Source organism: Pseudomonas koreensis (assembly GCF_012986595.1).
In the GTDB taxonomy this organism is placed as follows: domain Bacteria; phylum Pseudomonadota; class Gammaproteobacteria; order Pseudomonadales; family Pseudomonadaceae; genus Aquipseudomonas; species Aquipseudomonas koreensis.
The window spans coordinates 787,289-899,386 of record NZ_JAAQYM010000001.1 but is presented as its reverse complement, the minus strand read 5'-3'; the positions used below and the strand labels follow the sequence as shown (position 1 = coordinate 899,386).

The 112,098-nt window shown below is 60.7% G+C and carries 106 protein-coding genes and 1 pseudogene (1 of these 107 running past the window's edge); 46 read left to right on the top strand and 61 right to left on the bottom strand.

Annotation, left to right across the window (positions count from 1 at the left end; translation table 11 throughout):
* The 10 genes from HBN98_RS04310 to HBN98_RS04265 all read right to left on the bottom strand — a co-directional run.
* Positions 1-198, bottom strand: partial view of an HPr family phosphocarrier protein gene (locus HBN98_RS04310; RefSeq protein ID WP_047291306.1) — the 5' portion only. Its footprint begins 78 nt before the window's first position; the window shows 198 of its 276 coding nt (coding positions 1-198); it begins with the start codon at positions 196-198; its stop codon lies off the left edge, out of view.
* A 15-nt stretch (positions 199-213) separates the two neighbouring features.
* On the bottom strand, positions 214-1,071 hold the full coding sequence (gene rapZ, locus HBN98_RS04305; protein WP_064585983.1) for an RNase adapter RapZ: 858 nt from the start codon (positions 1,069-1,071) through the stop codon (positions 214-216).
* Between the two features lie 2 nt (positions 1,072-1,073).
* The gene (gene ptsN, locus HBN98_RS04300; protein ID WP_025109459.1) at positions 1,074-1,538 is read right to left on the bottom strand and encodes a PTS IIA-like nitrogen regulatory protein PtsN; all 465 of its coding nucleotides are present in this window, start codon (positions 1,536-1,538) and stop codon (positions 1,074-1,076) included.
* An 11-nt stretch (positions 1,539-1,549) separates the two neighbouring features.
* Positions 1,550-1,858, bottom strand: a complete 309-nt coding sequence (gene hpf / locus HBN98_RS04295; RefSeq protein WP_064585984.1) for a ribosome hibernation-promoting factor, HPF/YfiA family — start codon at positions 1,856-1,858, stop codon at positions 1,550-1,552.
* A 73-nt stretch (positions 1,859-1,931) separates the two neighbouring features.
* On the bottom strand, positions 1,932-3,425 hold the full coding sequence (locus HBN98_RS04290; protein WP_064585985.1) for an RNA polymerase factor sigma-54: 1,494 nt from the start codon (positions 3,423-3,425) through the stop codon (positions 1,932-1,934).
* A 188-nt stretch (positions 3,426-3,613) separates the two neighbouring features.
* Positions 3,614-4,339 (bottom strand): LPS export ABC transporter ATP-binding protein, encoded by a 726-nt coding sequence (gene lptB, locus HBN98_RS04285; protein WP_003221693.1) that lies wholly within the window; start codon positions 4,337-4,339, stop codon positions 3,614-3,616.
* Positions 4,339-4,884 carry a lipopolysaccharide transport periplasmic protein LptA gene (gene lptA, locus HBN98_RS04280; RefSeq protein WP_083367005.1) on the bottom strand — a complete coding sequence of 182 codons (546 nt, stop codon included), beginning with the start codon at positions 4,882-4,884 and terminating at the stop codon, positions 4,339-4,341. The genes lptB and lptA overlap by 1 nt, the downstream gene beginning before the upstream one ends.
* Complete coding sequence (lptC, locus tag HBN98_RS04275; protein ID WP_064585987.1) at positions 4,871-5,443, bottom strand: LPS export ABC transporter periplasmic protein LptC; 573 nt, start codon at positions 5,441-5,443, stop codon at positions 4,871-4,873. Before lptC ends, lptA begins: the two co-directional genes overlap by 14 nt.
* A gap of 8 nt (positions 5,444-5,451) precedes the next feature.
* Positions 5,452-5,976 carry a KdsC family phosphatase gene (locus HBN98_RS04270; protein ID WP_007967216.1) on the bottom strand — a complete coding sequence of 175 codons (525 nt, stop codon included), beginning with the start codon at positions 5,974-5,976 and terminating at the stop codon, positions 5,452-5,454.
* Positions 5,976-6,950 (bottom strand): KpsF/GutQ family sugar-phosphate isomerase, encoded by a 975-nt coding sequence (locus HBN98_RS04265; RefSeq protein ID WP_064585989.1) that lies wholly within the window; start codon positions 6,948-6,950, stop codon positions 5,976-5,978. Before HBN98_RS04265 ends, HBN98_RS04270 begins: the two co-directional genes overlap by 1 nt.
* Before the next feature lie 276 nt (positions 6,951-7,226).
* Here HBN98_RS04265 and HBN98_RS04260 point away from each other — a divergent pair, with 276 nt between their 5' ends.
* The 10 genes from HBN98_RS04260 to hisC all read left to right on the top strand — a co-directional run bounded on the left by HBN98_RS04260 (position 7,227) and on the right by hisC (position 15,192).
* On the top strand, positions 7,227-8,036 hold the full coding sequence (locus HBN98_RS04260) for an ATP-binding cassette domain-containing protein (RefSeq protein WP_003221703.1): 810 nt from the start codon (positions 7,227-7,229) through the stop codon (positions 8,034-8,036).
* The gene (gene mlaE, locus HBN98_RS04255; RefSeq protein WP_027610851.1) at positions 8,036-8,833 is read left to right on the top strand and encodes a lipid asymmetry maintenance ABC transporter permease subunit MlaE; all 798 of its coding nucleotides are present in this window, start codon (positions 8,036-8,038) and stop codon (positions 8,831-8,833) included. The genes HBN98_RS04260 and mlaE overlap by 1 nt, the downstream gene beginning before the upstream one ends.
* On the top strand, positions 8,833-9,300 hold the full coding sequence (gene mlaD / locus HBN98_RS04250; RefSeq protein WP_007967220.1) for an outer membrane lipid asymmetry maintenance protein MlaD: 468 nt from the start codon (positions 8,833-8,835) through the stop codon (positions 9,298-9,300). The genes mlaE and mlaD overlap by 1 nt, the downstream gene beginning before the upstream one ends.
* Before the next feature lie 11 nt (positions 9,301-9,311).
* Positions 9,312-9,965 carry an MlaC/ttg2D family ABC transporter substrate-binding protein gene (locus HBN98_RS04245; RefSeq protein ID WP_064585990.1) on the top strand — a complete coding sequence of 218 codons (654 nt, stop codon included), beginning with the start codon at positions 9,312-9,314 and terminating at the stop codon, positions 9,963-9,965.
* On the top strand, positions 9,962-10,267 hold the full coding sequence (locus HBN98_RS04240) for an STAS domain-containing protein (protein WP_027610853.1): 306 nt from the start codon (positions 9,962-9,964) through the stop codon (positions 10,265-10,267). Before HBN98_RS04245 ends, HBN98_RS04240 begins: the two co-directional genes overlap by 4 nt.
* 116 nt (positions 10,268-10,383) lie before the next feature.
* Positions 10,384-10,623 (top strand): BolA family protein, encoded by a 240-nt coding sequence (locus HBN98_RS04235; RefSeq protein WP_007912386.1) that lies wholly within the window; start codon positions 10,384-10,386, stop codon positions 10,621-10,623.
* Positions 10,624-10,645: 22 nt separating this feature from the next.
* Entirely contained in the window at positions 10,646-11,911 is a 1,266-nt protein-coding gene (gene murA / locus HBN98_RS04230; RefSeq protein ID WP_064585991.1) for a UDP-N-acetylglucosamine 1-carboxyvinyltransferase, read from the top strand.
* A 127-nt stretch (positions 11,912-12,038) separates the two neighbouring features.
* Positions 12,039-12,674: an ATP phosphoribosyltransferase gene (hisG, locus tag HBN98_RS04225; RefSeq protein ID WP_007912384.1), complete on the top strand. Its 636-nt coding sequence runs from the start codon at positions 12,039-12,041 to the stop codon at positions 12,672-12,674.
* Between the two features lie 125 nt (positions 12,675-12,799).
* Positions 12,800-14,137: a histidinol dehydrogenase gene (gene hisD / locus HBN98_RS04220; protein WP_083367004.1), complete on the top strand. Its 1,338-nt coding sequence runs from the start codon at positions 12,800-12,802 to the stop codon at positions 14,135-14,137.
* Positions 14,138-14,139: 2 nt separating this feature from the next.
* Positions 14,140-15,192, top strand: a complete 1,053-nt coding sequence (gene hisC, locus HBN98_RS04215; RefSeq protein ID WP_083367003.1) for a histidinol-phosphate transaminase — start codon at positions 14,140-14,142, stop codon at positions 15,190-15,192.
* Between the two features lie 48 nt (positions 15,193-15,240).
* Here hisC and HBN98_RS04210 read toward each other — a convergent pair whose 3' ends face one another.
* The 3 genes from HBN98_RS04210 to algW all read right to left on the bottom strand — a co-directional run bounded on the left by HBN98_RS04210 (position 15,241) and on the right by algW (position 19,324).
* Positions 15,241-15,960: a DUF4198 domain-containing protein gene (locus HBN98_RS04210; protein ID WP_083367002.1), complete on the bottom strand. Its 720-nt coding sequence runs from the start codon at positions 15,958-15,960 to the stop codon at positions 15,241-15,243.
* Between the two features lie 12 nt (positions 15,961-15,972).
* Positions 15,973-18,078 (bottom strand): TonB-dependent siderophore receptor, encoded by a 2,106-nt coding sequence (locus tag HBN98_RS04205; protein WP_083367001.1) that lies wholly within the window; start codon positions 18,076-18,078, stop codon positions 15,973-15,975.
* Positions 18,079-18,166: 88 nt separating this feature from the next.
* Positions 18,167-19,324, bottom strand: a complete 1,158-nt coding sequence (gene algW, locus HBN98_RS04200; RefSeq protein WP_064585996.1) for a Do family serine endopeptidase AlgW — start codon at positions 19,322-19,324, stop codon at positions 18,167-18,169.
* A gap of 103 nt (positions 19,325-19,427) precedes the next feature.
* Between algW and HBN98_RS04195 the strand changes: the two genes are divergently transcribed.
* The 3 genes from HBN98_RS04195 (at position 19,428) to cysN (ending at position 23,264) form a co-directional block, all read left to right on the top strand.
* Positions 19,428-20,186: a Nif3-like dinuclear metal center hexameric protein gene (locus tag HBN98_RS04195; RefSeq protein WP_083367000.1), complete on the top strand. Its 759-nt coding sequence runs from the start codon at positions 19,428-19,430 to the stop codon at positions 20,184-20,186.
* A gap of 252 nt (positions 20,187-20,438) precedes the next feature.
* Positions 20,439-21,356, top strand: a complete 918-nt coding sequence (gene cysD / locus HBN98_RS04190; RefSeq protein WP_007912374.1) for a sulfate adenylyltransferase subunit CysD — start codon at positions 20,439-20,441, stop codon at positions 21,354-21,356.
* A gap of 9 nt (positions 21,357-21,365) precedes the next feature.
* On the top strand, positions 21,366-23,264 hold the full coding sequence (cysN, locus tag HBN98_RS04185; RefSeq protein ID WP_083366999.1) for a sulfate adenylyltransferase subunit CysN: 1,899 nt from the start codon (positions 21,366-21,368) through the stop codon (positions 23,262-23,264).
* 195 nt (positions 23,265-23,459) lie between these two features.
* On the opposite strand, the gene HBN98_RS04180 is transcribed toward cysN, so the two are convergent.
* Genes HBN98_RS04180 through HBN98_RS04170 form a run of 3 tightly spaced genes read right to left on the bottom strand, consistent with a single transcriptional unit; the run spans position 23,460 to position 26,852 of the window.
* Complete coding sequence (locus HBN98_RS04180) at positions 23,460-24,365, bottom strand: acyltransferase (protein WP_083366998.1); 906 nt, start codon at positions 24,363-24,365, stop codon at positions 23,460-23,462.
* Positions 24,366-26,465 (bottom strand): phosphate acetyltransferase, encoded by a 2,100-nt coding sequence (gene pta, locus HBN98_RS04175; protein ID WP_083366997.1) that lies wholly within the window; start codon positions 26,463-26,465, stop codon positions 24,366-24,368.
* Between the two features lie 60 nt (positions 26,466-26,525).
* Positions 26,526-26,852, bottom strand: a complete 327-nt coding sequence (locus tag HBN98_RS04170) for a DUF3565 domain-containing protein (protein WP_045122156.1) — start codon at positions 26,850-26,852, stop codon at positions 26,526-26,528.
* Here HBN98_RS04170 and HBN98_RS04165 point away from each other — a divergent pair.
* From HBN98_RS04165 to HBN98_RS04155, 3 genes are all read left to right on the top strand, one after another.
* A complete protein-coding gene (locus HBN98_RS04165; protein ID WP_064586001.1) occupies positions 26,821-27,306 on the top strand; it encodes an FKBP-type peptidyl-prolyl cis-trans isomerase in 486 nt (161 codons plus the stop codon). The two genes, HBN98_RS04170 and HBN98_RS04165, sit on opposite strands and share 32 nt — an antisense overlap.
* Before the next feature lie 123 nt (positions 27,307-27,429).
* Complete coding sequence (locus tag HBN98_RS04160) at positions 27,430-27,912, top strand: glutathione peroxidase (protein ID WP_064586002.1); 483 nt, start codon at positions 27,430-27,432, stop codon at positions 27,910-27,912.
* Positions 27,913-28,068: 156 nt separating this feature from the next.
* Positions 28,069-29,172, top strand: a complete 1,104-nt coding sequence (locus HBN98_RS04155) for an NADH:flavin oxidoreductase (RefSeq protein WP_083366996.1) — start codon at positions 28,069-28,071, stop codon at positions 29,170-29,172.
* A 110-nt stretch (positions 29,173-29,282) separates the two neighbouring features.
* Here the strand turns inward: HBN98_RS04155 and HBN98_RS04150 are convergent, their stop codons facing one another.
* From HBN98_RS04150 to cysZ, 3 genes are all read right to left on the bottom strand, one after another.
* Entirely contained in the window at positions 29,283-30,482 is a 1,200-nt protein-coding gene (locus HBN98_RS04150; protein ID WP_083366995.1) for a glycosyltransferase family 4 protein, read from the bottom strand.
* 47 nt (positions 30,483-30,529) lie between these two features.
* On the bottom strand, positions 30,530-32,092 hold the full coding sequence (locus HBN98_RS04145; protein WP_083366994.1) for a family 20 glycosylhydrolase: 1,563 nt from the start codon (positions 32,090-32,092) through the stop codon (positions 30,530-30,532).
* A 191-nt stretch (positions 32,093-32,283) separates the two neighbouring features.
* Complete coding sequence (gene cysZ / locus HBN98_RS04140; RefSeq protein WP_083366993.1) at positions 32,284-33,042, bottom strand: sulfate transporter CysZ; 759 nt, start codon at positions 33,040-33,042, stop codon at positions 32,284-32,286.
* 311 nt (positions 33,043-33,353) lie between these two features.
* Between cysZ and trxB the strand changes: the two genes are divergently transcribed.
* The gene (gene trxB, locus HBN98_RS04135; RefSeq protein ID WP_003221727.1) at positions 33,354-34,316 is read left to right on the top strand and encodes a thioredoxin-disulfide reductase; all 963 of its coding nucleotides are present in this window, start codon (positions 33,354-33,356) and stop codon (positions 34,314-34,316) included.
* Positions 34,317-34,441: 125 nt separating this feature from the next.
* Here the strand turns inward: trxB and HBN98_RS04130 are convergent, their stop codons facing one another.
* The 6 genes from HBN98_RS04130 to HBN98_RS04105 all read right to left on the bottom strand — a co-directional run bounded on the left by HBN98_RS04130 (position 34,442) and on the right by HBN98_RS04105 (position 37,501).
* Entirely contained in the window at positions 34,442-34,780 is a 339-nt protein-coding gene (locus HBN98_RS04130) for a HopJ type III effector protein (RefSeq protein WP_083366992.1), read from the bottom strand.
* Positions 34,773-35,069 (bottom strand): DUF1244 domain-containing protein, encoded by a 297-nt coding sequence (locus HBN98_RS04125; RefSeq protein ID WP_007968038.1) that lies wholly within the window; start codon positions 35,067-35,069, stop codon positions 34,773-34,775. Before HBN98_RS04125 ends, HBN98_RS04130 begins: the two co-directional genes overlap by 8 nt.
* Positions 35,070-35,137: 68 nt before the next feature.
* The gene (folX, locus tag HBN98_RS04120) at positions 35,138-35,509 is read right to left on the bottom strand and encodes a dihydroneopterin triphosphate 2'-epimerase (RefSeq protein ID WP_064586009.1); all 372 of its coding nucleotides are present in this window, start codon (positions 35,507-35,509) and stop codon (positions 35,138-35,140) included.
* The gene (gene folE, locus HBN98_RS04115) at positions 35,510-36,070 is read right to left on the bottom strand and encodes a GTP cyclohydrolase I FolE (RefSeq protein ID WP_083366991.1); all 561 of its coding nucleotides are present in this window, start codon (positions 36,068-36,070) and stop codon (positions 35,510-35,512) included.
* Positions 36,071-36,091: 21 nt separating this feature from the next.
* Complete coding sequence (folM, locus tag HBN98_RS04110) at positions 36,092-36,802, bottom strand: dihydromonapterin reductase (RefSeq protein WP_083366990.1); 711 nt, start codon at positions 36,800-36,802, stop codon at positions 36,092-36,094.
* 129 nt (positions 36,803-36,931) lie between these two features.
* On the bottom strand, positions 36,932-37,501 hold the full coding sequence (locus tag HBN98_RS04105) for a putative antibiotic biosynthesis monooxygenase (RefSeq protein ID WP_064586012.1): 570 nt from the start codon (positions 37,499-37,501) through the stop codon (positions 36,932-36,934).
* Between the two features lie 210 nt (positions 37,502-37,711).
* Between HBN98_RS04105 and HBN98_RS04100 the strand changes: the two genes are divergently transcribed.
* Entirely contained in the window at positions 37,712-38,671 is a 960-nt protein-coding gene (locus tag HBN98_RS04100; RefSeq protein WP_083366989.1) for a MerR family transcriptional regulator, read from the top strand.
* A 3-nt stretch (positions 38,672-38,674) separates the two neighbouring features.
* On the opposite strand, the gene HBN98_RS04095 is transcribed toward HBN98_RS04100, so the two are convergent.
* A complete protein-coding gene (locus HBN98_RS04095; RefSeq protein ID WP_064586014.1) occupies positions 38,675-39,280 on the bottom strand; it encodes a hypothetical protein in 606 nt (201 codons plus the stop codon).
* A 55-nt stretch (positions 39,281-39,335) separates the two neighbouring features.
* A complete protein-coding gene (locus HBN98_RS04090) occupies positions 39,336-39,812 on the bottom strand; it encodes a PAS domain-containing protein (protein ID WP_083366988.1) in 477 nt (158 codons plus the stop codon).
* A 150-nt stretch (positions 39,813-39,962) separates the two neighbouring features.
* Between HBN98_RS04090 and HBN98_RS04085 the strand changes: the two genes are divergently transcribed.
* Positions 39,963-40,418: a flavodoxin gene (locus HBN98_RS04085; protein ID WP_064586016.1), complete on the top strand. Its 456-nt coding sequence runs from the start codon at positions 39,963-39,965 to the stop codon at positions 40,416-40,418.
* Here HBN98_RS04085 and HBN98_RS04080 read toward each other — a convergent pair.
* Complete coding sequence (locus HBN98_RS04080; RefSeq protein WP_083366987.1) at positions 40,408-41,295, bottom strand: LysR family transcriptional regulator; 888 nt, start codon at positions 41,293-41,295, stop codon at positions 40,408-40,410. The genes HBN98_RS04085 and HBN98_RS04080 overlap by 11 nt on opposite strands.
* A gap of 96 nt (positions 41,296-41,391) precedes the next feature.
* Here HBN98_RS04080 and HBN98_RS04075 point away from each other — a divergent pair, with 96 nt between their 5' ends.
* The 5 genes from HBN98_RS04075 (at position 41,392) to HBN98_RS04055 (ending at position 45,361) form a co-directional block, all read left to right on the top strand.
* Positions 41,392-41,778, top strand: a complete 387-nt coding sequence (locus HBN98_RS04075; RefSeq protein ID WP_083366986.1) for a CidA/LrgA family protein — start codon at positions 41,392-41,394, stop codon at positions 41,776-41,778.
* The gene (locus tag HBN98_RS04070; RefSeq protein WP_064586019.1) at positions 41,768-42,454 is read left to right on the top strand and encodes an LrgB family protein; all 687 of its coding nucleotides are present in this window, start codon (positions 41,768-41,770) and stop codon (positions 42,452-42,454) included. Before HBN98_RS04075 ends, HBN98_RS04070 begins: the two co-directional genes overlap by 11 nt.
* Before the next feature lie 129 nt (positions 42,455-42,583).
* Positions 42,584-43,366: a class II aldolase/adducin family protein gene (locus tag HBN98_RS04065; protein WP_064586020.1), complete on the top strand. Its 783-nt coding sequence runs from the start codon at positions 42,584-42,586 to the stop codon at positions 43,364-43,366.
* Positions 43,366-44,268 (top strand): alpha/beta fold hydrolase, encoded by a 903-nt coding sequence (locus tag HBN98_RS04060; RefSeq protein ID WP_083366985.1) that lies wholly within the window; start codon positions 43,366-43,368, stop codon positions 44,266-44,268. Before HBN98_RS04065 ends, HBN98_RS04060 begins: the two co-directional genes overlap by 1 nt.
* Before the next feature lie 181 nt (positions 44,269-44,449).
* The gene (locus tag HBN98_RS04055; RefSeq protein ID WP_083366984.1) at positions 44,450-45,361 is read left to right on the top strand and encodes an SDR family oxidoreductase; all 912 of its coding nucleotides are present in this window, start codon (positions 44,450-44,452) and stop codon (positions 45,359-45,361) included.
* Positions 45,362-45,412: 51 nt separating this feature from the next.
* Here HBN98_RS04055 and HBN98_RS04050 read toward each other — a convergent pair whose 3' ends face one another.
* On the bottom strand, positions 45,413-45,670 hold the full coding sequence (locus HBN98_RS04050) for a hypothetical protein (protein ID WP_064586022.1): 258 nt from the start codon (positions 45,668-45,670) through the stop codon (positions 45,413-45,415).
* Complete coding sequence (locus HBN98_RS04045) at positions 45,667-47,724, bottom strand: S-type pyocin domain-containing protein (protein WP_162276291.1); 2,058 nt, start codon at positions 47,722-47,724, stop codon at positions 45,667-45,669. The genes HBN98_RS04050 and HBN98_RS04045 overlap by 4 nt, the downstream gene beginning before the upstream one ends.
* A gap of 960 nt (positions 47,725-48,684) precedes the next feature.
* Here HBN98_RS04045 and HBN98_RS04040 point away from each other — a divergent pair.
* Positions 48,685-51,087, top strand: coding sequence for a dermonecrotic toxin domain-containing protein (locus HBN98_RS04040; protein WP_083366982.1), 2,403 nt, complete (start codon positions 48,685-48,687; stop codon positions 51,085-51,087).
* Positions 51,088-51,111: 24 nt separating this feature from the next.
* Here the strand turns inward: HBN98_RS04040 and HBN98_RS04035 are convergent, their stop codons facing one another.
* Complete coding sequence (locus tag HBN98_RS04035; RefSeq protein ID WP_083366981.1) at positions 51,112-51,906, bottom strand: IclR family transcriptional regulator; 795 nt, start codon at positions 51,904-51,906, stop codon at positions 51,112-51,114.
* 165 nt (positions 51,907-52,071) lie between these two features.
* On the opposite strand from HBN98_RS04035, the gene hmgA reads away from it, so the two are divergent.
* From hmgA to HBN98_RS04015, 4 genes are all read left to right on the top strand, one after another.
* Positions 52,072-53,376, top strand: a complete 1,305-nt coding sequence (gene hmgA / locus HBN98_RS04030; RefSeq protein WP_083366980.1) for a homogentisate 1,2-dioxygenase — start codon at positions 52,072-52,074, stop codon at positions 53,374-53,376.
* Positions 53,377-53,379: 3 nt separating this feature from the next.
* Positions 53,380-54,684: a fumarylacetoacetase gene (gene fahA / locus HBN98_RS04025; protein WP_083366979.1), complete on the top strand. Its 1,305-nt coding sequence runs from the start codon at positions 53,380-53,382 to the stop codon at positions 54,682-54,684.
* A 12-nt stretch (positions 54,685-54,696) separates the two neighbouring features.
* The gene (gene maiA, locus HBN98_RS04020) at positions 54,697-55,332 is read left to right on the top strand and encodes a maleylacetoacetate isomerase (RefSeq protein ID WP_083366978.1); all 636 of its coding nucleotides are present in this window, start codon (positions 54,697-54,699) and stop codon (positions 55,330-55,332) included.
* Between the two features lie 90 nt (positions 55,333-55,422).
* Positions 55,423-56,793, top strand: a complete 1,371-nt coding sequence (locus HBN98_RS04015; protein ID WP_083366977.1) for an MFS transporter — start codon at positions 55,423-55,425, stop codon at positions 56,791-56,793.
* Between the two features lie 55 nt (positions 56,794-56,848).
* Here HBN98_RS04015 and HBN98_RS04010 read toward each other — a convergent pair whose 3' ends face one another.
* On the bottom strand, positions 56,849-57,652 hold the full coding sequence (locus HBN98_RS04010; protein ID WP_083366976.1) for a SirB1 family protein: 804 nt from the start codon (positions 57,650-57,652) through the stop codon (positions 56,849-56,851).
* Between the two features lie 184 nt (positions 57,653-57,836).
* Between HBN98_RS04010 and HBN98_RS04005 the strand changes: the two genes are divergently transcribed.
* Entirely contained in the window at positions 57,837-58,856 is a 1,020-nt protein-coding gene (locus HBN98_RS04005; protein WP_064586030.1) for a Glu/Leu/Phe/Val dehydrogenase family protein, read from the top strand.
* A gap of 180 nt (positions 58,857-59,036) precedes the next feature.
* Here the strand turns inward: HBN98_RS04005 and HBN98_RS04000 are convergent.
* Positions 59,037-59,291, bottom strand: a pseudogene (locus HBN98_RS04000) (YebG family protein); the annotation flags it as partial.
* 339 nt (positions 59,292-59,630) lie between these two features.
* Here HBN98_RS04000 and HBN98_RS03995 point away from each other — a divergent pair.
* On the top strand, positions 59,631-60,131 hold the full coding sequence (locus tag HBN98_RS03995) for a phosphate-starvation-inducible protein PsiE (protein WP_003221775.1): 501 nt from the start codon (positions 59,631-59,633) through the stop codon (positions 60,129-60,131).
* Here HBN98_RS03995 and HBN98_RS03990 read toward each other — a convergent pair.
* The 3 genes from HBN98_RS03990 to HBN98_RS03980 form a co-directional block, all read right to left on the bottom strand.
* On the bottom strand, positions 60,128-60,445 hold the full coding sequence (locus HBN98_RS03990; RefSeq protein WP_064586032.1) for a DUF3509 domain-containing protein: 318 nt from the start codon (positions 60,443-60,445) through the stop codon (positions 60,128-60,130). The two genes, HBN98_RS03995 and HBN98_RS03990, sit on opposite strands and share 4 nt — an antisense overlap.
* Positions 60,446-60,744: 299 nt before the next feature.
* Positions 60,745-62,046, bottom strand: coding sequence for an HAAAP family serine/threonine permease (locus HBN98_RS03985; protein WP_083366975.1), 1,302 nt, complete (start codon positions 62,044-62,046; stop codon positions 60,745-60,747).
* An 86-nt stretch (positions 62,047-62,132) separates the two neighbouring features.
* Positions 62,133-63,509 (bottom strand): L-serine ammonia-lyase, encoded by a 1,377-nt coding sequence (locus tag HBN98_RS03980; protein ID WP_083366974.1) that lies wholly within the window; start codon positions 63,507-63,509, stop codon positions 62,133-62,135.
* Positions 63,510-63,644: 135 nt separating this feature from the next.
* Between HBN98_RS03980 and HBN98_RS03975 the strand changes: the two genes are divergently transcribed.
* Positions 63,645-64,592, top strand: a complete 948-nt coding sequence (locus HBN98_RS03975) for a LysR substrate-binding domain-containing protein (protein WP_083366973.1) — start codon at positions 63,645-63,647, stop codon at positions 64,590-64,592.
* 200 nt (positions 64,593-64,792) lie between these two features.
* Positions 64,793-65,197 carry an HPF/RaiA family ribosome-associated protein gene (locus HBN98_RS03970; protein ID WP_064586036.1) on the top strand — a complete coding sequence of 135 codons (405 nt, stop codon included), beginning with the start codon at positions 64,793-64,795 and terminating at the stop codon, positions 65,195-65,197.
* A 213-nt stretch (positions 65,198-65,410) separates the two neighbouring features.
* On the opposite strand, the gene fecA is transcribed toward HBN98_RS03970, so the two are convergent.
* The 3 genes from fecA to HBN98_RS03955 all read right to left on the bottom strand — a co-directional run bounded on the left by fecA (position 65,411) and on the right by HBN98_RS03955 (position 69,373).
* Positions 65,411-67,741, bottom strand: coding sequence for a TonB-dependent Fe(3+) dicitrate receptor FecA (gene fecA / locus HBN98_RS03965; RefSeq protein WP_083366972.1), 2,331 nt, complete (start codon positions 67,739-67,741; stop codon positions 65,411-65,413).
* Between the two features lie 214 nt (positions 67,742-67,955).
* Positions 67,956-68,888 carry a DUF4880 domain-containing protein gene (locus HBN98_RS03960; protein WP_083366971.1) on the bottom strand — a complete coding sequence of 311 codons (933 nt, stop codon included), beginning with the start codon at positions 68,886-68,888 and terminating at the stop codon, positions 67,956-67,958.
* Positions 68,885-69,373, bottom strand: a complete 489-nt coding sequence (locus HBN98_RS03955) for a sigma-70 family RNA polymerase sigma factor (protein WP_064586039.1) — start codon at positions 69,371-69,373, stop codon at positions 68,885-68,887. Before HBN98_RS03955 ends, HBN98_RS03960 begins: the two co-directional genes overlap by 4 nt.
* A 178-nt stretch (positions 69,374-69,551) precedes the next feature.
* Here HBN98_RS03955 and HBN98_RS03950 point away from each other — a divergent pair, with 178 nt between their 5' ends.
* The 6 genes from HBN98_RS03950 (at position 69,552) to HBN98_RS03925 (ending at position 75,959) form a co-directional block, all read left to right on the top strand.
* On the top strand, positions 69,552-69,857 hold the full coding sequence (locus HBN98_RS03950) for a DUF3649 domain-containing protein (protein WP_083366970.1): 306 nt from the start codon (positions 69,552-69,554) through the stop codon (positions 69,855-69,857).
* A complete protein-coding gene (locus HBN98_RS03945; protein ID WP_083366969.1) occupies positions 69,854-71,443 on the top strand; it encodes a PepSY-associated TM helix domain-containing protein in 1,590 nt (529 codons plus the stop codon). The genes HBN98_RS03950 and HBN98_RS03945 overlap by 4 nt, the downstream gene beginning before the upstream one ends.
* Positions 71,443-71,769 carry a DUF3325 domain-containing protein gene (locus HBN98_RS03940; protein WP_083366968.1) on the top strand — a complete coding sequence of 109 codons (327 nt, stop codon included), beginning with the start codon at positions 71,443-71,445 and terminating at the stop codon, positions 71,767-71,769. The genes HBN98_RS03945 and HBN98_RS03940 overlap by 1 nt, the downstream gene beginning before the upstream one ends.
* Position 71,770: 1 nt before the next feature.
* Positions 71,771-72,337, top strand: a complete 567-nt coding sequence (locus tag HBN98_RS03935) for an RNA polymerase sigma factor (protein ID WP_064586043.1) — start codon at positions 71,771-71,773, stop codon at positions 72,335-72,337.
* Positions 72,334-73,323 (top strand): FecR family protein, encoded by a 990-nt coding sequence (locus HBN98_RS03930; RefSeq protein ID WP_083366967.1) that lies wholly within the window; start codon positions 72,334-72,336, stop codon positions 73,321-73,323. The genes HBN98_RS03935 and HBN98_RS03930 overlap by 4 nt, the downstream gene beginning before the upstream one ends.
* Positions 73,324-73,529: 206 nt before the next feature.
* Positions 73,530-75,959, top strand: a complete 2,430-nt coding sequence (locus HBN98_RS03925; RefSeq protein ID WP_083366966.1) for a TonB-dependent siderophore receptor — start codon at positions 73,530-73,532, stop codon at positions 75,957-75,959.
* Between the two features lie 84 nt (positions 75,960-76,043).
* On the opposite strand, the gene HBN98_RS03920 is transcribed toward HBN98_RS03925, so the two are convergent.
* Positions 76,044-76,919, bottom strand: a complete 876-nt coding sequence (locus tag HBN98_RS03920; RefSeq protein WP_083366965.1) for an AraC family transcriptional regulator — start codon at positions 76,917-76,919, stop codon at positions 76,044-76,046.
* A gap of 264 nt (positions 76,920-77,183) precedes the next feature.
* Between HBN98_RS03920 and HBN98_RS03915 the strand changes: the two genes are divergently transcribed.
* Entirely contained in the window at positions 77,184-78,086 is a 903-nt protein-coding gene (locus tag HBN98_RS03915) for a DMT family transporter (RefSeq protein WP_083366964.1), read from the top strand.
* 19 nt (positions 78,087-78,105) lie between these two features.
* On the opposite strand, the gene HBN98_RS03910 is transcribed toward HBN98_RS03915, so the two are convergent.
* The 4 genes from HBN98_RS03910 to HBN98_RS03895 form a co-directional block, all read right to left on the bottom strand.
* Positions 78,106-78,615, bottom strand: coding sequence for a DUF2165 family protein (locus HBN98_RS03910; protein ID WP_083366963.1), 510 nt, complete (start codon positions 78,613-78,615; stop codon positions 78,106-78,108).
* A gap of 148 nt (positions 78,616-78,763) precedes the next feature.
* Positions 78,764-79,738 (bottom strand): 2-hydroxyacid dehydrogenase, encoded by a 975-nt coding sequence (locus HBN98_RS03905; protein ID WP_064586049.1) that lies wholly within the window; start codon positions 79,736-79,738, stop codon positions 78,764-78,766.
* A 1,121-nt stretch (positions 79,739-80,859) separates the two neighbouring features.
* Positions 80,860-81,234, bottom strand: a complete 375-nt coding sequence (locus HBN98_RS03900) for a DUF6124 family protein (RefSeq protein WP_064586050.1) — start codon at positions 81,232-81,234, stop codon at positions 80,860-80,862.
* Between the two features lie 381 nt (positions 81,235-81,615).
* Complete coding sequence (locus HBN98_RS03895; protein WP_064586051.1) at positions 81,616-82,584, bottom strand: LysR family transcriptional regulator; 969 nt, start codon at positions 82,582-82,584, stop codon at positions 81,616-81,618.
* Positions 82,585-82,868: 284 nt separating this feature from the next.
* Here HBN98_RS03895 and HBN98_RS03890 point away from each other — a divergent pair, with 284 nt between their 5' ends.
* The 4 genes from HBN98_RS03890 to HBN98_RS03875 all read left to right on the top strand — a co-directional run bounded on the left by HBN98_RS03890 (position 82,869) and on the right by HBN98_RS03875 (position 87,809).
* Positions 82,869-84,368 (top strand): efflux transporter outer membrane subunit, encoded by a 1,500-nt coding sequence (locus HBN98_RS03890; protein WP_083366962.1) that lies wholly within the window; start codon positions 82,869-82,871, stop codon positions 84,366-84,368.
* Between the two features lie 171 nt (positions 84,369-84,539).
* The gene (locus tag HBN98_RS03885) at positions 84,540-86,732 is read left to right on the top strand and encodes an FUSC family protein (protein WP_083366961.1); all 2,193 of its coding nucleotides are present in this window, start codon (positions 84,540-84,542) and stop codon (positions 86,730-86,732) included.
* Positions 86,722-86,922: a DUF1656 domain-containing protein gene (locus HBN98_RS03880; RefSeq protein WP_003221811.1), complete on the top strand. Its 201-nt coding sequence runs from the start codon at positions 86,722-86,724 to the stop codon at positions 86,920-86,922. Before HBN98_RS03885 ends, HBN98_RS03880 begins: the two co-directional genes overlap by 11 nt.
* 23 nt (positions 86,923-86,945) lie before the next feature.
* Positions 86,946-87,809, top strand: a complete 864-nt coding sequence (locus HBN98_RS03875; protein ID WP_083366960.1) for an efflux RND transporter periplasmic adaptor subunit — start codon at positions 86,946-86,948, stop codon at positions 87,807-87,809.
* A 146-nt stretch (positions 87,810-87,955) separates the two neighbouring features.
* Here HBN98_RS03875 and HBN98_RS03870 read toward each other — a convergent pair whose 3' ends face one another.
* Entirely contained in the window at positions 87,956-88,354 is a 399-nt protein-coding gene (locus tag HBN98_RS03870; protein ID WP_083366959.1) for a DUF4440 domain-containing protein, read from the bottom strand.
* Positions 88,351-89,721 carry an MFS transporter gene (locus HBN98_RS03865; protein WP_083366958.1) on the bottom strand — a complete coding sequence of 457 codons (1,371 nt, stop codon included), beginning with the start codon at positions 89,719-89,721 and terminating at the stop codon, positions 88,351-88,353. The genes HBN98_RS03870 and HBN98_RS03865 overlap by 4 nt, the downstream gene beginning before the upstream one ends.
* A 109-nt stretch (positions 89,722-89,830) precedes the next feature.
* Here HBN98_RS03865 and HBN98_RS03860 point away from each other — a divergent pair, with 109 nt between their 5' ends.
* Positions 89,831-90,712 carry a LysR family transcriptional regulator gene (locus HBN98_RS03860; protein ID WP_083366957.1) on the top strand — a complete coding sequence of 294 codons (882 nt, stop codon included), beginning with the start codon at positions 89,831-89,833 and terminating at the stop codon, positions 90,710-90,712.
* Between the two features lie 111 nt (positions 90,713-90,823).
* Here the strand turns inward: HBN98_RS03860 and HBN98_RS03855 are convergent, their stop codons facing one another.
* From HBN98_RS03855 to yaaA, 15 genes are all read right to left on the bottom strand, one after another.
* Positions 90,824-91,648: an SDR family oxidoreductase gene (locus HBN98_RS03855; protein WP_083366956.1), complete on the bottom strand. Its 825-nt coding sequence runs from the start codon at positions 91,646-91,648 to the stop codon at positions 90,824-90,826.
* Between the two features lie 34 nt (positions 91,649-91,682).
* Positions 91,683-92,147, bottom strand: a complete 465-nt coding sequence (locus HBN98_RS03850; protein WP_064586059.1) for a hypothetical protein — start codon at positions 92,145-92,147, stop codon at positions 91,683-91,685.
* A 234-nt stretch (positions 92,148-92,381) separates the two neighbouring features.
* Positions 92,382-93,833, bottom strand: a complete 1,452-nt coding sequence (locus HBN98_RS03845; RefSeq protein ID WP_064586060.1) for a mannose-1-phosphate guanylyltransferase/mannose-6-phosphate isomerase — start codon at positions 93,831-93,833, stop codon at positions 92,382-92,384.
* A 206-nt stretch (positions 93,834-94,039) separates the two neighbouring features.
* Positions 94,040-94,696, bottom strand: coding sequence for an alginate O-acetyltransferase AlgF (locus HBN98_RS03840; protein WP_007914291.1), 657 nt, complete (start codon positions 94,694-94,696; stop codon positions 94,040-94,042).
* 14 nt (positions 94,697-94,710) lie between these two features.
* Positions 94,711-95,886, bottom strand: coding sequence for an alginate O-acetyltransferase (locus HBN98_RS03835; protein ID WP_083366955.1), 1,176 nt, complete (start codon positions 95,884-95,886; stop codon positions 94,711-94,713).
* Positions 95,887-95,896: 10 nt separating this feature from the next.
* Positions 95,897-97,462 (bottom strand): MBOAT family O-acyltransferase, encoded by a 1,566-nt coding sequence (locus HBN98_RS03830; protein ID WP_007969546.1) that lies wholly within the window; start codon positions 97,460-97,462, stop codon positions 95,897-95,899.
* Positions 97,463-97,653: 191 nt separating this feature from the next.
* Positions 97,654-98,778 (bottom strand): mannuronate-specific alginate lyase, encoded by a 1,125-nt coding sequence (locus HBN98_RS03825; protein ID WP_064586063.1) that lies wholly within the window; start codon positions 98,776-98,778, stop codon positions 97,654-97,656.
* Between the two features lie 8 nt (positions 98,779-98,786).
* Positions 98,787-100,247: an alginate O-acetyltransferase gene (locus tag HBN98_RS03820; RefSeq protein WP_083366954.1), complete on the bottom strand. Its 1,461-nt coding sequence runs from the start codon at positions 100,245-100,247 to the stop codon at positions 98,787-98,789.
* Positions 100,248-100,257: 10 nt separating this feature from the next.
* Positions 100,258-101,844 carry a mannuronan 5-epimerase AlgG gene (algG, locus tag HBN98_RS03815; RefSeq protein ID WP_064589955.1) on the bottom strand — a complete coding sequence of 529 codons (1,587 nt, stop codon included), beginning with the start codon at positions 101,842-101,844 and terminating at the stop codon, positions 100,258-100,260.
* A 26-nt stretch (positions 101,845-101,870) separates the two neighbouring features.
* Positions 101,871-103,358 (bottom strand): alginate export family protein, encoded by a 1,488-nt coding sequence (locus HBN98_RS03810; protein WP_083366953.1) that lies wholly within the window; start codon positions 103,356-103,358, stop codon positions 101,871-101,873.
* Positions 103,355-104,860 (bottom strand): alginate biosynthesis TPR repeat lipoprotein AlgK, encoded by a 1,506-nt coding sequence (algK, locus tag HBN98_RS03805; RefSeq protein ID WP_169844029.1) that lies wholly within the window; start codon positions 104,858-104,860, stop codon positions 103,355-103,357. Before algK ends, HBN98_RS03810 begins: the two co-directional genes overlap by 4 nt.
* A gap of 9 nt (positions 104,861-104,869) precedes the next feature.
* Positions 104,870-106,039 carry an alginate biosynthesis protein Alg44 gene (locus tag HBN98_RS03800; RefSeq protein ID WP_064586067.1) on the bottom strand — a complete coding sequence of 390 codons (1,170 nt, stop codon included), beginning with the start codon at positions 106,037-106,039 and terminating at the stop codon, positions 104,870-104,872.
* Positions 106,040-106,074: 35 nt separating this feature from the next.
* Positions 106,075-107,556 (bottom strand): mannuronan synthase, encoded by a 1,482-nt coding sequence (gene alg8, locus HBN98_RS03795; RefSeq protein ID WP_162276290.1) that lies wholly within the window; start codon positions 107,554-107,556, stop codon positions 106,075-106,077.
* A gap of 85 nt (positions 107,557-107,641) precedes the next feature.
* The gene (locus HBN98_RS03790; RefSeq protein ID WP_083366950.1) at positions 107,642-108,958 is read right to left on the bottom strand and encodes a nucleotide sugar dehydrogenase; all 1,317 of its coding nucleotides are present in this window, start codon (positions 108,956-108,958) and stop codon (positions 107,642-107,644) included.
* Between the two features lie 810 nt (positions 108,959-109,768).
* Complete coding sequence (gene yaaA / locus HBN98_RS03785; RefSeq protein ID WP_064586070.1) at positions 109,769-110,548, bottom strand: peroxide stress protein YaaA; 780 nt, start codon at positions 110,546-110,548, stop codon at positions 109,769-109,771.
* Between the two features lie 332 nt (positions 110,549-110,880).
* Here yaaA and HBN98_RS03780 point away from each other — a divergent pair, with 332 nt between their 5' ends.
* Positions 110,881-111,957 carry a polysaccharide deacetylase family protein gene (locus HBN98_RS03780; RefSeq protein ID WP_151101496.1) on the top strand — a complete coding sequence of 359 codons (1,077 nt, stop codon included), beginning with the start codon at positions 110,881-110,883 and terminating at the stop codon, positions 111,955-111,957.
* Positions 111,958-112,098 lie beyond the last annotated feature (141 nt).

The following is a 112,098-nucleotide window of genomic DNA, read 5'->3' as shown; positions in this document are numbered from 1 at the left end:
GCTCAGATAGATTTTGGTGCCCTTGCCGGCGGCGAGCATCATCATCGCCATGATGCTTTTGCCGTCAACGGTGGTCTCCGGCGTGCGCCCCACTCTGATCGTGCAATCCGGGAACTGGCCCGCTACCCCGACGAACTTGGCCGACGCTCGGGCATGCAAACCCAGTTTATTGATGATTTCGATTTCCAGAGCAGGCATCGCGGTGTGAATCCTTTAAGTGAGGTCGCGGTGGCGAACCTGGACGTTCTTCAGGGTTTTCTGCAGGGCCTGACCCAGGCGTTCGGTCAGGTAAACGGAGCGGTGATGCCCGCCGGTGCAGCCAATGGCAATGGTGACATAGGCGCGGTTGCTCGCGGCGAAGCGCGGCAGCCATTTATTCAGATAGCCGTAGATGTCCTGAAACATCTCTTCGACTTCCGGCTGCGCCGCGAGGTATTCGGCGACCGGTGCATCGAGACCCGATTGCGCGCGAAGTTCCGGCTTCCAGTACGGATTGGGCAGGCAGCGTACGTCGAACACCAGGTCCGCATCCACCGGCATGCCGCGCTTGAAGCCGAACGACTCGACCAGAAAGGCCGTGCCCGGCTCTGGCTGGTTCAGCAGGCGCAGCTTGATGGTGTCGCGCAACTGGTACAGGTTCAGATTGGTGGTGTTGACCTTGAGGTCGGCCAGGTCGGCGATCGGGCCGAGCAGGGCGGTCTCGTCATGAATGGCTTCGGCCAGCGAGCGATTGGCGGTGCTCAACGGGTGGCGCCGACGGGTTTCCGAGAAACGCTTGAGCAGGGTTTCCTCGTCGGCATCCAGATAGAGCACGTCGCACTGGATGTGCCGGCTGCGGACTTCTTCCAGGAGCTCGGGGAAGCGCGACAGGTGGCTTGGCAGGTTGCGGGCATCAATCGAAACAGCCACCAGCGGCTGGGCCAGTTCGGTGTGAACCAGAGCGCGTTCGGCGAGTTCGGGCAACAGGCCGGCCGGCAGGTTATCGATGCAGTAGTAGCCGTTGTCCTCAAGGACATCCAGTGCGGTGCTTTTACCCGAGCCGGAGCGGCCGCTGACAATGATCAAGCGCATGATTAGTGACCGTTCTGCTCGCTCAGGACGACCTGATACAAGGCTTCGTTACTCGGTGCGCTGCGCAGTTTTTCGCGCACTTCCTTGCGATCGAGCATGCTGGCGATCTGGCGCAGTAATTCCAGGTGGGCATCGGTGGCCGCTTCCGGGACCAGCAGGACAAACAGCAGGTCAACCGGTGCGCCGTCGATGGCATCGAAATCGATGGGGGCATCAAGGTGCATCAATGCGCTGATAGGCGCTTCGCAGCCTTTGAGGCGGCAGTGGGGAATGGCGATGCCGTTGCCGAAACCGGTGGAACCGAGTTTCTCACGGGCGATCAGCGCCTCGAAGACATCCTGCATCTCCAGATCCGGCACTTCGCGGGCGATCAGGTTGGCAATCTGTTCGAGGGCTTTCTTTTTACTGCCGCCCGGCACGTTCACGAGGGAACGGCCGGGGGTCAGGATACTTTCAAGTCGGATCATGGGGTGGGGGGTTATCGACCGGTCGCGCCCTGGAGCAGGCTCTGGGTCTTTTCCTTATGCTTTTTGAGTTGTTTATCCAGCTTGTCGGTCAAGGCGTCGATCGCCGCGTACATATCGGTATGTTCCGCGTTGGCGACCACTTCGCTGCCGGGTATATGCAAGGTGGCTTCGATTTTCTGCTTCAGTTTTTCGACGCACATCGTGACCTGCACGTTGGTGATCTTGTCGAAATGGCGCTCCAATCGCTGGAGTTTCTCGTTGATGTAAGCGCGCAGAGGTTCGGTCACTTCCAGTTGGTGTCCACTGATGTTGACTTGCATACAGCTTCTCCTTCGTTGCCAGTGCATAAAGCGGCAGGCCGGATAGCCTGCCACTGGAACGCTGTAACGTGGCTTACATCAACCGCTTGCGTTCGCTCGAAGGCGCGATCCCGAGGGATTCGCGGTACTTGGCGACGGTGCGGCGAGCCACCTGAATGCCTTGTGCCTCCAGTAAACCAGCGATCTTGCTGTCACTCAACGGCTTTTTCTGATTTTCCGCCGCAACCAGTTTTTTGATGATCGCGCGGATCGCCGTGGACGAGCATTCGCCGCCTTCGGAGGTGCTGACGTGGCTGGAGAAAAAGTATTTCAGTTCATAAATACCGCGCGGGGTATGCATGAATTTCTGGGTGGTGACCCGGGAAATCGTCGATTCGTGCATGCCGACCGCCTCGGCGATGTCGTGCAGGACCAACGGTTTCATGGCTTCGTCACCGTATTCCAGGAAGCCGCGCTGATGCTCGACGATCTGGGTGGCGACTTTCATCAGGGTTTCGTTGCGGCTTTGCAGGCTCTTGATGAACCAGCGCGCTTCCTGAAGCTGATTGCGCATGAAAGTGTTGTCGGCGCTGGTGTCGGCACGGCGGACGAAGCCTGCATATTGCGCATTGACCCGCAGGCGCGGTACCGACTCCTGGTTCAGCTCGACCAGCCAGCGTTCGTTGTCCTTGCGCACAATGACGTCGGGCACCACGTACTCGGCTTCGGTCGATTCGATCTGCGAACCCGGGCGCGGGTTGAGGCTCTGCACCAGTTCGATGACCTGACGCAGCTCATCTTCCTTGAGCTTCATGCGTCGCATCAGCTGGCTGTAGTCGCGGCTGCCCAGCAGATCGATGTAGTCGCTGACCAGACGTTTGGCTTCGTTCAGCCAAGGGGTCTTGGCGGGCAGCTGACGCAGTTGCAGCAGCAGGCATTCGCTGAGATTGCGCGCACCGATTCCGGCTGGTTCGAATTGCTGGATGCGATGCAGGACGGCTTCGATCTCGTCCAGCTCGATGTCGAGCTCCGGATCAAAGGCGTCGAGAATTTCTTCGAGGGTTTCGTCGAGGTAGCCCTGATTGTTGATGCAGTCGATCAGGGTCACGGCAATCAGGCGATCCGTGTCGGACATTGGCGCCAGGTTCAGCTGCCACAGCAGATGGCTGTGCAGGCTTTCCCCGGCGGAGGTGCGGGTGGTGAAGTCCCACTCGTCGTCATCGCTGGTGGGCAGGCTGCTGGCGCTGGTCTGGTAGACGTCTTCCCAGGCGGTATCGACGGGCAACTCGTTAGGGATGCGCTCGTTCCATTCGCCATCCTCCAGGTTGTCCACCGTCGGGGCGGTTTCCTGATAGGACGGTTCCTGAATCTCGGTATTGGGCTTTTGTTCGGCGTTGTCGGCCAAAGGATCGGAGTTGTCGAAGTCGTCGCCGTCTTCCTGGCGTTCGAGCATCGGATTTGATTCCAGGGCCTCCTGGATTTCCTGTTGCAGGTCCAGGGTGGACAATTGGAGCAGGCGGATGGCCTGTTGCAGCTGCGGTGTCATCGTCAGCTGCTGGCCCATTCTCAAGACTAGCGATGGTTTCATGGCAGGGGCTTAACACCTTATTCGCCGGCGCGCATGCGCCATCCACTACAGGGCGCCGAAGCGCCAAACTTAAGCAAATTATATGCCTGAAACTGTCGTGTTTGCCTAGAGCGCTGTAACAATAAAAGCGTATAAAAATCAGCTTCAACGTTACAGCACCCCAACGGCTGGCCGGGTGTGCTCGCGCTTTAGAGGCGGAACTCGTGGCCCAGGTACACTTCCTTCACCAGATCGTTGGCGAGGATGGTTGCAGCGTCACCTTCGGCGATCAATTGACCGTCGTTGACGATGTAAGCGGTTTCGCAGATATCCAGGGTCTCGCGGACGTTGTGGTCGGTGATCAGTACGCCGATGCCCTTGGCTTTGAGGTGATGGATGATCTGCTTGATGTCGCCGACCGAGATCGGGTCGACACCGGCGAACGGTTCGTCGAGCAGGATGAATTTCGGTGCGGTGGCCAGGGCCCGAGCGATTTCCACCCGGCGGCGTTCACCACCGGACAGGCTCATGCCGAGGTTGTCGCGGATGTGGCTGATGTGGAATTCCTGCAGCAGGCTTTCCAGTTCCTTGCGACGCCCGGCCTTGTCGAGTTCGGCGCGGGTCTCGAGGATCGCCATGATGTTGTCGGCTACCGACAGTTTGCGGAAGATCGACGCTTCTTGCGGCAGATAGCCGATACCGGCCTTGGCGCGGCCGTGCATTGGCTGGTGGCTGACGTCCAGATCGTCGATCAGCACACGACCCTGATCGGCCTGCACCAGGCCAACGATCATGTAGAAACAGGTGGTCTTGCCGGCGCCGTTCGGGCCGAGCAAGCCAACGATCTGGCCGCTGTCGATCGACAGGCTGACGTCGCGCACGACCTGGCGGCTTTTATAGGCCTTGGCCAGGTGCTGAGCTTTCAGAGTTGCCATTACTGGGTTTTCTCGTCGGTTTTCTTCTTCGGCTGGATCACCATGTCGATGCGCGGACGCGCTTCAGTGACCTTGCTGCCGGTAGCGCGACCGGCGCTGGCCAGTTTCTTCACGGTGTCGTAGACGATTTTCTCGCCCTGGGTGGTGTTGTTGTCCTTGTCGACAACCTTGGCCTTGTCGATCAGCACGACGCGGTTTTGCGCGGCATGGTACTGGATCGTCACGCCCCAGCCCTGAACTGGCTTGGCGTCGCCAGCGGTTTGCAATTGCTCGAAGTAGGCAAGGTTGCCGACCGAGGTCACGACATCGATGTCTCCGCTCGGGGTGCGGGTGATGGTCACCGTGTTGCCTTTAACGATCATCGAGCCCTGGGTGATGATCACATCACCTTTATAGGTGGCGATGCCGTTCTTGTCGTCCAGTTGTGCGTCGTCGGCCTGAATGCGGATAGGTTGCTGCTGATCGTTCGGCAGAGCCCAGGCGCTCACGCTTCCCAGTGCTGCGCCCAGACTGAGCAAAATAGGGAGGGTTTTAACGAGCCTCATACTGTCCTCTTACGTTCGATTGCAGGTGTATCCTGCTTTCCTTCAAATACGCCTTCATTCCCACGCCAGTCGATACACCGCCAGCGCCGTCGATTCTAACGGGTTGCTCGGTCTGCGCATATTGCTGCTGAGGGAACACCGTCATTCGTGTACTGGTGATCAGGGTGTCGCGGTTCTTTTCATCGGTGCGCTTGATGCGTACCGAGTCGATCAGTTCTACCTGCGTTCCGTCAGGATTCACCTCGCCACGCTCGCTGGTCACGTGCCATGGGAATTCGGTGCCGCGGAACATGTTCAGGTCGGGTTTGGTGACCAGGGTCACGTCCGTCGCTTTCAGGTGCTCGGCCTTGTCGGAGGTCATCTCGTACTGCAGCTTGCCGTCCGGAAGGTATTGCAGGGTATGTGTGTTGGTGGCGTACCAGTCGATGGCCGTGTCTTCGACCTTGACCACAGGTTTGTCGAGGAAACGCTCAGGGCTGATGTTCCAGTAGCCGACCGCCGCAAACATGGCAGCGATACAGCCGAACAGCAGGAAGTTGCGAAATTTTTTGCTAAACATGATTTGGCTCACAGGTACGCGGCGTTGGCCGCATCGAGGCGGCCCTGGGCGCGCAGGATCAATTCGCAGAATTCGCGGGCAGCGCCTTCGCCACCGCGAGCCCGAGTGACGCCATGGGCGTGTTCGCGCACGAAGTCGGCAGCATTGGCAACGGCCATGCCCAGGCCTACACGGCGGATCACCGGCAGGTCAGGCAAGTCGTCACCGAGGTAGGCGACCTGTTCATAGCTTAGGCCCAGTTGCGCCAGCAGGCCGTCCAGAACCACCAATTTGTCCTCGCGACCCTGAAACAGGTGCGGGATACCGAGGTTCTTCGCCCGGCGCTCGACCACAGGTGTCTTGCGACCGCTGATGATCGCAGTTTCGACGCCAGCGTTCATCAGCATTTTGATGCCCTGGCCATCGAGGGTATTGAAAGTCTTGAATTCGCTGCCGTCCTCAAGGAAGTACAGGCGACCGTCGGTGAGGACGCCGTCGACGTCGAATACCGCCAGTTTGATCGCTTTGCCGCGCTGCAGCAGATCGGTTGTCATTACATCACTCCTGCACGCAGCAGATCGGAGAGGTTGAAGGCGCCGATCGGGCGATCTTCTTCATCCACGACAACCAGTGCGTTGATTCGGTGGTCTTCCATGATTTTCAGCGCTTCGGCGGCGAGCATTTCGGGCCGTGCGGTCTTGCCGTGCGCGGTCATGACCTGGTCGATGGTGGCGCTACGGATGTCGATGCTGCGGTCCAGCGTGCGGCGCAGATCGCCATCGGTGAAGATCCCGGCCAGTTTGCCGTCGGCTTCAACAATCGCGGTCATGCCCAGGCCCTTGCGGGTCATTTCCATGAGCGCGTCTTTGAGCAGGGTGCCGCGTTGCACCTGTGGCAGCTCCTGGCCGGCGTGCATGACGTTTTCGACTTTCAGCAGCAGACGTCGGCCCAGCGCGCCGCCCGGGTGGGAAAAAGCGAAATCTTCAGCGGTAAAACCACGGGCTTCCAGCAGCGCCACGGCCAGCGCGTCGCCCATGACCAATGCAGCGGTGGTCGAGGACGTTGGCGCCAGGTTCAACGGGCAGGCTTCATGCTCGACATGCACGTTGAGATTGACCTCGGCGGCCTTGGCCAGCGGCGACTGCGGATTGCCGGTCACGCTGATCAACTGGATGCCCAGGCGTTTGATCAAAGGCAGCAGGGTGACGATTTCGTTGGTCGAGCCGGAGTTGGACAGGGCGAGGATCACGTCGTCGCGGGTGATCATGCCCATGTCGCCGTGGCTGGCTTCGGCTGGATGCACGAAAAACGCCGGGGTGCCGGTGCTGGCCAGGGTTGCAGCAATCTTGTTGCCGACGTGCCCGGATTTGCCCATGCCGACCACGACCACACGGCCTTTGCTGGCCAGAATCATCTCGCAAGCGCGTACGAAATCGGCGTCGATATGGGGCAACAAGCCTTGTACGGCTTCCACTTCGAGGCGGATGGTGCGTTGTGCCGATTGAATCAGGTCGCTGGATTGGCTCATGTCAGAAATCGTATAGCCCGATGAAAAGGCGGCGATTATAGCGGTTATGTTGAAAAGCCTCACGCAAGTTCGTCGTGCTTTGTCATTCCTCGTCACTAAAAACGCCTGAAAAGAGCCGTCAGGCCTGTCATAACGCTGAACACGGACGGCCTTGGGCCTTGGGGGCTTGGCGATTGCAGTGATATAGTTCGCCGCCAGTTCGGCCCGCCCGGGAGGTATGTGCTTTCCAAGGAAAGCCAGGCGTCCGAGTGAGAGGCTGCATCGCAAGGAGTTTAGATGAGTGCCGATAACGCCTACGCGGTCGAGCTGAAGGGAGTCTCCTTCAAGCGCGGTGCGCGCAGCATTTTCAATAACGTCGATATTCGCATCCCGCGCGGCAAGGTCACCGGCATCATGGGGCCTTCCGGGTGTGGCAAGACCACGCTGCTGCGTTTGATGGGTGCGCAATTGCGTCCTTCCAGCGGGGAAGTGTGGGTCAACGGTCAGAACCTGCCGACGCTGTCGCGCAGTGATCTGTTCGATGCGCGAAAGCACATGGGCGTGCTGTTTCAGAGCGGCGCACTGTTCACCGATCTCGATGTGTTCGAGAACGTCGCTTTCCCCCTGCGTGTTCATACCCAATTGCCGGATGAGATGATCCGCGACATCGTCCTGCTCAAATTGCAGGCGGTGGGTCTGCGTGGCGCGATCGAGTTGATGCCCGACGAGCTTTCGGGAGGCATGAAACGTCGTGTTGCCCTGGCTCGTGCGATTGCCCTCGATCCGCAGATTCTCATGTATGACGAGCCGTTCGTCGGTCAGGATCCGATCGCCATGGGCGTGCTGGTCCGTCTGATCCGTCTGCTCAACGATGCGCTGGGCATCACCAGCATCGTGGTGTCCCACGATCTGGCCGAGACCGCGAGCATCGCTGACTACATCTATGTAGTAGGTGATGGTCAGGTGTTGGGGCAGGGTACGCCGGACGAGTTGATGAATTCGGATGAACCCCGTATTCGCCAGTTCATGACCGGTAACCCCGACGGCCCGGTGCCGTACCATTTTCCAGCGACGGATTACCGCGCAGATCTTCTGGGGAAGCGCTGATGCGCAGAATTTCATTGATAGAACGTGTGCGCCGCTTCGGCGAAGCCGCGATCGACGCTGTCGCGGTGTTTGGCCGCGCGACCCTGTTCCTGTTTCACGCCTTGCTCGGTCGTGGTGGCATCAGCGGCGGTTTCGGTCTGCTGGTCAAGCAACTGCATTCGGTTGGCGTGATGTCGCTGGTGATCATCGTCGTGTCCGGGATCTTCATCGGCATGGTGCTGGCGCTGCAGGGCTTCAGTATTCTGTCGAGCTACGGTTCGGAGCAGGCGGTGGGGCAGATGGTGGCCCTGACGTTGCTGCGTGAGCTGGGGCCGGTGGTCACGGCGCTGCTGTTTGCCGGGCGTGCCGGTTCGGCACTGACCGCCGAAATCGGCAACATGAAGTCCACCGAACAGCTTTCCAGCCTGGAAATGATCGGCGTCGATCCGCTCAAATACATTATTGCCCCGCGTCTGTGGGCCGGTTTCATTTCCCTGCCGGTGCTGGCGATGATTTTCAGCGTGGTGGGCATCTGGGGCGGTTCGTGGGTGGCTGTCGACTGGCTTGGGGTGTATGAAGGCTCCTACTGGGCGAACATGCAAAACAGCGTGAACTTCACCAGCGATGTGCTCAACGGCGTCATCAAAAGTGTCGTTTTCGCCTTCGTCGTGACCTGGATCGCCGTATTCCAAGGCTATGACTGTGAGCCCACTTCCGAGGGCATCAGTCGCGCCACCACCAAGACCGTGGTATTCGCCTCGCTGGCGGTACTGGGCCTGGACTTTATTCTGACCGCTTTGATGTTTGGAGATTTCTGATGCAAAACCGCACCCTGGAAATCGGTGTCGGCCTGTTCCTGCTGGCAGGGATCCTGGCCTTGTTACTGCTTGCTCTGCGGGTCAGTGGCCTGTCTCCGACTTCGACCACCGACACCTATAAGCTTTACGCCTACTTCGACAATATCGCCGGTTTGACGGTCAGAGCCAAAGTGACCATGGCCGGTGTGACCATCGGCAAGGTCACGGCCATCGATCTGGATCGCGACAGCTTCACCGGTCGGGTAACCCTGCAGGTGGATAAAAAGGTCGACAACCTGCCGACCGACTCCACAGCGTCTATCCTGACCGCTGGCCTGTTGGGCGAGAAGTACATCGGTATCAGTGTGGGCGGGGAAGATACTCGCCTGAAGGATGGTGGAACCATCCATGACACGCAGTCGTCTCTGGTACTGGAAGACCTGATCGGTAAATTCCTGCTCAATACCGTTAGCAAAGACGCCAAATGAGGAGCTTTTGAATGATCTCTACCTTGCGACGTGGCCTGTTGGTGTTGCTCGCGGCACTGCCGCTGCTGGCCAACGCTGCACCCGGACAGTCGGCGCACGATCTGGTTCAGGACACCACGAACCGGATGCTGGCCGATCTTTCGGCCAATAAAGCGAAGTACAAGCAGGATCCGGCCGACTTCTATGCCGCCCTGAACAGCATTGTCGGTCCGGTGGTGGATGCCGAAGGCATTTCCAAAAGCATCATGACGGTCAAGTATTCGCGCAAGGCTACGCCTGCCCAGATGCAGACCTTCCAGGAAAACTTCAAGAAAGGCCTGTTCCAGTTCTACGGCAACGCCTTGCTCGAATACAACAACCAGGGCATCACGGTTGACCCTGCCAAGGACGAGTCGGGCGATCGCACCAGCGTCGGCATGACCGTCAAGGGCAGCAACGGCGCGATCTACCCTGTGCAGTACACGCTGGAGAAGATCAACGGCGAGTGGAAACTGCGCAACGTGATCATCAACGGCATCAACATCGGCAAGCTGTTCCGTGATCAGTTCGCCGATGCGATGCAACGCAATGGCAACGACCTGGACAAGACCATCAATGGTTGGGCCGGTGAAGTGGCCAAGGCCAAGGAAGAAACCGACAAAGCTGCCGCGAAGCCAGCGCAATGAATGAGGCGGCAGTTCGTATGAGTGATGTCGACGAGCTACTGCTCAGCGGTGTGCTGGACTACCGCACAGGTCCCGACCTGCGCAAGGAAGGCCAGGCGCTGATCAAGTCCAGCAAGGCGGCATCGCTGGTGATCGATTGCTCGGCAGTCAAGAAGTCCAGCAGCGTCGGCTTGTCCTTGCTGCTGTGCTTCATGCGCGATGCCCAGGCGGCCGGCAAGGCCGTCAGCATCCGCGCGATGCCGGAAGACATGCGCGAGATCGCTCAGGTCAGTGAACTGACCGAGTTGCTGGCGCACCCCTGAACCCGCATCGATAAAGAAGCCCCCCGTCAGAGTCCTGCCAATGCGGGGTTCGCAGGCGCGGGGCTTTTTTGTATGATGTCCGACCCGTGCGCACAGGGCGCCGATTGAGGTTGAGCATGCAGGCCGTAGAAGTGAAGAGCTTCCTTGAAGGAAAGCTGCCCGGAACGTTGGTAGAAGTTGAGGGCGAAGGCTGCAATTTCCAGCTGAACGTGATTAGCGATGAACTGGCGGCGTTGAGCCCGGTGAAGCGTCAGCAGCAGATCTATGCCCATTTGAACCCATGGATCACCGATGGCAGCATCCATGCGGTCACTATGAAATTTTTCAGCAGCGCGGCCTGGGCCGAGCGCACCTGAGCCTAAGGGCGTCGAGATTCTTATGGATAAATTGATTATTACCGGCGGCGTTCGTCTTGATGGCGAAATCCGCATCTCCGGGGCAAAGAACTCCGCCCTGCCGATTCTGGCTGCCACCCTGCTGTGCGATGGCCCGGTGACCGTTGGCAACCTGCCACACCTGCACGACATCACCACCATGATCGAGCTGTTCGGTCGCATGGGCATCGAGCCGGTGATCGACGAGAAGCTCAGCGTCGAAATCGATCCGCGCACCATCAAGACCCTGATCGCCCCGTACGAACTGGTGAAAACCATGCGTGCGTCGATCCTGGTACTGGGCCCGATGGTTGCCCGCTTCGGTGAAGCTGAAGTCGCACTGCCTGGCGGTTGCGCCATCGGTTCGCGTCCGGTGGACCTGCACATCCGTGGCCTCGAAGCCATGGGCGCGGTGATCGACGTCGAAGGCGGCTACATCAAGGCCAAGGCGCCTGAAGGTGGCCTGCGCGGCGCAAGTTTCTTCTTCGATACCGTCAGTGTGACCGGTACCGAAAACATCATGATGGCGGCTGCCCTGGCCAAGGGTCGCAGCGTGCTGCAGAACGCCGCGCGCGAGCCGGAAGTCGTCGACCTGGCGAACTTCCTCAACGCCATGGGCGCCAAGGTTTCCGGCGCCGGTACCGACACCATCACCATCGATGGCGTAGAGCGCCTGGGTTCGTGCTTCTATAAAGTCATGCCTGACCGTATCGAAACCGGCACCTACCTGGTGGCCGCAGCGGTTACCGGTGGCCGTGTGAAGGTCAAGGACACCGATCCGACCATCCTCGAAGCCGTTCTGGAAAAGCTCCGCGAAGCCGGTGCTGAAGTCACCAGCGGTGAAGACTGGATCGAGCTGAACATGCACGGCAAGCGTCCAAAAGCGGTCAACGTGCGCACTGCGCCGTACCCGGCGTTCCCGACCGACATGCAGGCCCAGTTCATCTCGCTCAACGCCATTGCCGAAGGCACCGGTGCGGTGATCGAGACCATCTTCGAAAACCGTTTCATGCACGTGTACGAGCTGCACCGCATGGGCGCCAAGATCCAGGTCGAAGGCAACACCGCCATCGTTACCGGTACTGATGTGCTGAAGGGCGCGCCTGTGATGGCGACCGACCTGCGTGCGTCGGCCAGCCTGGTGATCTCGGCCCTGGTCGCCGAAGGCGATACCCTGATCGACCGCATCTACCACATAGATCGTGGTTATGAGTGCATCGAAGAAAAACTGCAGATGCTGGGCGCCAAGATCCGTCGCGTTCCGGGCTGATTGCTGCATGCGGACACAGGGAAGTGTCCACTGAATTTGTTTCGAGTCGAGCCGGTATCCGGCTCGATGTGTGTCCGGCGCCGATTGCGACCGGACATGAGTACCTTGATAAGGACTGACGTTTCCCATGTTGACCATCGCACTGTCCAAGGGCCGCATCCTTGACGACACCCTGCCGCTTCTCGCTGAAGCGGGCATCGTGCCGACCGAGAATCCGGACAAGAGCCGCAAGCTGATCATCCCTACCACTCAGGATGACGTACGTCTGTTGATCGTGCGTGCCACCGACGTGCCGACCTATGTCGAGCATGGCGCGGCCGACCTCGGTGTCGCTGGTAAAGACGTGTTGATGGAATACACCGGCCAGGGCCTGTACGAGCCGCTGGATCTGCAAATTGCCCAGTGCAAGCTGATGACCGCCGGCAAGATCGGTGCGCCGGAGCCCAAGGGCCGTCTGCGCGTGGCGACCAAGTTCGTCAACGTCGCCAAGCGTTACTACGCCGAGCAGGGCCGTCAGGTCGACATCATCAAGCTCTACGGCTCGATGGAACTGGCGCCGCTGATCGGTCTGGCGGACAAGATCATCGACGTGGTCGACACCGGCAACACCCTGCGCGCCAACGGCCTGGAACCTCAGGAACTGATCGCCACGATCAGCTCGCGCCTGGTGGTCAACAAGGCTTCGATGAAGATGCAGCACGCCCGTATTCAGGCGTTGATCGATACCCTGCGCAACGCAGTGGAATCGCGACACCGCGGCTGATTCACCTGCGCGACGCTGAGTCGCGCCCGTCTATCCGCCTCATAGCCAGAATCTCAGGTGCCCAAGCGGAAACGACTGCTAAGTTAGGGCGCCTGAGTTTTTGCCATTCCTATGAGGCTCTCGCTATGACCGCACCGACTGCAATTCGCCGACTCAACGCTGCTGACCCGGATTTCGCGCATCATCTGGATCATCTGCTGAGCTGGGAAAGTGTGTCTGACGACTCGGTCAATCAGCGCGTGCTGGACATCATCAAGGCAGTGCGCGAGCGCGGTGACGCGGCGCTGGTCGAGTTCACCCAGAAGTTCGACGGTCTGCAAGTCGCTTCGATGGCTGACCTGATTCTGCCGCGCGAGCGTCTGGAACTGGCCCTGACCCGCATCACCGTGGCGCAGCGCGAAGCGCTGGAAAAAGCCGCCGCGCGGGTGCGTAGCTACCACGAAAAACAGAAGCAGGATTCCTGGAGCTACACCGAAGCTGACGGCACCGTGCTCGGCCAGAAAGTCACGCCACTGGATCGCGCCGGCCTGTACGTGCCGGGCGGCAAGGCCTCGTACCCGTCGTCGGTATTGATGAACGCGATTCCGGCCAAGGTCGCGGGCGTGACCGAAGTGGTCATGGTCGTGCCGACCCCGCGTGGCGAAATCAATGAGCTGGTGCTGGCGGCGGCGTGCATCGCCGGCGTTGACCGGGTGTTCACCATCGGTGGCGCCCAGGCGGTTGCCGCGCTGGCTTATGGCACCGAAAGCGTGCCGCAAGTGGACAAGGTGGTCGGCCCGGGCAACATCTATGTCGCCACCGCCAAGCGCCACGTGTTCGGCCAGGTTGGCATCGACATGATCGCCGGCCCGTCGGAGATTCTCGTGGTGTGCGACGGCCAGACCGATCCGGACTGGATCGCCATGGACCTGTTCTCCCAGGCCGAACACGACGAAGACGCCCAGGCGATTCTGGTCAGCCACGACGCCGAGTTCCTCGACAAGGTGGCGGCCAGCATCGACAAGTTGCTGCCGACCATGGACCGCGCGACCATCATCGAAACCTCGATCAACGGTCGCGGCGCGCTGATTCACGTGCGTGACATGGCACAAGCCATCGAAGTCGCCAACCGCATCGCCCCGGAACACCTGGAGCTGTCGGTGGCCGACCCGCAAGCCTGGCTGCCGCAGATTCGTCACGCTGGCGCGATCTTCATGGGCCGGCACACCTCCGAGGCGCTGGGCGATTACTGCGCCGGCCCGAATCACGTGCTGCCGACCTCCGGCACCGCGCGTTTCTCCTCGCCGCTGGGTGTGTACGACTTCCAGAAACGTTCGTCGATCATCTTCTGCTCCGAAGCCGGTGCGTCCGAGCTGGGCAAGACTGCTTCGGTGCTGGCCCGTGGCGAATCCCTGAGCGCGCACGCACGCAGCGCCGAATACCGCATCAAAGACGCAGACTTTCTTGAAGGGAAGGGGGAGTGAACATGAGTAAATTCTGGAGCCCGTTCGTCAAGGATCTGGTGCCTTATGTGCCCGGCGAACAGCCGAAGCTGACCAAACTGGTCAAGCTCAATACCAACGAAAACCCGTACGGCCCGTCGCCCAAAGCCTTGGCGGCGATGCAGACCGAGCTCAACGACAACCTGCGTCTGTACCCGGACCCGAACAGCGATCTGTTGAAGTCTGCCGTCGCGAAATACTACGGTGTACAAAGCAATCAAGTGTTCCTCGGCAACGGTTCGGACGAAGTGCTGGCGCACATCTTCCACGGCCTGCTGCAGCACGAGCAGCCGCTGCTGTTCCCGGACATCAGCTACAGCTTCTACCCGGTGTACTGCGGTCTGTATGGCATCCAGTTTGATGCCGTGCCGCTGGACGCGCAGTTCCAGATCAACCCGGCGGACTACGCCAAGCCGAATGGCGGGATCATTTTCCCCAATCCGAACGCACCGACCGGTTGCCTGTTGGCGCTGGAGGCGGTTGAACAAATCCTCAAGGCCAGCCCGGATTCGGTGGTGGTCGTGGATGAGGCGTATATCGACTTCGGCGGTGAAACCGCGATCAGCCTGGTGGATCGTTATCCCAACCTGCTGGTGACGCAGACCCTGTCCAAGTCCCGTTCGCTGGCGGGGCTGCGGGTCGGTCTGGCGGTGGGGCATCCGGATCTGATCGAGGCGCTGGAGCGGATCAAGAACAGCTTCAACTCCTATCCGCTGGATCGTCTGGCAAATGTCGGCGCGACGGCAGCATTCGAAGATCGCGAGTACTTCGACAAGACCTGCCGTCTGGTGATCGAGAGCCGTGAGTGGGTGGTCGCGCAGTTGCAGGCCAAGGGCTTTGAAGTGCTGCCGTCGGCGGCGAACTTCATCTTCGCCCGGCACCCGCAACATGACGCGGCGGGCCTGGCGGCGAAGCTGCGCGAGCAGGGTGTGATCGTGCGTCACTTCAAGCAGGAGCGGATTGCCCAGTTCCTGCGGATCTCGATCGGTACGCCGGAGCAGAATCAGGCACTGATCGACGGCCTCGGCGAGCTCTAAAAGCAAGGCCCTCACCCTCTCTCTCCGGGAGAGGGTGAGGGTCTGCTTCTATTCGTGATGCGGCTCGCCAAGGAAGGTCAGTGAGGTAAACAATCCACGACTATCCACATCGGCGCTGCCCTTCACCGGCATCTCAACCTGCGCCGCAATCACATTCAACCCCTCATTTCTCACCAACACCTGTGCGCGGCCATCCTTGTCGGTCTCGGTACTCAGTGTGTTCGGCGCGCTGCGATAGTCGCCAATCAACTTCACCCCAGCCGCCGGTTTGCCATCAAGCAATACCTGCACTGGCAGTGACTTGCCCGGCCCAACGGTCAACGGATCGACCTCAGGTAAAATCAGCAGCTTGATCTGATCAAGCTTGGGCAACTTCGCCCCCGGCTGATAAATCGCCAAGCTGTACTTGAACGTCTCCGTCGCTTCAACCGCGCCCGGGACTTTACTGCGGCCTTCGTTGATCCACCTCTTTTCAGCCGTCTGCGACCACATGCCATTGTTCAGCGCTACCGCCATCACTGCGGGGGACTTCAATGGTTTCAGTCGTGCGTGATCGGCCAGGCGCTCGACGCTGACCGGAATCATCTTGCCACCCGCGTCATATGCCCAGGCGCCGCTGATTTTCTGCGCCTTGAACGCGTTGTCCTCAGCGCCATGACCGTAGACCACTTCGATGTGGCCGCGACGCTGTTCTGTCCACAGGCCATGGGCCGAGACTTCGCCTGCGAACAGCGCGGCGATGAGCACAAGTGATTTGCCGTATTGCATGGTGACGTCCTTTTACAGGTTGAGTGTCAGGCTGACGGTGAAATTGCGCGGCTCGCCGGGGTTGACCCAGTAGTTGCTGTAAGCGCGCTCGTAGTACTTTTCGTCGAAGAGGTTGTTCAGATTGAGTCCGACGGTGACGTTGTCGCTGGCCTTGTAATGCGCCAGCAAATCGACGGTGTGATAGGCCGGCAATTCGAAGTCACTGCCGGATTCTCCCGAGCGATCGCCGACATAAGTGAATGCCGCGCCGACGTCCGAGCCGCGCAGATGACCATCCTGAAACTCATAAACTCCGAGCAGACTGCCGCTGCGTTTGGCCACGCCGAGGATGCGGCTGCCGGTGGGAATCACGGCATCGCCCCGGGTGACTTCGGCGTCGATGTAAGCGAACGCGCCGATCACCCGCACGGCGTCGGTCACTTGCCCGCTGACCTGCAGATCGAAACCGCGGCTGCGGGCCTTGCCCATCGCGCGGCTGGTGTCGGTGGCCGGGTCGAGGGCGAGGACGTTTTCCTTATCGATGTGGAAGAAGGCGAGGGTGCTGCTCAGGCGCTCGTCGAACAGCTCACTCTTGATCCCGACTTCGTAACCGACACCTTCCTCCGGATCGAAGGATTTACCGGCGGCGTCGAGGCCGTTGTTCGGTTTGAACGAGGTTGAGGCGTTGGCGAACAGGCCGGTATCTGGTGTGAGTTGATAGAGCAGGCCGACCCGTTGGGTGAGCGCGTCGTGACGTTGATTGCTGGTGGCGTTGCGGCTGTGATCGTCGATGTGCTGGTCGAAATGCTCGAAACGCGCACCGATCATCCCGCGCAGTTTGTCGGTGAAGACGATCTGGTCCTGCAGGTTCAGTGCATGACTTTCGACCTGTTCGAAGAAGTCAGTTCCCGAGCGCGCGCCGTTGGGTTTCGGCTGGCCATAGATCGGCTTGTAGATGTCGATGGCATAAGGGACGCCGGCAATGGTGGTGACACGCTCATTCTTGCGGAAGTTTTCGTACTCGCTGCCGATCAGCAGTTCGTGTTGCCACGGGCCGAGATCGAACATGCCGCGCAGTTCCAGTTGAGTAATGCTGTCGTGCCAGTTGGTGTCACGTTCGCGATAGCGGCGGTTGACGGTGTGGCCATCGGCATTCACTGGGCGTGATTCGGAGGCGTCGCCCCAGAGTTTGCCTTCCTTGTAGTGACTGGCCAGGCGCAGCTTCCAGCTGTCGTTGAGGTGATGTTCCAGCGTGGCCTGAAGCAGGTTGTTGTGGTTGTCGATGTTGCCGTCGTTGGGTTCGCCGAGGAAAGTCGAGCGCGAAACACCGCCCCATTTATTGTTGGGCGCGACGATACCGCGATCGAAGGTGGAGCTGTGGCGGACGATTTCGCTTTCTACCGACAGCGAGGTGTCCGGGTTCAATTGCCAGCTGATCGAAGGTGCGACAAACACGCGCTGGCTGTCGACGTAATCGCGAAAGCTGTGGTTGTCCTCGACCGCGAGGTTGATCCGCGACAGCACATTGCCCTGCTCATCCAGCGGCGTGTTGACGTCCAGCGCGGTGCGATAGCGATCCCAGCTGCCGGCGCTGGTTTGCAACGTGGTGAAGGCTTCGGGTTGCGGTTTCTTCGTGACAATGTTCACCGTACCGCCAGGATCGCCACGACCGTAGAGGCTGGCGGCCGGGCCTTTGAGTACTTCGATGCGTTCGATATTTGCCGCGTCCGGCGTGCTCGGATAGCCGCGATTGGCACTGAAGCCGTCCTTGTAGAACTCCGAAGTGGTGAAACCACGCACGCTGTATTCGTAAAGGGTCAGACCGCCGAAGTTGTTTTGCTTGGACACGCCGCCGGCAAAATCCAACGCGCGCTCGACGCTGCTGCTGCCCAGATCTCTAAGCACGCTGGCCGGTACTACGCTGATCGCTTGCGGGATATCGCGGATCGCGGTGTCGGTTTTCGTCGCGCTGGACGAACGTGTGGCGCGGTAGCCCTTGACCGGGCCAGTGGGCGACTCGTAGTCGGAGATGACGCTGATGGCGTCGAGTTCGAGGGGTTTGGGTTCTTCGGCGAACGCTGGATCGACCAGCAAGCCCAGGCTCAGGCCGAGCAGGGAAGCCTTTGTTCGAGACGACATGTTATGTTGTTCCAATTGCCATAATTGAAACAATATAACATGCCTGTTGAGAATGTCTTTTATCCGCGCAATTTACGCGGAAAAAGTCTTACTCCTCTTTTTCCTGCACCGGCGCCGGCGGCGGACGCAGGCCGATTTCAGCGGTCAGCTTCAGCTCCTTGCCATTGCGCATCACTTGAATCGTGACCTTGTCGGTCGGTTTGATCCGCGCCACCTGGTTCATCGACTTGCGACCATCACCGGCCGGTTCGCCATCAATGCTCAGAATCACGTCGCCCAGTTGCAGGCCGGCCTTCTGCGCCGGGCCATCGCGGAAGATCCCCGCAACGACAATCCCCGGACGCCCGGACAAGCCAAATGATTCGGCCAGTTCCTGGGTCAGCGGCTGCACTTCAATACCGAGCCAGCCACGAATTACCTGACCGTGCTCGATGATCGACTTCATCACTTCCATTGCCAGCTTCACCGGAATCGCGAAACCGATGCCCTGCGAGCCGCCGGACTTGGAGAAGATCGCCGTGTTGATCCCGGTGAGGTTGCCGTTGGCGTCGACCAGCGCGCCGCCGGAGTTGCCCGGGTTGATCGCGGCGTCGGTCTGGATGAAGTCTTCGTAATTGTTCAGGCCCAACTGGTTGCGCCCGGTGGCGCTGATGATGCCCATGGTCACGGTCTGGCCGACACCGAACGGGTTGCCGATGGCCAGTGCGACGTCGCCGATGCGGATGCTGTCGGAACGGCCGACGGTGATCGCCGGGAGGTTCTTCAGGTCGATCTTCAGCACCGCGAGGTCGGTTTCCGGGTCGCTGCCGATCACTCGCGCCAGGGTTTCGCGACCGTCCTTGAGGGCGACCACGATCTGATCGGCGCCGGTGGTCACGTGGTTGTTGGTCAGGATGTAGCCTTCCGGGCTCATGATCACGCCGGAACCGAGGCTCGATTCCATGCGTTTCTGTTTCGGCGAGTTGTCACCGAAAAAACGTCGGAATTGCGGATCTTCAAACAGCGGGTGCGCCGGTTTGGCGATGACTTTGGTGGTGTAGAGGTTGACCACCGACGGCGCGGCGATGGTGACCGCGTCCGCGTAGGACACCGGCCCCTGCTGCACGCTGGTGGTCTGCGGCGCCTGTTGCAGGTTGACGTCGAGGCTCGGTAGCCCGACCCACTGCGGGTAACGCTGAATAATCAACAGAGCGATAAGCACACCGGCCAACAGCGGCCAGCCGAAAAAACGCAGCGCCTTGAGCATTAAGCACGTCCTGGAAAAGTTGCAGGCGGGGTCAGACCGCCCATAATGTCGCGCATTATACGAGGCCGCGCGCGCCTCTGAACGGGATATTTAGGAGTCTTTCATGGCCGTCGCCCTCAGCACCCTCGTCGAAGAAGCCGACCGTTACCTGGGCAGTGCAAAAATCGCCGATTATTGCCCCAACGGCCTGCAGGTCGAAGGCCGTCCGCAGGTGATGCGCATCGTCAGCGGCGTCACCGCCAGTCAGGCCTTGCTTGATGCGGCTGTCGAAGCGCAGGCGGATCTGATCCTGGTGCATCACGGCTATTTCTGGAAGGGCGAGAACCCGTGCATCACCGGCATGAAGCAGCGTCGCCTCAAGACCTTGCTCAAGCACGACATCAGTCTGCTCGCTTACCACTTGCCGCTGGACCTGCATCCGGAGGTCGGCAACAACGTGCAACTGGCGCGGCAACTGGACATCACCGTCGAAGGGCCGCTGGATCCGGACAACCTGAAGATTGTCGGCCTGGTCGGCTCGTTGAGCGAGCCCATGACCCCGCGTGATTTCGCCCGCAAGGTGCAAGACGTCATGGGCCGCGAGCCGCTGCTGGTCGAAGGCAGCGCGATGATCCGCCGCGTGGGCTGGTGCACCGGGGGCGGGCAGGGCTATATCGATCAGGGCGTGGCGGCGGGTGTCGATCTGTTCCTCAGCGGTGAAGCCTCCGAGCAGACCTTCCACAGCGCCCGGGAAAACGACATCAGCTTCATCGCCGCCGGCCACCACGCCACCGAGCGCTACGGGGTGCAGGCACTGGGCGATTATCTGGCGAAGCGCTTCGCCCTCGAGCACATCTTTATCGATTGCCCGAATCCGATCTGACGACTCCCGGCGAGCTTGATCTGAAATGCTGTCCTGTAGGAGCGAAGGCTGCGATCTTTTGATCCGGAAAACAAAGGCAAAAGATCGCAGCCTTCGGCAGCTCCTACAGGGTGGGATGGGGCAAACCAGTGGGCATATTCATATGCCCTTTCGTTCTAGCTTGCGCCCTGATTAGAAGAAGGACGCTGTGCTAGGATTCCCCGCTCGAACACGGCCCGCTGGCCGTTCATAAGAAAGCTTTCGTGAGTAGCCATGGTCGACAAACTGACGCATCTGAAACAGCTGGAGGCGGAAAGCATCCACATCATCCGCGAGGTGGCCGCCGAGTTCGACAACCCGGTGATGCTGTACTCCATCGGTAAAGACTCCGCCGTGATGCTGCACCTGGCACGCAAGGCGTTCTTCCCGGGCAAACTGCCGTTTCCGGTGATGCACGTCGACACCCGCTGGAAATTCCAGGAGATGTACAAGTTCCGCGACAAGATGGTCGAGGAACTGGGCCTGGACCTGATCACCCACATCAACCCCGATGGCGTGGCGCAGAACATCAACCCGTTCACCCACGGCAGCGCCAAGCACACCGACATCATGAAGACCGAGGGCCTGAAGCAGGCACTCGACAAGCATGGTTTCGACGCAGCATTCGGCGGCGCCCGTCGCGATGAAGAAAAGTCCCGCGCCAAGGAGCGCGTATATTCGTTCCGCGACAGCAAACACCGCTGGGACCCGAAAAACCAGCGTCCGGAGCTGTGGAACGTCTATAACGGCAAGGTCAACAAGGGCGAATCCATTCGTGTGTTCCCGTTGTCGAACTGGACCGAGTTGGACATCTGGCAGTACATCTACCTCGAAGGCATCCCGATCGTGCCGCTGTACTTCGCCGCCGAGCGTGAAGTGATCGAGAAGAACGGCACGCTGATCATGATCGACGACGAGCGCATCCTCGAACACCTGTCCGACGAGGACAAGGCACGCATCGTCAAAAAGAAAGTGCGTTTCCGTACCCTTGGCTGCTACCCGTTGACGGGCGCGGTGGAGTCCGAGGCCGAAAGCCTCACGGACATCATTCAGGAAATGCTCCTGACGCGAACTTCCGAGCGCCAGGGCCGAGTCATCGACCACGATGGCGCAGGCTCGATGGAAGACAAAAAACGTCAAGGCTATTTCTAAGGGGTTGTCATGTCGCACGCATCTGATTTGATCAGCGAGGACATCCTCGCCTACCTGGGCCAGCACGAACGTAAAGAGCTGCTGCGCTTTTTGACCTGCGGTAACGTCGATGACGGCAAGAGCACCTTGATCGGGCGCCTGCTGCACGACTCCAAGATGATCTACGAAGATCACCTGGAAGCCATCACCCGCGATTCGAAGAAAGTCGGCACCACCGGCGAAGACATCGATCTGGCGTTGCTGGTCGACGGCCTGCAGGCCGAGCGTGAGCAGGGCATCACCATCGATGTCGCCTACCGCTACTTCTCCACCGCCAAACGCAAATTCATCATCGCCGACACCCCCGGCCATGAGCAGTACACCCGCAACATGGCCACCGGTGCTTCCACCTGTGACCTGGCGATCATTCTGGTCGATGCCCGTTACGGCGTGCAGACCCAGACCCGTCGCCACAGCTTCATCGCCTCGCTGCTGGGCATCAAGCACATCGTCGTCGCCATCAACAAGATGGACTTGAAGGACTTCGATCAGGGTGTGTTCGAGTCGATCAAGGCCGACTACCTGAAGTTCGCTGAAGGCTTGAAGATGAAGCCGACCAGCATGCACTTCGTGCCGATGTCCGCCCTCAAGGGCGACAACGTGGTGAACAAGTCCGAGCGCTCGCCGTGGTACACCGGCCAGTCGCTGATGGAAATTCTCGAGACCGTGGAAGTGGCGGGCGACCGCAACTTCACCGATCTGCGTTTCCCGGTGCAGTACGTCAACCGTCCGAACCTGAACTTCCGCGGTTTCGCCGGCACCCTCGCCAGCGGCATCGTCAAGAAGGGCGACGAAGTCGTGGTGCTGCCGTCGGGCAAGAGCAGCCGCGTGAAATCCATCGTCACCTTCGAAGGTGAGCTGGAGCACGCAGGTCCCGGGCAAGCGGTGACGCTGACCATGGAAGACGAGATCGATATCTCCCGTGGCGACCTGCTGGTGCATGCCGAAAACGTGCCGCCGGTCACCGACAGCTTCGAAGCGATGCTGGTGTGGATGGCTGAAGAGCCGATGCTCCCGGGCAAGAAATACGACATCAAACGCGCCACCAGTTACGTGCCGGGCTCGATCGCCAGCATCGTCAACAAGGTCGACGTGAACACCCTCGAAGAAGGCCCGGCGAGCGCGTTGCAGCTCAACGAAATCGGCAAGGTGAAGATCGCGCTCGACGCGCCGATCGCCCTCGACGGTTACGACAGCAACCGCACCACTGGCGCGTTCATCATCATCGACCGCTTGACCAACGGCACTGTCGGCGCCGGCATGATCGTCGCTCAGCCGCTGGCTCACGGCACGGCCTCGCACCACGGCAAACTGGCTCATGTCGCCACTGAAGAACGTGCCCAGCGCTTCGGCCAGCAACCGGCCACCGTGCTGTTCAGCGGTCTGTCGGGCGCGGGCAAGAGCACGCTGGCCTACGCGGTTGAACGCAAGCTGTTCGACATGGGCCGTGCGGTGTTTGTGCTCGATGGTCAGAACCTGCGTCATGACTTGAACAAAGGCCTGCCACAGGATCGCGCCGGTCGCACCGAGAACTGGCGTCGTGCCGCGCACGTGGCGCGTCAGTTCAACGAAGCGGGCCTGCTGACCCTGGCAGCGTTCGTTGCGCCAAGCGCTGAAGGTCGCGAGCAGGCCAAGGACCTGATCGGCAAGGATCGTCTGCTGACCGTTTACGTGCAGGCCTCGCCGGCTGTGTGCGCCGAGCGTGATCCGCAAGGTCTGTATGCCGCCGGTGGCGACAACATCCCGGGCGAATCCTTCCCGTACGACGTGCCGCTGAACGCCGATCTGGTGATCGACACCCAGTCGCTGTCGCTGGAAGAAAGCGTCAAGCAAGTGCTGGATCTGCTGCGCAAGCGTGGCGCGATCTAAGCAATAAAGCAGCGACAAGCTTCTAGTTTCAAGCTGCAAGAAAAAGCCCGCCGATGAGTGATCATCGGCGGGCTTTTTTATTCGGGCCAACTCGGTCAATTGTAGGAGTGAGCCTGCTCGCGATAGCGGTGTGTCATTCAAGATTGTTGGTGGCTGATCCACCGCTATCGCGAGCAGGCTCACTCCTACAGGGGATTAGAGCTTGTCTGTGTATTCGCGGTGCATCTGTTCCAGCAACGCGTCCTTGTCTTGCCACAGCTGATTGATCCAGCCCTGGAACTGCAGGCGATACTCGCCGTCCTGATCGTAGTTCTTGCCGATGAACGCCGGCGGAATCTGCAGCTCTTCAAAGTGCACCACCACGTCCCGCACATTGCCGCACAACAGGTCCCAGAAGCCCGGACGCCCACCCGGATAGTGGATGGTCACGTTGACGATCGACTCCAGCTGTTCACCCATCGCATCCAGCACAAAGGCGATGCCGCCGGCCTTGGGCTTGAGCAGGTATTTGAATGGAGATTGCTGCTGCGCATGCTTGCCTTCGGTGAAACGCGTGCCTTCGACGAAGTTGAAAATCCCCACCGGGTTGTTGCGGAATTTCGCGCAGGTCTTGCGCGTGGTTTCCAGGTCTTTGCCTTTCTTCTCCGGATGCTTTTCCAGGTAGGCCTTGGAATAACGCTTCATGAACGGGAAGCCCAGCGCCCACCACGCCAGTCCGATCACCGGGACCCAGATCAGCTCCTGCTTGAGGAAGAATTTCAGCGGTTGAATACGCCGGTTGAGCACGTATTGCAGCACCAGAATATCGACCCAGCTCTGGTGGTTGCTGGTGATCAGGTACGAGTGTTGGTAGTCCAGGCCTTGCAGGCCGCTGATGTGCCAGCGCGTGCGGCGCACCAGGTTCATCCAGGCCTTGTTGTTACTGATCCACGCTTCGTGGGTGTGGCTCATCAGCCACAGCGAGGCGCGGCGGGCGAGGTCGAACGGCAGCATTTTGATCAGCGCCACGCAGAACAGGAACGAGCACAGCAGAATCGTGTTGAGTGCCAACAACAGCGAGGCGATCACGCCGCGCAACGGTGCAGGGAGAAAATCCAGCATTTACACATCCATAGGTCGGTTGGCGGCTTGAATCGCAGTGAGGGCGATGGTGTAGACGATGTCGTCGACCTGCGCGCCGCGCGGCAGATCATTCACCGGTTTGCGCAGGCCTTGCAGCATCGGCCCGAGGCTGACGCAGTCGGCGCTGCGCTGCACGGCTTTGTGGGTGGTGTTGCCGGTGTTCAGGTCGGGGAACACGAACACCGTGGCGCGACCGGCGACCTGGCTGTTCGGCGCCAGTTGCCGGGCGACTTCCGCGTTGGCGGCGGCATCGTATTGCAGCGGACCGTCGATCAGCAGCGAATGCTGTTGCTCGTGGGCCAGCAGGGTGGCCTCGCGCACCTTCTCGACTTCCTCGCCGCTGGCGGATTCACCGCTGGAGTAGCTGATCATCGCCACCCGTGGGGTGATGCCGAAAGCCGCGGCCGAGTCAGCGCTTTGCAGGGCGATCTCGGCCAGTTCCGCAGCACTCGGGTGCGGGTTCATTACGCAGTCGCCGTAGACCAGCACTTCTTCGGGAAACAGCATGAAAAACACCGACGACACAAGCGTGCAGCCCGGTGCCGTTTTGATCAGCTGCAGGGCCGGGCGGATCGTATTGGCAGTGGTGTTGATCACCCCGGAGACCAGTCCGTCGACTTCATCGAGGGCGAGCATCATGGTGCCGATCACCACGGTGTCTTCCAGTTGCTGTTCGGCCATCGGCGCGTTGAGGCTTTTGCTCTTGCGCAGGGCGACCATCGGCTCGATATAGCGTTCGCGGATCAGGTCCGGATCGAGAATCTCCAGCCCCGGCGGCAACTCGATGCCCTGAGCGCGGGCCACGGCCTCGACGTCCTCGGGTTTGGCCAGCAACACGCAACGGGCGATTCCGCGCTCCTGGCAGATCGCCGCCGCTTGCACGGTGAGCGGTTCGCTGCCTTCGGGCAGGACGATGCGTTTGTTCGCCGACTGCGCGCGTTGAATCAGTTGATAACGGAACACGGCAGGCGACAGACGCATTTCCCGTGGTGTGCCGCAGCGCTGGTGCAGCCATTTGGCGTCGAGATGGCTGGCGACGAAATCGGTGATGATCTCCGCGCGTTCGCGGTCATCGATGGGGATTTCCTTGTTCAGGCCATTGAGCAGGTTGGCGGTGTCGTAGGAGCCGGTGCTCACCGACAACACCGGCAAACCGGCCTGCAACGCGCCACGGCACAAGTCCATGATGCGCGGATCGGGCAGGGTGTCGCTGGTCAACAGCAGGCCGGCCAGCGGTACGCCATTGAGTGCCGCGAGGCTGACCGCGAGGATAATGTCGTCACGGTCGCCCGGGGTCACCACCAGCACACCGGGCTTGAGCAGCTCCACGGTGTTGCGCATGGTGCGCGCACAAATGATGATTTTGGTCATGCGCCGGGTTTCGTAGTCGCCGGCGTTGAGCACCTGCGCGCCCATCAGGTCAGCGACGTCGCGGGTGCGTGGCGCGTTGAGTTCCGGCTGGAATGGAATGCAGCCGAGCAGGCGGAAATCCCCGCTGCGCAACAACGGCGAATGTTCCTTCAGCCGCGTGGCGAAGGCGTCCATGCTCTCATCGGTCTTGACCTTGTTGAGGATCACGCCCAGGACCTTCGGGTCTTTCGGGCCGCCAAACAACTGCGCCTGCAGTTCCACGCGACCGGAGAGTTCGGCGAGCACTTCGTTTTCCGGGGCCGAGACCAGAATCACTTCGGCATCCAGGCTCTTCGCCAGGTGCAGATTGACCCGCGCGGCGTAGCTGGCGCTGCGGGTCGGCACCATGCCTTCGACCACCAGCACGTCTTTGCCAATGGCGGCTTGCTGATAAAGGGCGATGATTTCTTCGAGCAGTTCGTCGAGCTGACCGTCGCCAAGCATCCGCTCGACGTGGGCCAGGCCCAAGGGTTGTGGTGGTTTCAGGCCATGGGTGCGCGCCACCAGTTCGGTGGAGCGCTCAGGACCGGTGTCGCCCGGATGCGGTTGGGCGATCGGCTTGAAGAAGCCGACTTTCAGTCCGGCCCGCTCCAGGGTACGCACCAGCCCGAGGCTGATGGAGGTCAGACCCACGCCAAAATCGGTGGGCGCGATAAAAAAAGTTTGCATGCGAATTCTCTAAGGGTGCATGGCAATGGTGGCGATCTATACGTGACTGCCTACCGAAATTCAGTCGCCAAGGTTATCGCTAACCGAGCCTTGTGCGCACCAACCGCAGGCAAAGGGTTGGCCTATTTTTTCAATACGTTGCGCCGGGTCAAGGACCCAGGCGCGCGATTGCCATGGCGGCTGATGACGCAAGTGTTGAGTATGGCCACAGGAAAGCTCGGCCACCCAGTGACCGTCCTCGTCCTGATGGAAACCGGTGATCGTCGAATCCCGTTTGTCCGGGTTGTGTTCGCTTTCGCGCGATTGCTTCGCTAAACTTGGCCTTTCTATATTCTTCTGCAAAAGGTCTCGCCCCATGCTGATCGCCGCCAATAAGGCTGTCTCCATCGACTATACCCTGACCAACGACGCTGGTGAGGTCATCGACAGCTCCGCCGGCGGCGCTCCGCTGGTCTACCTGCAAGGCGCAGGCAACATCATCCCGGGCCTGGAAAAAGCTCTGGAAGGCAAGGCTGTTGGTGACGAGCTGGAAGTTTCCGTTGAGCCGGAAGACGCTTACGGCGAATACGCTGCCGAACTGGTCAGCACCCTGAGCCGCAGCATGTTCGAAGGCGTTGACGAGCTGGAAGTCGGCATGCAGTTCCACGCTTCGGCGCCGGACGGCCAGATGCAGATCGTGACCATCCGTGACCTGGACGGCGACGACGTCACCGTTGACGGTAACCACCCACTGGCCGGTCAGCGCCTGAACTTCAAAGTGAAGGTCGTTGATATCCGTGACGCCAGCCAGGAAGAAGTCGCTCATGGCCACGTCCATGGCGAAGGTGGCCATCACCACTGATTTTCTGCGCTAAGCTTCGAGTACTGGAGAGGCGCCCGCGGGCGCCTTTTTAGTCCGCGGCTGTCCTTGGTGCTCTCGCCAAGTGGCTGTTTCGAGTAGAACACGGGAATCCTGGAGTACGTCATGAGTGCTTTTCACGACCTTAAGTTGACAGCCCTGGATGGTCAGGAGCTACCGCTGGCGCCTTTCAAGGGCCAAGTCGTGCTGGTGGTCAACGTCGCCTCCAAATGCGGCTTGACCCCACAGTACGCAGCGCTGGAAAACCTCTATCAGCAATTCAAGGACAAAGGTTTCAGTGTGCTGGGCCTGCCGTGCAACCAGTTTGCCGGGCAGGAGCCAGGCAGCGAACAGGAAATCCAGGAATTCTGCAGCCTCAACTATGGCGTGACATTTCCGTTGTCGAGCAAGCTCGAAGTCAACGGTCATGATCGTCATCAGCTCTACCGCTTGTTGGCGGGCGAGGGCGCGGAGTTTCCCGGGGATATCACCTGGAACTTCGAGAAGTTTCTGCTCGGCAAGGACGGCCGGGTGCTGGCGCGGTTCTCGCCGCGCACCGCGCCGGATGATCCGACCATCGTTCATGCGATTGAAAAAGCGCTGAGCTGAAACAAAAAAATCGCAGCCCTCGAGCTGCGATTTTTTTCGCCTGCCTTTTGAGCCTTAATCATTCTTATCAATAGTGCTATCGCGTGAGAACGGAGCTGCATATTATCGCCGTCATATAGATTGATGCCTGTCGATAACTTTTCGTGGAGCCTCCCGATGCCCGTTCAAGCCTTGTTCAAACCCTTCCACCTCGGTGCCCTCGAACTGCCGACCCGTGTGGTCATGGCGCCGATGACCCGCTCGTTTTCCCCGGGTGGCGTACCGAACTCCAAAGTCATCGAGTACTACCGTCGTCGTGCCGCCGCCGGCGTCGGCCTGATCATCACCGAAGGCACCACCGTTGGCCACGTAGCCTCCAATGGCTACCCGAATGTGCCTCAGTTCTTCGGTGATGCCCCGTTGGCTGGCTGGAAAAAAGTCGTCGACGCGGTGCATGCCGAGGGCGGCAAAATCGTTCCGCAACTGTGGCACGTGGGCAGCGTACGCCGCATCGGCACCGAGCCGGACGCCAGCGTGCCGGGTTACGGCCCGTCGGAAAAACTCAAGGACGGTCAGGTCGTGGTGCACGGCATGACCCGGCAGGACATCCAGGACGTGATTGCTGCGTTCGCCCAGGCCGCCAAGGATGCGCAAAGCATTGGCATGGACGGTGTGGAAATCCACGGTGCCCACGGCTACCTGATCGACCAGTTCTTCTGGGAAGGCAGCAACCAGCGCACCGACGAATACGGCGGCAGCCTGGCCAACCGTTCGCGTTTCGCCATCGAATTGATCCAGGCGGTGCGTGCCGCGGTCGGCGAAGGGTTCCCGATCATCTTCCGTTTCTCCCAGTGGAAGCAGCAGGACTACACCGCACGTCTGGTGCAAACTCCGGAAGCGCTGGGTGAATTCCTCAAGCCGCTGTCTGACGCGGGTGTGGACATTTTCCACTGCTCGACGCGGCGTTTCTGGGAGCCTGAGTTCGACGGTTCCGAGCTGAACCTGGCCGGCTGGACCCGCAAGCTGACCGGCAAGCCGACCATCACCGTGGGCAGCGTCGGCCTCGACGGCGAATTCCTGCAATTCATGGTCAACACCGACAAGGTCGCGCAACCGGCGAGCCTGGAGAAACTGCTGGAGCGTCTGAACAACGACGAGTTCGATCTGGTGGCGGTGGGCCGTGCGCTGCTGGTGGACCCGGACTGGGCGCTGAAAGTGCGTGAAGGGCGTGAACAGGACATTCTGCCGTTCAGCCGCGAGGCGTTGATGACGCTGGTTTAAGCGCTGTCAGTACCGACGCCATCGCGAGCAGGCTCACTCCTACACTGGAATGCGTTCCAAATTGTAGGAGTGAGCCTGCTCGCGATGGCTGTTTCAAAATCTGCAGAAACCTAAGGCAATGTCTGCGCATCCGGCAACACCTGCTCCCCGACACACGCCCCCCGCAAATGCTTTTCAAACTGCTCGATGATCGCCGCCCAGCCCTGGCGACTGGCATGCTGGCGCGCATTCAGACGCACGCAACGCAACGTCTCGTCCTCTTCCAGCAACCACGCCGCCGCATCGCAGAATGCCTGTTCATCACCGGGCATGGCCAACACGCCGTTGTAGCCATGGCGGATGTGCTGCGCCGCTGCAGCCTGATCGTACGCCACCACGCCCAGACCGGAGGCCAAGGCTTCGAGCACTACATTGCCGAAGGTTTCGGTCATGCTCGGAAACAGAAAAAGGTCCCCGGAGGCATAGTGCGCCGCCAGCGCTTCGCCGCGTTGTGAACCGCAGAAGATGGCCTGCGGCAGCTCCTTTTCCAGCGCAAGCCGTTGCGGTCCGTCACCGACCACGATCAGCTTCAGGTTGCGCTGTGGATACGTGCTGCATAGTTTGTCGAAGCAGCGCCTGAGCAGTCCCAGATTCTTCTCCGGGGCCAGGCGTCCTACGTGAATTACCGCAATGTCCTGCTCGCTCAGTCCCCATTGCTCACGCAATCCGTTGAGTCGCTTGGCCGGGTGAAACAACTGGCTGTCCACGCCTCGAGAGAGCAGGGCGAGGCGGTCGAAGTGCCGGCGCTCCAGTTCCAGACGTTGACTGACACTCGGCACCAGGGTCATCGCCGAACGGTTGTGGAACCAGCGCAGATAGTGGGTCAGCAAGCGCGTGAGCAAGCCCAGCCCGTATTGGTTGGTGTACTGCTGGAAATTGGTGTGAAAGCCGCTGACCACCGAGATCCCCAACCGTCGTGCTGCGCGCAGGGCCGACAAGCCGAGCGGGCCTTCGGTGGCGATGTACAGCACGTCCGGCCGCTGGCGTTTCCAGCGCCGCAGCAGCTTGTGCATCGACGACTGTCCCCATTGCAGCCCCGGATACCCGGGCAGCGGCCATCCCCGACACAGCAACAGCGCATCATCCTCGGCGCGCTGCGGATCGCCGGCCTGGCGCGGCCGCACCAGTTCCACCTGATGCCCACGCGCGCGCAAGCCATCGCACAGGCGGCCAAGCGTGTTGGCCACCCCATTGATTTCCGGTGGGAAGGTTTCGCTGATCAAGGTGATATGCAGAGCTGTCGTCATGACCTCAGTGTCGGCTGAGGCCATGTCGTGCCTGTGACGCTTGCGTGATGGATTTGTGAAAGGGTGTGCTGTCACCACGGCACTGGTGGCGGATGGGCTGCTGCGCGCGCGACCACCGAGAGTGATTGGTGGCGGGCCGGGGCATTCGGTGAGTCCCAGGTGCGCTGCCCCAGCGGAAGCAACCACGCTTTTAGCTGTGGCCAGATTTCCTCCGGTGAACTGAATGATGGCACCTCTATCCATAGTTGGATGCCCGCGCCCACCATGGCCGGACTTTGCGCAGGAATATCCGTGTAGTCCCCACCGGCCTTGTCCATGAACCGGTTGGCGCGCCATACGTCATAGAGGCCGTGAGGCGAGTGCCTGGTGTGCAAGAGGTTGTCCCAGGTCGGGTTAACAACGAAGTAGAAATCTCCGTGAGCGTTGAGCACGCGGTAACCGGCATCAACCAGTTGCTGCACGTTCAGTTCACCCCGCAGGCTGCCCCAGATACTCCAGCATTCGATTTGCACGCGTTTATCGAGCGCGATGATTTGGTTTGTCTGTACTGCGCCATCGTTCCAGACCCGCGCTGTTCTGCCCTTCACCCTCAGGAATTCGGCCAGTTCGTTGACCAGGCATCGGACCGCATCCTCCGAGTTGGCCGCAGGATTAGCGGAAGCTTTACGGGCGTATTCAGCCAACTGAGGGGTATTTTGCGGGGTTATCGGGTTAAGAAAGTATTCATCTGCGCCCAAATGGATGTATTGGCTTTGCGCGAACATTTGCATGAGATCGGAGAACAGCACCTTCAGAAAGTCCCGTGCTTCTTCAAGGCTGAAGTCGATTGCTTTCGAAACGACCTGTTGGTTGCTGAGCTTCAGTTGAAACTGCGGGCGGTTGCGCAATATCCAGTCCATGTGTCCCGGCATATCGAGTTCTGGAATCACTTCGATGTGGTAAGCCGCAGCGGTGTCGAGCACGCGCTCGAGATCTGCTGCACTCCAGGCATCATCGCTGGAAATGTCTGGAAAGGAAGGGAATATCACCCTGACGCCCTCATTGTCGGTGAGGTGTAGATGCAGGGTGTTGAGCTGGTTCCAGGCCATTTCCTGAATCAGATTGATGACCCACTCGGGACTGAACCCACGGCGTCCCAGATCAATCATTACCGAGCGCTCTGCGAAAGCCGGGGCATCAATGACTACGACCGGGTCAAGCTCAGTGGACAGTCGGACGGCCTTATGCAGGGTTGTCAATGCGCGCGCCATGGCCCCCAGGTTGGCCGCGGTGACGTGAATGGCTCGCGTGATGTCGATTCGGTAGGTCTCACTCTCGCCATTGGAGGGGACCGTAACACCAGCGGTGTCTGGCGTGGACAGTCTCAGCGCCACGTCGCCTTCACCGATGTGAGACATCTGATTTGATTGCAGTACGACGGCCGGTGGCTGTTTGAGTTCGGCGGCACTCGCGAAGCCGAATGCCAGGCGTGTTGCCAAAGGACGCAGGCGTTCGTCGTCAATGACGATGCGGGTACTGGTACTGATGACAAATCCAGTGCATGGCTGGGCGTGAAGTACGGAGGGGCTCATGCCAAGCCAGGGGAATCTTTGATTCTCAAGGTGCGCATGACGATCTTCTGCAACAGTTTTCATTGTGACGCTCTCCAAAGTCAGAGGGCGTCACTCATGCGTGCAGTTCATGGGAGGTTGGCTTGAGCAGGCCCAGACCGGATTGGATAACGAAAGCAGAGGAGGCACAACTGTCAGAAATGACAGTTGTAAATGGATGCCGACTGATGAATCAACGATCTTGTTGCAGGCAGCCCCAGTGTGTCACGCCAAATTTAACGGCTGACGTGTGTCTCCAGCGCTTCCGCACCCCGCTCCCGTACCCAGAACAAGGTCGCGCCCGCGACGGCGGCCGGCATCATCAGAATGTTCACCACCGGAATCAGCAGCACCAGATAGACGATGCCGCCGAAACTCATGCTCTGCCAGCGCTTCTGCCGCAGCCAGGCGAGCATTTCGTTCCAGCCCAGTTTGTGGTTGTCCGCCGGGTAGTCGATGTACTGGATCGCCATCATCCATACGCCGAACAGCAGCCACAGCGGCGCGGCGACGATGTTCACCACCGGGATGAACGAGAGGATGAACAGGCCGATCGCTCGCGGCAGGAAGTAGCCGAGCTTGCGCATTTCCCGGGCGAGGGTGCGCGGGATCATCGCGATCAGTTCGCCCCAGCTGAACGCCGGGAAATCATCCGTGCCGCGTACCACCACTTCGACCTTTTCCGCGAGAAATCCGTTGAACGGCGCGGCGATCACGTTGGCGAGCATGGTGAAGGTGAAGAACACCATCAGCGCCACCAGCACCACGAACAGTGGCCAGAGGATGTAGCTGAGGAAACTCAGCCAGTCCGGCAGTGACGGCATCAGGCTGTCGACCCACAGGCTGAACTGATGGCCGGCCAGATAGATCAATCCGACGAACAGCACCAGGTTGATGGCCAGCGGCAACAATACGAACAGGCGCAGGCCCGGGCTGAGGACCAGTTTGAGGCCTTCGCGCAGGTATTGCGGGCCGGACAGAACAGGGGCGGGCATAAGGTGCTCCGAGCAAGGGAAAACGCGCCGACCTTACCGACTTTGCACTACGCGGGAAAGCGCGGCAGAGCGATCGACATTCACTGTAACAAAGACGTTCATCTCGTCAGTGTCTGCGCATAGAGACCACCTATGAGCTGGATTGTTAAACCGTATTTCCTTAATCTTGCCCCCCTCGATACGCTGCACCCAACTTTTTACAGGACTGTCGAGTTCATGCCTTCCCCAAGGTTATCTACAGTCCTTTTTTATTCCCGCCGGCAGTCCGGCGTTCCGCGCCAGTCTTTCGGCGCGGTCAACAGGAGCAGGTCATGTCTGAAGTCCGTCATTCGCGAGTGATTATTCTCGGTTCCGGCCCTGCCGGTTACAGCGCTGCGGTCTACGCCGCCCGTGCCAACCTCAAGCCGCTGCTGATCACCGGCATGCAGGCCGGCGGTCAACTGACCACCACCACCGAAGTCGACAACTGGCCGGGCGACGTGCACGGTCTGACCGGTCCGGCACTGATGGAGCGGATGCGCGAGCACGCCGAGCGTTTTGAAACCGAGATCGTTTTCGATCACATCAACGCTGTGGACTTCGCCGCCAAGCCGTACACCCTGACCGGCGACAGCGCGACCTACACCTGCGACGCGCTGATCATTGCAACCGGTGCCAGCGCTCGCTACCTGGGCCTGCCGTCGGAAGAAGCGTTCATGGGCAAAGGCGTTTCCGCCTGCGCGACCTGCGACGGTTTCTTCTACCGCAACAAGCCAGTGGCTGTGGTTGGTGGCGGTAACACCGCGGTTGAAGAAGCGCTGTACCTGGCCAACATCGCCAGCACCGTGACCCTGATCCACCGTCGCGAAACCTTCCGCGCCGAGAAGATCCTGATCGACAAGCTCAACGCCCGTGTGGCCGAAGGCAAGATCATCCTCAAGTTGAACGCCAACCTCGACGAAGTGTTGGGCGACAACATGGGCGTGACCGGTGCGCGCCTGAAGAACAACGACGGCAGCTTCGACGAAATCAAAGTCGACGGCGTGTTCATCGCCATCGGCCACACCCCGAACACTTCGCTGTTCGAAGGCCAGTTGACCCTGAAAGACGGTTATCTGGTGGTGCAGGGCGGCCGTGACGGCAACGCGACGGCAACCAGCGTCGAAGGCATTTTCGCCGCCGGTGACGTGGCTGACCACGTTTACCGTCAGGCCATCACCTCGGCCGGCGCCGGCTGCATGGCGGCACTGGACACCGAGCGTTACCTGGACGGTCTGCAGAACGCTTCGTTCTAAATCGCAGACACAAAAAAACCGGCCTCGGCCGGTTTTTTTATGAGAATCAAAAGATTGCAGCCTCCGGCAGCTCCTACGGAGATCGGTGTAGGAGCTGCCGGAGGCTGCGATCTTTTGATCTTGAATCAGCGGCGGGTCAGCGGCTGTGCTTCGAACTTTACACCGTCCAGACCATGCTTGATCAGCGCACGAATATTGCCGTGGTCGCTGCCCTCAGGCGTCGCCACCACCGAACGGTAATGCTCGCCGAACGCCAGCAGCGCCTCTTCATCGCTCAAGCCTTCCAGCAGTGCCAGACCCAATGTCTTGCACGAACCTTCGTTTTGCCCGGCAGCGTTTTCCACGCCACCGTTGTTGAACGCCTGAGGCTGGTAGTCGTAACCGGCGGCGATGAAGGCCAGGGTGTCGGCGAAAAGATGTTCGCCGCTCTTGAGGCTGACGCGCAGGGTGTTCAAATCACTCATTGGGTTTTCCTTTGGCGAACGCCGCCTGTTGTTCGGCGCTGGCTTCTTGCTGGTATTGGGCTTTCCACTCGGCGTAAGGCATGCCGTACACCACTTCACGGGCGTCGTCGAGGCTGACCTCGATCTGACGGTCATCGGCGGCGGCCTTGTACCACTTGGACAGGCAGTTGCGGCAGAACCCGGCAAGGTTCATCAGGTCGATGTTCTGCACGTCCTTGCGGCTGTCCAGATGGGCGACCAGCCGGCGGAAGGCGGCGGCTTCGAGTTCGAGGCGTTGTTGCTCGGTCATGATGGGCTCTGTGCAGTCTATTCGTGGCGCGGATGATAAAAGTCTGGCGAGCAATGCGCCAGACACGCTCAGCGGCTGGCGGCGAGGGTGATTGACACCGATTCGGCAAACCGCAGCGCATGCGGCTTGTCGACTTCGACTTCGGCATACAGCACGGCGCTATTGCTCATCACCAGATCCAGCAACTCCTGGGTCAGGCGTTCGAGCAGCGCAAAACGGTTACCCTCGACGTGGGCGATGATCGCCTTGGTGATGGTGCGGTAGTTCAGCGCGTGATCGATGTCATTGTCGCGCACCGCTTCCTGCGCGGCATACAGGATGGTCAGGTTGATCAGCACATCCTGTTTGTTGAGGATCTCGTCCTCGTTGATTCCGATAAAGGTGCGCAAGCGCAGATCCTTGACCCGGATGCGCGCCATTCCCGGTTGAAGTTGTGACATTTACTTGCTCCGTCCAATCAATTGCAGGAACTCCTGACGGGTGTTGCTCGAGTCGCGAAAGGCGCCGAGCATGACCGAGGTGTTCATGGTCGAATTCTGTTTTTCGACACCGCGCATCATCATGCACATGTGTCGGGCCTCAATGACCACCGCGACGCCGGCGGCATCGGTGACTTGCTGCACCGCATCGGCAATCTGCCGGGTGAGGTTTTCCTGAATCTGCAGGCGCCGGGCGAACATGTCCACCAGCCGCGCAATCTTCGACAGCCCCAGCACCTTGCCCGTCGGAATATAAGCCACATGGGCCTTGCCGATGAAGGGCAGCAGGTGATGTTCGCACAACGAGTACAGCTCGATGTTGGCGACGATGATCATCTCGTCGCTGTCGGAGGCGAACAGTGCGCCGTTGACGATCTCATCCACACGCTGTTCGTAGCCGTGACACAGGTATTGCATGGCTTTGGCCGCGCGCACCGGGGTGTCGAGCAGGCCTTCGCGGTCAGGGTCTTCACCCAGGCCGATGAGGATCTCGCGGTAATTCTCGGGCAGGGTACGGCTCATGGGCGATCCTCGCGCAGCAGCTTATTTGACGTGCCGTCCGCCGTTGACGGTCAGGGTCGTGCCGGTGACATAGGGGTTGTCGAGCAGATAGCGCAGGCTCTGGTAGATCACTTCGCTGCCGGGCTCGATGCCCAGCGCAGATTTGGCCAAAGCCTTGGCGCGGTACGCCGCGTCGTCGTCGGGATTGAACAATAGCAGGGCTGGCGCGATGCCGTTGACCTTGATCACCGGCGCGTAACGCGCAGCGAACGACAGGGTCAGGCTGTCGAGCCCGGCCTTGCTGGCGCAATAGCCGATGTGCTTGCTGCTGCCCTTGCGGGTGACGTCGTCGCTGATGTGAATGATGTCCGCCGGGGTCGAGCGCTTGAGCAGCTCGGCGCAGTGCAGGTTGATCAGGTACGGCGCGAGCATGTGCACGTTGATCATGCGCACGAACGCGTCGGCGTCGTTGTCCGGGGTTTCCGCCAGCCATTCGGAGGCGTTGTGGACGATGGCGCGCAGGCGGTCGGTGTGGCTTTTCAATGCTTCGATAAAGGCGAGAATCGTGCTTTCGCTGGAAAAGTCCGCATACACCCCGACCGCGCCCAGATCACGCAGGGCTTGTACGCCCGGACGTTCGCTGCGGTAGCTGAAGATGACGCGATGGCCGTCTTCGAGCAGGCGTCGCGCGCAGTGCAGACCGACCCGCTGGCCGGCGCCGGTGATGAGGATCGGGGCGGAGGAAGTGCTCATGAAGGGCTCGCGTCGCGGTTAGAGTAAAAACTATAACAGCGGCGCTGCCGAAAAGATCGCAGCCTTCGGCAGCTCCTACAGGGACGCATCGATCCTGTCGGAGCTGTGGCGCAATGAGGCTGCGGTCTTTCAGCGATTTTGTGCAGAAGGTGTCACAGGCAAAGGACGCGTCGGCGTGCTGTTCAACCAGTTGGCCAGCAACCGCGTCGACAGCGGGATAAAGAAGTAGACCATCAGCGGTGTCAGGCACGCCGTGCTGATCAACACCCGTGGCAGCAGGCTCATTTCGGCGAGCAAAGGCCCGAGGACAAAATTGAACAGCAATGACACCGGGAAGAACGCCAGCCAGATCGCTACGGCCTGTTTCCAGCGCGGTGGTCGTTGTCCTGCGGCACCGAACCAGCCTTCGATGCCACTGACCCGATGTTCCTTGGGATGTTCGAACAGGTCGCTGCCACGCGCCAGCCAGGCCGTGCGCGAGGCCGAGTATTCCCAGGCATGCAGGGTCTGCTCGTCGCCGAAGCGGAAAATGATCTGGAATTCGTTATCACCGGGCGGCGGAGCGAGCACGCCAGAGCCGAGATAACCGGGAAAGTCGGTGGCCAGCTGTTCGCCTTCGCGCAACCAGGCAATCATGTCCTGAAAGCGACCTGCAGCAACACGACGTGCGACCATCAATGTGACGGGGGAAGTAGACATTATGTATCTCCGTATTCCGAGAGCGGCACTCCGGGTAGGAGATTCGCCAGACGCAGAGCCGTGGGTAGAGGCCTGCGTTTTTCAACAAGCAAGGATTATTCCTGAATTTGATTACCGTTTCAGCGACTTTCGTCGTAGTTCATGCTTGAGCCGATAGAGGGCATCGGATGTAGAATGGGATCCAATTAATTCCAGCGGACTCACTACACCATGCCTGTCATCACGGACATCAAACCTGCTTCGCAGGCATCTGTCGCACTGGAGCGTGAAGAACTGTTTCCCATTCGTGAGGTGTCTCGGCTCACCGGCGTCAATCCGGTCACGCTGCGCGCATGGGAGCGCCGCTACGGATTGATCGAACCGGTACGCACCGAAAGTGGGCATCGCCTGTACTCGATGACCGATATTGAGCGCGTGCGCAGCATTATCGAATGGATCGACCGCGGCGTGGCGGTCAGCAAGATCAGCAAGATCCTCGCTCGAACCGAGCCGTTGAAATCGCTGGCGCACATCATTTCCGATGACTTGGTGGCGGCTGATTATCAGCAGTGGCAGGACCAGGTGCAGCGCGCGGTCAGCGCTTTCGACGATGTGGAACTGGACCGCGTCTACTCGCAGATCTTTGCTTCGTACCCGTTGCCGGTGGTGTTCCAGGACATTCTGTTGCCGCTGTGGCGGCGTCAGCTGCAGCATCGCGACGCCTTCGGGCAAACCAGCGAATGGCTGTTTCTCGATGGCTTCCTGCGCACCCGGGTGCTGGGGCGGATCATGGTGTTGCGCAAGCCGCAGCCGCGCAAAATCATCGTCAGCGCCTTGGCCGGCCAGTGCCGTGAGCTGGAGTTGCTGGTGGCTGCGCTATTTCTCAGTGGCAGTGACATCGGTGTGCGCGTGCTGACCACGGGCCAGCCATTCGATGAACTCACCCTGGTCTGCGAAAAGATCAAACCCCAGGCACTGGTGCTGTTTTCCAATCATGCACCGACGCCGGAACTGCCGCGTCGTCTGAATCGACTGGCGCTGAGCCTCGATTGTCAGGTGTTGCTGGCCGGGGATGCAGCGGATCTGGCGCAAGACACGCTGGCCGGTTCGTCAATCGGTTGCCTGGGCAACGAAGGGGCGACGCTGCAGCAGCGCCTGACGCAATTTCTCGCGGGCAAACTCGGTACCTGATACTCAGGTGTGCAGGGCAGGGTGGGTCAGGCGGTGTTGTTGCAGGATGAACTGGCGCAGGCGTTCGGTTTCATCGGGATCGGTCTGGCTCAGTTCGTAGGCGTAGAAACCGTGTTCGGTTTCACGCTCGAAATTGCCGCGCAGGGAAATGCGCTCATAACCTGAAGGGCTGAACCACAAGGCGAAATGCTTGGGTGGCTTGGTCTTGTTGCGCATTTCCAGCAGCACGCCTTTGTGCGACACCTCGTGCACCCACATCGTGCCAGGCTGACCCTTGGCATTTTCCAGCGCCACCGGCTCTTCCAGCGTCAGTCGCCAGGGACGAATCATCGGCCCGTCTTCGTAAATGCTCGGCACGCCCAGTCGCAGGTGCAACGCGTGGAATTCGTCTTCCACCAGATGCAACGGAAAGGTCATTTGTTGATTTTCGAAGTTGGCCTGGATCGTCACTTGTTCGTGAGCGGCCAGGCGCGTGAGCAAATCACGGATCTGCGAACCACCATTGACCAACAGGCTCGACGTCGCATCCCGCACATTGAGTTGCGGGTTGTGCTGCATGGTCTGGATGAAATCCAGCTCGTCCTGGGTCAGGAGGGCGTCGCGTTGCATGATCTGGCTCGAAAAATATAGTTACAAAGTCATTGGTGATTGTAGTTACTGACACTTAGTTCGCATTTTTGTTTTCGCCGTTCGTCGCTTTGAGGGCTGCGAGTTCGGCTTGCAGGGCGGCGACCTCGCTTTCCAGTTGCACCACGCGCTGCTGTGCCTTGACCTGAGCGGTCACGTCCTTCTGCACACCGATGAAGTACGTCAGGCCGTCATCGGCGTTTGTCACCGTCGACAGCGACAGTTCATTCCAGAACGGCGTGCCGTCCTTGCGGTAGTTGCGCATGATTTCCCTGCACGAAGCATTGTTGCGCAGGGCCTCGCGAATTCGCGCCAGACTCGGCTGGTCACGGTCTCCCGCCTGCAGGAAACGGCAGTCCTGATAGAGCACTTCTTCACTGGAGTAGCCGGTCATGCGCTCGAAGGCCGCGTTGACATAAATCAGAATATTGTCCTGTTCGCCTTCTCTCTCGGCTATCACGATGCCATCGTTCGAGGCGTTGATCATCATCTTCAGGAGGCTGGCGTTGATCACGTATGAAACCTTTCAGCACTGTCGGTGGTGGCATTCTAGAAGATCATTGGACGCTGTCTATAGGCCTGCACTGTGCATTGAGAGCCAATCGCAACTTCTCCGTTCGGACTGGTACTATCGCCGCTCTTTTTTCGTTGCAGGATCCGTTTGATGAAAGTCGCCATTCTCTCCGGTTCGGTGTACGGCACCGCCGAAGAAGTCGCTCGCCATGCTCAGAACCTGTTGAACACCGCCGGTTTTGAAACCTTCTACAGTCCGCGCGCCAGCCTGGCGGAGCTGCTGTCTTTTGGCCCTGAAGCGCTGCTTGCGGTGACCTCGACCACCGGCATGGGCGAGTTGCCGGATAACCTCACGCCGCTGTATTCGACGATCCGCGATCAATTGCCAGCGGCTTGGCGCGGCTTGCCGGGCGCGGTGATCGGTCTGGGCGATGCCAGTTATGGCGATACGTTCTGCGGTGGCGGCGAGCTGATGCGTGAGTTGTTCGCCGAGCTCGGCGTGCGTGAAGTGCAGGAAATGCTGCGTCTGGACGCCAGCGAAAGCGTGACACCGGAAACCGACGCCGAGCCTTGGCTGGCGCAATTGATCGCCACCCTCAAGGGCTGACCGCGCGCTCGCGCAGCAATGCCAGCCAGGCCTGGGCGGCTTTCGACAGATAGGCGCCCTGCCGCCAGATGAACGCGATGTCCCAGCGCAGATAATCCGGCGCGCGCAAGGTCAGGCGCACCACGCCCGGACGCTCCAGCGCCCGGGCGACCACGCTGGGCAGCAGCACCACGCCTTGCCCGGCGGCCACCAGTGCCACGAGAAAATCCGCCTGGCCGCTGCGCCCGCCTTCCTTGGGGGTGAAGCCCAGTTGCTGGCAGGCTTGCAACAACCGATCGTTGAGCACGAAGCTGCGCTGATAGAGCAGGAACGGTGTCTCGGCCAATTCTTCCAGACCAATCTCGCCGCGTGCCGCCAACGGATGATCCACCGGCAGCAACGCATCGAGTTTCTCATCGCAGAACGGTTGGAAGTCGAACTGCGGGTCTTTCGGCAGCAGGCTGCCGCCCAACTCCAGTTCGCCACTGAGCACCGCTTGCTCGACGTTGCGACTGCCGCCCTCGAGCAACTGAATGCTGATGTTCGGATAGCGCCGCCGGTACTCGGCGAACAATCCGGCGAACAACGCATCACTCCCCAGCAGCGGCAGACCGAGGCGTAATTCGCCGCGCGCCAGTTGGCTCAGATCATCCAGCTCCATGAGCAATTCATTGCGCAGGCGCAACATGCCTTCGGCCCGCTGCAGCACCACGCTGCCGGCGGCAGTCAGGCGCAGTTGCGAACCCAGCCGCTCAAGCAGCGGCGTGCCAAGGCTTTGCTCGAGTTGCGCGACCTGTTTGCTCACCGCCGACTGGCTGATGTGCAGGGTTTTCGCCGCTTGGGTAAAGCCGCCTTGATGCATCACTTCGACAAAACTGCGCAGTTGTTTGAATTCCATGGCCTGATTCCGTTTTGGAATAGCTTTGAGTCTAACAATTCGCTTCGGGGATGGCAGTCGGCTTCGTAAAATAAGCGCCTGTCAGGAGCCAAAACCATGAAACCCACCCTCTTCAAGCATCTTGCCCGTCTGTTGGCCGAATTGGCCGTACTGCTCGGCCTCTACCTGCTCGGCTGCCAACTCGGCGCATGGCTGGCCTGGCCGATTCCCGGTGGAGTGATCGGCATGGCTTTGTTGCTGCTGGCATTCGCCTTCGGCTGGGTCAAACCGGCGGCACTGCAATTGGGCGCGGGACTGTTGATGGCCGAGATGCTGCTGTTCTTCATTCCGGCGTTGATGAGCCTGCTCGATTACGGCGCGCTGTTGCGTCATGACGGCTGGCGGATCCTGCTGGTGATCGGCGCCAGCACCCTGATGGTGATGCTGGTGACCGCGTTCACCGTGGAACTGGCCGTGCGGATGAGGCGTTCCCATGAAGCTTGAACTGATGCCGATGTTCTGGCTGGCCTTCACCCTGGTGGCATACCTGTTCAGTCGCTGGATCTATCGACGCACCGGACGTTACTTGTTGTCGCCGCTGATTCTGGTGCCGGCGCTGCTGCTGGCGCTCGCGGTGCCGCTGCACACGGCATATGCCGAATATGCCAGCAACACCCACTGGCTGATGCTGGTGCTCGGCCCGGTCACGGTCGCCTTCGCCGTGCCGATCTGGCAGCAGCGGCGTCTGCTGATGCAGCATTGGTCGGCGTTGCTGCTTGGGATGCTGGCCGGCAGCAGCGCTTCGATCGCAACCTCGTTCGGATTGGCAAAGGCCTTGGCGCTGGACAGCTCGGTGACGATGTCGCTGGTGCCGCGTTCGATCACCACGCCGTTCGCCATGCCGCTGGCGCAGGACCTCGGCGGCGTGCCGGAACTGACCGCGGTGTTCGTGATGTTCACCGGGGTCTTTGGCGCGATGCTCGGCGGGGTATTGCTCAAGTGGTTGCCGCTGCGCAGTGCCCTGGCACGCGGTGCGTTGTTCGGTGTCGGCGCGCACGGTGCCGGTGTCAGTCGGGCTCATGAAGTGGGCGGTGAAGAGGGTTCGGTGGCGGGGCTGGTGATGGTCCTGACCGGGTTGCTCAATCTGTTCGCCGCACCTTTATTGGCGTCGCTGCTTTGACATGGATCCAAGCTGTCTGCATTGCTGACCCGCTCAGTCATCAAGCTGGCTGGCAATGCAACTACGTGAGCCCCAGGAGCTGACTAGACTGCTGACACGTGCCAGACAACAAGAACAGAGGTGCATACAGTGAGCGTAGCCCCCGTCCAATCGTCCCTTAATGTCAAAGACCAGGTCAGTGCCGCGGAGTGGCAGACCCGGGTCGATCTCGCCGCCTGTTATCGCCTGGTCGCGCTGCATGGCTGGGACGACCTGATCTTCACCCACATTTCCGCCAAGGTGCCGGGCACCGAAGATTTCCTGATCAATCCGTTCGGCTTGATGTTCCATGAGATCACTGCGTCGAGCCTGGTCAAAGTCGATCAGGCCGGCAACAAGCTCATGGACAGCCCTTACGACATCAATCCCGCCGGTTACACCATCCACAGCGCCGTGCACGAAGTGCGGCACGATGTGGTTTGTGTACTGCACACCCACACCGCGTCCGGCGTGGCGGTGTCGGCGCAAAAGCAGGGGATTTTGCCGATCAGTCAGCAGTCGTTATTTGTGCTGTCGAGCCTGGCTTATCACGGCTATGAAGGCGTGGCGCTGAATCACGAAGAAAAGGCGCGCTTGCAGGCTGATCTGGGCGAGAACAATTTCCTGATGCTGCACAACCACGGGTTGCTGACCTGCGGCGGCACCATCGCCGACACCTTTCTGATGATGTTCACCTTCCAGCGCGCCTGCGACATTCAGGTCATGGCGCAGACCGGCGGTGCCGAACTGATTGCCATCGAACCGCAGATTCTGGCGGGCGCCAAAGCGATGATCGCCGGCGTCACCAAGAGTGCTCAAGGCATGGGTGGCGCGTTGGCCTGGCCGGCGTTGCTGCGCAAACTCGATAAACAAGACCCCGGATATAAACTCTAATGCCTCTTGCCGAGATTCCACTGTGTGTCTGGCGCAAGCACAGCCGGACGTTTGTCTTTCGCGGCCACTCGATCCGCTACTGGACGGCAGGGCAGGGCGAGCCGCTGCTGCTGATCCACGGCTTTCCGACCGCCAGTTGGGACTGGCATTACCTGTGGCAACCCCTGGCCCAGCGTTATCGGGTGATCGCCTGTGACATGCTCGGTTTCGGTGATTCGGCCAAACCGTTGAATCACAGCTACAGCCTGCTGGAACAGGCCGACTTGCAGCAAGCGCTGCTGGCAGATCTTCAGGTCGAGCAGCCGATCCATGTACTGGCCCACGATTACGGCGACAGCGTTGCCCAGGAACTGCTCGCCCGGCATTACGAACAGCGCATTGAAGTCGCCAGTTGCGTGTTCCTCAACGGCGGGCTGTTCCCGGAAACCCATCGTCCGGTGCTGATGCAGAAACTGCTGCTCAGCCCCTTGGGCTGGATGATTGGCCGAGCGTTCAACCGCGACGGTCTGGTGAAAAGTTTTCGGCACATTTTCGGCCCGCAGACCGGCCCGTCCGAAAGCGAGCTGGATGATTTCTGGAGCCTGATCGAGACCCATCGCGGTCCGCGCATCATGCACAAACTGATCGGCTACATCCCCGAACGCCGGGTGCAGCGCGACCGCTGGGTGGCGGCCATGCAGCGCGATGAAGTGCCGCTGCGGGTGATCGACGGCGAAGTCGATCCGATCTCCGGCGCGCACATGGTCGAGCGTTACCGGCAGTTGATTGCTGACGCGGACACCGTGCTGTTGCCGGGCATCGGCCACTATCCGCAGATCGAAGCACCGGTGCAGGTGCTCAAGCATTACCTGGCATTTCGGGATCGCCTGGCGCTGCCGCCGCGCAAAGTGGCGTGCTCCTGAGGTTTGAGCTTTATCGAATCATTTGTGGCGAGGGCGCACGTTCCCTCGCCACGCTAAAAAGTGGCATTCATCATCCCCCAGCCTTATCGCCCACCATTCAGCCCCAACCGTGTTCGTTGTGACCGAAAGCCCCGTGCCTGACACTCGGGTCACTGTCCCTCGGCCTGCTGGAGTTGTCCCGATGAATGAGTCCGTACGTTTCGAAGATAAAGTCGTGATCGTCACCGGAGCTGGTGGTGGCTTGGGCCGGGCGCACGCGTTGCTGTTCGCCCGGCACGGCGCCAGAGTGCTGGTCAACGACCTCGGCGGTTCGACCCAGGGCGAGGGCGCCAATGCCTCCGCCGCTGATCGCGTGGTGGCAGAAATTCGCGAGGCCGGCGGGATCGCCGAGGCCAACCACGACTCGGTCACCAACGGCGACAAACTGGTGCAGAACGCACTGGATGCGTTCGGCCGGGTCGACGTGGTGGTGAACAACGCCGGGATTCTGCGCGACAAGACCTTCCACAAGATGGATGACGCCGACTGGGATCTGGTCTATCGCGTCCACGTCGAAGGCGCCTACAAAGTCACCCGCGCCGCGTGGCCGCACCTGCGCGAGCAAAACTACGGCCGGGTGATCTTCACCGCCTCGACCTCGGGCATCTACGGCAACTTCGGCCAGTCCAACTACGGCATGGCCAAACTCGGCCTCTACGGTTTGACCCGTACCCTCGCCATTGAGGGGCGCAAGAACAACATTCTGGTCAACGCCATCGCCCCGACGGGCGGCACGCGCATGACCGAAGGGCTGATCCCGCCGCAGGTGTTCGAACAGCTCAAGCCAGAACTGGTCAGCCCGTTGGTGGTGTACCTGGCCAGCGCACAGTGCGAGGAAACCTCTGGTTTGTTCGAGGTCGGTGGCGGCTGGATGGGCAAGGTGCGTTGGGAACGCAGCCTCGGCGCCGGCTTCGATCCGCGCAGCGGCTTCTCTCCGGAAGATGTCGCCGCACACTGGCAGCAAATCTGCGACTTCGAGGGCGCGGCGCATCCGAAGGACAATATTGAGGCGTTGAAGGAGATGATGGGGAATTTGCAGAAGTATTCGTTATAAGACCTGATGGCCACCCGACGTCCAGATAACAGTCGGGTGGCTTTTTGATGTTTACTCGTAGCGTTTTTCTATCATGAATGGCGGTGCAGTCCAATTTGGACCTTTAACGGTTTTCCCGTTTTCGTCGCTGGACAATATCCCGTCTTTGAATAATGAAGTGTAAGTGTCTATCAGAACACCCTCCGATATTACTTCGTGGCGATATCGCCCATACATACTGTCAATGCGCATTGCCGGCCATATCAGAGCGAAGAGGGATAAAGCATCGGCAACGGGTTCATTTTTGATGATCTTTTCGACAGTATTCATTGGCCGAAGCTCCTCATGTCTTGTTCGTACTCTCTCTGGTCTTGCGCATTCATTGCATTAATGGCTTCCTCGGTATAGAGAAGTGTCAGTTCATTACCGAGTTTGTAGTCTTCAAGTGTTGCCGTGTGAGCGTTGTTCCAAATAGGGGTATCTTCGGGAGGTGATATGTTGTCGCTGTAGCCGAATGCCCGATAACGCTCCAGCTCTCGTATTTCATGAGTGTAGTAGCGCAAATCGGTATGGGTAACTTCCGTGTACCCTCCCAGTATTTTTTCCAGACGTTGAATCATGATGTCGTTTGCGTCCGATTGGTTTAAACGGACGGTATGCATCTTTACCGCATCTATGCCCGCGCGGTTGATGACGGCCTTACGCCAGTCCAGATCAAGTACCGGTCCACCCGCCTGCTCCGGATTGAACAGGCGGCCACTGTATTTGCCTCGGACGGTGGCCCCCTCATATGGACTGCTGAACACCACATACAGTGGTGCAATCCCCGAATCATCCGGGAAGACGATGATGAAACGTTCCCAGCCGTCCACCACGATGGGGTGCAGGTCCAGGCGCCCCTCGATCGGTATGATCGATGCTCCGGTTAGAGGTGCGGTTCGGGTTTCGGTGGTCGGCAGGACAGTGGAACTGTCACCCGGTGTGACTATCGGGGTCCAGGTCAGGAAGTCACCCGGCGATCCCGGCATGGCGATTTGGTAAAGGCCGGTTTGCTCGTTGTAGTCGGCATTCACCACGGGAACGTCAGTGCGAAGATCGAAGCCATCTGTGGTGATGGCGAAGGCTTCTATGCCGCTGCTGATGGATCTGAAGCCCAGGCCCAGCGGGAGATCCACGGAGCCCTGACGGTCGGCGATTTCACTCAGGGAGGAGCGGTGTTCAGTTGTCAGTTCCGCCAGCGGCACGCTCATCACCCAGCGTTCGCCATTGCCCAGTCGTGACGGCATCAGCAGTGCGGCGAAACCGACGAGCGCCGACCCTAGCGCCGCAGTGCCGGCTGCCGTGACGACTTGCACCGCTGAGCGCAGCGCGCTGTGTATCGCCAGGACTTTGTCAGGTGAGAGCGCAATGACTGTCGAGGCCGCAGCGAAGGTCGGGACCGATGCTGCTGTGCCTGACGCAGGGAAAACACTATGGATCTCGGGCGTTGCCGTTCTCTCGTATTCCTGTCGTTCGGCTTGCGCTCGGAGAAGTTCGGCCTGACGCTCGGCTTCGGCCAGGGTTGCAAGCCGTGTCTGTTCTTCCGCCACTTGCCGGGCGGCTATTTCGGCAGCGATTCGTGCTTGTTCGGCGGCTTGTCGCTGCGCTTGCGCCAGTGCTGCCAGTCGCGCGTTTTCGCGCGCCTGCAGCTGGGCGAGCGCTTCTGCCTGCGCTTTGGCTTGTGCCTGAATTTGCGCGTGTTCGGCGGCGATACGTTCGGCCGCCAAACGCGACTGTTCAGCAGCTTGCAGCACCGCCAGGATATTTTGCAGATCGGCCGTGCGCTGTTGGAGCGACTGCAGAAACCGGGCAGCCAACCGGGCATCGTTGGCGGCATGCAGCGATCTTTGCAGTGCTTGCATGGCGATGCCATTGGGACCCGGCCATTTTTCCATGGTCGTGGCCTTGGTCATGAACGCGTTGACATGCCGATTGAATGGATCGCCGCCATAAAACTCATGGGCTGCCAGCGTCTTGCTGTGAAACTCGTTCGCCTTGCGTTGGCTCAGTGTGTGCAGCACGCCAAGTTCCCGGACAACGGACTGCAGGGGTGGAAGTGGATGAGTGGCGCCTTCGGATCGGACGGTTGCGAGGTCGGCTTCGATGGCCTGCGGTAGTTGGCCGAGTCTGTTTTGAAAGTCCTGATCCAGCGCTTGAGTCGTTGTGCGGATTGTTTGCAGATTCTGGTTGTAGGCACTTACGCCGTGACCAAATGGACCCGCGCGATTGTCATTCGAAGTACGCGGGCCTGGCCGCATATGGTCAGGAGCAACGCCTTTTATTTCGAGCGGCGTGTCGATCTGCAGAAAACCTGGCCTGTTGGGTGGCCTCGGTGGGTTTTGCATATTCATATCCTTTTGAATGTGCGTGATGGCGTTATCGGCTTATGGAAAAAGTCATTGCTGTCGGCAATACGATCCTTCACCAGGCAATGCATGAGTCGTTTCAGGCTACAACAAAGCCTGAGTTCACAAGTCTGAGAACCCCGTAGGTCAATGCTTCTTGTGTTGAATGAACTTTCGAACGGTTTTTGATGCGCAGGGTTGCGTACTGCTATGCAACGAGAAATTTCCGATGGTTTTATCGGAGTTTTCCTGTGGGAAGGGACGTCTGCTTTTCATCAGGCAAAAAAAGGCCGCTGCAAACGCAGCGGCCAAGGTAAGACGTTGGATCAAGGAGCTACAAATCAACGTCAGTGAACACCGGGGCGATCAATCGACAATTCGACTCATCTGAAATTGGTCAGCCATGACGCGAATTGCTCAGTGGCCAAGGCGTCGTGCTGTGCGGCGTGTGCCGCGAAAGCCCGTGCAGAATAAGCGCTTGAGCGCAAAGGAAAAATAGCGATTCCGGACATGCACTGTTACGGGGCATGCAACAGTCCGACGTCTCGATTACGTCAGCCTGCTCTGCGCGGGCGAATATTTATGCTGCCGGTACCCTGTGCAGCAGGGCTGCGATTGACTGCGCCTCACCGGTCAAGCGTGAACAGCAGTCGGGGGCTCACGATCTTCTAATCAATATATTGCCGACTTCCTACTGATAACTTTGCATGATGTGAAACTGTCGGGCCGATGCGGATGTGAAGTTATAGTTACGAGTAAGCCAGGCAGGGCATTGGCAAGAAAAGTTAGTTAAATGGCTGTTAAGGTGGGCGATTTTTTGTTTCAGTGTAATTGCAGCGTCATATGCCGTTAAGTTTGTGGTTTTTTAGTATTGGTTATGATGTTTGATGCTTGTTTGTTCCGAATTAGATTGGTTGTCCAATTCTTGAATTGGCTAATCAACTTTAATAGGGGTAATTAATGAACGTCATGAATGTAAACATTCCTGCTCAATGCACTTCGCCGACATGGCTGAACGATATCGGTGCCGGCGAAAAACTTCAGTATTGCGAGCTGGAGCGGGAGTGGCTCGACAGTCAAGCGGAGTTGGACCGGCAACTGCAAGGCGCCAGCAGTTCGCGTGCTTACGCGCACTCACTGATGAGCCGTGCGCTGCAATTCGAGTTCGGCTATGCGCTGGATCCCGATTTGATCACCACTCACGAGCGCTATGTTTTCCAGGCGGCGGACCGCACGTACATTCAGGAGGACCGGCGTTCACTGGTAGACCTTTTACTGCATGGCCTGCATGAGCCGGGCAGGCGTGGGACCCTGACTTTTTCCGGGGACGGGCTGCCAACCGGTCTGAACCAGCAATGGCTGGAAGAGCACTTTACCTTCAGTTTTCGAGTGGCGTTCGCGACGGACTTGCGTAAAGCCTATGAACGCAAGGGCGTATTGGCGGCCATGAATGACCTCATACGTCGTCAACTGTTACTGAGCGGTTTTGCCGCCAAGTGTCAGGGGCATCTGGACGACCACAACTGGCAGCGGATTCAACGTGCCGTTGCCGGCGACCCGGCGCTGATCATTGCGCCGTTACTGCTGCAGGCTGACGCTCGCCCGCTCAAGGATCTGGTTGCAGTCGGCAATAGTGGTGAAAGCCAAGAGAGCTGGTTGCTGTATGCCCCGGGTTCGCCCGACGGTCGGGACTGGTACGAGAAGCCCTCCTTCAGGGTTCTGAGTCTTGAGATCGGGGCATGGACAGCCACGGCACGTGGGCGTGACTATCTGGCCTGGCAAAGCCATGCGCTGGATCGCGAGCGTATCACCGCTTACCTCAAGCAAGCGTCTCAGCGTGCCAACGCCTGGGTCGGCGTGGCATTGGCGCCGACACCCTATCAGGGTGACGAAGTCCTCCTTCCCTTGGTCAACAACGAGCGGGCGTGGCGCGTGTCGGAGGAAGAAAGTCAGACGCCTTACGGCTACCGCACCGCTGATGAAGAGCTGCGTCAGCAGTTCACCAGGATCAATGACGAGCTCAAGGCGCTGCAGACCGTGCACGTGCGGCAAGGCGGATTCGCGTCCTATGAAAAATTCTGCCGCGACCTGATCAAGTCGCGCGTCGAAGAAGTCTTGCAGCAACGAGGCCATAAGGTGGTCATCAACCCTGAGCTGATCGAAGTGCAGATCGACGAACGACAGAGGATGACCCTGCATGAGTTGATCGTTGGTGAAGTTGCCTTTTACGCCGATCAAACGGGCCAACCGCTGTACCCGCGCTTCGTGCTGCTCGAAGGGCACCCGCCGGTGACCGGCCTGGACATTCGTGATATCGCCAGTTGGTCCAGAACATTGCGGCCAGGAGAACAGTACATTGATCAGTTACGTTCGGTTGACCTCAACGCCTCCCATCCCGAAGGCCTGTTCAAGCGAGGTCTGGCTTTGGCCATTCTGCAACGGCGGATGCGGGTGGCAATCATGCAGGCGAAGTTCAATAGCCAACTTCCCGAGGCGGACTTTGCTGCACTGTTGGGTGTAGTCGACCTTTACGCGGAAAATGATCGAAACCGAATCAACAAGAATGCCGATGCATTCGGCAACGTGACGCACAGTGTTCTGCACCAGTTGTTTCTATTGTTACGGCCGGTGGAGGGTGTCTATGTGTTCCGGCTGAAACTGGAAGGGCGCGTCGCTGAATACCTGTTCACGCCTGATGCTCCGGATGGACGCGAGTTGCGCCCGTTCAGCGAGTTCGTCAGTGCGGTCAAGACGCGAGGTCTGGGCGACTATCTTTATGATCGGCTCCATGTAAAACATCAGCCGCAGGTGGGCACCTATCTGCGTGATCTTGAAGAGTTGTCGCGCGTCACGACCCCACCAACGCTGAACGGCAGGATTCACGTCACCGATTTCAATGACTGTTACAAAAGCCTTTTGAACAAGGTTATTTCCGATGTGGATGAAAAGACCCGAAGCTTGCGGGAAATCGTCAATGGCCTGTTCTTCGACGCGGCCGTGGCGGCAGCGGGCGCCATCAGTATCGTATTCGCGCCTGTCGGAATTGCGCTGAGCGCCGTGTTGTTCACCAAAGCGATGGTGCAAGGTTTTGAAGCGCATGGACTCGGTGACCGGGCTAAGGCTTTGAGTCATCTCAAGGATGCGCTGATCGAGCTGGCATCGCTGGGCAAGGCCGGGTTTGCCAAGTCATCGGTCACTAAGACACAGAAAACCCTGATCGATCTGCTGGGTGATACGTACACCATCGAAAAGCTGGTCGCCGAGGCGTCTGGTCAGCCTCGACTGCATAAGCGGGTGCTGGAAGTGATTCAGGAGATCCTTGACGATCCGCAAGGCACCTCCAGTAAAACCACCCTGGTCTGATTGCGACCCATGGTCGGCGGCCCTTCAGGGAAGGCGGTCGTCGGCCTGATAACCCATGCGCCAACTCACGGCCTGTGCGGCTGCCAGCAATCGCTGCGCCGCCGGGCCGTTCTCGTCGGCGTGGAACAGCGAGGTCGGTCCGACTATGGTCAGCACGGCGGCGATCTGCCCGACCGCGTTGAACACCGGCGCCGACAACGCGTCCACGCCCGGCATCAACAACCCGTGCACATGATGCAGGCCGCGCTCGCGGATCTGTTCGCACAAACCTGTGTAGGCGTTTTGCTCGGCCAGTGGATGTCCGGCGACGGCGATTTCCTGCTCACGCAATTCATCGGTTTCGCGATGCGGCAAGTAGGCGCTGAACACCAGGCCTGTCGAGGAGCTGAGCAGCGGCAATACCGACCCCAACTGAGTCACCACGGTCACTGCGCGCACCGCCGGCTCGATGTGCACCACCGTCGCGCCCTGATTGCCCCACACCGCCAGGAAGCAGGTTTCGTTCAACTCGTCGCGCAACTCGGACAGGGGCAGGGCGGCGACTTTCAGCACGTCCATACTGTTGAGGGCGGCCAGGCCCACGCGCAACGCTTCGCGACCGAGGCCGTAGTGGTTGGTGGCGGCATTCTGTTCGGCAAAGCCGCTGGCAATCAGTGCCTGAAGATAACGGTGCACCTTGCTCGCCGGCATCTGCACATGCTCTGCCAGACGCGACAGCGAGGTGGAGGGCGACAACTCGGCCAACGCCTTGAGGATGTCGGTGCCGACTTCGGCGGAGCGGACTTTCTGTTTGCCGTTGCTGTCGCTGGTTTTTTCCATGGTGCGGCCGGGATCCGAAAACGAATGGGCGTCTTTATAGCTTGACGCTGGATAGCGAGCAAATTACGTTATGCGTAATCGAATTACGATAATAACAACCCCGGCGTGCCGAAACCTCTGAGCCAGAGCGATGGGCCACTGCCGACTCCCTGTTCAGGAGGCTCCATGAACCTCGAATCAAACGCGTCGGAGCTGGCGTACCAGTCCGGTTTCGGCAACGAATTCAGCAGTGAAGCGTTGCCCGGCGCCCTGCCCATCGGCCAGAACTCCCCGCAAAAAGCCCCGTACGGTCTCTACACCGAATTGCTCTCCGGCACAGCGTTCACCATGACCCGCAGTGAAGCGCGGCGCACCTGGCTGTACCGGATTCAGCCGTCGGCCAATCACCCGGCCTTCGTCAAACTGGAGCGGCAACTGGCCGGCGGCCCATTGGGTGAAGTGACCCCCAATCGCCTGCGCTGGAACCCGCTGCAGATCCCCGCCGAGCCGACCGACTTCATCGACGGCCTGGTCGGCATGGTCGCCAACTCGGCGGCGGAAAAACCAGCCGGCATCAGCATCTACAACTATTGCGCCAACCGCTCGATGGAGCGGGTGTTCTACAACGCCGACGGCGAACTGCTGCTGGTGCCGCAACTGGGGCGGCTGCGCATTGCCACTGAACTCGGTGTGCTCGACGTCGCGCCGCTGGAAATCGCCGTGCTACCGCGTGGTCTGAAATTCCGCGTTGAACTGCTCGATCCGCAGGCGCGCGGTTACGTTGCCGAGAACCACGGTGCGCCACTGCGCCTGCCGGATCTGGGGCCGATCGGCAGCAACGGCCTGGCCAATCCGCGGGACTTCCTCACCCCGGTCGCCGCTTACGAAAACCTGCGGCAGCCGACCACGCTGGTGCAGAAATTCCTCGGCCAGTTGTGGGGCACCGAGCTCGATCATTCGCCGCTGAACGTGGTCGCCTGGCACGGCAACAACGTGCCGTACAAATACGATCTGCGCCGCTTCAACACCATCGGCACGGTGAGTTTCGATCATCCCGATCCGTCGATCTTCACCGTGCTGACTTCGCCGACCAGCGTGCATGGTATGGCCAACCTCGACTTCGTGATCTTCCCGCCACGCTGGATGGTCGCCGAGAACACCTTCCGTCCGCCGTGGTTCCACCGCAACCTGATGAACGAGTTCATGGGCCTGATCCAGGGCGAATACGACGCCAAGGCTGAAGGTTTCGTGCCCGGCGGCGCGTCGCTGCACAGCTGCATGAGCGCCCACGGCCCGGACGGCGAGACCTGCACCAAAGCGATCAATGCCGAGCTCAAGCCGGCGAAGATCGACAACACCATGGCCTTCATGTTCGAGACCAGTCAGGTGCTGCGCCCAAGCCGCTTCGCCCTCGACTGCCCGCAACTGCAATCCACTTACGACGCCTGCTGGGCCACGCTGCCCGCCACGTTCGACCCGACCCGGAGATAACCCATGACTCAGACTTCCATTACCCGCAGCTGGGTTGCTTCGGCCAACGGCCACGCGGATTTCCCGTTGCAGAACCTGCCGCTGGGCGTGTTCAGCCTCAACGGCTCGGCGCCGCATGCCGGCGTGGCGATCGGTGAACACATCTTCGATCTGCAGGTGGCGCTCGAAGCCGGCCTGTTCGATGGCGAGGCGCGTCGTGCAGTCGAAGCCATGCAAGGCGGCCTGTTGAACGCCTTCTTCGACCTCGGTCGCGAGGCTCGCGTAGCCTTGCGCACCCGCTTGCTGGAATTGTTCAGCGAGGGCAGCACCCATCGCGGCGCCATCGAAGCCCAAGGCGCAACACTGCTGCCACTGGCGGCCGATTGCCAACTGCACCTGCCGGCGCGCATCAGCGATTACACCGACTTCTATGTGGGCATCGAGCACGCACAGAATGTCGGCAAACTGTTCCGTCCGGACAATCCACTGCTGCCGAACTACAAGCACGTGCCGATCGGCTACCACGGTCGCGCCTCCACCGTGCGCGCCTCCGGCACCGGCGTGCGCCGCCCGAAAGGCCAGACCCTGCCGGCCGGCGCGAGCGAGCCGACCTTCGGCCCTTGTGCACGTCTGGACTACGAACTGGAACTGGGTATCTGGATCGGTCAGGGCAACGAAATGGGCGAGCCGATTGCCATCGGTGACGCCGCTGAACACATCGCCGGTTTCTGCCTGCTCAACGACTGGTCGGCCCGTGACATCCAGGCCTGGGAATACCAGCCGCTGGGGCCGTTCCTGTCCAAGAGTTTCATTACCAGTGTTTCGCCGTGGGTGGTGACCGCCGAGGCGCTGGAGCCTTTCCGCACCGCGCAACCTGCGCGTCCGGAAGGTGATCCGCAGCCGCTGCCGTACCTGTTCGACAAACGCGATCAGGACGGTGGCGCTTTCGATATCGAGCTGGAAGTGCTGCTGCTCACTGAAGCCATGCGCGAGCAGAATCTGCCGGCCCATCGCCTGACCCTGAGCAACACCCGCTACATGTACTGGACGGTCGCGCAAATGGTCGCGCATCACAGCGTCAACGGTTGCCAGTTGCAGGCCGGTGACCTGTTCGGCTCGGGCACCTTGTCCGGCCCGCAAAGCGGTCAGTTCGGCAGCCTGCTGGAAATCACCGAGGGCGGTAAAAAACCGATCGAACTGGCCTCCGGCGAAGTGCGCAAATTCCTTGAGGACGGCGACGAAATCATCCTGCGCGCGCGCTGCGCCCGTGACGGTTTTGCCTCCATCGGCTTCGGCGAGTGCCGTGGCAAAGTGCTGGCGGCGCGCTGACAGGAGCGGCTCATGGATCTTTACACCTACTACCGCTCCACATCGTCGTACCGCGTGCGCATTGCCCTGGCGCTGAAGGGCCTCGACTATCAGGCGCTGCCGGTCAACCTGATCGCGGCGGCCGGTGGCGAACATCGGCAAGCGGCGTATCTGGCAATCAACCCACAGGGCCGGGTGCCGGCCTTGCGTACCGATGACGGCGAGTTGCTGATTCAGTCGCCAGCGATCATCGAGTACCTGGAGGAACGTTATCCACAGCAGCCGCTGCTACCCGAAGACCTCACTGCCCGCGCCCATGTGCGGGGGGTGGCGGCGGTGATCGGCTGCGACGTGCATCCGCTGCACAACGTCAGCGTGCTCAATCGCCTGCGTCAGTTGGGCCACGAAGAGCCGCAGGTGGTGGAGTGGATCGCGCACTGGATCGGTCAAGGGCTGGCGACCGTCGAGCAGTTGATCGGTGACAGCGGTTTCTGTTTCGGTGAGTGGCCGTGCGTGGCGGACGTCTACCTGATCCCGCAGTTGTACGCGGCCGAGCGCTTCAATGTGTCGCTGGAGGCTTATCCACGAATTCGTCGGGTGGCGGCGTTGGCCGCTGATCATCCAGCGTTCATCAAGGCGCATCCGGCCAATCAACCAGACACACCGTAATCCCCCTTGTGGGAGCGAGCCTGCTCGCTCCCACAAGGTTCGGCGTTGATCCACGCAAAAAAATCATAAAAACAAAACAGGTACCTTGCGATGCATAACCAGATTGCCAGCTTCCGCGCGGCACTCGACGCCCGTCCTGTGTCCCGCTATCAATGGTTGCTCTTGATCCTGCTCGCCTTGTTGCTGGTCACCGACGGTTATGACGCCCAGGTGCTGGGTTACGTGGTGCCGGCGCTGGCGCAGGATTGGGGGCTGGAGAAAGCCGCGTTCGGGCCTGTTTTCAGTGCCAACCTGTTGGGCCTCACCCTCGGTTCCCTCGCGGTCACGCCACTGGCCGATCGCTTCGGCGTGCGGCGGATTTTGCTGGCGTGCGTGCTGATCTACGCCAGCCTGACGGTGCTGATGGTCTTCGCCGATTCCCTCAACACCCTGATGGTCGCGCGCTTCATCTGCGGCATCGGCATGGGCGGGGCGATGCCCAGCGCCATGGCCTTGATGTCGGAATACTCACCGCCGCGTCTGCGCACGTTGATGGTGACCCTGGCCGCCTGTGGTTTTTCCTTTGGTGGTGCGGCGGGCGGTTTTGTCGCGGCGGGCTTCATCGACCGCTTTGGCTGGCAAGCGGTGTTCCTCGCCGGTGGCGTCACGCCGCTGCTGCTGTTTCCGTTTTTGTGGTGGATGCTGCCCGAATCGCTGCCACGGTTACTGCGTGACGCACCGCCCTATGCGCGCCTGCGCAAAGTCACCGCGCGGATGTTGCCGGACTGGCAACCGCCGGCCGCCTCGCTCGAACAGAACGAGCGCGAACAGGGCAGCACACTGACGGTGGTCGAGTTGTTCCGCAATGGTTATGCACGTCCGACACTGCTGATCTGGGCGACGTTTTTTGTCAGCCTGATTCTGTTGTATTTCATGATCAGCTGGCTGCCGACCCTGCTGCTGGAAAGCGGCCTGAAACTCAATGAAGCCAACCTGGTGACCTCGATGTTTCTGTTCGCCGGGACCTTGGGCGCCGTGTGCATGGCGTGGATCGCCGACCGCTTGAAACGCAAGGTACGCCTGCTCTGCGCGGTGTTGGCCGGGGCGGCGGTGTGTACGATTCTGTTGGGGCTGAATCACGACAATCCGCGTTATCTGGTGGCCTGCGTGTTTGCGGCCGGCTTCTGCATCATTGGTGGGCAACTGACGCTGAACGCCTTCGCCAGTAACTTCTACCCGGCCCATGTGCGCGCCACGGGCACTGGCTGGGCGCTGGGGGTAGGGCGATTCGGTTCGATCCTCGGGCCGCTGTTAGGCAGCATGTTGCTGGCGATGCACATTCCGGTGGCGCAGATTTTCTTTTTCTGCGCGATCCCGGCGGTCATCGCGGCGTTGCTGATCATTCAGGTGCGCGCACCCTCCGAGTCCATCCCGTCGAATGCGGGAGCCAGCCTGCTGGCGAAGAACGATAACGCGGTCTGACAGGAAGATCGGCGTCGCCTGCATCGCGAGCAGGTTCACTCCGGCAAAAAGGCGTTTAGTGGACCACGGAATTTGGCGGTAAGTGACCAAGCCGTTCAGTCAGGCGCAGGCGCTGGATCGGATCGTCGCTGAGCAGCAAGGCGTGTTCCAGATCAAAGCGCTCGGCGTTGGGGCAGTCGAGGCGTTGGTAGAGGCTGGCGCGGGCCAGATAATCGGCGGCGCTGGCGCTGCCCAGTTCCAGCACCCGTTCGGCATCGATCAACGCGGCGATGTAGTCCTCGTGGCTCAGGTGCAACTGCCGCAGATTACGAGACAAGCGTTGCAGCATCTGCATCGGTGTGGCCGCTGCCAGGTGTTCGGCGTTGAGTTTCAGGTGCGCGCCGTACTGGCGCTGCAACAACTCGCGGCAATCGTTGGGATACAGCCGCCGGCCGCCGCAGGGATCAAGCAAGTGATCAGCACCGGGCACCCGCAGCAGGAAATGCCCGGGGAAGTTCACGCCCACCAGCGGAATTTCCAGCCCGCGCGCCAGTTGCAGGGCAATCAAGGACAGTGTCAGCGGCTGCCCTCGACGAGTTTGCAGCACCTTGTGCAGCAGCGCGACCTGCGTGCGTAGCGGCAGAAAATCATCCTGAGCAAACCCCAGATCATTCATGCGCCGCAACAACGGCTGCGCCAGTTCGCTGACCGGCAGCATCGGCAGACCGTAGCTGACGCGCTGTTGCAGTTCCTTGAAATCCTGTTGCAGGGCTTCGACATCCAGGCCTTTTTCGTGCTCGGCGGCCATCCACAGCGCGGCTTCGAACAGCGCGGGCGGTGATCGGTGCAGACACTCGAAAAAACGTTGGCGCGGGCTCATCTGAATCTCCGGGGAATGCCTCGTTTTAGCCCCGTCCGTGCCATTCGTCCAGTGCTGAGCCGTGACGGCCTCAGGTTATGCCGCAAAGTCGCCGTCAACGCGGGCGCTTATTCCGGCGCGCTTCAGCAATTTTTGGGCGCAAGCCTATACTGGCGTCTACCAGAAGTGATTCGGGAGCCTGCCGATGTTCGCTCTCATGCAAAGCACTCGCCTGGAATCGCTGCACCTCAGCGTTGACCCGATCACCGGGTTGAAGGCGGTCATTGCCATTCATAACAGTCGCCTCGGCCCAGCCCTGGGCGGTTGCCGTTATCTCGCCTATCCCAACGACGAATCCGCAGTCGAGGACGCCATTCGCCTGGCGCAAGGCATGAGCTACAAGGCTGCACTGGCCGGTCTCGACCAGGGCGGCGGCGTTGCGGTGATTGTGCGCCCGGCGCATGTGGAAAATCGCGCGGCGTTGTTCGAAGCCTTTGGTCGCTGCATCAATCAGCTCGACGGTCGCTACATCACCGCCATCGACAGCGGCACCTCGGTGGCGGACATGGATTGCATCGCCCAGCAGACTCAACATGTCACCAGCACAACATCAGCGGGCGACCCGGCACCGCATGCGGCGATGGGCGTGTTCACCGGGATTCGTGCCACGGCGATGGCGCGGTTGGGCAGTGACAACCTCGAAGGCCTGCGCGTGGCGATTCAGGGCTTGGGCAACGTCGGTTACGCACTGGCCGAGCAACTGCATGCGGCAGGCGCTGAATTGCTGGTCAGCGACATCGATCACGGCAAGGTGCAACTGGCGATGGAGCAGCTCAATGCGCATCCGATCGCCAACGATGCGTTGCTCAGCACGCCTTGCGACATCCTCGCACCGTGCGGCCTGGGCGGGGTGCTCAACAGTCACACGGTGACGCAACTGCGCTGCTCGGCGGTGGCGGGCTCGGCGAACAATCAGTTGACGCATCTGGACGTGGCCGACCAACTCGAGCGACGCGGGATCCTCTACGCGCCGGACTATGTGATCAATGCCGGTGGCCTGATCTACGTCTCGCTCAAGCATCGCGGCGAAGCGTTGGGGACGATTACCGCGCATCTGTCGAAGATTTCCTCGCGACTGACCGAAGTGTTCGCCCATGCACAGGCCGAGAAGCGCTCGCCGGCGCGGGTGGCCGATGAGTTGGCGGAGAAGGTTTTGTATCGCTGAAATGCAAAAGATCGCAGCCTTCGGCAGCTCCTACAGGGAATACACATTCCAAATGTAGGAGCTGCCGCAGGCTGCGATCTTTTGATCAGGCGACGATTACTTGGCAGCTTTCGCCGCTTTTGCCGGTTTGGCCGGCGCTTCATCGGATTCTGCCGACTCAGCCACTTCAGCCACAGGTTCGGCCGGTGCGTTGATCAGCTCGGACAGCGCATCAGGCTGGCTCTTGAAGGCTTTGGCGAACACATCGCGGTTCTTTGCCATGTAGATCCCGACTTCTTCAACCTGTTGCTCGTTCAGCGACGGCACGGCTTTTTGCAACACTTCGGACAGCATCTCGGCCAGTTCGAGCATTTTGTCATGACGGTCAGCTTCGGCTTTATCCATGAACAAGCGCTCCAGATCTCGGCTGCTGCGGTATACCACTTCGACGGCCATTCACCACCTCACATGCCTTCACATTTAGTTGTCTTAGCGACTACTGTATTTATATACAGCGAAAGGATAAGCGAATCCCTGCGCTTTGGGTAGTGGCTTTTCAATGTAGACCGGATTCGGGGTTTGTCAGGGGATGATGGTCTGGCGGCCATTCGCGAGCCGGCGCGCTCCTACAGGTTTGGATGCCAGGCTGGCATGTGCGACCAAACGCCACGGCGCGGGTTTTGCGCCAGCTCGCCATGATGGCGTGGCCTCTTTTCTGCATGAAACTCAAAACGTGCAGAAAACCGTCACGTCCAACACGCATCATCCGCCCGAGTCGGGCTAAGGAACATCATCGTGAAAATCAACTGGGCCGAGAAACTGCGGCAAAACGTGCATCAACTGGCCGAGTCCCTGGGCAACCTGTTCGTCGAGACCTTCCACTACCTGGCGCTGTTCGCCATTGGTGCGGTCACCGCGTGGGCTGCGGTGATGGAATTTCTCGGCATGCTCGAAGAGGGCCATATCAAAATCGATGACATCCTGCTGCTGTTCATCTATCTCGAATTGGGGGCAATGGTCGGGATCTACTTCAAGACCAACCACATGCCGGTGCGCTTCCTGATCTACGTGGCGATCACCGCGCTGACCCGTCTGCTGATCTCCAACGTCTCGCACCACAACCCGCCGGACATGGGCATCATCTACCTGTGCGGCGGGATTCTGCTGCTGGCGTTCTCGATCCTGGTGGTGCGTTACGCCTCGTCGCAATTTCCCTCGGTGAAGATCGAGAAACCGCAACGCAAGCTCGGCGCCGGTTCCGGCGAACACCCCGAGATCGAGAAGGGCGAGCTCTAAAGACCTGCCGACGGTCGAGACTGGCCGTCGATTGGCTGCGGTGGCGGCGGCAGCCCGGCGCCGCTGGTCATCGCTTCGAGGATCGCCATGGCGCTGTGGCCCTGTTCGATGGCGATGCCGAATTGAATGCTTTGCACCAGTCGCTTCAAGCGCTCTGGATCGTTGCGTTGTTCGCTGCTGATCATGCGTTTGGCCACGATGCGGCCCCTGTCCGACAGGGTCAGCATGATGCTGCCGTCCAGCCCCTGAATGCTCAGGTTGATCTGATAGTCCGGCGCGAAGGCATCGGTAATGATCTGAAAAGGGTTGTCCATGATGCGTCACCGCCTGATTGAACGTGCAGTTGTTGACCGGCCGTGATCGGGTTGGTTCGCCATACCGGACCATCGGCCATTCCGTGGCCATTTCGCCAAGTGCTTCTGTGTAGGCGCTGTCGCAGGCTGCGATTTTTTGATCTTCAATGTTTTGATGTCGGTCACGAAGATCAAAAGATTGCAGCCCTCGGGAGCTCCTACAGGTGTGTAGCAAGGGCTGTGCCGGGAAAATTGTCGAACAATGAATACGGCATAAAAAAGGCGAGCACACAGCTCGCCTTGTTTGTTTATGGCCCGTTTCAGGGCAGAACCGAATAGATGATCGCCGACAGTGCAATCAAGCCGATCAGCACCACGAACACGTTAGACACCTGTCCCGAATACTGGCGCAAGGCTGGCACGCGGCGGATGGCGTACATCGGCATCAGGAACAACAGGCAAGCGATGACCGGCCCGCCAAGGGTTTCGATCATTCCGAGGATGCTCGGGTTGAAGGTGGCGACGGCCCAGCAGCTGAGGATCATGAACAGTGCGGTCGCACGGTTCAGCCAGCTTGCCGACATCACCTTGCCTCGACCGCGCAGGCTTTTGACGATCATGCCCTGAAAGCCTTCGCTGGCGCCGATGTAGTGGCCGAGGAAGGATTTGGTGATCGCCACCAGCGCGATCAGCGGGGCGGCGTAAGCGATGACCGGGGTCTGGAAGTGGTTGGCCAGGTACGACAGGATCGAAATGTTCTGCGCCTTCGCCGCGGCCAGATCCGCCGGTGACAGCGCCAGCACGCAACTGAAGCAGAAGAACATCACCGTCACCACCATCATGCCGTGGGCCATGGCGAGGATGCCGCTGCTCTTGCGCTCGGCCTGGGCGCCGTAGCGCTGCTTCTGGTCAACGGCGAACGCCGAGATGATCGGCGAATGGTTGAACGAGAACACCATCACCGGAATCGCCAGCCACAGGGTCTTGAGGAACGTCGACAGCGGCATCGCCTCTTGAGCGCTGGCAAAGAACGCGCCGTTCCAGTTGGGGATCAGGCTCAGACCGAGCAACAGCAGGGCGGCGACGAACGGGTAGACCAGCACGCTCATGGCTTTGACGATCACGTTCTGCCCGCAGCGCACGATCGCCATCAGGCCGAGGATCAGCGCCAGTGACAGGACCGCCCGGGGTGGTGGGGCGATGTGTAACTGGTGTTCGAGAAAACTGCTCAGGGTGTTGGTCAGCGCGACGCTGTACACCAGCAGGATCGGGAAGATCGCGAAGAAATACAGGAGGGTGATCAGCTTGCCGGCACCGATGCCGAAGTGCTCTTCGACGACTTCGGTGATGTCGCCCGAACGCCCGGATAACACAAAGCGGGTCAGGCCCCGGTGGGCGAAGAAGGTCATCGGGAACGCCAGCAGCGCCAGAATCAGCAACGGCCAGAAACCGCCGACACCGGCGTTGATCGGCAGGAATAAGGTGCCGGCACCGATCGCCGTGCCGTACAGGCCGAGCATCCAGGTGGTGTCGGCTTTGCTCCAGCCCTTGTCGGCCGTTTCGGTGTTGCGAGGGATATCTACAGCGGGATTTTCGGCAGCAGGTGTACGTACATCGGTCATCGTTTTTGCCTCGTTATTATTTTTGCTCGGGCTCACGGTTGGCCGGCCGCAAGTTGCGACCGGCCGGGGCGGTCAGGGAATGCGCGTCAGCACTCCACCCAGCTCACGGCCAGGCCGCCCCGTGAAGTCTCTTTGTATTTGTCGTGCATGTCGGCGCCGGTATCGCGCATGGTGCGGATCACCCGGTCGAGGGAAATGAAATGTTTGCCGTCGCCGCGCAGGGCCATTTGTGTGGCGTTGATCGCTTTCACCGCGGCGATGGCGTTGCGCTCGATGCACGGCACCTGCACCAGGCCGCCGACCGGGTCACAGGTCAGCCCGAGGTTGTGTTCCAGGCCGATTTCGGCGGCGTTTTCCAGTTGCTCGGGGGTGGCGCCGAGCACTTCGGCCAGGCCCGCAGCGGCCATGGCGCAGGCCGAACCGACCTCGCCCTGGCAGCCGACTTCGGCGCCGGAGATCGAGGCATTTTTCTTACACAGAATGCCGACGGCGGCGGCGCCCATGAAGAACGCGACGACATCATCGTCGGACGCGTCCGGATTGAATTTCATGTAGTAGTGCAGCACCGCCGGAATGATCCCGGCCGCACCGTTGGTCGGCGCGGTCACCATGCGCCCGCCGGCCGCGTTCTCTTCGTTGACGGCGAGGGCGAACAGGTTGACCCACTCCATCGCCGACAGCGTCGAACTGATCACGTTCGGCTTGCCGATTTCCAGCAGGCTGCGGTGCAGTTTCGCCGCACGGCGTGGCACGTTCAGCCCGCCGGGCAGGATGCCTTCGTGGCGCAGGCCCTGTTCGACGCACTCGCGCATCACCGACCAGATGTGCAGCAGGCCTTGGCGAATTTCATCGTCGCTGCGCCAGGCCCGTTCGTTGGCCATCATCAGCTCCGAGACCCGCAAGTCGTGCTGCTTGCACAGACTGAGGAGTTCGGCGGCGCTGGAAAAGTCATAGGGCAGCACGACGTCACCGGCAGGGGCGACACCGGATTCGGCTTCCGCCGCTTCGATGATGAAACCGCCGCCGATCGAGTAGTACGTTTGCGTGAACAACTCGGCGCTTTCGCCAAAGGCTGTCAGCGACATGGCGTTGGGGTGGTAGGGCAGGCTCTCGTCCAGCAGCAGGAGATCGTGCTGCCAGTTGAAGGCAATGTCTCGCTGCCCGGCCAGCGACAGCAGACCGCTTTCGCGCAGGTGCTGGATGCGCGGGTCGATGGTCGCCGGATCAACGCTGTCCGGCCATTCGCCCATCAGCCCCATGAGCGTGGCGCGGTCGGTGGCGTGGCCAATACCGGTGGCCGACAGCGAACCGTACAAACGGATTTCTACCCGACGTACATCGTTGAGCAACCGTTGGTCGATCAACGCCTCGGCGAAGGTAGCTGCGGCACGCATCGGGCCGACGGTGTGGGAACTGGACGGACCGATGCCGACTTTGAATAGATCGAAAACACTGATAGCCATGCTAAACCCTTACAAGCAATGGAGTAGGAATCGCTGCCATTTTTTGTAGGACAAGCGCAATGTCGGCGATACTGCCTACCTCGGTCCTACGTGACCAACGAAACTTCCTAAGAAAGCCTTTAGCAGGACTAAACGATGAGTCGTCAATTGCACGCCCAGACCTACGTCTGGCTGCAGGTGTTTTCCTGTGCCGCGCGGCACCTGTCGTTCACCCGTTGCGCAGAAGAACTGCACATCACCCCGGGGGCCGTCAGTCAGCAGATTCGCCAACTGGAAGAGCGCCTCGGCTTTCGCCTGTTCCACCGCCGGGCGCGGGGGGTGGAACTGAGTGCGGAAGGGCAGCGGCTGGCGATTACGGTCAATGAGGCCTACGGCAGCATCGATGCTGAATTGCGCCGACTGGATGCCGGAATGATCAGCGGGATTCTGCGGGTGCGCTCGATTCCGTCGTTCCTCAGCAAATGGCTGACCCCGCGTCTGCCCCGCCTGCAACAGCGCTATCCGGACATCCAGTTGCGCCTGGTGGCCGAGGACAGCAGTGTGCCGTTGCACGAGGGCGACTTTGATCTGGCGATTGACCTGAACGACGGCAGCTACCCGGGACTGTTATCCACAGCCTTGCTCGATGAGCAGATTTTCCCGGTGTGCGCGCCGAGCCTGCTGCGTGGGCGCCCGCCGCTGCATGGGCCGGCGGATCTGGGGCATTTCCCGCTGCTGCACGACATCACCGCCTGGCGCGGCAGTTACGAATATGCGGAATGGGAGTTCTATCTCAACGCGATCGGCTTCGAAGGCGCCGATGTCCGGCGCGGCCACACCTTCAATCGCAATCACCTGACCATCGAAGCGGCCATCGCCGGCATGGGTGTGGCGATTGCCCGGCGGACGTTGCTCAACGATGAGCTGGAGCGGGGGACTTTGATTGTGCCGTTCGGGCTGTCGGTGCCCAATCACAAACGTTACGTTTTGTTGTATGCGCCGGGGGCGTTGAGCCATCCGGGCGTGCGTGCCGTACATGACTGGCTGGTGGAGGAAGCGGCGATTTTCCGCAGCTTGCACCCGTTGAACGACGGGCAATTGTGAGCAGATTTTGCAGGGTTGCGTGGCGACCCAACTCCCGACCTTACCAGTGACTTGCTCGGTTGTCCGGCTTTTTTTGCGAATGAATATTTATCTTTTTTCAGGGGTTGAAATGTTCGTCAGTCGGGCCGATTGTTGTAACCAAGAGGTCAAGAAATTCAATTCAAGGCCTCTCGCGAGCTAGCTGAAATAAGGGATGAACTATGCAAATCCAAGTCAACAGCGATAACCATATTCAAAGTAGTCAACGACTGGAGGAGTGGGTACGTACAACCATTGAGAGCACGCTCGAACGTTATGAAGAAGACCTGACCCGTGTCGAAGTCCACCTGAGCGACGAGAACGGTGACAAACCAGGTCCCCATGACTTGCGCTGCCAACTGGAAGCGCGGCCAAAAGGCCATCAACCGATTTCCGTCACCCATAAAGCCGATTCGCTGGAACAGGCGATCGACGGTGCAGCCGAAAAACTGGAACACGCGCTGGAGCACCTGTTTGGCAAACTGCGGGGCAAACCCCGCGCCGCCATCGTGCCATTCAGCAAGGCGAATGACGCACTGCTGGAGGAAGAATTTCTCGAGAATGAACAGGCAGCGATCAACAGTTGATGCGCTGATTTTTCAAGCCACCCCATGAGAACGGGCCTGCGCAAGCAGGCCCGTTTTTGTTTGTGTTGCTGAACAGTGTGGCGAGGGAGCTTGCTCCCGCTGGGCGGCGAAGCGGCCCCAACACCTGCAAAGGCGTCCAACAGCCAGACCGCATTAGCAGGATTTACGTCTGCTTCGCAGCCGAGCGGGAGCAGCTCCCTCGCCACAGTTTTTTTAGAAAGCTACAGACGTCTGCACATAAACCGTGCGCGGCTCACCCACGTACTTGCCCTTGTTGTTGTCATCGAACGAGCGGGTGAAGTACTGGGTGTTGAAGATGTTCTTCACCCCCACCGCCACATTCAAATCCGACAGTTGCGGGCCAAAGTCGTAACCCGCACGGCTGCTGAACAGCATGTAGCCCGGGATCTTGCCAGTGCTGCCGTCGGCGCTTTCTGTCGAGGTGTTGGCGTTGTCGGCAAACTGGTCGCTCTGGAAGCTGCTATCCAGATTCAGCTTCCACGGCCCTTCGGTATAACCGACGCCAATCGTGCCTTTGTGTTTCGACGAGAACGGCACGCGGTTGCCCTTGTTCGGCCCGTCTTCGCGGATGGTCGCGTCGACGTAGGCGTAAGTCGCGTACACATCGAAACCGGCCAGCGCCGGGCTCAAGGCATCCAGTGCGTAATTGACGCTGGTCTCGATGCCTTGATGGCGGGTCTCGCCACGGGCGATCACCGAATCGTTGGTCTGGTTGCTTTCGTACTGGTTGTCGAAGTTGATCAGGAATGCGCCGATTTCCGCTCGCAGGGCGCCGTTGTCGTAACGGGTGCCGAGTTCCCAGGTGCGGGCCTTCTCCGGTTTGACTTCGCCGCTGCTCACGCGATTGGGCATCTGGCTGTACTGCACGCTGCCGAATGAGCCTTCGGTGTTGGCGTACAGATTCCAGCTGTCGCTCAGGTGATACAGCACGTTCAGCGCTGGCAGCGCGGTGTTGTAGTCGCCCTTGTATTTGGCGTTGGTCAGGTTGTTGGTCTGCTGCGACTCGATCATCTCGTAGCGCACGCCCGGGGTGATGGTCCATTTGCCGATGTCGATGCGGTCGTCGACGAACAATGCATTGGCTTCGGTGCCACCCCGAGTGTCGCGGTCGTTGCGGCTGTCGGTGGTCGGGTATTGGTTGCTGCTGATCGGCGTGCGGTAGCGCAACTCATGGCCGGCCTCGTTGATGTAGCGGTAGCCGACGCCGACTTCATGGCTGGTCGGGCCGAGATCGAAGCCTTGGGCGAACCGGGTTTCGAAACCGCGTACCCAGTACTCGCGCGGCGACAGCGAGAGGAAGCTGCCCTGATCCAGATAACCGCTGCGCAGGGTCTTGGTGAAGAAGGTGTTGGCGGTGAATTCGCGACGGTCTTCCTGATAGCGATAGCCGAAGTTGAACATCGTCCGACGGCCCCAGAACTGGTCTTTCGGGCGTGTTGACTGATACGGATCAGCGTCGTAATCGGCGACGTTGAGGCCGCCGGGCATATCGGCCTTGCCCTCGTAATACTGGGCCATGGCGTTGAAGCTGTTGGCCTCGTCGAGCTGGTATTTGCCCTTGAGGATCAGGTCGTCAATCTCGGTATCGCTGTGTTCACGCCAGTCGCCGCCCCGGGTGCCGGAGTACAGCAGCGCGCCGCCCAGGCCATTGTCATTGGTGCCGCCCGCGAGCAGGTTGGCGCTGGTCTTGAAGCCGTCATGGCTCGACGACGGGCTGGTTTCCGTCTGGAAGCCGCCCTTGACCGTCGGTTCGTCGGGGATGGCGCGGGTCACGAAGTTGACCACGCCACCGACGTTCTGCGGGCCATAACGCACGGCGCCGCCGCCACGCACCACGTCCACCGCATCCATGTTGCCCATGCTGATCGGCGCAAACGACAACTGCGGCTGACCATAAGGGGCGAAGGGCACGGGAATGCCGTCCATCAGCACCGTCGAGCGCGCCGCCAGCCGTGGGTTGAGGCCACGGATGCCGAAGTTCAGCGCCATGTCGTGACTGCCGGTGCCATTGTTTTCCGGGGCGTTGACCCCGGGAATGCGGTTGAGCACGTCGCGCGCCTGAGTCGCGCCCTGACGTTCGAAGTCTTCGCGGCGGATCACGTCGCGGGCGCCCGGATGCTCGAAGACGTTGACCTGCGCCGCGTCGCCGAGCCAGTCGCCAACGACTGTCGAGGTGTCCAGCTCCAGCGCGGTGTCGCTCACCGGTTGCAGGCTGAAGGCATTGTCGCCCTCGGCGCGGGCTTGCAGACCGGTGCCTTCGAGCAGGGCATCGAGACCTTGCGCAGCGGTGTAGCTGCCTTCCAGGCCACGGCTTTGCACGCCGTGGGTGATCTGCGAGCCGAAGGAAATGAGCACGCCGGCTTCACGACCAAACTGGTTGAGGGCGTTTTCCAGCGACGCCGGGGCGATGTGATAGGCCTTGGTTTCGGCGGCCAGGGCGGGCAGGGCGCTGAAGCTCAGGCTGGCGCCGAGAACGAGATGACGCAGGCTGCGGGCCAGTGGCGTGAGGCGGGTCGGGTGCATGAACGATGATCCTGAGAAGGTTGAATCAAGGGGGCTTTCCTTCTCTGTCACGCCAGATCTGAAAAACGGCTCACGGTTTACGAATATTTTTTTGAACGACTGTTTTCTGTGGCGAGGGAGCTTGCTCCCGTTGGGGCGCGAAGCGGCCCCTTTATTGAAGAAGGGGCCTGCTGCGCAGGCCAGCGGGAGCAAGCTCCCTCGCCACAGTTTTGTTTCAAACCCGGGCTTCGACGCTCACCCAATAGCGGGTAAAACGCCGCACGTTCACTGGCAGACTGATTTGCAGCAGATCGAGAATCCGTTCGCTGTCGTCCAGTGGATAAGTCCCGGAGATCAGCAGGTCGGCCACTCTGGCATCGCAATGCAACTGCCCGCGACGGTAGCGACCGAGCTCATCCAGAAAGTCCCCCAGGCGCATGTGCGCGGCAACCAGCATGCCCTCGGCCCATGCGCCGCTGTTGGCGTCCAGTGCCTTGGCTGCGCTGATCGAGGTGGCGCTGAAACTCAGCTGACGGGCGACGGGCAATAACATCGGTGCGCGCCCGTGGGCGTTCAATTCGACCTGGCCTTCAAACACGGCCACTTGGGTGCGATCGGCAAATTGCCGCACGTTGAGGCGCGCCGCCCGGGTTTTCAGAATGCCCTGTGCCGTGCGCACTTCGAACGCTTGCGTGGTGCTCAAGAGGATCTCGCCTTCCAGCAGACGGATCAGCCGGCGCGTGTTGTCCACGTCCGCCGCACTCGCGGTGTTGATCTGCAACTGGCTGTCCGCGCCGAGCGCCACCTTGCGTCGCTCACCCACCGGGCTGCGGTAATCGGCGAGCAGCGACGGCAGCGGATTGTGCTCGCGCACGCTCCAGGTGACGGCTGAACCGGCACCGACAATCAGCAGCAGTTTCAACGCCTGACGACGGCTGGCGGACTTCGCTCCGTTCAAGGTCGCGTGTGCCAGCGGCGAAGACACACCGCGCAAGCGCTGGTTGACTCGCTGGATGTGGTCCCATGCCCGACGGTGTTCACTGTGCGCGTCCAGCCACTGCTGCCAGGCCTGTTGCTGGCGCGGGGAGAGCGTGCCCTGCTGCATTTCCATCAGCCAATGCACCGCCTGCTCGGCTACGTGCGCGGAGAAATCCGGGACGCGGTTCATAGCGCGAAGTAACAGCGCATGGCTGCCTTGTTCAAATGACGTTTGACCGTGGCCACCGAGATGTTCAATTCAGCGGCGATCTGCGGGTAAGTCAGGCCATCGACCTGCGCCAGCAAAAAGGCGCGCTTGACCAGACGCGGCAAGCCGTCGAGCAACTGATCCAGCTCAATCAGGGTTTGCAGGATGATCGCTTTGTCTTCTTCCGACGGTGCAGTCATCTCCGGCATCTGCGCCAGGGTTTCGAGGTAGGCGCGTTCCAGATCCTGGCGGCGGTAATGATTGAACAGCACGCGTTTGGCGAGGGTGGTGAGGAAGGCGCGCGGTTCGATGATCAGCGCCGGTTCGCGCGCGGTCAGTACGCGGATGAATGTGTCTTGAGCCAGATCGGCCGCGCTCTCCGGGCAGCCGAGTCTGCGCCGCAACCAGCCGGTGAGCCAACGGTGGTGGTCGTGATAGAGCGATTCGACGGGATGGGCGGACGGCAACGGTATTACTCCGGGCGCATGCGGCATGCGTTAGAGAACAAGAACTGTTCGCATTGTAGAGGCGAGGAAGGTCGTCCGGCAATCAGATGCTTTTGCGTATGAGAATATTTATCATTAATATTGCTCGCCTGTTGGTTCGGCTTGTCGGCCGGACGTTTTTTCGTTTCAGGGTCGAAACATGAAAGGCAAAATCGCCTCACTTCCCATGTCCTATCGTCTGGCGGTCACCTCGCGGGTGCTGGCAGCGGTGTTTGGCGGCTATCTGGTCGCGGCACTGGCCAGTGTCACCCTGACGATGTGGCTGCCGTTGAGCCGCGCCGAAGCGGTGGTGACGGGCATGATCATTTCCTTTCTGGTGTATCTGGTCGCGGTGCTCTGGTGTTTCGCCTGCCGCACCGCGTGGTCGGCGTGGGTCGGGTTGCTGGTGCCGAGCGTGATTCTGGCGACGGCTTCCGGTGCCGCGCGTGGCTTGGGGTACGCATGAAAGAGGGCTTCCGCCAGGCCATGGCCTGGCTGCACACCTGGGCCGGATTGCTGTTCGGCTGGCTGCTGTTTGCGATTTTCCTGACCGGCACGCTGGCCTATTTCAAGGATGAGATCAGCCACTGGATGCAGCCGGAAATCCCCGCGCACGCTATCGATTCAGCGGCCAGCCTGAGCCTGGCGCAAGGCTATCTGCAGCAGCATGCCGCTGATGCCTCGCGTTGGGTTATCGACCTGCCGAATGCCCGTGATCCCGCGTTGTCCGTGCGTTGGCAAGACGCGCCGGCCGAGCGCGGTCAGCGCGGGCGCTTCACGCAAAAGACCCTCGACGCGCAGACCGGCGCCGAAATACAACCCCGGGACAGCCGGGGTGGCGAGTTCTTCTACCGCTTCCACTTCCAGTTGCAGATGCCTTATCCCTGGGGCCGCTGGCTGGCGACGATAGCCGCGATGGTGATGTTCGTCGCGCTGATCAGCGGGATCATCACCCACAAGAAAATCTTCAAGGACTTCTTCACCTTTCGCCCGCGCAAAGGCCAGCGTTCATGGCTCGACGGGCATAACGCGGTGGGTGTGCTGGTGCTGCCGTTTCACCTGATGATCACCTACAGCAGTCTGGTGATTTTCATGGCGATGGTCATGCCGGCGAGCATCCTGGCGTCCTACGGCACTGATCGCGATGCGTTTTACCAAGCGCTGTTTCCCGAAACGCCGATCCCGGAGCGCGCCGGCCAGGCGAGCCTGCTGCCAGCGCTGGCACCGTTATTGGCAAAGGCCAGCGAGCAATGGGCGGGTGGGCACACGGCTCGGGTCAGCGTCATCAACCCGGGCGACGCCAATGCCACGGTGCAGCTGTCCCGCGCCAGCTCCGACAGGATCGCCTATGAGTACGGCCACGACGTGACCTTCAACGGCGTCACCGGGCAGCTTCTTGGCGCCACGCCCGACAAACCGTTGCCGATGACGGTTGCCAGTGGTTTCTACGGATTGCACCTCGGCCATTTTGCCGGGCCGATCCTGCGTTGGCTGTACTTCATCTGTGGCCTGGCCGGCACCGCGATGATCGGCACCGGGCTGGTGATCTGGCTCGGCAAGCGTCAGCTCAAACACGCCAAAAGCGGCGTGATGCCGTTCGAGTTGCGGCTGGTGGAGGTGCTGAACATCGCCAGCATGGCCGGGTTGGTGCTGGCCGTGGCGGTGTTCTTCTGGAGCAATCGGCTGTTGCCGCTGAGCTTGAGCGGGCGGGCAGAGTGGGAAGTAAACGGCTTTTTCATCGCCTGGGGTTTGAGCGTGCTGCACGCGCTGCTGCGCCCGGGGCGCAAGGCCTGGATCGAGCAACTGACACTGGCGGCAGCGTTGTTCATCGCGCTGCCGCTGCTCAACGCCTTGACCACCGCGCATCACCTCGGTGTCACGCTGGTTCAGGGGGACTGGACACTGGCCGGATTCGATCTGACCTGCTTCGCGGCGGGCCTGTTCCTGGCGTGGGCCGCGTGGAAAATGCAGCGCGCCGGCCATAGCGTGCGGGTGAAAAAAGCCGCTCGCACCGCGCCCCGGCCAGTCACCCTTGAGCAGGGGACGCACTGATGCTGCTGGCGCTGCTGCTGTGCTATGCCGGGTTCACCGCGCTGTGTCTGTCGATGCCGCGACACCACGATGAACTGCTGGGCAACAAACCTTCGGCGCGGCGCGCCCGTCATTTGAAGCTTGCCGGATGGCTGTTGCTCGGCGCTTCACTGTGGGCTGCAGTGGCTGCCAACGGCTGGAGCTTCGGCCTGGTCGACTGGTTCGCGGTGTTGATGGGCAGCGCCTTGGTGCTGGTGTTGCTGATGCCGTATCGACCGAAACTGGCCTTGCTGCTGGCGGCGCTCAGCCTGCTGGCCACGCCGGTCGCCGCCTGGGCGCAGTGCTGAGATGCTGACCGGTCATCCCCCGGAATCCCGCGACGACGAGCCGCACGGCGCGCGTGCGCATTTTCTTCAGGTGTTCCTCTCCCAGCGTTCGCAGATGGAAGCGCTGGTGAACCGGCGCGTCGGCTGCCGGGCCACGGCGGCGGACCTGGTGCAGGACCTGTTCCTGCGCTTCTGGCGTCGGCCGCTGGTGCAGGTCGAAGAGCTCAGCACCTACCTTCTGCGCTGCGCCGGCAACATCGCGATCGATCATTTGCGTAGCGAAGGCACGCGGGTGCGAGTCAACGAGGGCTGGCAACCGGACGCGCCGGACAGCCACGGCAGCGAGCCGCAAGCCGCGCTCGAAGCGGGCAATGATCTGCGCCATGTCGAAGCGGCGTTGCGCGCCTTGCCCGAACGCACCCGGCAGATCTTTTTGCTCAATCGCATCCACGGTCGCAAGTACGCGGACATCGCCAAGGCCATGGGCCTGTCCCAAAGTGCTGTGGAAAAACATATGATGCGCGCCCTCGAGGCCTGCAAGGCCAGCCTGCGCGAACCCGCGCCACGCCTGCCAGGGAAAGCACCGTGAAACCCACCGACCGCGTCGCCCCGACGCCCGCTCAGGAACAGGCCGCGCTCGCCTGGCTGAGCCTGTTGCACGACCGCCCGAGCACCGGCGATCAACTGACGTTCAGCCACTGGCTGCGCGCCGACCCGGCTCACGCCGAGGCCTATGCCCAGGCGCAAGTGCTCTGGGAGTTGAGCGAAAGCCCGGCGCGGAGATTGGCCGATGAAGACGCGTTGGCGTTGCAGGGCTACCTCAATGCGATGGATCGTCCACGTCGCTCACCGCTGCTGCGCTGTTCGGGAGCGCTGGCGATGGCCGCGTGCCTGTTGCTGATGCTCAGCCTCGGCACGGGCTGGCAGCCGCAGCGCTGGATCGATGATCTGGGCGCCGATTACGTCTCGGCGCCGGGGGAAATCCGCACGGTGACCCTGGCCGATCAATCGCAAGTCACGCTGGACGCCGACAGCGCCATCGCCGTGGATTTCAGCCGGGGCGAGCGACATATACAACTGCGTCGCGGCGCCGGTTTTTTCACTGTGACGCACACCGGCGAGCCCTTTGTGGTCGAGGCCGAGAAAGGCCAGGCGCGGGTGCTCGGCACGCAGTTCGAAGTGCGTTTGCAACCGCAGGGCGCACAGGTCACGGTACTGTCCGGACGTGTTGGCGTGACGGCGGATCGCGATGCGCCACAGCAGATTCTGACCGCCGGCCAGCAAGTGGCATACGGGCAGGGCCGCGCTGAAAAACTGCACGCCGTGGACAGCGAAGCGCAACTGGCTTGGCGTCAGGGCTGGCTGACGTACTACAAGTCGTCGCTGGCCGAGGTGGTGGAGGATTTGCGGCGCTACTACCCGGGGCGGATTGTGTTGCTCAACGCTGAACTGGGCGCGCGCAGGGTCAGCGGCAGTTTTCCGAGCAAGGACCCGCAGGCGGTGTTGAGTTCGTTGCAAGGGGTGCTGGGGTTTGAGCAGCATCAGGTGCTGGGGCATCTGATCATTCTGCGCTGAGGCTGCCGGCGCCATCGCGAGCAGGCTCACTCCTGCATTTGGAATGCGTTCCCCCTTTAGGGGTGAGCCTGCTCGCGATAGCGTTCTTTTTCAGACTCCAAAAAATATTTTCCAAATGTGGTGAGGTAAACCCTGGGCCCATCCGTGTAGTGACTGAAACTGCGAGTCATTCGCATCCGTTGCGGTTCTACACAGGTCATTGAGTAATGAAGTCCAGGGCAAAATCGGGTTCGGTCAAACAGTGGTTGGGTGTTTCGGCATTGAGTTTTTCCGCATTGGCGCTGTTGCCGATGAGCGTGGCGCTCGCCGCTGAGGCCCTCAGCAGCCCGGCGCAACAGCAGTTCAGTTTTTCCCTGAATGCCAAACCGCTGCCGCAAGCCTTGAGCGACTTCAGCCGCGTCACCGGGCAAAGCGTGGTCTACACCGATGAAGCGCCGTATGGCCTCAATGCGCCGGCCGTCAACGGCCAGATGAGCGCCGAACAAGCATTGCAACGCCTGCTCAGCGGCTCCGGCATGACCTTCCGCCGCACCGACAGCCACACCCTGGCGCTGGAACCGCAACCCACCGAAGGTGCGCTCAATCTTGGCGCCACCACCATCACCTCGACCCGTGATGAGTCGATGACGTATCAACCGCCGCAAACCAGTTCGGTGATGCGCTCTTCGGCTTCGCTGCAGGAAATCCCGCAGACGGTCAACGTGATCCCGGCCCAGGTCATCCGCGATCAGACCCCGCGCAATCTCGACGACGCGCTGGCCAACGTCAGCGGCATCACCCAGGGCAACACCTTGGGCAGCACCCAGGATTCGGTGATGACTCGCGGTTTTGGCGACAACCGCAACGGCTCGATCATGCGTGACGGCATGCCGATCGTGCAGGGTCGCGGGATGAACGCCACGGTCGATCGCGTCGAAGTGCTCAAGGGGCCGGCCTCGCTGCTTTACGGCATCCAGGACCCGGGCGGCGTGGTCAACCTGGTCAGCAAGAAACCGGAATTGACCCAGTACAACGCCCTGACCCTGCGCGGCTCGAGCTACGGCGACGGCAAGAACGGCAGCGGCGGTACCTTCGACAGCACCGGTGCGCTGGGTGAGTCCGGGCTGGCCTATCGGCTGGTGCTCGATCACGAAGACGAAGATTACTGGCGCAACTACGGCACGCATCGCGAGACGCTGATCGCGCCGTCGCTGGCCTGGTTCGGCGAACGCACCAAGCTATCGTTCGGCTACGAGCATCGCGAGTTCCTCACGCCGTTCGACCGTGGCACGGTGATCGACCCGCGCACCAACCACCCGTTGGACATCTCGCGCAACGAGCGTCTGGACGAGCCGTTCAACGACATGGAAGGTCGTTCCGACCTTTACCATTTCGAGGCCGACCATGAACTCAACGACGACTGGAAAGCCCACTTCGGCTACAGCTGGAACCGCGAAACCTACGACGCCAGCCAGGTCCGTGTGACCGCCATCGACACCAAGAAAGGCACGCTGACCCGCAGCATGGACGGCACGCAAGGCGCGATCAGCACCGACCGCTTCACCACCGCCAGCCTCGAAGGCAAGGTCAACGTGCTGGGCATGCAGCATGACCTGGTGTTCGGCGTAGACGACGAGTACCGCAAGATCTATCGCGCCGACCTGATCCGCCAGAAAAGCCTGAGCACCTTCAGCTACGTCAATCCGGTGTATGGCCGCGAAGTCGAAGGCACTACGGTCAGCCCGGCGGACAGTGCGCAGACCGATCTGCTGCGCAGTGATTCGGTGTTCCTGCAGGACTCCATTCACCTCAACGACCAGTGGATTCTGGTCGCCGGCGGGCGTTTCCAGGAATACGACCAGTACGCCGGCAAAGGCGTGCCGTTCAAGGCCAACACCGACAGCAACGGGCAGAAGTTCGTGCCGCGTGCCGGTCTGGTGTATCGCTACACCGACGAGCTGTCGTTCTACGGCAGCTACACCGAATCGTTCAAACCCAACTCGACCATCGCCCCGCTCAGCGGCAGCAGCACCGTGCTCGACGGCAGCATTGCGCCGGAAGAAGCCAAGTCGTGGGAACTGGGCGCGCGCCTGGATATGCCGGGGCGCCTCACCGGTAACATCGCGCTGTTCGACATCAAGAAACGCAACGTGCTGGTGGCCAACTCCGAAGGCCCGACCACGATCTACAGTGCCGCCGGCGAAGTGCGTTCCCGGGGTCTGGAACTGGACCTGACCGGTCAACTGAGCGACCGCTGGAGCATGATCGGCGCCTATGCCTACATCGACGCCGAGGTCACCGAAGATCCGACTTACAAGGGCAATCGCCTGCAAAACGTGGCGAAGAACAGCGGCTCGCTGTCCGCGGTGTATGACTTCGGCAGCGTGATCGGTGGCGATCAATTGCGGGTCGGCGCCGGGGCGCGCTATGTCGGCGAGCGAGCGGGCAACGCGGTGAATGATTTCGACCTGCCGAGCTACACCGTGGCCGATGCGTTCGCTACTTATGACACCAAGCTCGAAGGGCAGAAGGTCAAGTTCCAGCTCAATGTGAAGAACCTGTTCGACCGCACCTACTACACCTCGGCGGCAAGCCGGTTCTTTGTGTCGATGGGCGATTCGCGGCAGATCTCGTTGTCGAGCACGCTGGAGTTCTGATTCGAAAACAGCAAAAGATCGCAGCCTTCGGCAGCTCCTACAGTTGGAATGCGTTTCCCCTGCAGGAACTGCCGAAGGCTGCGATCAGCGCAAAAACGCCTGCCGATATTCCCCAGGCGTCCCACCCAACACCTGCTTGAACCGATTGGTGAAATGACTGGCACTGGCAAAGCCGCACGCCAGCGCAATCTCCCCCAACGGCAACGCCGTGCTACGCAACAACTCCCGCGCCCGGCTCAAGCGGCGTGCCAGCACATACTGATGCGGCGGCAAACCGAAACTGGTGCGGAACATCCGCGCAAAGTGGTATTCCGACAGCGCACACAACCCGGCCAGTTGCCCGAGGCTGATGGGCTCGGCCAACTGACTGTCGATGAACTCCACCAGTTGCCGACGCTGATGCGGCGCCAGCCCGCCCTTGAGGCGCAACCCCTGGCGGGCGCCGACCTGGCTGAGCAAGGTGTGGCTGATCAATTCATGGGCGAGGCTACTGGTCAGCAGACGCTCGGCGGGTTCGTCCCAGTTCAGGGTCAACAGTTGCCGAAAGCGCCGCGCCTGTTGCGGGTCTTCGAGAAAAGTCTGCTCGCGCAACTGCATTTCCCGAGGTTCGCGATCAAGCAGGGTGACGCAACCCAGGGCGAATTGTTCGGCGCTGAAATACAGGTGTGCCAGGCGAATGTCGCCGTTGATCACCCAGCCTGACTCATGCTCGGCGGGCAGGATGCAGAGTTTGTCCGGGCCACCCTTGTGCCCCGGCTGACCGCGCCGAAACGTGCCGGTACCGCCGGCGATATAGCAGGACAACGTGTGGTGACTTGGTGCTTCGTATTCCTGGGCGTCGTGGTGGTTGGTCCACAGCGCCGCAGACAAGCCGTCTCCGAGCTCGGCGCTGTGCACAAGGCGTGCGTTCGGCGAGCGGTTGAGGGCTTGAAAGACTTGCAGGGTATCGATAGCGGCCATATGCGGTTCTCTCCAACGCCTTGCATCCTACTCCGTAGGCGTCGCGCTGCCAGCCAGTACGCCGACAAAAGCGCAAGATTGTGCAAGCGCTCCAACCCTTGCTACCGCACCCTGATTCTCAATTAAACGCGAAACCTGTGGCGAGGGAGCTTGCTCGCGCTGAGTGCGCGGCACTCACCAATGGGGCTGCTGCGAAGCCCAGCGCGAGCAAGCTCGCTCGCGACAGAAAAGCGCTCAGCGTTGCCGCATCAAGGAGTGTTTGCCATGAACCTGTCGTTGTATTTGTTGACCGTGCTGATCTGGGGCACCACCTGGATAGCCCTGAAATGGCAACTGGGGGTGGTGGCGATTCCAGTGTCGATCGTCTATCGCTTCGGCCTCGCCGCGCTGGTGTTGTTCGTGCTGTTGCTGCTCAGCCGCAGGCTGCAGCCGATGAACCGCCGTGGCCATCTGATCTGCGTGGCGCAGGGTTTGTGCCTGTTCTGCGTCAACTTCATGTGTTTCCTGACGGCCAGCCAGTGGATCCCCAGCGGCCTGGTGGCGGTGGTGTTTTCCACCGCGACTTTGTGGAACGCGCTCAATGCGCGGGTGTTCTTCGGCCAGCGCATTGCCCGCAATGTGCTGATGGGCGGGGCGCTGGGCTTGTTCGGGCTGGGGATGTTGTTCTGGCCGGAACTGGCCGGCCATCACGCCAGCCCGCAGACCTTGCTCGGTCTGGCGCTGGCATTGTGCGGAACCCTGTGTTTCTCGGCGGGCAACATGCTCTCGAGCCTGCAACAGAAGGCCGGTCTGAGACCCTTGACCACCAATGCCTGGGGCATGGCCTACGGCGCGGCGATGCTGTCGGTGTGGTGCCTGGTCAAAGGCATTCCGTTCAACATGGACTGGTCGCCGCGCTACGTCGGCGCGCTGCTGTACCTGGTCATTCCGGGCTCGGTGATCGGCTTCACCGCGTACCTGACGCTGGTCGGGCGCATGGGGCCGGAGCGTGCGGCGTATTGCACCGTGCTGTTCCCGGTGGTGGCGCTGAACGTATCAGCGTTTGCCGAGGGTTATCAGTGGACGGCGCCGGCGCTGGTCGGGCTGGTATTGGTGATGCTGGGTAATGTGCTGGTGTTTCGTAAGCCGAAAACGCTGGTGGCACCGGTACAGGGAAAGTTGGCATGAAATAAACGGACGCTGGATATCAGCGCTCGACTTTCAAAGTAATGTAAATCATCACCGGGAATACGAAGTCAACGATATGCCGTGCCCAGTCCTTGGCATTCCATGATTGCGAAGTGTCCATGTCAAACCATTCCACACCCACAGTTTGCAGGCACACGTAATAAATGAAAATGGCCGCCAGTATGCCCATGATCGAGAACTTTTTTGCCTCGTGGAATACTTCGGCAGGCGCATTGATATGGCGCAGCAATTGATAGGTGCCCATCACGCACAGCAAGGTATACGTGACCTCCAGTGTGATGATGAACCAATAGATCCGGTGATGGATCAGCGATGATTCAATCGCTCGATACTTTATGGATTCACTGGCGGTAGTGGTGTCCATGCTCAGGATATGCGCCACGTAAGTGTAATTAGAGTCGTAGTCGGTAAAGTTGTGGATTATCACCAGTACGCCAAAGAAACTGATGTAAGCCATCAAGATAACTTTGCTGTAACGAATGAGTTTGTCGGTTGTCAGGGTGTTCACGGGTTCAGCTCTCCATAGCGTTAGTCGATCATTCGATCGCCAGGCAGAGCTTATAATGCTGTTGTTTAATTGGGGTTGTTGTTCAATTTCAAGTTGTGTGGGGCGGCCACTGACGGGCAAGTGCGGTTATGCACTTGCCCGTTCTTTTTTATCCGCGCCAGACTTGCGGGTTGACCAGATCTTGCGGGCGTTCACCAAGCAGCGCGCTGCGCAGGTTGGCGAGGGCGCGGTTGGCCATGGCTTCGCGGGTTTCATGGGTGGCGGAGCCGATGTGCGGCAATGTCACGGCGTTTTTCAACTGGAACAGCGGCGACTCGGCCAGCGGTTCTTTTTCGTAGACGTCGAGGCCGGCGCCACGGATGCGGTTGTTTTGCAGGGCTTCGATCAGCGCCGGTTCATCGACCACCGGACCGCGAGAAATGTTGACCAGAATGGCGCTCGGTTTCATCAGCGCCAGTTCGCGGTGGCTGATCAGGTGGCGGGTCTTGTCGCTGAGCGGCACGACCAGGCAGACGAAGTCGGCTTCGGCCAGCAGTTGGTCGAGGCTGCGAAATTGCGCGCCGAGTTGTTGTTCCAGTTCGGTCTTGCGGCTGTTGCCGCTGTAGAGGATCGGCATGTTGAAGCCGAAGTGGCCACGGCGGGCGACGGCGGCGCCGATGTTGCCCATGCCGACGATGCCCAGGGTTTTGCCGTGGACGTCACAGCCGAACAACGGTGCGCCGACGCTGGCTTGCCACTGGCCGGCCTTGGTCCAGGCGTCGAGTTCGGCGACCCGGCGGGCGCTGCTCATGATCAGGGCGAAGGCGAGGTCGGCGGTGCTTTCGGTGAGCACGTCGGGGGTGTTGGTGAGCATGATGCCGCGTTGGTTGAAGTAGTCGAGGTCGTAGTTGTCGTAGCCGACGGAGACGCTGGAGACGACTTCGAGTTTGGCCGCGTTTTCGAGTTGGGCTTTGCCGAGTTTGCGGCCGACGCCGATGAGGCCGTGGGCGTGGGGGAGGGCTTCGTTGAATTGGGCGTTGATGTCGCCGTTTTTGGGGTTGGGGACGATGACGTCGAATTCCTGTTGCAGGCGTTCGATCATTGGGGGGGTGATGCGGCTGAAGGCCAGGACTGTTTTTTTCATTGGGCTGGGGCTCGGCTGTCTGGATTACCAAGCACGCTATCATTTCTGGCTTGGGGTTGTCTTGGCGGCCTTTGGGCCGACCAGGTTCTTGGGGTTTTGGGTGTATATCCGTTTCTGCGGGTGTTGCCGCTGGCGGTTTCGCTCTTACAGCGAGTCCCTTTGGCAGACGCCCCAAAGGAACCAAAGGTCTGGGCCCCGGCGTTCGGCCCTCGCTTAGGCTCGGGTTCCTTCGCTCCGGGATTCATCCGGGGGGCATCGCCTACGGTTTGCTTCGCTGCACCTCCTCTCGATGTGTTTGGCTGCGCCAAACGGTCGCTGCGCTCCCACCCCCGGATAAACCCCTCCACTCAGCCTGCCGAAGGGGCCGGTACGGCAAGATCAAGAGCTGCAGCCGAGCTAACGCTCATCCTGTTGAGTGGTGAGAAGCGGATGCGGTCTGCTGTTGATTTCTGTGGGAGCTGGCTTGCCAGCGATGGCGGCCTGACAGCCGACCATCTCCAGCTGAATACACCCAATCCAACTGTAGGAGTGAGCCTGCTCGCGATGGCGGCCTGACAGCCAACCAATCTCCGACTGAATGCACCCAATCCAATTGTGGGAGCTGGCTTGCCAGCGATGGCGGCCTGACAGCCGACCAGTCTCCAACTGAATGCACTCAATCCAACTGTAGGAGTGAGCCTGCTCGCGATGACGGCCTGATAGCCAACCAATCTCCGACTGAATGCACCCAATCCAATTGTGGGAGCTGGCTTGCCAGCGATGGCGGCCTGACAGCCGACCAGTCTCCAACTGAATGCACTCAATCCAATTGTGGGAGCTGGCTTGCCAGCGATGGCGGCCTGACAGCCGACCAATCTCCAGCTGAATGCACCCAATCCAACTGTAGGAGTGAGCCTGCTCGCGATGGCGGCCTGACAGCCGACCAGTCTCCAACTGAATGCACTCAATCCAATTGTGGGAGCTGGCTTGCCAGCGATGGCGGCCTGACAGCCGACCAAGTCTCCAGCTGAATACACTCAATCCAACTGTGGGAGCGAGCCTGCTCGCGAAAGCGGTGTGTCAGTCACCAGAAGTGTTGGAGGTGCTAACGCCTTCGCGAGCAGGCTCGCTCTCACAAGGGTTCAGCTGTGTGCTGCTGGCTGGGTGATTTCGACATTATCCAGCACTCGATTCACGGCCAGTTCCGCCAGCATGATGATCTGCTGAATCGCCAGAAGGGTGTGCCGCTGTGGCGGATCCACATAGGCCGCAATGTCGCTGGTCATGATGCTCGCCGAGGCCAGTGATTCGCAGGCGTGCACCAGCAGGCTTTCGTTGTCCATGTCGGGGACGACCTGGAACATGGTGCTGGGCTTGTGGGATTTCAGGGGGGTGGAGGAGGGTTTGAGGTAGTGGTCCAGCGCACGCTCGGCGGCGTCGTGGAGTTTTTTCGAGTCGATGGATTCGTAGGGGGAGGTGCAGTCCGTCTCGGGCGGATTGGGCGATGGTTTGATCATGGTGAAACTCCATTCGGGGTGTGGAGTTCGCCACGTACTGCGACCAAGCAATAGGGTGGCGAACCGTACGCAGGTTGGTCGACCAGGGAATGGAAACCCGGCAGGGCCAAGGCCCTCCCACGCACAGCTCGCCATTAAGCAAGCTTAAAAAGTGCGCCATTCTAAACCCGGACGACCAAGTCCGGTCGTTGATTCGTCAACGACCCCCTGAGCCTATCCACCCAATTTCCGACCCACAACCTTCAAAACCTGTCGGAAAACTTCCGCCAAATCACTCCTTTGTAGGAGCTGCCGTAGGCTGCGATCTTTTGATGTTTAAACATCAAGCTCAAACGATCGCAGCCGGCGGCCGCGCCTGCAGGTTTCGCGATATGTTGAAAATCAGTTGGCGACGCGGGCTCCGGCGAGGCTGCCGCTTAACTCGTAGGCGGCCAGTTCTGCTTGGTGCGCCGCCAATATTTCCGGCAGCGATCCGCGCAAGTACTCCACCCAGGTTTTGATCTTCGCATCCAGGTATTGCCGCGATGGGTAGATCGCGTACAGGTTGAGTTCCTGCGAGCGGTAGTTCGGCATCATCCGCACCAGCGTGCCGTTGCGCAGGCCTTCGATGGCGGCGTACACCGGCAGCACGCCGACGCCCATGCCGCTGATGATCGCGGCTTTCATTGCGTCGGCGGAGTTCACCAGGAATGGCGAGCTGTTGATGGTGACCATTTCCTGGCCGTCCGGGCCGTTGAAGGCCCATTTTTCCAGGGGGATCACCGGGCTGACGAGGCGCAGGCAGGCGTGGTTCAGCAGGTCGCTGGGCTTTTGTGCGCAGCCGTTGGCTTTCACGTAGGCCGGCGAGGCGCAGACGATGCTGTAGGTGATGCCCAGGCGTTGCGAGACGAAACCCGAGTCCGGCAGTTCGCTGGCGAGCACGATGGACACGTCGTAGCCCTCGTCGAGCAGGTCCGGCACGCGGTTGGCCATGGTCAGGTCGAAGGTCACGTCCGGGTGGGTCTTGCGGTAGCGGGCGATGGCGTCGATCACGAAGTGCTGGCCGATGCCGGTCATGGTGTGCACTTTCAGCTGGCCGGCGGGGCGGGCGTGGGCTTGGCTGGCCTCGGCTTCGGCTTCTTCGACATAGGCCAGGATCTGTTCGCAGCGCAGCAGGTAGCGCTTGCCGGCTTCGGTCAGGGCGATGCGCCGGGTCGTGCGATTGAGCAGGCGGGTTTGCAGGTGGGCTTCCAGGTTGGAGACCGCGCGCGAGACGTTGGCCGTGGTGGTGTCGAGTTGCACGGCGGCGGCGGTGAAGCTGCCGGCTTCGGCCACGCAACTGAAGGCGCGCATGTTTTGCAATGTGTCCATGGGGTGCTCTCAAGGGAGATGGCAAATTGTGACACGAAGTTTCAGGGGCTGAGACCCCCGACCAAGGGATTATCTCGTTAACGGTAACAAAGATTCACAGGAATCCCAGCTTATCGCCGCACAGGGCGTTCCATAGAATTGCGCCGTTCCCATGTAGGAGCTGCCGAAGGCTGCGATCTTTCGATTTTGTTTTAAGGGAATCAAGATCAAAAAGATCGCAGCCTTCGGCAGCTCCTACAGAGGGGAACACGCCCCGCCTTATCCTCTTTCAGGAATTCGCAGCTGTGCCGCGTCGCATCAACAGAGCGCTTTTGCCGCTCAGTGTTCTGGCTTTCACTTTGGCTCTCGGCGGCTGCATCGGTACCGCTGGCATTGCCCCGCAAGGCAAGGCGTTGGAGGCCAATACGCTGGCCACCGACGACGCGATTGCCCATGCCGCCCAAGACGCCCACTGGCCCACCGCGCAATGGTGGCAAGCCTACGGCGACCCGCAACTCAATCACTGGATCGACCTCGCCGTGCAGGGCAGCCCGAGCATGGCCATGGCCGCGGCGCGGGTGCGTCAGGCCAAGGCGCTGGCCGGTGCCGCCGAAGCCGCCGAGTCGTTGCAGATCAATGGCGAGTCGACGCTCAAGCGCCACAACTGGCCGACCGACCCGTTCTACGGTCCCGGGGACCTGGCCAACACCACCACTTGGGACAACAACGCTGCGCTGGGTTTCAGCTACGCCCTCGACCTCTGGGGCCGGGAAAGCAATGCCAGCGAACGCGCGGTGGATCTGGCGCACATGAGCGCCGCCGAGGCGCGGCTGGCGCAGCTGGAATTGCAGAACAACCTCGTGCGCGCCTACATCGAGCTGTCGCTGCATTACGCCCAGCGCGACATCGTTGCGGCGACGCTCAAGCAGCAACAGCAGATTCTTGATCTGGCGCAGAAGCGTCTGGACGGTGGCATCGGTACGCACTTCGAAGTCAGCCAGGCCGAAACGCCGTTGCCGGAAACCCATCGGCAGCTGGATGCGCTGGATGAAGAAATCGCCCTGAGCCGCAACCAGATCGCCGCGCTGGCCGGTAAAGGCCCGGGCGCCGGTGCGCAGTTGCAGCGTCCAACCCTGGCGCTGAATGCGGCGTTGAAATTGCCGTCGGCATTGCCTGCCGAGTTGTTGGGCCAGCGCCCGGACGTGGTCGCCAGTCGCTGGCAGGTGGCGGCGCAGGCGCGCGGTATCGATGTCGCGCATGCCGGGTTTTATCCCAACGTCGATCTGGTCGGCAGCCTCGGCTACATGGCCACCGGCGGTGGGGCGCTGGAGTTTTTGACCGGCAAGAAACTCAACTACAACGTCGGCCCGGCGATCTCCTTGCCGATCTTCGACGGTGGCCGTTTGCGCAGCGAACTGGGAGAAGCGTCCGCCGGGTACGACATCGCCGTGGCGCATTACAACCAGACACTGGTCAATGCGCTGAAGAACATCTCCGACCAGTTGATCCGCCGCGAGTCGATGGACAAGCAGCAGGCCTTCGCCGCCGAATCCGTGGCCACTGCGCAGAAGACTTACGACATCGCGATGATCGCCTATCAGCGTGGCCTCACCGATTACCTCAACGTGCTCAATGCGCAGACGCTGTTGTTCAAACAACAGCAAGTGCAGCAGCAGGTGCAGGCGGCGCGGTTGAGTGCGCATGCCGAGTTGGTGACGGCGCTGGGTGGTGGACTTGGCGCCGGCAACGACGTGCCGACTGCCGAACAAACTGCAGCCCCGAAAACCCCGGCACTTTTGCGGTGAACACAATCCCGACGGCATGCGCAAACCTGTGGCGAGGGAGCTTGCTCCCGCTTGAGCGCGCAGCGCTCACAAGATTTTGGGGGCCGCTTCGCAGCCCAGCGGGAGCAAGCTCCCTCGCCACAGGAATTGTGTGATCCACAGATTTTTTCTTCATTCATTGAGCAAGACCAAATGACTCCCTTGCCCGCACCTCTACGCTGGCTCTACTCCCTGGAATGGCGCCGGGGTCTGTTTGACTGGGCGCGCAGCGATGGCGTGACCTGGGTGTATATCTTCAAGGTTTTGCTCGCCGCGTTCCTGACGTTATGGCTGGCGATGCGCCTGGAGTTGCCGCAACCGCGCACGGCGATGATCACCGTGTTCATCGTCATGCAGCCGCAGAGCGGTCATGTGTTCGCCAAGAGTTTCTATCGCTTCCTCGGCACCCTGGCCGGGTCGGCGATGATGGTCACGCTGATCGCGCTGTTCGCGCAGAACACCGAACTGTTCCTCGGCTCGCTGGCGATCTGGGTCGGCATCTGCTCGGCCGGTGCGGCACGCTGCCGTAACTTTCGCGCCTACGGTTTTGTCCTCGCCGGCTACACCGCAGCGATGGTCGGGCTGCCGGCGCTGGCCCATCCGGACGGGGCGTTCATGGCCGCGGTGTGGCGGGTGCTGGAAATCTCTCTGGGGATTCTCTGTTCGACCGTGATCAGCGCCGCGATCCTGCCGCAAACCGCCAGTGCGGCGATGCGCAACGCGTTGTATCAGCGCTTCGGCGTGTTTGCCCTGTTCGTCACCGATGGCCTGCGCGGGCGCAGCAAGGCCGACGCCTTCGAGACCAACAACGTGCGCTTCATCGCAGAAGCGGTGGGCCTGGAAGGGCTGCGCAGCGTGACCGTATTCGAAGACCCGCACATGCGTCGGCGCAACGGTCGCCTCAGTCGCTTGAACAGCGAGTTCATGGGCATCACCACGCGTTTCAACGCCTTGCATCAGTTGCTCGAACGCCTGCGCGGCAACGGTGAAGAACACGTGGTGGCTGCGATCAAACCGGGTTTGCAGGACCTGGCCGAAGTGCTCGACGGTTTCAGCGGCCGCGCCCTGACCAGCCCGGACGCTGCACGTTTGGCGACCGCTTTGGCGGCCTACAAGGAAGGCCTGCCGACGCGCGTGCGAACCTTGCGCGGCATCTTTCAGGAAACCGGCCCGAGCGAAGCCGAGCAACTGGATTTCCACACCGCGTACGAGCTGCTGTATCGCTTCGTCGACGACCTGCACAGTTATGCACAGACCCACGCCTCGCTGGCCGATCACAGCCACGAACGCGAACGCTGGGACGAGCCGTTCACCCCGCAGACCAACTGGTGGGCCGCCGCCGCTTCGGGCATTCGTGCCTCGTTCATCCTGATCGTGCTGGGCAGTTACTGGGTCGCCACTGCGTGGCCAAGCGGCGCGACCATGACCCTGATTGCTGCGGCCACCGTCGGCCTGTCCGCCGCCACGCCGAACCCGAAGCGCATGGCGTTCCAGATGGCGTGCGGCACGTTTCTCGGGGCGCTGATCGGCTTCGTCGAGATGTTTTTCATCTTTCCGTGGATCGACGGTTTTCCCCTGCTGTGCGTGATGCTCGCACCGGTGATCGTGCTCGGTTCGTTTCTCGCTTCGCGGCCGCAATACGCAGGCGTGGGCTTGGGGTTGTTGATCTTTTTCAGCACCGGTTCGGTGCCGGACAATCTGACCGTCTACAACCCTTACACCTTCATCAACGACTACATCGCCATGGTCATGGGCATGCTCGTTTGCGCCGCTGCCGGCGCAATTATTCTGCCGCCCAACAGCCGCTGGTTGTGGAAGCGTCTGGAGCAGGATCTGCGCGGCCAGGTGGTGTACGCGATCAGCGGCAAGCTCAAGGGCCTGGCGTCAAGTTTCGAGAGCCGCACCCGCGACCTGCTGCATCAGGCTTACGGGCTCGCCGCCGGGCAGCCGACCGTGCAGAAGAACCTGCTGCGCTGGATGTTCGTGGTGCTGGAAGTCGGCCACGCGATCATCGAGTTGCGCAAGGAACAGGCGATTCTCCCGGTGCACCCGGCGTATGCCGAATCGCAGCCGTGGCGTCAGGCGATCCGCGTGATGGGCCGGGCGCTGGTGCGGCTGTTTCTGCAACCGAACCAGAGCAATCTGGAGCGCGCATTGGTGGCGGTGGATCACGCGATCAGCCGGGTCGCCGCGACTGACGAGCCATTCGCGCCGCACTTCGATACGTCCGCGTTGCGCCGGGTGAAGAGCTACCTGCACTTCATCCGCACCTCGTTGCTCGACCCGCAATCACCGCTCGCCGCCTATGCCGTCGCCAAGCCCGAAGGACTTGCCCATGCCTCGTGAAATCGCCTTCCACGGCGTGTACATGCCGACCATGACCCTGATGTTTTTCGTCGCTGCGGCGCTGGCCTGGGCGCTGGACCGGTTCCTCTCGGGGTTCGACCTGTACCGCTTCTTCTGGCACCCGGCGCTGCTGCGCCTGAGCCTGTTTACCTGTCTGTTCGGCGCCATGGCGCTGACTGTTTACCGTTGACTCTCTCTCTGAAGAAGGCCCTGATGAAAAAGTTTTTCAGCCTGCTCGCGACCCTGCTGGTGCTGGCCCTGGCGTTGTGGATCGGCCGCACGTTGTGGGAGCACTACATGAATACTCCGTGGACCCGCGACGGTCGGGTGCGCGCCGACATCATCAACGTCGCGGCCGACGTCACCGGTGAAGTCATCGAAGTGCCGGTGCGCGACAACCAGTTGGTGAAGAAGGGCGATTTGCTCATGCAGATCGACCCGGAGCACTACCGCATCGCGGTCAAACAGGCGCAGTCGCTGGTCGCCTCGCGCAAGTCGACCTGGGAGATGCGCAAGGTCAACGCGCACCGCCGCGCCGACCTCGACAACCTGGTGATCTCCAAGGAAAACCGCGACGATGCCAGCAACATCGCCGACGCCGCGCTGGCCGATTACCAACACGCGCAAGCGCAACTGGAAGCCGCCGAACTCAACCTCAAACGCACCGAAGTGCGCGCGGCGGTGGACGGCTACGTGACCAACCTCAACGTGCATCGCGGCGACTACGCGCGCATCGGTGAAGCGAAAATGGCCGTGGTCGACATGAACTCGTTCTGGGTCTACGGCTTCTTCGAAGAGACCAAGCTGCCGCACATACGCGTGGGCGACAAGGCCGACATGCAACTGATGAGCGGCGAAGTGTTGAAGGGCCACGTGGAGAGCATTTCCCGCGGCATCTACGACCGCGACAACCCGGAAAGTCGCGAACTGATCGCCGACGTCAACCCGACCTTCAACTGGGTGCGCCTGGCGCAGCGGGTGCCGGTGCGCATTCACATCGATGAAGTGCCGGAAGGTGTGCTATTGGCGGCGGGGATTACCTGCACGGTGGTGGTGAAGCAGGACACGGGAGAGTAAACCTGTGGCGAGGAAGCTTGCTCCCGCTCGGCTGCGTAGCAGTCGTCAAAGCTGACGGCGCGGTTTGCCTGACAGGGTTGTGGGCAGGTATTGGGGCTGCTGCGCAGCCCAGCGGGAGCAAGCTCCCTCGCCACAAAGGGATCGCATCAGCCTTGGCAAAACGTTTCGTGCAAATGCCGCCACAGCACCCGACCGGTCTCGGTTCTTTCAAACACCACCGTCGAGCGCCGATCGGTGTGCACCCCGCTCGCATCGGTCTGCTGCTCGCGGTAACTCAGCGTCGCTCCCTGCGAATGCAGGGCAATCCCGCGCAGCTCACTGAGCTCGATCCTGAACCCGGGCTTCTTCCCGCCCGCCGTCTGAAACAGCGCGCGCAAGGCGTCGATATCCAGCGCCCGGCCCAGCGGCGTGACCATGGAAAAATCCGCCGAGAACCGGCTCAGCAAGCGCTCCAGTTCTGCCGAATCCTGCTCCACGGCAAACCAGCGTTCGATGACCAGGTGGGCCTGGATCACTTCATCAAAATATTCGTTGTAGTCAATCATGTGGATTTTTCCTGAAGGGGCGGTGTGCTCAGCAGCGCGAGCACTTTGGAGGCGTCGAAACGCAGCACGGCGATCATCGGCAGCAATGTGAGCAAGGCAGCCGCGAGAAAACAGTATTGGAAACCGTGGCCGCCCAGTGCGCCCAACAGCGAACTCAGCAGCGCCGCGCCGAGGCAGAAACCGAGTTGGCGATTGATGTTCCACAAGGCGCTGGAGTGGCCCATTTTTTCCGGGGTCATACCGACAAACGCCAGGGTCTGCGCGGTCACGCTGCACAGGCTGCCGCCCAGTCCCATCAGGGCGTAAGCGATGATCAGCGGCGCGGCGGCGGGCTGTTCGATGCGCATCAGCAGGACAATGCCCAGGCACTGCAAAAGCATGCCGGCGATCAGCAACGGTTTGGGACCGATACGGTTGAAACTGCGTTTGCCGAGCATGATCGCCACGCCCGAGGCGGCGGCCCAGGCCAGCATCAGCGCACCGGTTTGCGCGGCGCCGACACCGAGCTGGTGCAGGTACAACACGGCAATCATGTTGGTCCCGGTAAAGATCCCGGGCACGAACAGGTAGATCAGCATCGCCAGGCGCAGCGACGGACTCTTGATCAGTTGCAGGTCGAGGACGGCGTCGGGTTTGTGCCAGCCATCACGCAGGTATAACCACAGGAGCAATGCACCGAGCAGCAGGACCCCGCCAGCGAGTTGACGAGTTGCGGAGGCGCTGGCCAGGCTCACGGCCACCAGCAACAGGCTCAGGGCTGACACCGCCAGCAGCAGGCCGCGCAGATCCAGCGTCGGGCGTTCGGTGCTGGGCTGATCGGCTTTCAGCCACAACAGGCCCAGGGCGAACGCCAACAATGCCAGCGGCAGGTTCAGGTAGAAAATCCAGCGCCACGACAAGGCCTCGACGATCAGGCCGCCCGCCGCCGGCGACAGGGCCGGGACCATCAGCGCGACCAGCAACACCACGCCAGTGAGGTGCGCCCGCTGCGCCACCGGGAATTGCCGATACGCCAGGGCTTGCCCGACCGGCAGCAACAAGCCGCCCCCGAGCCCTTGCAGCAGGCGCCAGCCAATCAGGCTTTCAATCGACCCGGCCTGGGCCACCAGCCCCGAGGCGATGCCGAACAGCAGCAGTGAACCGAGAATCAGCCGGCGCTCACCCAGTCGTGCAGCCAGCCACACGCTCATCGGAATGATCAGCGTCAGCCCGAGCATGTAGGCGTTGCTGATCCACGCCAGTTGCGGCACCGAGGCGTGCAACTCCCGCGCGATGTCCGGGTAGGCAATGCTGGCGGCGAACATGTTCAGCAGGTCGAGGGCGAACCCGAACAAATACACCAGCGCGACTTTCGAGCGATAGGCCATGGCAGCTTCCCTGTGATGAGACGTGCAGGGTAGGGCGCTTGTGGCGATAGGAAAACGCTGGTTTGCCTGCTAGTTTGTCAAAATTATTTTGACAGGGAGGGCCGTGACGATGGTCAGTCTGGACCGTTTCGACACGTTCAAAGCGGTGGTGGAGGCCGGGTCACTGACGGCCGCCGCCGACACCCTGGGCCAGACCCGTGCCGTGGTGAGCTTCAACCTCAAGCGCCTGGAAGAGGAATTGGGCGTGACGCTGCTCACGCGCAACACCCGCCAACTGGCCCTGACCGATGCCGGCGAGCGTTTTTATCGCCGCTGCCTGCGCACCCTCGACGAGGCGCGCCTGGCGATCGAGGAAGCGCGCTCCGAGCATTCGCAACTCAAGGGCACGCTGCGCATCACCACCACCGTGGAGTTTGCCCTGGCCCAGGTGGTGCCGGCGCTGGAGGTGTTTCGTCAGCAACAGCCGCAATTGAACATTCACCTGTCGACGTCCTCGACCCATGCTGATCTGATCTCCGAGCGCTTTGACCTGGCGATTCGTCTGGGGCGCATGCACGACTCCAATCTGCGCGCGGTGCGGCTGTCGACGTTCGAAGTGTTTGCAGTGGCCGCGCCGCAACTGGTCGAACGCTTTGCACCGGTGGCCACGCTGGCGACGCTGGAGTCGATGCCGACGCTCGGCCATGGCCGCGTCCCGGAAATGACCGTCACCGACCCGGCCGGCAGCGAGCATGTCTACCAGCCCAAACCGGGGACCACTGCCATCGTCGCCGACAACTCGGCAACGCTCAGGGCCTTTGCATTGACCGGGCAAGGCGTGGCGATTTTGCCGCAATGGCTGATTCAGGATGATCTGGAGGCCGGGCGATTGGTGCGGTTGCTGGCGGATTACCGCTTTGCCCAGCAGGGTGTGTATGCGCTGTATCCGGATACCCGGCATTTGCCGCTGAAGGTGCGGGCGTTTATTGATTTCATGAAAGCGTGGGGATGACTGTTGGCTGACCCGGCCTCTTCGCGAGCAGGCTCGCTCCCACAGAGGACCTTCGGCATGACAGAGATCCAATGTGGGAGCGAGCCTGCTCGCGAAGGTGTCGACTCCGGGTCAGAGCTTTGCGCGCAACCCGAACCGCTTCATCAACGCAGACTCCAGCAACCCCTTGGGCAACAAAGTAGCCAGCAACGGCAACGCCCGGCTGCCATTGCCAATGCGAACTAACCGTGGCGGCTTGTCCTGCTTCACAGCCTTGAGCAATTCAGCGGCAAATTCAGTGGCCGGTGTCGGCTTGTCCTGCGAGGCCTTGGCCCGCGCGCGAATCCCTTCACGCAGCGCAAACCACGGCGATTGCTCGTTGATCAACTGCTCGGCTTCATGCCCGGCGTTCTTGGCGAAGCTCGACTGGATCGCTCCCGGCTGGACCTCCATCACGCGGATGCCGAACGGTGCCAGCTCCATGCGCAAGGCATCGCTCAAGGCATGCACGGCGGCTTTCGAGGCGCAGTAGGCACCGGCGAATGGCGTGACCAAAACCCCTGAGACACTGCCGATGTTCACCACCAGCCCCTTGGCCCGGCGCAGCACCGGGAACAGTGCGCGAGTCACGCCGACAATCGAGAACACGTTGGTCTCGAACTGGCGCTGCATGGCCGGCACGCCGCCATCGAGCAGCGGCCCCATCGCGCCATAACCGGCGTTGTTGATCAGCACGTCGAGGCCGCCGTGTTGCTGGTTGATCCGTTCGCCGAGTTGTTCCAGCGCGGCGCTGTCATTGACGTCCAACTGGATCGCGGTGAACCCGGCAGCGGCGAGGGCCGAGACGTCCTCGGCCTTGCGCGCACTGGCCCAGACCTCGTAACCGGCGGCTTTGAAGGCGTCAGCGAGGGCGCGGCCAATGCCGCTGGAGCAACCGGTAATCAACGCAACGGGCATGGCGCATTCCTTGTGCAAAAAAGGGGGGAGGGGATCAGTCGGAGAAGCTGCCTTGCAAACGCTCGGCGCGGAATTCCAGGGTTTGCGGACGGTAACCGGCACGCAGCGGTGGCATCGGCAAACAGTCTTCCCATTCGCCGCCGGCCTGCAATTCGCCGGGGCCACGATAGCGCGGCGCGGTGTATTGGTTGTCGGCCAGATTGACCGTGTCGCCCGGCGCGTAGGCGGCGATGCGCCAGCGCAGTTCGGTCAGCGGGACGTCGTTGCCGTTTTTCATTTTCAGTTGCAGCGGGCGGTCCGCCGGGCACTGCTCTGGGGCGTAGGCAATGCGCATTTCCAGACGCGCCAGTTGCTTGAGCTCGCGGTTGTCCAGCCACACCACCCAGACCGCCACCAGGCCCAGGCCAACAGCGGCCGCCACCGACACCGGCAACGCCTTGGCCGGATAGCGGAGCAACAGGATCAGCCAGGTGATGACCAGCAAAATGCCGATGAACATGTCGCACAACCTCGCAGGGTAGAGGGGCATCCTACCTAAGCGTAGGTGAGGTTGGCGATGGGCAGGGCAAAGTCAAAAGATCGCAGCCTGCGGTAACGCCTGCAGTTGGAACGCGTTTTCCCTGTAGGAGCTGCCGCAGGCTGCGATCTTTTGCTTTTAAAAAAAAGCCCCCGCCCAACCCACTGAGGATAGGGGACGCAGCGGGCTGGACGGGGGCTTCTTGTTACGCGGTGATCACTGCGCGATGGTTTTCACCGACACGCCGCGTTCGATCGGGGTCGAGCGACCGTAGATGTCTTCGAAACGCTCGATGTCATCTTCGCCCAGGTAGCTGCCCGATTGCACTTCGATGATTTCCAGCGGGATCTTGCCCGGGTTGCGCAGGCGGTGCACCGAGGCGATCGGGATGTAGGTCGACTGGTTCTCGCAGAGCAGGAACACGTTGTCATCGCAGGTCACTTCGGCGGTGCCGCTGACCACGATCCAGTGTTCGGCGCGGTGGTGGTGCATCTGCAGCGACAGGCACGCGCCCGGTTTGACCGAGATGTGCTTGACCTGGAAACGGCCGCCCATGTCCACCGAGTCATACGAGCCCCACGGACGGTAGACCTCGCAGTGGTTCTGGGTTTCGCTGCGGCCCTGCTCGTTGAGGGTGGCGACCATCTGCTTGACGCCCTGCACCTTGTCCTTGTGGGCGATCATCATCGCGTCCTTGGTTTCGACCACGACGATGTTCTCCAGGCCGATCACCGACACCAGTTTGCCGTTGCCGTGGATCATGCAGTTCTTGCTGTCCTGGATCACCACGTCGCCTTTGCTGACGTTGCCGTTGGCGTCTTTCTCGTTGACTTCCCACAGCGACGACCAGCAACCGACATCGCTCCAGCCGGCGGTCAGCGGCACCACGCAGGCGCGCTGGGTTTTTTCCATGACGGAATAGTCGATGGAGTTGTCCGGGCAGCAGGCGAAAGTGGCTTCGTCCAGCGTGACGGTGTCGGCGTCCTGCTGGCTGCGCTCGAGGGTCAGCAGGCAGGTGTCGTAGATGTCCGGATCGTGCTTTTTCAGCTCTTCGAGGAAGCGGCTGGCGCGGAACAGGAACATGCCGCTGTTCCAGTAGTAGCCGCCGGACTCGACGTATTCGGTGGCGCGTTTGACGTCGGGTTTTTCGACGAAGTGCGAGACGCGACTGACGCCTTCGGGCAGCAGCGAATCAGCAGTGGACTTGATGTAGCCGTAACCGGTTTCCGGTTTGGTCGCCGGCACACCGAACAGCACCATCTCGCCATTTTCGGCAGCGACGGTGGCCAATGCGAGGGCGCGTTGCAGGGCTTTCTGGTCTTCCAGCACGTGGTCGGCCGGCAGTACCAGCATCAGTTCGTCACGACCTTCGTTGACCAGCATCATCGCGGTCAGCGCCACGGCTGGCGCGGTGTTGCGGCCGAACGGTTCCATCAGGATGCGCTGGCATTCGAGGTTACGGTTGGCCAACTGCTCGTTGACGATAAAGCGGTGATCCTTGTTGCAGACCACGATCGGCGTGTCCATGCCTTCGAACACCAGGCGCTCCAGGGTTTGCTGGAACAGCGTGTGTTCACCGGTCAGGGCCAGGAATTGTTTAGGGAATTGCTTGCGCGAAAGCGGCCAAAGACGTGAACCGCTACCACCTGACAAGATCACCGGAATCATATTGTTACTCCATAAAATCGATTGGTTAGAGGCACGAACGTTGTGTCGTTTCACTCTTGTTTTTGTCTCGTACCGAGAGGCCGCCGCATTCCCCTGTAGGAGCTGCCGAAGGCTGCGATCTGTTGATCTTGATCTTCAAAAACAAAGTCAAAAGATCGCAGCGTGCCGCAGCTCCTACAGGGGTCAGCGTCTCATCGGAAAAATAATTAGCGGGTCGACACCGGGCGTTTTACCCAGACTGGCGACAGGCTGCTGCCGCTGCCGGTGACGTACAGCACCGCGGCCTCACCGCGCTCCAGCGCGACCGGTTTCACGTCGCCGACTTTCTTGTCGCCTTCGTACAGCGCCAGGCTGACTTTCACCGGGTTGATTTCACGTTCGCCACGGCCCTTGGCGGCCACGTTCGGCACCACGTCGGTCTTGCCGTCGGCGGTCTTCAGGGTCAGCGGCTTGTCGCTGAGGTTCTGCACGCGCACCAGGGATTTCTGCTTGTTCTTGAACGGCGGCTCTTCGATCAGTTGCGGTGCGCCGGAAGCGTTGTTGACCAGGGTGTAGTAGTGGTCACCGGCCAATTTCACCGGCAGGGTCTGGCTGCCGACCTTGGCGCTGTAGTCGCCGCCCGGCATGAAGCTGAAGTCGCTGCTGGCCAGTGGTGCAACGTCGCTCAGATTGGTGCTGCCGACGGTGGCGCTGACTTCGGCGTTGCTGGCGTTGTAGACCCGTACAAAGGTCGAGCCTTTCGGCGCGGTCGGGCCGTACAGCGCGGCGTCGCCACCGGCAAATGCAGGCACCGAGAGCACGCTGAGGCCAGCGACCAGAGCGAAGCTTTTAGCGAGACGACGAGGAGTAGTAGTGAAAGTCATGGTGTACCTCTCTTTCAGTTTTGCGCCCGATCGGGCGTCTCGGATTTAGTGTTGATTGCTACGTTTTGTTGGCGCGCGCCGGCTTGTTTGAGCTCTGCGACCCACTGCGGGTCGGCGTCGCCGATTTCGTTGTTCACAGGCAGATATCGTTCAGGAAACTCCCAGATCAGCACCTGCGGCGGGCTGTTCTTGAAGTCATCGCTTTTCAGGTAGCTGAGCATCGGCAGGATCGGGCCATGGCCGTCTTCGGCGTAATTGACCACGTCGCTGTGCAGCGCTTGTTTCAGCGCACCGACGAAGTTCCAGTTGGGGTTGGCGCTGTAGCTGGTGCCGACCAGTGCCACCGGCACTTCATGGCTGGCGAACAGCGCGTCGTCACCGGCAGGCTGCTCGCCGGCCGCGACGGTGTTGCGCTTTTGCAGCGGCTCTTGCGCCGGCATCAGGTTTTCGAACAGCGGGTCCAGCGGCAGGAACAGGCGTAGGTCGCCCTTGTGCGTGACCTTCTCCGCTGGCGTGGTGACAAAGCGCTGCGGCTCGCCGCTGAGCGGGAACTTGTCGGCGATGGTTTTCGCCAGGGTGTTGGCCGCGATCTCAGCGCCCTCAGGCGTCCAGTGGGTGTCGGTGCGCAGGAACACTTGCTGACCGTTGTGCTTGGCCTGTTGCAGCGGGCCGAGCAGGTCCGGGGCGAGGATCTTGTCCGCCGCGACACGGGCGTGGAAGTCCTGATAGAGGTTGGCGTGGATGCTCGCCGGTTTCACTTCACCCAGATGCTCCGGGTACAGGCGGACCTTGGCCGGAACGATCGCCATCACCAGTTTCACGCCTTTGGCCTTGAGGGTCTGGCGCACGCCTTCGACCAATGCGTAGTTGCCTTGCAGGTTCAGCTCTTCGTTGACGATCGGGTTGAATTCCTCGTCGCTGTACAGCCACTGATCGCGACCGAGCACCACGCCCGGACGACCTTCGTTGAACAGTTTGAAATCCAGCGCGGCCCAGAGGTTGGTGCCCAGACGCTTGATCGGGAATTGATCGTCGTAATGGGTTTCCACGGCTTTGCTCCAGCGACCGTTGAGCACCGTCGCGTCGGCATTGGTGCTGAAGCCGGAGAAGCTGCGCACCGACCACAGACCGAGCACCAGCAGGGTCACCAGAAACAGCGCGATGTAGAAGATGCGTAATGAGCGGGTCATGTCAGATCCCTCAGAACTGGAAGTAAAGGAACGGCGAGAAGCTTTGCGCCGAGAGTTTGAGAATCGAGGCGATGAACAGCAGCAGGATCAGGCCGCGCATCACGTAACGCGACCAGTCCGCGGTCCAGTAGGCCGGTTGCACCTGGGCTTCGACGCCGACGGTGTAGCCAGGCTCGTGGATGCTCGCCGGGTTTTCGCCAGGCGCGGCTTTGATCATTCCCGGGGTCGCAGTGGCAGGGCCGTTGGCCTCGACGTTGACTTCGGGTTTGCTCTTGACCGGCGGCTGGTTGGTGTACAGATCACGCAGGCCGAAGAACGCCAGCGTTGCATACGCCACCACCAGGGTTGCCACTTGTAGACCGGTGAGGCTGGCGCGGTTGAGTTCCGACAGCGACCAGTCGCTGAAGCTGAACATTGCGCCGTACATGCGACCGGCGACGTGCAGGTTTTCGGCACGGAAGATCACCCAGCCCATGACCACCAGCAGGAAGGTCAGCGCCCAGCGGATCGGGTTGAGGCTGCGCGGCGAGGTGTTGATGCCGAGCATTTTTTCGATCGCCAGCCACATGCCGTGCCAGGCGCCCCAGACGATGTAGGTGATGTTCGCGCCGTGCCACAGACCGCCGAGGAGCATGGTCAGGAACAGGTTGCGATAGGTCATCAGCGTGCCTTTGCGGTTACCGCCGAGGGTGATGTACAGGTAGTCACGCAGCCAGGTCGACAGGCTGATGTGCCAGCGGCGCCAGAACTCGGTGATCGACTGGCTGATGTACGGCTGCTTGAAGTTTTCCATGAAGCGGAAACCCATCATCAAGCCCAGACCGATGGCCATGTCGCTGTAACCGGAGAAGTCGAAATACAGCTGCGCGGTGTATGCCAGTGCGCCGAGCCAGGCATCACCCGTGGTCGGGTTTTGCAGGGCGAAGCAATGGTCGGCGACCACCGCGAGGGTGTCGGCGATGAAGACCTTCTTGATGAAACCCTGCATGAACCGCGTGCAGCCCTCGGAGAATTTGTCGAGGGTGTGGGTGCGGTTGTTGAACTGGTCGGCGAGGTCGCGGAAACGCAACACGGGGCCGGCAATCAGGTGCGGGAAGATCGCCACGAACGCTGCGAAGTCGATAAGGTTGCGGGTGGCCGGGGTGTCGCCGCGGTACACGTCGATGATGTAGCTGATCGACTCGAAGATGTAGAACGAGATGCCGATCGGCAACAGCACGTGGGTCAGGATGAACGGCTCCAGACCGAACGAGGTCATGATCGCGTTGATGCTGTCCACACCGAAGTTGGCGTACTTGAAGTAGCCGAGGATGCACAGGTCGACCGCCACACCGAGCAGCAGCCAGCGCTGGGCCGGTTTGGTGCGCACGCCGGCGGCACCGACTTTCAGGCCGATCCAGTAGTTCCACAGGGTGACACCGGCGAATAGCGCCAGGAAGTCCACCCGCCACCAGGCGTAGAACACGTAGCTGGCGATCAGCAGCAGCAGGTTGCGATAGCGTTGCCCGCTCAAGTAGTACAAGCCGAGAAAGATCGGCAAGAACAGAAACAGGAACACGTTGGATGAAAATACCATCCCGATCTCTCCATGTTTGAACCAACAGTCAAGGGCCAAAGCCCCCCCAAACCCCCCACGAAAAACCGGCGGGCCAACTCAAATTCGATGCCCCCTGTAGGAGCTGCCGGAGGCTGCGATCTTTTGATCTTGATCTTCAAAGGCCAGATCAAAAGATCGCAGCCTCCGGCAGCTCCTACAGGGTTGTGGTCTTACGAGCCTTTATTGCCCTTTTCATGCGCCGGGTCATAGACCTTGGTCAGGTCGCCACCGAGGCGGAAGGTCTTGAACGGCTGCATGCCGCGCTTCTTCTCGATCACATCCGGCGGGCAGGTGTAGAGGGTGCAGAACGGTTCGAGCCAGGCGAATTTCATGTCCTCTTTGAGGTCGGTCATGTCCTGCTCTTTGCCGTTCTTCTTCTCGAATGCATCCGGGTCTTTCACCCCGGCCAGAACCCGATCACCCAGGCGCTTCAGCGCACTGTTGTTTTCCTGACGCAGATCGACACCGTTGACCTGGGCGAAACTGGCGATCATCGCCAGCGGCGGCAGGGCGTAGTTGTGGTAGGCGAGGGCGCGTTGCTGGCGCTTGAGTTCGTTGGGCAGGAAACCGTCGGCGTCGACTTGATTGACCCCGACCTTGTATTCCTTCACGGCCCAGTCGAACAGGTCGCGACGGTTGGTCGCGACCGACGTTGCCATCACCGACCAGGCAGCCCAGTAGGAGTGGTTGTTGGTTTTTTCCAGCGGCAGGTTGTCCCAGTCGCTGACCACCTGATCGGCCATCTTGCTGAACCACGCCTCGATCTGCCGCGCCTCTTGCTGATGCGCCGCCAGCGGATGCGAGTCGGAGAATTTCAGGCGAATGTAGGACGAGGCCATGCTGCCCAGCGCCCATTTGCGCATCGACTTGCCGGTGTGGTTGAAGTCTTTCGACATCAGCGCGTCGGCCTTGGCCCACGCGGTCAACCAGTTGAGCGTGCAGTCGAGCTGCTCCGGGCGACCGTCGCGCATGAACTGCATCACCCGTTTGGCGGTGCCGCGCTCCAGGGTGGTGATGTCTTTGGTGGTGTCGCGGAAGGCTTTTTCCGACTGCACGTTCAGCGTCGCGCGGGCCTTGTCCGAACCTTCGTATTTGCTGCGAAACTGCAGCGGCCCGGTGTACGGCGCCGGCATCGCGTCGCAGCCTTCGCTCTTGTCGCCGGTCTTGAATTTATCCACCGGGGCGAAGTAGCCCTGTGGTGGACGCAGTGGCGCGGCGGCCTGCGTGGCGCCGGCGAACATCGCCAGGCTCAACAGGGTGGGGGCCAATAAAGATTTCAATTTCGGATTTCGCATAGCAGACCTCATTGCCCGACCTGAGCGGTTTGTGGCCCAGCGCCCGGGAATACGTTGCGTTTGCAGATTTTCGCTTCGACTTTTTGTGGCGCGGTGCCCGCTTCCGGGCCCTGGACTTCGACTGCCAGCAGGTTTTGCGAGGCCCAGTCTTCGTCCGTGCGCAACTCAAAGGCGAAACGACCGTCGGTGTCGGAGGTTTCCGGTTTCTCGATCTTGATGTCCTCGTGGCGACCGTTCATGTACCAGAGGGTGGCTTGCAGGGTTTTCACCGAGGGGTCGGCGAAGCGGATGTCGACCTGATGGCTGCTGTTCTGCAGGTTCAGGTTTTTGCTGTTGACCAGCAGTTCCTGTTTGCCGCCAGGCTTGAGCGTGGTGCTGGCGGACATTTGCGTGTCTTTGCCTTCGCAGCCGTTATCGAGCAACGACATCATCTGGCGGTAGATGGTCTCTTGGTCGAGGCGGTACAGCGGCGAGAATTCCCAGATGAGAATCTTCGGTGGCGTCTTCTGGAATTCGTCGCTGCCCAGGTACTGCAGCATCGAACCTTCCAGACCACCGCCGGGGAACGCGACATTGAGAATGTCGGCGCCAATGGCTTCTTCGAGGAAGCCGGCGAAGTTGTAGTTCTTGCCGCTGTGCGAGGTCCCGACCAAAGTAATTTGCGGGTTGCCGGAATCGCCGAACAGGTCGCCGTCACCGGCTTCGCCTTTCGGCTCGGTGGTGAACTGGTCCATGTACTGGATTGCGTAACTGGTGCCGCACAGTTGCCCGGCCATGTTGTGCAGGGTGCCGGTCTTGCCCATGCGTCCGGTGCGCTTGGTTTCGAACTCACGCTTGGGAATGTCGGCGAAGGCCGGGATCTGCTTGACCTTCTCGGCGACGATTTTCGCCGTGCGCTGGGCGCCGTACGGGGTCCAGTGCTGGTCGCCGCGGAAGTAGAAATCGTGCGCGGGCAGGGTGTCTGGCAGCGATTCGTTGGTCAGCGGCGACAGGTCTGGCACCACGTAACCCATCTTGGCGAAACGGCCGAGCATGGTCTTGTAGTTGCCCAGCGCTTTCTCGTAATCGAACGCGGCTTTTTCCGCCGGGTTGAGCTTGTTGCGGTTCACCAGGCCACGGGTCGGCTGGTAAACGATCACCAGCTCGACGCCTTTGGCCTTGAACGCATCGTGCAGCTGTTGCAGGCGTTTGTAGCCGGCCGGCGTGGTGTTGAACTCGGTGCGCAAATCTTCCTGGGTGCGGAACAGCCAGTCGCCCTGCGCCTGCACCAGGGTGGTGAAGTTCTGCTGATAGCGCGTGGTGTAGTTCTTCGCGTCATGCGCGGCCGGGCACAGGTTGCAGCACGGTTCGGCGCTGAACTTCGGCGGGGTGGCGCCTGCCGCTTCATCGGCACGGGCGCCATTGCTGGCCGCCAGAATGCCCACGGTCAGGGCCGACAGGCTGAGTAATCTGATCAAGTGTGGGTGCATAAAATTATCCTCAGTCCTGCAGTTCGGTCTGGCGTTCGACAGGGTCGATCAGCACGGCTTTCTGCTGGCGCACCAGCAGGTCGAGAATTTCATCCTGGCGCTCGCCGAGGATGCCGTTGAAGCTGATGCCGCTGGATTTGGTCGGCGCCAGCATCGACACGCGATACAGCTCGACACTCAAGGGCGAATCGATCGACAGCGGGCCGCTGCCGTTGGCCGCCAGTTCACCGCCGACCACGATCAGCGAGACCTGGGCGTCGAACGGGTCGAGCTTGATGTCACGGTCGGTGTCGGTCAGGTCCTTGATGTGGCCGTAGACGCCGGTCAAACCGTTGGCCATGGCGACGTTTTCGTAGAGGCGGATGTTCACGCTGTTACGAATGCGGATGCCGTGGCGCTTGTTGCTGATGACCTTGTTGCCCCACAGCAGGTTGTCGGCAGACTCGTAGAGGGTGATGCCGTCGGTGTGGTTCTTGTAGATCTCGTTGTAGGCAATGATGTTGTTGACGCTGTTACGGTCGATCACCAGGCCCGAGAGGTGGTTGTCGAAGCTCTTGTTGTTGAAGATGAAGCTGTCGTTGACCTCACGGGAAATAATGATCCCGTGCTTCTTCTTCGTACCGTGGACGGTGTTCTCGGCAATGATCAGACCGTGGGAACGGTCATGTGGGTCGATGCCGTAGACGATGTTGTCCTTGTAGGTGTTGCCCTTGACCACGAAGTCGCGGGTCTCGTAGCAATAGAAGCCGTACCACATGTCGGAGAACTCGGAGCCGACGATCCAGCCGGTCGGCTCGGGACGCTTGAGCACCTTGGCCATGTTTGGCGTGTACTGGGAAATACTCACCCCGTACGACTTACTGTTGGCGTAGCCGAAGCTGGCCATCTTGCTGTTGACGATGTAGGTCTCGGTGCCACCCCAGGCCAGCAGGAACGGCCGGAATTCCTTCGGCGAACGGAAGGTTGCCGGGCCATTGTCCTTCTCGCGCCAGCCGGTGACCTTGGTGTCACGCACGAACAACTGTCCGTCGTTGACCAGGAACGAACCGGCCTCTTGCGACAGACGCAACTCCTGGGTCTGGCCGTCGATTTCGAGGATGCCTTTGCGGCCGACCACGATCGGCAGCTTCGCCAGGTACACGCCCGGCGAGGTTTCGCTGAAGTACTGCTTGGGCAGTTTCTGCGCCAGATCCTTGAGGTTCATATAGCCGTCGTCAACGAAGATCGCCTGCGGGATGCCGTGCTGACGCACCACCCATTCGGCCATCTTGTTGTCGCCGCCGATGAAGTCTTTCAGGGCGTCTTCCTGCATCATCCGGCGCACGCTGATCTTGCCCGCTTTGCTGCGGTTGATCTTCGCGGCGGCGGCCTCGGCGGTGAAGCCGGACAGGTCAGGCAGTTTCGGCTTGGCCAGTTCCAGCGCCTCGGTCGGCGCGCTGCTGACGGTGTAGGTCTTGGCTTGTTGCAGCTCTTTGGCGGTGGTCACCGGTTTGCCCTGTTGAGGCACAGCCGGTTCCACCGTGGCGAAGGCGCCAGCGGAGGCCAGCAGCATGGCGCCGGCCAACAGGCTGAGCGAGCCTTTCCTTGCATGGTGCATGTCGGGCACTCCCTTGGCGGTTTGCATCAGAAGCGCCAGATCACGTCGATGAACGCGCGGTGCATGTACGAATCAACCTGGCTGCCATAGGCATCACCCGGCTTGAACACGCCGCCACGGAAGCGCACGAGGGCCGAAGGCTCGTCGATCGACTGGCTCAACGCCGCCGGCAGCAGGCCTTGCTTGAAGTATTTGGTGACCACCAGGTCCATCTCCTGCCCCAGGTCCTTGTTGCCATCCTGCAGCGGCAGCGAGGTGCTGGAGAGGATCGCGCCAGTAACGTCGTCGGTGTTGTTTTCCACGGCGTTGATGCCGTTGCTGCCCACCGGCTTGTTGCCGTCCACGCGCCAGAACTTGTGGTAGATCAGGCTGGCGTCGTACTGGTCGTTGAGCATCCACGAACCGAACAGGGTGGCGGTCTGCATGTTGCTCATCTCGCCACGGAACGCTTCGCCGAAACGGTGCACTCGCGAGCGCGTACCGGTGTAGTTGGAGCGGTTGCTCTCCAGACCGTTCTGTTGGTAATCGGCGCTGGCGCGGGCATACGCCGCACCGACCTGCCACTGCGGATCGAGGCGCAGGCGCACGCCGAGGTCGGTGGCCCAGCCGTTGATGTCGTCACTGCGCTTGGCTTGTGCCGGGGCGCTGCCGTCTGAGTTCAGCGGGTTGACCGAGTCGCGGTCGCCGCTCATGCCGGTGATGCTGCCCCAGTAGTTGACGGTGTTGGTGTTGCGCCAGTTGTAGGCGTCGCTGTCGGCGGTCAGGCCGAGCCAGCTGATGTCACCGTTCTGGGTCTTGTCGAGCGAGTCGCGGGGCACACCCGGTTCGGCGTAATCGAGTTTGCCGTCATCGTGGGTGTGGTGGCCGCGAATGCCGACCCATTGCCCCGGCGTCCACTGGTAAGCGGCGTCGGCGTAGGCGTGCAGGCGATCCTTGTCTTTCGGCGCCAGCTCTTTGAGGTCGGTGCGGTATTCGCTGAAGCGTTCGGCCACACCGACGTTGGCGCGCAACAAGGTGGTGTCGAAGGTCCAGTTCAGCGCTTCGATGTTGGTGTCGCGCCACTGGCCGTCGTCGTTGCGCAGACGCTGGCGACCGAACTTGAGCATCTCGCCCGGGTAAGGCGTGAGGCCGCTGTAGCCGACCCAGAACTCGCGCATCGCCAGGTAGTTTTTCTTGGTCTTGCGATCACCGTTGTCGGTGGCCTGGGTGCCGTCGGTGTCGGACTGCTGCAGGGTGTCGGTCTCGATGATGTCGGTCGAGGTCACGGCCTGGCCCATGGCGTAGGCGCTCCACGCGCCGCTTTCGCCGTAGACCCACGGACGCAGGTCCAGGCCCACACCGTTGACGTCGCCACCGGGGGCCGTGCCGAGGTCGCGGTCGTCTTCGGACTGGCCGGTGATTTTCACTTCCAGGCCGAAGTTTTTGCTTTCAGTCATCGCGGCCAGTGTCGGGCAAGACCAGATCAGCGCGAAGGTGAGGCCAATGCCGGCCTTCACAAAGGGATTCAACTTCATAGGGATTCCTCGCCGTCTTCTTCTTGCAGGGCGTGCAGTTGCAGCGTGTTCTGGTTCAAGGCGCCACGGCTGGCCTGTTCCTGTTGCAGCAGGCGCTGGGCTTCGGCCAGACGCTCGGGCGGCAATTGCGCTGCGAGGGTGGTCGCCAGTTCATCGGCTTGCGGGGTGTTCTGCGCCTTGGCCAACTGACTGAACACGTAGGCGTTGAGCGGGTCGGGCTGGGTGCCCTTTCCTTGGGAAAACAGTTGGGCAATGGCGAAATCGGCGCTGTTCTGGCCGTTGCGCGCGGCGGTCAGCAGATGGTCGAGGGCCTTCTGCGGATAGACCTTGCCCAGGTAACCACGGCGATAGATCTGGCCGAGGTAGTAGTCGGCGGCGACTTCGCGGCCAACGGCTTTCTGGAAGTGTTCTTCGGCGACTTTCGCGTCGGCCGGGACCAGTTTGCCTTCGTAGTAGAGCTTGCCCAGCAACAGTTCGGCGCGCGGCTGATCGGCGGCGCGGCCGTTGTCCAGGTACTGCATCATCTGATCGACGTCACCCAGTTCCGGGAAGTCGTAGAGCAGTTGCGCGAGGGTCACCCACGACGCCGGGTAGCCCGGGGCGGTCGGTTCAAGCAGCGCTTGCGCGGTCTTCTCGTCGGTCTTGCCCAGGGTCGCATCGGCCAGCACGCGGGCCACCGAATCGACGCGCTGCGCGCTGACCGTGCCACGGCTGTAACCGGCCTGCATCTGCTTGATCAGCTCGGCCTGTTGCTCCGGCTGGGCACGTTTCTGATAGACCGTGGCCAGTTCGACGTAGCAGATGTCGGTGCTGTTGAGCGCGGCTTTGCAGATCTTTTCCACGTCATCCAGATGCTGGTCGTAAGTGCCCTGGGTGCGATACAGCAGCACCTGCGCCAGACCCGCTTCCGGGTAACCGGATTTGCGCCACTGATCGATCTGCCGCTGGGCGTTGATGTTGGGGAAACTGTGCGGGTATTGCAGGTACAGCATCGCCAGCGGGATCAAGGTATTGCCTTCGCCATGGGCGGCGGCCTTTTTCAGCAGGCTTTCGGCTTCGTGATGCTCAGCCTCGGTAGAGCCTGGCTTGGCCACCAGCAGGCGCCCGAGACGGGCCTGGGCCCGTGGCGAAACGTCGGCGGCAGCGCGGTAGGTCGCCTCGGCCTGCTTGATCTGCGCGGGGTCGCGGCTGTCGACCTGGATATCGGCGAGGCCGACTTGCGCTTCGCTGTAACCCAAGTCCGCCAGCGCGCGGTAGTTCTGCGCGGCGGTGGCCGTGTCGCCGCGCTTGAGCGCTTCGTTGGCCAGACGCTGGTCGGGCAGGCCGGCGCAACCGGCCAGACTGACTGCCAATGCCAAGGCACACACTGTTCCCATGTAGGAGTGAGCCTGCTCGCGATTCAGGCAACTCGGTACATCAGACAAACCGCGGCGCTCCCATCGCGAGCAGGCTCGCTCCCACAGGGTCGGCGGTGTGTTGAAGATATGAGTAGTCACAGGCATGTCCTCGACTTAAAGACCGGCAGCCGTGGCTTTGTCGATCAGCCAGTTCAGGTTCGGGCCACGGTCGCTGTTCACTTCCACCGGGCGACCGGCGAAGCGGCTGTCCAGCGGCTCGTCCGGCTGGATCTGCACGCGGATGTCGGAGGACAGGTCGGCGCTTTTCAGGCTGGTGCTGCTGACGACCTTGCCGGTGCGGGTCTGGTCTTCGCCGGCGATCTGGAAGCTGACGGGTGTGCCCGGACGCACGTCGCCGAACTGGCGATAGGAGAAGCGTGCATCGACGGTGGCCTGGGTGTTGCGCGGTACCAGGGTGAAGATCACGTCGCCCTTGCTCGCGTACTGCCCGTCCGCCACCAGTTGCTGGGCCACGGTGCAATCGCAAGGGGAGGTCAGGGTGCCGGTCATCTGTTTGCCGAACAGTTCTTCCACCTTGGCCGGCGACAGTTGATCTTCGTCCAGATGACCCTTGAGCACATCGAGCATGCTGGTGCTGAAGGTCGCCAGCGGGGCACCTTTGGCCGCCACGCCGTCGGACTTGACCAGGCTCTGCACGGTGCCGTCGCGCGGCATGGTGATGTTCATCCCCGGTACGCTGACCAGACCAGCCTGCGCGTGACTGACGAAGTACATGCCGTACACCGATTTGGCGACAAAACCGAAGGCCAGCAAGCCGACGGCGAAAATCCCGGCACTGAAGGTCACCGCTTTCAGACGCCCGAACGGGGTCATGCCGCTGCCGCCGTCCTTGACCTTGCGCGCCTTGGTGAAGTTGTCGCGCTGCAGGGTCGCCAGCACTTCACCCATGCTGACGATGTCGCCGGCCAGGTGCGAGGTGATCAGGTGACGCAGGGTCGAGATGTCCTGTGGTTCCAGATTCTGGAACTGGCAACCGGCGCGGCCGGTCTGGCGGTCGTAGGAGCGCACTTGCAGCTCGACGTCCATGGCCAGGCCGAGGTTGTCGATCACGAACTGCAGGCGTGCCTTGTACACCTCGCCGAGGGTCAGCGGCATCTGCCCGGCGTTGAACGCCAGACCACCGGCGGACAGGTCCAGGACCCGGGCTTCGACTGGCGTCCTGTCAGGGCCGAAGAAGCGCAGTTTGGCCGGGATTTTCACGCGGGCGTGTTGGCGCTGGGCTTCGGATTCATGCACTACGTTGGCGTTGACGGCGGTATTCATAGGGGCGATTTCCTTGTTAATTCAATAGGGGCGGGTCAGACCATCATCAGCAGCACGGCGACGAAAATGCTGCCGGCGGAGAAGGTCATGGTCCGAGACGACCAGGTGTTGAACCAACGTTGAAAGCTGGCGAGATCACGGGTCAGGGAAGTGGGTTGGCGAGTCCAGGATTGTTGGTCGAGGCGGAAGAACACGTAGATCTTCACCAGCGCGCCGACGATCTGGTTGTAATAGAGGATCACCGGGTAAGCCGGGCCGATCCGGTGACCGGAGCACGACAGCAGCAGGGTCAGAATCAGCCGGGTGATGCCGATCCACAGCAGGTAGGCGAGGATGAACGCGCCGCCGTACTTGAAGCTGGCGATGATGGCCACGGTCAGGCCCAGCAAGGACGTCCACATCGATACGCGCTGGTCGAACAGCACCACCGAGGTGAAGGCGCCGAGGCGTTTCACACCCAGGCCCAGCGCTCGCGAGTTCTGGCGCAGGTTGTTGCCGTACCAGCGGAACATGAGTTTGCGGCTGGCCTTGATGAAGCTCTTTTCCGGCGGGTGTTCAACGGTATTGATCGCCGCGTCCGGCACGTAAAAGGTGTCGTAACCCAGGCGCATCAGGCTGAACCAGCTCGACTTGTCGTCGCCGGTGAGGAACTTGAAACGGCCCAGGCGCCAGTGTTGCAGCGAGTCGCTTTCGACGTCGGCGATGAATTCCGGGTCGGTCACCACGGTGGCACGGAACACCGACATACGACCGGTCATGGTCAATACGCGCTTGGACAGGGCCATCGAGCACATGTTGATGTGGCGCTGGGCGAAACGCAGCTTGTGCCATTCGCTCATGATGTAGCCGCCGCGCACTTCGCAGAACTCGTTGGTGGTCAGGCCGCCGACGTTGCCGAACAGCTGGAACCACGGCACGGTCTTGCGCACGGTGCCTTCGCCGAGCACGGTGTCGCCGTCGATCACGGCGACCACCGCGCGGTCGTCCGGCAGGTGACGGGAGATCGCGCGGAAACCATAAGCCAGGCCATCGCGCTTGCCGGTGCCGGGAATGCGCACGAAGTCGAGCTTGACCCGGTCTGGCGGATTCATCCGCGCCCACAGCGCTTTGACCAGCAGCTCGTCGGACATTTCGACGATCGAGCAGACCACGGTGGTCGGCAGTTCGCAGTCGATGGCTTCGCGGATCACCGAGCTGTAGACCTGCGCCGTGGTCAGCGCGTCGATACGGAAACTGGTGACCATCAGAAACACATGCGACGGGTCCGCCGCTTTACCCAGCTTGCGCACTTTGCGGCGCAGGTGCGGGTAGACGATGTAGAGAAAAATCATGCCGCGCACAAAGTGCGTAGCACCCATCGAATAGCGCCAGATACCCACGGCGCCAATCAGGAAAATGAAGTCTTTCGACTCGGAGTCGAATGTGGACGTGGGCAGCATCAAGGCCAGGCCCATCAGCAGACTGAGATAAAAAAGCCAGCCGGCTGATTGCAGAAAAAAATGTTTGAGCTTGCTCATCAGCGTCATCCGAAGGTGATGGAGGCTTCAAGCCGCAAGCGAGGTGCTTTTGCTTGCGGCTTGAAGCTTGAGGCTTGCTGCTGCCTTACCAGCAAATGCCTTCGGTGCGAGTACCGGCGTTGGTGGCTTTGGCCATGAAGCCGACCAGGTCGATGACCTGTTTGCCTTGCGGTGCTTCCTGGGCCAGCGAGCGGAATTTCTCGTCGCGGTTGCCGAGGATGATCACGTCGGAGTTATTGATCACCGAATCGAAGTCCGAGTTGAGCAGGGACGACACGTGCGGGATCTTCGACTCGATGTAGTCCTTGTTCGCGCCGTGGACACGGGCGTACTCGACGTTGCTGTCGTAGATGCTCAGGTCGTAGCCCTTGCCGATCAGCATTTCGGCCAGTTCCACCAGCGGGCTTTCGCGCAGGTCATCGGTACCGGCCTTGAAGCTCAGACCGAGCAGGGCGACTTTGCGTTTGTCGTGGCTTTCAACGATGTCGAAGGCGTTCTGCACTTGCGATTCGTTACTGCGCATCAGCGAGTTGAGCAGCGGTGCTTCGACGTCCAGCGAACCGGCACGGTAGGTCAGGGCGCGCACGTCTTTGGGCAGGCACGAACCGCCGAAGGCGAAGCCCGGGCGCATGTAGTACTGGGACAGGTTGAGGGTCTTGTCCTGGCAGACCACGTCCATCACTTCACGGCCATCGACGCCGACCGCTTTGGCGATGTTGCCGATCTCGTTGGCGAAGGTCACTTTGGTCGCGTGCCAGACGTTGCAGGTGTACTTGATCATCTCGGCGACGGCGATGTCCTTGCGGATGATCGGTGCGTCGAGTTCTTCGTACAGCGATTGCAGAACGTCGCCCGAAGCCTTGTCGAACTCGCCGATGACGGTCATCGGTGGCAGGTCGTAGTCCTTGATCGCGGTGGATTCACGCAGGAATTCCGGGTTGACCGCGACGCCGAAGTCGACGCCGGCCTTCTTGCCCGAGCAGTCTTCGAGAATCGGGATCACCACGTTGGCGACGGTGCCCGGCAGCACGGTGCTGCGGACCACGATGGTGTGGCGGGTGGTTTTTTCACGCAGCACGAAACCGATCTCGCGGCACACGGCCTCGATGTAGTTCAGTTCCAGGTCGCCGTTCTTCTTGCTCGGTGTACCGACGCAGATCATCGACAGGTCGGTGTCACGAATCGCCTCGGCGAAGTTGGTGGTACCGCGCAGACGACCGGTCTCGATACCCTGGGCCAGAAGTTCACCCAGACCTGGTTCAACAATCGGCGACTTGCCGGCGTTGATCATGTCGATCTTGTCTTTGGCAACATCGACGCCAACCACGTCATGGCCCCGTGCAGACAGGCAACCGGCACACACTGCGCCAACGTAACCCAAACCAAATATGCTGATGCGCATCGCAATTACCTCTGTGTTTTATCAGGCCATTAGATGGCCGGAGTTAATGGTGTTCAGCGGTCGTAGTGCACTCGAAAGTGCGGCAAACAGGCGCCACAATGCCGTGTGCAGGCATACTAAGTTCCGAGTGTCTAAATAAGTGCACTCAAGATGTGCGCAACTAGGCCTGATTGTTATTGCTTGCCCTGTTATGCAGCCGATCTTCTTGTAGAAAGACTCTTGTGCATGTGTTCAGTCCACCTGATGTCGGGCGAAAAGCCCGTAGATCAAGCGGTTGGGTGCTCAGGCGAGCACGTTTACAGGGGCGCAGCCTCGGCCTTGTAGAGGATGTTTCTGGTGCGTATCACCTATCCATCGCTAGTTCATCAGATGAGTGAACCATCTAGGCAAGTTGCTGTGACAACTTGGTTACATGGTTCTCCGCTCTGCGTAAGTTATCTCGTACAAACTCGGTGAGAATCGTTACCGGTGGTATGAGCTATGCATTTGGACATAGTTCCTACCCACTCATCGCGAAATCTGAAATTTTTTGAAATATTGCCAAAGATGGCACTGGTCTCAATTTGATAGCACTTTCGATTTGGGCCTTTATTAATCGGTGCGTAATCGAGCTAGATAGTTTTGTGCCACTACCGTAAAAAATTTTACGTGCCACTACTGAAAAAAAGTGCGGCTGTCGAGTGAAACTAAAATTAGAATTGGGGAGGTCGGTTTTATGGCGCCAATAAATCGGCGAAATGTAGCGGGGGATTTTTGACGTCGTGCGAGCTGCACGACTCTTTATAGAAAGAGTCGTGCAATGGGCATGCTTTATTCAGGGGCGTGATCGCGCAGAAACACCAGATTGTCCGGTTTGGACTGTTCGGCGCTGTAGCGATAACCCTGCACATCGAACTGTTTGAGGGCAGCCGGATCGTTGATCTGCTCCTGAATCACGAAACGGCTCATCAGGCCCCGGGCCTTCTTCGCATAGAAGCTGATGATCTTGTACTGGCCGTTCTTCAGGTCCTTGAACTCGGTGTTGATGATCCGCGCGTTCAGGGCGTTGCGCTTGACCGCCGAAAAGTACTCGTTGGAGGCCAGGTTCAGCAGCACGTCGTCGCCTTGTTCGGCGAGCGCTTCGTTGAGCCATTCGCTGATGCGCGTGCCCCAGAAGGCGTACAGGTCCTTGCCACGGGCGTTGGCCAGTTTGGTGCCCATTTCCAGACGATAGGGTTGCATCAAGTCCAGTGGACGCAGCAGGCCATAGAGGCCAGAGAGCATGCGCAGGTGCTGTTGCGCGTAGTCGAACTGGGCCTCGCTGAACGATTGCGCGTCGAGGCCGGTGTACACGTCACCCTTGAACGCGAGCAGGGCCTGCTTGGCGTTTTCCGGAGTGAAGGCGGGCGTCCAGCTGCCGAAACGAGCGGCGTTGAGGCCGCCGATCTTGTCGGACACGTGCATCAGTTCGCTGATTTGCGCCGGGCTCAGTTCGCGCAGTTGCTGGATCAGCTCCTGGGAATGGTCCAGGTATTGCGGCTGGGTAAAGCGCTGGGTCGCCGGCGGTGTTTCGTAATCGAGGGTCTTGGCGGGGGAAATCACCATCAGCATGAAGTCGTCTCCTTTAATCGTGGAGGCGATTCTAGGGGGTTGGCCGGGTTGACTCCAGCTATCAAGCCCATAGGTGATCGACGGCAAAAGTATTCTTGCGGATAACCCTGTGGCGAGGGAGCTTGCTCCCGCTCGAGTGCGCAGCACTCGCAAACCCGGTACCTGGGGCTGCTGCGCAACCCAGCGGGAGCAAGCTCCCTCGCCACAGAGTGCGCCATCCTTGAGGAGGTTGGGGTGGCTTATCAGCTATAGTGCCGCGCGGGTTTGGTTATGGAGACACCCCTTTGCGCATTGTTCTTTTTTTCACCGCGTGGCTGTTGAGCTGCGGTGCCATGGCGGCACCGGGAGACGCGGCGACGCTGGATCGCAGTACCTGGCCGGAGCAGCTCGGCAGCCCGACGCTGTTCGACGTCGCGTCCCGCGCGGAAATCCTCATGTTCGCCCGTGGCCTGCTTGGCACCGAAGCGCTGGACGAGGCCGCGCTGGCTCAGCGTCTGGGGCTGCGCACGGTGAATGTCGACGCGATCAACAGCCTGCGTCAGCGGTTGTGGGAACGTCTGTTGGCCAACTACAACTTCGCCCAGCAAAGCTGCGACCAGGATGCTTCGTTCTGCTTCCTCGTCGAAGACTTGCCGACCCTGCGTGAGCAGGCCGCCAAGTTCGTGGTCAGCGACGACAGCTATTACACCAAGTGGGCCGAGCCGAGCCGACTGTTTCATTTGCAATACCTGGACGAGCTGATGCGCAAGGCGGCGCTGTCGCCGCAGACCAGCAGCGAAATCGATCGTTTTGGCGACTACGAGCGCAATGGCGACGAGATGCACGATCGGCTGTTTCTGCTGAGTTTCGACAGTGCCGCCAATCTGCAGCCGGACAACACCGACTGGATCGCCGAGTACCTGCGCAAATCCAACCTCAGCGGCACCTTCTTCCTGTTGGGCAAGGACGTGCAGGCGCGGCTGGCGGATCGCTCGGTGAACAACCTGCAGTCGTTGTTCTCCAAACAGTGCGTCGGTGTCCAGGGCTGGGAGTTCCGCTCTCACAGCCATTGGCAGGACTGGCAGGACTCGGTGCGCCGCAGCAGCGATCTGGTGAAGAACAAGCTGCCGGAAAACTACGTGCCGCTGTTCCGGCCGCCGGACGGGCAACGGCGCAGTGATGCCGGCAGTTTCTTGCGCAATCAGGGCCTGCAAGTGGCGCTGTGGGACATCGATGCCCAAGACGGCGCGGGCAAGCTCAAGGGCGCACCGAGCGCGCAGCGGGTGCTGACCCTGATGCTGTTGTGGCGTCACGGGGTGATCAATTTCAACATGAAACAGGACGCGGTGAAGACCGCGTTGCCGTGGTTGATCACGCAAACCGCGCAAAGCGGAATCGGTTGGGAGGATTGTCAGGACGCGTTTCGCTGAAAAACGGAAAAAGCCCGGAAACATTGGGCTTGGGGCGATTTTGTTTGAGAATTCGATGCAGGCGGACTTCCGACTTTAGCGGGGTCTGGACGGTCCGCCAAGGGCTTTTCGTCACTCTGCAAAATAAACTTAAAAAAACCG

Bases quoted from the DNA above. Each gene is read 5' to 3' on its own strand.
- rapZ (WP_064585983.1), bottom strand. From the start codon at position 1,071: ATGCGCTTGATCATTGTCAGCGGCCGCTCCGGCTCGGGTAAAAGCACC.
- ptsN (WP_025109459.1), bottom strand. From the start codon at position 1,538: ATGATCCGACTTGAAAGTATCCTGACCCCCGGCCGTTCCCTCGTGAAC.
- hpf (WP_064585984.1), bottom strand. From the start codon at position 1,858: ATGCAAGTCAACATCAGTGGACACCAACTGGAAGTGACCGAACCTCTG.
- HBN98_RS04290 (WP_064585985.1), bottom strand. From the start codon at position 3,425: ATGAAACCATCGCTAGTCTTGAGAATGGGCCAGCAGCTGACGATGACA.
- lptB (WP_003221693.1), bottom strand. From the start codon at position 4,339: ATGGCAACTCTGAAAGCTCAGCACCTGGCCAAGGCCTATAAAAGCCGC.
- lptA (WP_083367005.1), bottom strand. From the start codon at position 4,884: ATGAGGCTCGTTAAAACCCTCCCTATTTTGCTCAGTCTGGGCGCAGCA.
- lptC (WP_064585987.1), bottom strand. From the start codon at position 5,443: ATGTTTAGCAAAAAATTTCGCAACTTCCTGCTGTTCGGCTGTATCGCT.
- HBN98_RS04270 (WP_007967216.1), bottom strand. From the start codon at position 5,976: ATGACAACCGATCTGCTGCAGCGCGGCAAAGCGATCAAACTGGCGGTA.
- HBN98_RS04265 (WP_064585989.1), bottom strand. From the start codon at position 6,950: ATGAGCCAATCCAGCGACCTGATTCAATCGGCACAACGCACCATCCGC.
- HBN98_RS04260 (WP_003221703.1), top strand. From the start codon at position 7,227: ATGAGTGCCGATAACGCCTACGCGGTCGAGCTGAAGGGAGTCTCCTTC.
- mlaE (WP_027610851.1), top strand. From the start codon at position 8,036: ATGCGCAGAATTTCATTGATAGAACGTGTGCGCCGCTTCGGCGAAGCC.
- mlaD (WP_007967220.1), top strand. From the start codon at position 8,833: ATGCAAAACCGCACCCTGGAAATCGGTGTCGGCCTGTTCCTGCTGGCA.
- HBN98_RS04245 (WP_064585990.1), top strand. From the start codon at position 9,312: ATGATCTCTACCTTGCGACGTGGCCTGTTGGTGTTGCTCGCGGCACTG.
- HBN98_RS04240 (WP_027610853.1), top strand. From the start codon at position 9,962: ATGAATGAGGCGGCAGTTCGTATGAGTGATGTCGACGAGCTACTGCTC.
- HBN98_RS04235 (WP_007912386.1), top strand. From the start codon at position 10,384: ATGCAGGCCGTAGAAGTGAAGAGCTTCCTTGAAGGAAAGCTGCCCGGA.
- murA (WP_064585991.1), top strand. From the start codon at position 10,646: ATGGATAAATTGATTATTACCGGCGGCGTTCGTCTTGATGGCGAAATC.
- hisG (WP_007912384.1), top strand. From the start codon at position 12,039: ATGTTGACCATCGCACTGTCCAAGGGCCGCATCCTTGACGACACCCTG.
- hisD (WP_083367004.1), top strand. From the start codon at position 12,800: ATGACCGCACCGACTGCAATTCGCCGACTCAACGCTGCTGACCCGGAT.
- hisC (WP_083367003.1), top strand. From the start codon at position 14,140: ATGAGTAAATTCTGGAGCCCGTTCGTCAAGGATCTGGTGCCTTATGTG.
- HBN98_RS04210 (WP_083367002.1), bottom strand. From the start codon at position 15,960: ATGCAATACGGCAAATCACTTGTGCTCATCGCCGCGCTGTTCGCAGGC.
- HBN98_RS04205 (WP_083367001.1), bottom strand. From the start codon at position 18,078: ATGTCGTCTCGAACAAAGGCTTCCCTGCTCGGCCTGAGCCTGGGCTTG.
- algW (WP_064585996.1), bottom strand. From the start codon at position 19,324: ATGCTCAAGGCGCTGCGTTTTTTCGGCTGGCCGCTGTTGGCCGGTGTG.
- HBN98_RS04195 (WP_083367000.1), top strand. From the start codon at position 19,428: ATGGCCGTCGCCCTCAGCACCCTCGTCGAAGAAGCCGACCGTTACCTG.
- cysD (WP_007912374.1), top strand. From the start codon at position 20,439: ATGGTCGACAAACTGACGCATCTGAAACAGCTGGAGGCGGAAAGCATC.
- cysN (WP_083366999.1), top strand. From the start codon at position 21,366: ATGTCGCACGCATCTGATTTGATCAGCGAGGACATCCTCGCCTACCTG.
- HBN98_RS04180 (WP_083366998.1), bottom strand. From the start codon at position 24,365: ATGCTGGATTTTCTCCCTGCACCGTTGCGCGGCGTGATCGCCTCGCTG.
- pta (WP_083366997.1), bottom strand. From the start codon at position 26,465: ATGCAAACTTTTTTTATCGCGCCCACCGATTTTGGCGTGGGTCTGACC.
- HBN98_RS04165 (WP_064586001.1), top strand. From the start codon at position 26,821: ATGCTGATCGCCGCCAATAAGGCTGTCTCCATCGACTATACCCTGACC.
- HBN98_RS04170 (WP_045122156.1), bottom strand. From the start codon at position 26,852: ATGGAGACAGCCTTATTGGCGGCGATCAGCATGGGGCGAGACCTTTTG.
- HBN98_RS04160 (WP_064586002.1), top strand. From the start codon at position 27,430: ATGAGTGCTTTTCACGACCTTAAGTTGACAGCCCTGGATGGTCAGGAG.
- HBN98_RS04155 (WP_083366996.1), top strand. From the start codon at position 28,069: ATGCCCGTTCAAGCCTTGTTCAAACCCTTCCACCTCGGTGCCCTCGAA.
- HBN98_RS04150 (WP_083366995.1), bottom strand. From the start codon at position 30,482: ATGGCCTCAGCCGACACTGAGGTCATGACGACAGCTCTGCATATCACC.
- HBN98_RS04145 (WP_083366994.1), bottom strand. From the start codon at position 32,092: ATGAAAACTGTTGCAGAAGATCGTCATGCGCACCTTGAGAATCAAAGA.
- cysZ (WP_083366993.1), bottom strand. From the start codon at position 33,042: ATGCCCGCCCCTGTTCTGTCCGGCCCGCAATACCTGCGCGAAGGCCTC.
- trxB (WP_003221727.1), top strand. From the start codon at position 33,354: ATGTCTGAAGTCCGTCATTCGCGAGTGATTATTCTCGGTTCCGGCCCT.
- HBN98_RS04130 (WP_083366992.1), bottom strand. From the start codon at position 34,780: ATGAGTGATTTGAACACCCTGCGCGTCAGCCTCAAGAGCGGCGAACAT.
- HBN98_RS04125 (WP_007968038.1), bottom strand. From the start codon at position 35,069: ATGACCGAGCAACAACGCCTCGAACTCGAAGCCGCCGCCTTCCGCCGG.
- folX (WP_064586009.1), bottom strand. From the start codon at position 35,509: ATGTCACAACTTCAACCGGGAATGGCGCGCATCCGGGTCAAGGATCTG.
- folE (WP_083366991.1), bottom strand. From the start codon at position 36,070: ATGAGCCGTACCCTGCCCGAGAATTACCGCGAGATCCTCATCGGCCTG.
- folM (WP_083366990.1), bottom strand. From the start codon at position 36,802: ATGAGCACTTCCTCCGCCCCGATCCTCATCACCGGCGCCGGCCAGCGG.
- HBN98_RS04105 (WP_064586012.1), bottom strand. From the start codon at position 37,501: ATGTCTACTTCCCCCGTCACATTGATGGTCGCACGTCGTGTTGCTGCA.
- HBN98_RS04100 (WP_083366989.1), top strand. From the start codon at position 37,712: ATGCCTGTCATCACGGACATCAAACCTGCTTCGCAGGCATCTGTCGCA.
- HBN98_RS04095 (WP_064586014.1), bottom strand. From the start codon at position 39,280: ATGCAACGCGACGCCCTCCTGACCCAGGACGAGCTGGATTTCATCCAG.
- HBN98_RS04085 (WP_064586016.1), top strand. From the start codon at position 39,963: ATGAAAGTCGCCATTCTCTCCGGTTCGGTGTACGGCACCGCCGAAGAA.
- HBN98_RS04080 (WP_083366987.1), bottom strand. From the start codon at position 41,295: ATGGAATTCAAACAACTGCGCAGTTTTGTCGAAGTGATGCATCAAGGC.
- HBN98_RS04075 (WP_083366986.1), top strand. From the start codon at position 41,392: ATGAAACCCACCCTCTTCAAGCATCTTGCCCGTCTGTTGGCCGAATTG.
- HBN98_RS04070 (WP_064586019.1), top strand. From the start codon at position 41,768: ATGAAGCTTGAACTGATGCCGATGTTCTGGCTGGCCTTCACCCTGGTG.
- HBN98_RS04060 (WP_083366985.1), top strand. From the start codon at position 43,366: ATGCCTCTTGCCGAGATTCCACTGTGTGTCTGGCGCAAGCACAGCCGG.
- HBN98_RS04055 (WP_083366984.1), top strand. From the start codon at position 44,450: ATGAATGAGTCCGTACGTTTCGAAGATAAAGTCGTGATCGTCACCGGA.
- HBN98_RS04050 (WP_064586022.1), bottom strand. From the start codon at position 45,670: ATGAATACTGTCGAAAAGATCATCAAAAATGAACCCGTTGCCGATGCT.
- HBN98_RS04045 (WP_162276291.1), bottom strand. From the start codon at position 47,724: ATGCAAAACCCACCGAGGCCACCCAACAGGCCAGGTTTTCTGCAGATC.
- HBN98_RS04040 (WP_083366982.1), top strand. From the start codon at position 48,685: ATGAACGTCATGAATGTAAACATTCCTGCTCAATGCACTTCGCCGACA.
- HBN98_RS04035 (WP_083366981.1), bottom strand. From the start codon at position 51,906: ATGGAAAAAACCAGCGACAGCAACGGCAAACAGAAAGTCCGCTCCGCC.
- hmgA (WP_083366980.1), top strand. From the start codon at position 52,072: ATGAACCTCGAATCAAACGCGTCGGAGCTGGCGTACCAGTCCGGTTTC.
- fahA (WP_083366979.1), top strand. From the start codon at position 53,380: ATGACTCAGACTTCCATTACCCGCAGCTGGGTTGCTTCGGCCAACGGC.
- maiA (WP_083366978.1), top strand. From the start codon at position 54,697: ATGGATCTTTACACCTACTACCGCTCCACATCGTCGTACCGCGTGCGC.
- HBN98_RS04015 (WP_083366977.1), top strand. From the start codon at position 55,423: ATGCATAACCAGATTGCCAGCTTCCGCGCGGCACTCGACGCCCGTCCT.
- HBN98_RS04010 (WP_083366976.1), bottom strand. From the start codon at position 57,652: ATGAGCCCGCGCCAACGTTTTTTCGAGTGTCTGCACCGATCACCGCCC.
- HBN98_RS04005 (WP_064586030.1), top strand. From the start codon at position 57,837: ATGTTCGCTCTCATGCAAAGCACTCGCCTGGAATCGCTGCACCTCAGC.
- HBN98_RS03990 (WP_064586032.1), bottom strand. From the start codon at position 60,445: ATGGACAACCCTTTTCAGATCATTACCGATGCCTTCGCGCCGGACTAT.
- HBN98_RS03985 (WP_083366975.1), bottom strand. From the start codon at position 62,046: ATGACCGATGTACGTACACCTGCTGCCGAAAATCCCGCTGTAGATATC.
- HBN98_RS03980 (WP_083366974.1), bottom strand. From the start codon at position 63,509: ATGGCTATCAGTGTTTTCGATCTATTCAAAGTCGGCATCGGTCCGTCC.
- HBN98_RS03975 (WP_083366973.1), top strand. From the start codon at position 63,645: ATGAGTCGTCAATTGCACGCCCAGACCTACGTCTGGCTGCAGGTGTTT.
- HBN98_RS03970 (WP_064586036.1), top strand. From the start codon at position 64,793: ATGCAAATCCAAGTCAACAGCGATAACCATATTCAAAGTAGTCAACGA.
- fecA (WP_083366972.1), bottom strand. From the start codon at position 67,741: ATGCACCCGACCCGCCTCACGCCACTGGCCCGCAGCCTGCGTCATCTC.
- HBN98_RS03960 (WP_083366971.1), bottom strand. From the start codon at position 68,888: ATGAACCGCGTCCCGGATTTCTCCGCGCACGTAGCCGAGCAGGCGGTG.
- HBN98_RS03950 (WP_083366970.1), top strand. From the start codon at position 69,552: ATGAAAGGCAAAATCGCCTCACTTCCCATGTCCTATCGTCTGGCGGTC.
- HBN98_RS03945 (WP_083366969.1), top strand. From the start codon at position 69,854: ATGAAAGAGGGCTTCCGCCAGGCCATGGCCTGGCTGCACACCTGGGCC.
- HBN98_RS03940 (WP_083366968.1), top strand. From the start codon at position 71,443: ATGCTGCTGGCGCTGCTGCTGTGCTATGCCGGGTTCACCGCGCTGTGT.
- HBN98_RS03935 (WP_064586043.1), top strand. From the start codon at position 71,771: ATGCTGACCGGTCATCCCCCGGAATCCCGCGACGACGAGCCGCACGGC.
- HBN98_RS03925 (WP_083366966.1), top strand. From the start codon at position 73,530: ATGAAGTCCAGGGCAAAATCGGGTTCGGTCAAACAGTGGTTGGGTGTT.
- HBN98_RS03920 (WP_083366965.1), bottom strand. From the start codon at position 76,919: ATGGCCGCTATCGATACCCTGCAAGTCTTTCAAGCCCTCAACCGCTCG.
- HBN98_RS03915 (WP_083366964.1), top strand. From the start codon at position 77,184: ATGAACCTGTCGTTGTATTTGTTGACCGTGCTGATCTGGGGCACCACC.
- HBN98_RS03905 (WP_064586049.1), bottom strand. From the start codon at position 79,738: ATGAAAAAAACAGTCCTGGCCTTCAGCCGCATCACCCCCCCAATGATC.
- HBN98_RS03900 (WP_064586050.1), bottom strand. From the start codon at position 81,234: ATGATCAAACCATCGCCCAATCCGCCCGAGACGGACTGCACCTCCCCC.
- HBN98_RS03895 (WP_064586051.1), bottom strand. From the start codon at position 82,584: ATGGACACATTGCAAAACATGCGCGCCTTCAGTTGCGTGGCCGAAGCC.
- HBN98_RS03885 (WP_083366961.1), top strand. From the start codon at position 84,540: ATGACTCCCTTGCCCGCACCTCTACGCTGGCTCTACTCCCTGGAATGG.
- HBN98_RS03880 (WP_003221811.1), top strand. From the start codon at position 86,722: ATGCCTCGTGAAATCGCCTTCCACGGCGTGTACATGCCGACCATGACC.
- HBN98_RS03875 (WP_083366960.1), top strand. From the start codon at position 86,946: ATGAAAAAGTTTTTCAGCCTGCTCGCGACCCTGCTGGTGCTGGCCCTG.
- HBN98_RS03870 (WP_083366959.1), bottom strand. From the start codon at position 88,354: ATGATTGACTACAACGAATATTTTGATGAAGTGATCCAGGCCCACCTG.
- HBN98_RS03865 (WP_083366958.1), bottom strand. From the start codon at position 89,721: ATGGCCTATCGCTCGAAAGTCGCGCTGGTGTATTTGTTCGGGTTCGCC.
- HBN98_RS03860 (WP_083366957.1), top strand. From the start codon at position 89,831: ATGGTCAGTCTGGACCGTTTCGACACGTTCAAAGCGGTGGTGGAGGCC.
- HBN98_RS03855 (WP_083366956.1), bottom strand. From the start codon at position 91,648: ATGCCCGTTGCGTTGATTACCGGTTGCTCCAGCGGCATTGGCCGCGCC.
- HBN98_RS03850 (WP_064586059.1), bottom strand. From the start codon at position 92,147: ATGTTCATCGGCATTTTGCTGGTCATCACCTGGCTGATCCTGTTGCTC.
- HBN98_RS03845 (WP_064586060.1), bottom strand. From the start codon at position 93,833: ATGATTCCGGTGATCTTGTCAGGTGGTAGCGGTTCACGTCTTTGGCCG.
- HBN98_RS03840 (WP_007914291.1), bottom strand. From the start codon at position 94,696: ATGACTTTCACTACTACTCCTCGTCGTCTCGCTAAAAGCTTCGCTCTG.
- HBN98_RS03835 (WP_083366955.1), bottom strand. From the start codon at position 95,886: ATGACCCGCTCATTACGCATCTTCTACATCGCGCTGTTTCTGGTGACC.
- HBN98_RS03830 (WP_007969546.1), bottom strand. From the start codon at position 97,462: ATGGTATTTTCATCCAACGTGTTCCTGTTTCTGTTCTTGCCGATCTTT.
- HBN98_RS03825 (WP_064586063.1), bottom strand. From the start codon at position 98,778: ATGCGAAATCCGAAATTGAAATCTTTATTGGCCCCCACCCTGTTGAGC.
- HBN98_RS03820 (WP_083366954.1), bottom strand. From the start codon at position 100,247: ATGCACCCACACTTGATCAGATTACTCAGCCTGTCGGCCCTGACCGTG.
- algG (WP_064589955.1), bottom strand. From the start codon at position 101,844: ATGCACCATGCAAGGAAAGGCTCGCTCAGCCTGTTGGCCGGCGCCATG.
- HBN98_RS03810 (WP_083366953.1), bottom strand. From the start codon at position 103,358: ATGAAGTTGAATCCCTTTGTGAAGGCCGGCATTGGCCTCACCTTCGCG.
- algK (WP_169844029.1), bottom strand. From the start codon at position 104,860: ATGCCTGTGACTACTCATATCTTCAACACACCGCCGACCCTGTGGGAG.
- HBN98_RS03800 (WP_064586067.1), bottom strand. From the start codon at position 106,039: ATGAATACCGCCGTCAACGCCAACGTAGTGCATGAATCCGAAGCCCAG.
- alg8 (WP_162276290.1), bottom strand. From the start codon at position 107,556: ATGAGCAAGCTCAAACATTTTTTTCTGCAATCAGCCGGCTGGCTTTTT.
- HBN98_RS03790 (WP_083366950.1), bottom strand. From the start codon at position 108,958: ATGCGCATCAGCATATTTGGTTTGGGTTACGTTGGCGCAGTGTGTGCC.
- yaaA (WP_064586070.1), bottom strand. From the start codon at position 110,548: ATGCTGATGGTGATTTCCCCCGCCAAGACCCTCGATTACGAAACACCG.
- HBN98_RS03780 (WP_151101496.1), top strand. From the start codon at position 110,881: ATGGCGGCACCGGGAGACGCGGCGACGCTGGATCGCAGTACCTGGCCG.